At 40.8% G+C, this 103,975-nt stretch carries 103 protein-coding genes, 10 tRNA genes, 1 rRNA gene and 2 pseudogenes; 22 read left to right on the plus strand and 94 right to left on the minus strand.

The features are described from left to right. Positions 1-139 precede the first annotated feature (139 nt). A pseudogene (locus tag CYK18_RS08175) lies at positions 140-292 on the minus strand (YSIRK-type signal peptide-containing protein); the annotation flags it as partial. Positions 293-595: 303 nt separating this feature from the next. On the opposite strand from CYK18_RS08175, the gene CYK18_RS08180 reads away from it, so the two are divergent. Beyond that, positions 596-2,227, plus strand: coding sequence for a Na/Pi cotransporter family protein (locus CYK18_RS08180; protein ID WP_101786074.1), 1,632 nt, complete (start codon positions 596-598; stop codon positions 2,225-2,227). 203 nt (positions 2,228-2,430) lie between these two features. Here the strand turns inward: CYK18_RS08180 and CYK18_RS08185 are convergent, their stop codons facing one another. Both CYK18_RS08185 and pepA read right to left on the minus strand, forming a co-directional pair. After that, a complete protein-coding gene (locus CYK18_RS08185) occupies positions 2,431-2,727 on the minus strand; it encodes a bacteriocin immunity family protein (RefSeq protein ID WP_061864539.1) in 297 nt (98 codons plus the stop codon). Between the two features lie 19 nt (positions 2,728-2,746). Beyond that, positions 2,747-3,811: a glutamyl aminopeptidase gene (gene pepA, locus CYK18_RS08190; protein WP_101782500.1), complete on the minus strand. Its 1,065-nt coding sequence runs from the start codon at positions 3,809-3,811 to the stop codon at positions 2,747-2,749. Between the two features lie 292 nt (positions 3,812-4,103). On the opposite strand from pepA, the gene galE reads away from it, so the two are divergent. From galE to CYK18_RS08215, 5 genes are all read left to right on the plus strand, one after another. Next, positions 4,104-5,102, plus strand: a complete 999-nt coding sequence (gene galE, locus CYK18_RS08195; protein ID WP_101782499.1) for a UDP-glucose 4-epimerase GalE — start codon at positions 4,104-4,106, stop codon at positions 5,100-5,102. A gap of 143 nt (positions 5,103-5,245) precedes the next feature. Beyond that, positions 5,246-6,205, plus strand: a complete 960-nt coding sequence (locus CYK18_RS08200) for an ABC transporter permease (protein ID WP_180947962.1) — start codon at positions 5,246-5,248, stop codon at positions 6,203-6,205. After that, positions 6,195-7,151, plus strand: a complete 957-nt coding sequence (locus tag CYK18_RS08205; protein ID WP_101782497.1) for an iron chelate uptake ABC transporter family permease subunit — start codon at positions 6,195-6,197, stop codon at positions 7,149-7,151. The genes CYK18_RS08200 and CYK18_RS08205 overlap by 11 nt, the downstream gene beginning before the upstream one ends. Next, positions 7,148-7,900: an iron ABC transporter ATP-binding protein gene (locus CYK18_RS08210; RefSeq protein ID WP_101782496.1), complete on the plus strand. Its 753-nt coding sequence runs from the start codon at positions 7,148-7,150 to the stop codon at positions 7,898-7,900. The genes CYK18_RS08205 and CYK18_RS08210 overlap by 4 nt, the downstream gene beginning before the upstream one ends. 95 nt (positions 7,901-7,995) lie before the next feature. Then, entirely contained in the window at positions 7,996-8,967 is a 972-nt protein-coding gene (locus tag CYK18_RS08215) for a siderophore ABC transporter substrate-binding protein (RefSeq protein WP_101782495.1), read from the plus strand. Positions 8,968-9,183: 216 nt separating this feature from the next. On the opposite strand, the gene yidD is transcribed toward CYK18_RS08215, so the two are convergent. The 15 genes and pseudogenes from yidD to CYK18_RS08295 form a co-directional block, all read right to left on the minus strand. Continuing rightward, entirely contained in the window at positions 9,184-9,426 is a 243-nt protein-coding gene (gene yidD, locus CYK18_RS08220; RefSeq protein WP_000821624.1) for a membrane protein insertion efficiency factor YidD, read from the minus strand. After that, a complete protein-coding gene (locus CYK18_RS08225; protein WP_001222228.1) occupies positions 9,426-10,148 on the minus strand; it encodes a pseudouridine synthase in 723 nt (240 codons plus the stop codon). The genes yidD and CYK18_RS08225 overlap by 1 nt, the downstream gene beginning before the upstream one ends. After that, on the minus strand, positions 10,135-10,704 hold the full coding sequence (scpB, locus tag CYK18_RS08230) for an SMC-Scp complex subunit ScpB (protein WP_000105301.1): 570 nt from the start codon (positions 10,702-10,704) through the stop codon (positions 10,135-10,137). The genes CYK18_RS08225 and scpB overlap by 14 nt, the downstream gene beginning before the upstream one ends. 18 nt (positions 10,705-10,722) lie before the next feature. Continuing rightward, entirely contained in the window at positions 10,723-11,451 is a 729-nt protein-coding gene (locus CYK18_RS08235) for a segregation/condensation protein A (protein ID WP_101786076.1), read from the minus strand. Next, complete coding sequence (gene xerD, locus CYK18_RS08240) at positions 11,451-12,185, minus strand: site-specific tyrosine recombinase XerD (RefSeq protein WP_308300791.1); 735 nt, start codon at positions 12,183-12,185, stop codon at positions 11,451-11,453. Before xerD ends, CYK18_RS08235 begins: the two co-directional genes overlap by 1 nt. After that, complete coding sequence (gene cbpB, locus CYK18_RS08245) at positions 12,182-12,643, minus strand: cyclic-di-AMP-binding protein CbpB (RefSeq protein ID WP_000560711.1); 462 nt, start codon at positions 12,641-12,643, stop codon at positions 12,182-12,184. The genes xerD and cbpB overlap by 4 nt, the downstream gene beginning before the upstream one ends. Next, a complete protein-coding gene (locus CYK18_RS08250) occupies positions 12,640-13,161 on the minus strand; it encodes a metallophosphoesterase (protein WP_033676182.1) in 522 nt (173 codons plus the stop codon). The genes cbpB and CYK18_RS08250 overlap by 4 nt, the downstream gene beginning before the upstream one ends. Continuing rightward, complete coding sequence (locus CYK18_RS08255; RefSeq protein ID WP_101786080.1) at positions 13,137-14,108, minus strand: nucleoside-triphosphate diphosphatase; 972 nt, start codon at positions 14,106-14,108, stop codon at positions 13,137-13,139. Before CYK18_RS08255 ends, CYK18_RS08250 begins: the two co-directional genes overlap by 25 nt. After that, on the minus strand, positions 14,105-14,899 hold the full coding sequence (gene racE, locus CYK18_RS08260) for a glutamate racemase (protein ID WP_000370376.1): 795 nt from the start codon (positions 14,897-14,899) through the stop codon (positions 14,105-14,107). Before racE ends, CYK18_RS08255 begins: the two co-directional genes overlap by 4 nt. 199 nt (positions 14,900-15,098) lie before the next feature. Beyond that, the gene (locus tag CYK18_RS08265) at positions 15,099-15,347 is read right to left on the minus strand and encodes a YneF family protein (RefSeq protein WP_000364990.1); all 249 of its coding nucleotides are present in this window, start codon (positions 15,345-15,347) and stop codon (positions 15,099-15,101) included. 325 nt (positions 15,348-15,672) lie between these two features. Further along, positions 15,673-16,476 carry an ABC transporter ATP-binding protein gene (locus CYK18_RS08270; RefSeq protein ID WP_000157661.1) on the minus strand — a complete coding sequence of 268 codons (804 nt, stop codon included), beginning with the start codon at positions 16,474-16,476 and terminating at the stop codon, positions 15,673-15,675. A 12-nt stretch (positions 16,477-16,488) separates the two neighbouring features. Next, complete coding sequence (locus CYK18_RS08275) at positions 16,489-17,382, minus strand: ABC transporter permease (RefSeq protein WP_101786082.1); 894 nt, start codon at positions 17,380-17,382, stop codon at positions 16,489-16,491. A gap of 11 nt (positions 17,383-17,393) precedes the next feature. Then, positions 17,394-18,371 carry an ABC transporter substrate-binding protein gene (locus CYK18_RS08280; RefSeq protein ID WP_060627154.1) on the minus strand — a complete coding sequence of 326 codons (978 nt, stop codon included), beginning with the start codon at positions 18,369-18,371 and terminating at the stop codon, positions 17,394-17,396. A gap of 486 nt (positions 18,372-18,857) precedes the next feature. After that, a pseudogene (locus tag CYK18_RS08290) lies at positions 18,858-18,977 on the minus strand (IS630 family transposase); the annotation flags it as partial. Between the two features lie 202 nt (positions 18,978-19,179). Then, positions 19,180-20,805 (minus strand): malolactic enzyme, encoded by a 1,626-nt coding sequence (locus CYK18_RS08295; protein ID WP_101786084.1) that lies wholly within the window; start codon positions 20,803-20,805, stop codon positions 19,180-19,182. A gap of 358 nt (positions 20,806-21,163) precedes the next feature. Between CYK18_RS08295 and CYK18_RS08300 the strand changes: the two genes are divergently transcribed. Next, the gene (locus tag CYK18_RS08300) at positions 21,164-21,514 is read left to right on the plus strand and encodes a helix-turn-helix domain-containing protein (RefSeq protein WP_000208712.1); all 351 of its coding nucleotides are present in this window, start codon (positions 21,164-21,166) and stop codon (positions 21,512-21,514) included. 127 nt (positions 21,515-21,641) lie between these two features. Next, complete coding sequence (locus CYK18_RS08305; RefSeq protein ID WP_101786086.1) at positions 21,642-22,520, plus strand: LysR family transcriptional regulator; 879 nt, start codon at positions 21,642-21,644, stop codon at positions 22,518-22,520. 363 nt (positions 22,521-22,883) lie between these two features. On the opposite strand, the gene CYK18_RS08310 is transcribed toward CYK18_RS08305, so the two are convergent. The 5 genes from CYK18_RS08310 to CYK18_RS08330 all read right to left on the minus strand — a co-directional run bounded on the left by CYK18_RS08310 (position 22,884) and on the right by CYK18_RS08330 (position 29,374). After that, positions 22,884-23,810: an ATP-binding cassette domain-containing protein gene (locus tag CYK18_RS08310; RefSeq protein ID WP_001291284.1), complete on the minus strand. Its 927-nt coding sequence runs from the start codon at positions 23,808-23,810 to the stop codon at positions 22,884-22,886. Positions 23,811-23,820: 10 nt separating this feature from the next. Continuing rightward, positions 23,821-24,888, minus strand: coding sequence for an ABC transporter ATP-binding protein (locus CYK18_RS08315; protein ID WP_000159550.1), 1,068 nt, complete (start codon positions 24,886-24,888; stop codon positions 23,821-23,823). A gap of 8 nt (positions 24,889-24,896) precedes the next feature. After that, complete coding sequence (oppC, locus tag CYK18_RS08320) at positions 24,897-25,823, minus strand: oligopeptide ABC transporter permease OppC (protein WP_000103691.1); 927 nt, start codon at positions 25,821-25,823, stop codon at positions 24,897-24,899. Further along, positions 25,823-27,319: an ABC transporter permease gene (locus CYK18_RS08325; RefSeq protein WP_000759915.1), complete on the minus strand. Its 1,497-nt coding sequence runs from the start codon at positions 27,317-27,319 to the stop codon at positions 25,823-25,825. The genes oppC and CYK18_RS08325 overlap by 1 nt, the downstream gene beginning before the upstream one ends. Positions 27,320-27,385: 66 nt before the next feature. After that, positions 27,386-29,374, minus strand: a complete 1,989-nt coding sequence (locus CYK18_RS08330) for a peptide ABC transporter substrate-binding protein (RefSeq protein WP_101786088.1) — start codon at positions 29,372-29,374, stop codon at positions 27,386-27,388. A 161-nt stretch (positions 29,375-29,535) separates the two neighbouring features. Between CYK18_RS08330 and CYK18_RS08335 the strand changes: the two genes are divergently transcribed. Then, a tRNA-Cys gene (locus CYK18_RS08335) sits at positions 29,536-29,606 on the plus strand. 196 nt (positions 29,607-29,802) lie between these two features. On the opposite strand, the gene CYK18_RS08345 is transcribed toward CYK18_RS08335, so the two are convergent. The 12 genes from CYK18_RS08345 to CYK18_RS08405 all read right to left on the minus strand — a co-directional run bounded on the left by CYK18_RS08345 (position 29,803) and on the right by CYK18_RS08405 (position 39,708). Next, positions 29,803-31,134, minus strand: a complete 1,332-nt coding sequence (locus CYK18_RS08345) for a hemolysin family protein (protein WP_101786092.1) — start codon at positions 31,132-31,134, stop codon at positions 29,803-29,805. 155 nt (positions 31,135-31,289) lie between these two features. Next, the gene (gene endA, locus CYK18_RS08350) at positions 31,290-32,114 is read right to left on the minus strand and encodes a DNA-entry nuclease EndA (RefSeq protein ID WP_101786094.1); all 825 of its coding nucleotides are present in this window, start codon (positions 32,112-32,114) and stop codon (positions 31,290-31,292) included. 38 nt (positions 32,115-32,152) lie between these two features. Then, positions 32,153-32,341, minus strand: coding sequence for a DNA-directed RNA polymerase subunit beta (locus tag CYK18_RS08355; protein ID WP_050234055.1), 189 nt, complete (start codon positions 32,339-32,341; stop codon positions 32,153-32,155). Further along, on the minus strand, positions 32,334-33,617 hold the full coding sequence (murA, locus tag CYK18_RS08360; RefSeq protein ID WP_101786096.1) for a UDP-N-acetylglucosamine 1-carboxyvinyltransferase: 1,284 nt from the start codon (positions 33,615-33,617) through the stop codon (positions 32,334-32,336). Before murA ends, CYK18_RS08355 begins: the two co-directional genes overlap by 8 nt. An 11-nt stretch (positions 33,618-33,628) precedes the next feature. Next, positions 33,629-34,672: an acyltransferase family protein gene (locus tag CYK18_RS08365; RefSeq protein ID WP_101782487.1), complete on the minus strand. Its 1,044-nt coding sequence runs from the start codon at positions 34,670-34,672 to the stop codon at positions 33,629-33,631. A gap of 61 nt (positions 34,673-34,733) precedes the next feature. Beyond that, positions 34,734-34,964 carry a DUF1146 family protein gene (locus CYK18_RS08370; protein ID WP_101782486.1) on the minus strand — a complete coding sequence of 77 codons (231 nt, stop codon included), beginning with the start codon at positions 34,962-34,964 and terminating at the stop codon, positions 34,734-34,736. 57 nt (positions 34,965-35,021) lie between these two features. Further along, positions 35,022-36,059: a SepM family pheromone-processing serine protease gene (locus CYK18_RS08375; protein ID WP_000727281.1), complete on the minus strand. Its 1,038-nt coding sequence runs from the start codon at positions 36,057-36,059 to the stop codon at positions 35,022-35,024. Continuing rightward, positions 36,043-36,531, minus strand: coding sequence for a pantetheine-phosphate adenylyltransferase (gene coaD / locus CYK18_RS08380; protein WP_101782485.1), 489 nt, complete (start codon positions 36,529-36,531; stop codon positions 36,043-36,045). Before coaD ends, CYK18_RS08375 begins: the two co-directional genes overlap by 17 nt. Next, positions 36,521-37,060 (minus strand): 16S rRNA (guanine(966)-N(2))-methyltransferase RsmD, encoded by a 540-nt coding sequence (gene rsmD / locus CYK18_RS08385; RefSeq protein WP_101782484.1) that lies wholly within the window; start codon positions 37,058-37,060, stop codon positions 36,521-36,523. The genes coaD and rsmD overlap by 11 nt, the downstream gene beginning before the upstream one ends. Before the next feature lie 64 nt (positions 37,061-37,124). After that, complete coding sequence (asnA, locus tag CYK18_RS08390) at positions 37,125-38,117, minus strand: aspartate--ammonia ligase (protein WP_000748005.1); 993 nt, start codon at positions 38,115-38,117, stop codon at positions 37,125-37,127. A 112-nt stretch (positions 38,118-38,229) separates the two neighbouring features. Beyond that, positions 38,230-38,913 (minus strand): Bax inhibitor-1/YccA family protein, encoded by a 684-nt coding sequence (locus CYK18_RS08400; protein ID WP_101786098.1) that lies wholly within the window; start codon positions 38,911-38,913, stop codon positions 38,230-38,232. 54 nt (positions 38,914-38,967) lie between these two features. Continuing rightward, positions 38,968-39,708, minus strand: coding sequence for a TrmH family RNA methyltransferase (locus CYK18_RS08405; RefSeq protein ID WP_101786100.1), 741 nt, complete (start codon positions 39,706-39,708; stop codon positions 38,968-38,970). Between the two features lie 33 nt (positions 39,709-39,741). On the opposite strand from CYK18_RS08405, the gene CYK18_RS08410 reads away from it, so the two are divergent. The 3 genes from CYK18_RS08410 to CYK18_RS08420 all read left to right on the plus strand — a co-directional run bounded on the left by CYK18_RS08410 (position 39,742) and on the right by CYK18_RS08420 (position 42,759). Further along, the gene (locus tag CYK18_RS08410; RefSeq protein ID WP_101786102.1) at positions 39,742-40,020 is read left to right on the plus strand and encodes an acylphosphatase; all 279 of its coding nucleotides are present in this window, start codon (positions 39,742-39,744) and stop codon (positions 40,018-40,020) included. A 77-nt stretch (positions 40,021-40,097) separates the two neighbouring features. Continuing rightward, complete coding sequence (gene yidC / locus CYK18_RS08415; RefSeq protein WP_101786104.1) at positions 40,098-41,024, plus strand: membrane protein insertase YidC; 927 nt, start codon at positions 40,098-40,100, stop codon at positions 41,022-41,024. Between the two features lie 277 nt (positions 41,025-41,301). After that, positions 41,302-42,759 (plus strand): IS1182 family transposase, encoded by a 1,458-nt coding sequence (locus CYK18_RS08420; RefSeq protein ID WP_101786106.1) that lies wholly within the window; start codon positions 41,302-41,304, stop codon positions 42,757-42,759. Positions 42,760-42,859: 100 nt separating this feature from the next. Here CYK18_RS08420 and pflA read toward each other — a convergent pair whose 3' ends face one another. The 19 genes from pflA to CYK18_RS08520 form a co-directional block, all read right to left on the minus strand. Next, complete coding sequence (gene pflA / locus CYK18_RS08425) at positions 42,860-43,654, minus strand: pyruvate formate-lyase-activating protein (RefSeq protein ID WP_101786108.1); 795 nt, start codon at positions 43,652-43,654, stop codon at positions 42,860-42,862. Positions 43,655-43,779: 125 nt separating this feature from the next. Next, complete coding sequence (locus tag CYK18_RS08430) at positions 43,780-45,030, minus strand: diaminopimelate decarboxylase (protein ID WP_101786110.1); 1,251 nt, start codon at positions 45,028-45,030, stop codon at positions 43,780-43,782. A gap of 66 nt (positions 45,031-45,096) precedes the next feature. Then, a complete protein-coding gene (purR, locus tag CYK18_RS08435) occupies positions 45,097-45,924 on the minus strand; it encodes a pur operon repressor (RefSeq protein ID WP_023943469.1) in 828 nt (275 codons plus the stop codon). Between the two features lie 266 nt (positions 45,925-46,190). Next, on the minus strand, positions 46,191-47,132 hold the full coding sequence (locus tag CYK18_RS08445) for a 3'-5' exoribonuclease YhaM family protein (RefSeq protein ID WP_101786112.1): 942 nt from the start codon (positions 47,130-47,132) through the stop codon (positions 46,191-46,193). After that, positions 47,122-48,378: a DNA recombination protein RmuC gene (locus CYK18_RS08450; protein ID WP_180948035.1), complete on the minus strand. Its 1,257-nt coding sequence runs from the start codon at positions 48,376-48,378 to the stop codon at positions 47,122-47,124. Before CYK18_RS08450 ends, CYK18_RS08445 begins: the two co-directional genes overlap by 11 nt. Position 48,379: 1 nt before the next feature. Next, positions 48,380-49,042 carry a thiamine diphosphokinase gene (locus tag CYK18_RS08455; RefSeq protein WP_101786116.1) on the minus strand — a complete coding sequence of 221 codons (663 nt, stop codon included), beginning with the start codon at positions 49,040-49,042 and terminating at the stop codon, positions 48,380-48,382. Continuing rightward, positions 49,005-49,661, minus strand: a complete 657-nt coding sequence (rpe, locus tag CYK18_RS08460; RefSeq protein WP_101786118.1) for a ribulose-phosphate 3-epimerase — start codon at positions 49,659-49,661, stop codon at positions 49,005-49,007. The genes CYK18_RS08455 and rpe overlap by 38 nt, the downstream gene beginning before the upstream one ends. 10 nt (positions 49,662-49,671) lie before the next feature. After that, a complete protein-coding gene (gene rsgA, locus CYK18_RS08465) occupies positions 49,672-50,550 on the minus strand; it encodes a ribosome small subunit-dependent GTPase A (RefSeq protein WP_101786120.1) in 879 nt (292 codons plus the stop codon). 1 nt (position 50,551) lies between these two features. Further along, the gene (gene rsmA / locus CYK18_RS08470) at positions 50,552-51,424 is read right to left on the minus strand and encodes a 16S rRNA (adenine(1518)-N(6)/adenine(1519)-N(6))-dimethyltransferase RsmA (RefSeq protein WP_001216841.1); all 873 of its coding nucleotides are present in this window, start codon (positions 51,422-51,424) and stop codon (positions 50,552-50,554) included. Positions 51,425-51,488: 64 nt separating this feature from the next. Beyond that, positions 51,489-52,055, minus strand: a complete 567-nt coding sequence (rnmV, locus tag CYK18_RS08475) for a ribonuclease M5 (RefSeq protein WP_101786122.1) — start codon at positions 52,053-52,055, stop codon at positions 51,489-51,491. Continuing rightward, complete coding sequence (locus CYK18_RS08480) at positions 52,055-52,825, minus strand: TatD family hydrolase (RefSeq protein ID WP_101786187.1); 771 nt, start codon at positions 52,823-52,825, stop codon at positions 52,055-52,057. Before CYK18_RS08480 ends, rnmV begins: the two co-directional genes overlap by 1 nt. Before the next feature lie 139 nt (positions 52,826-52,964). Continuing rightward, positions 52,965-54,104 (minus strand): tyrosine-type recombinase/integrase, encoded by a 1,140-nt coding sequence (locus tag CYK18_RS08485; protein WP_101786124.1) that lies wholly within the window; start codon positions 54,102-54,104, stop codon positions 52,965-52,967. Between the two features lie 63 nt (positions 54,105-54,167). Beyond that, complete coding sequence (locus tag CYK18_RS08490; protein ID WP_084917505.1) at positions 54,168-54,377, minus strand: DNA-binding protein; 210 nt, start codon at positions 54,375-54,377, stop codon at positions 54,168-54,170. A gap of 50 nt (positions 54,378-54,427) precedes the next feature. Then, complete coding sequence (locus CYK18_RS08495) at positions 54,428-55,279, minus strand: rolling circle replication-associated protein (RefSeq protein WP_101786126.1); 852 nt, start codon at positions 55,277-55,279, stop codon at positions 54,428-54,430. A 236-nt stretch (positions 55,280-55,515) separates the two neighbouring features. Continuing rightward, positions 55,516-56,082 carry a hypothetical protein gene (locus tag CYK18_RS08500; protein WP_101786128.1) on the minus strand — a complete coding sequence of 189 codons (567 nt, stop codon included), beginning with the start codon at positions 56,080-56,082 and terminating at the stop codon, positions 55,516-55,518. A gap of 19 nt (positions 56,083-56,101) precedes the next feature. Next, complete coding sequence (locus CYK18_RS08505; RefSeq protein ID WP_101786130.1) at positions 56,102-56,467, minus strand: hypothetical protein; 366 nt, start codon at positions 56,465-56,467, stop codon at positions 56,102-56,104. A gap of 147 nt (positions 56,468-56,614) precedes the next feature. After that, positions 56,615-57,028 carry a LuxR C-terminal-related transcriptional regulator gene (locus CYK18_RS08510; protein ID WP_101786132.1) on the minus strand — a complete coding sequence of 138 codons (414 nt, stop codon included), beginning with the start codon at positions 57,026-57,028 and terminating at the stop codon, positions 56,615-56,617. Between the two features lie 195 nt (positions 57,029-57,223). Continuing rightward, positions 57,224-58,177, minus strand: a complete 954-nt coding sequence (locus tag CYK18_RS08515; protein ID WP_101786134.1) for a hypothetical protein — start codon at positions 58,175-58,177, stop codon at positions 57,224-57,226. Between the two features lie 58 nt (positions 58,178-58,235). After that, positions 58,236-58,682 carry a hypothetical protein gene (locus CYK18_RS08520; RefSeq protein ID WP_101786137.1) on the minus strand — a complete coding sequence of 149 codons (447 nt, stop codon included), beginning with the start codon at positions 58,680-58,682 and terminating at the stop codon, positions 58,236-58,238. 144 nt (positions 58,683-58,826) lie between these two features. Here CYK18_RS08520 and CYK18_RS08525 point away from each other — a divergent pair, with 144 nt between their 5' ends. Further along, positions 58,827-59,159 carry a helix-turn-helix domain-containing protein gene (locus tag CYK18_RS08525; protein ID WP_101786139.1) on the plus strand — a complete coding sequence of 111 codons (333 nt, stop codon included), beginning with the start codon at positions 58,827-58,829 and terminating at the stop codon, positions 59,157-59,159. 300 nt (positions 59,160-59,459) lie between these two features. Beyond that, complete coding sequence (locus CYK18_RS08530; RefSeq protein WP_101786141.1) at positions 59,460-61,304, plus strand: APC family permease; 1,845 nt, start codon at positions 59,460-59,462, stop codon at positions 61,302-61,304. Between the two features lie 92 nt (positions 61,305-61,396). Here the strand turns inward: CYK18_RS08530 and CYK18_RS08535 are convergent, their stop codons facing one another. The 4 genes from CYK18_RS08535 to CYK18_RS08555 form a co-directional block, all read right to left on the minus strand. Continuing rightward, a complete protein-coding gene (locus CYK18_RS08535) occupies positions 61,397-63,361 on the minus strand; it encodes a peptide ABC transporter substrate-binding protein (RefSeq protein ID WP_101786143.1) in 1,965 nt (654 codons plus the stop codon). Between the two features lie 137 nt (positions 63,362-63,498). Further along, entirely contained in the window at positions 63,499-63,633 is a 135-nt protein-coding gene (rpmH, locus tag CYK18_RS08540) for a 50S ribosomal protein L34 (protein ID WP_000831905.1), read from the minus strand. A 144-nt stretch (positions 63,634-63,777) separates the two neighbouring features. Continuing rightward, complete coding sequence (locus CYK18_RS08545) at positions 63,778-64,992, minus strand: pyridoxal phosphate-dependent aminotransferase (RefSeq protein ID WP_000666455.1); 1,215 nt, start codon at positions 64,990-64,992, stop codon at positions 63,778-63,780. Between the two features lie 261 nt (positions 64,993-65,253). After that, on the minus strand, positions 65,254-65,547 hold the full coding sequence (locus CYK18_RS08555) for a hypothetical protein (RefSeq protein ID WP_180948036.1): 294 nt from the start codon (positions 65,545-65,547) through the stop codon (positions 65,254-65,256). Between the two features lie 161 nt (positions 65,548-65,708). Here CYK18_RS08555 and CYK18_RS08560 point away from each other — a divergent pair, with 161 nt between their 5' ends. Further along, positions 65,709-66,161: a universal stress protein gene (locus tag CYK18_RS08560; protein ID WP_000079148.1), complete on the plus strand. Its 453-nt coding sequence runs from the start codon at positions 65,709-65,711 to the stop codon at positions 66,159-66,161. A 34-nt stretch (positions 66,162-66,195) separates the two neighbouring features. On the opposite strand, the gene CYK18_RS08565 is transcribed toward CYK18_RS08560, so the two are convergent. After that, on the minus strand, positions 66,196-67,584 hold the full coding sequence (locus CYK18_RS08565) for a Cof-type HAD-IIB family hydrolase (protein ID WP_101786144.1): 1,389 nt from the start codon (positions 67,582-67,584) through the stop codon (positions 66,196-66,198). Positions 67,585-67,649: 65 nt separating this feature from the next. On the opposite strand from CYK18_RS08565, the gene CYK18_RS08570 reads away from it, so the two are divergent. Next, the gene (locus tag CYK18_RS08570) at positions 67,650-68,612 is read left to right on the plus strand and encodes an asparaginase (RefSeq protein ID WP_101786146.1); all 963 of its coding nucleotides are present in this window, start codon (positions 67,650-67,652) and stop codon (positions 68,610-68,612) included. A 53-nt stretch (positions 68,613-68,665) separates the two neighbouring features. Here CYK18_RS08570 and ccpA read toward each other — a convergent pair whose 3' ends face one another. Further along, positions 68,666-69,676 carry a catabolite control protein A gene (gene ccpA / locus CYK18_RS08575; protein WP_101786148.1) on the minus strand — a complete coding sequence of 337 codons (1,011 nt, stop codon included), beginning with the start codon at positions 69,674-69,676 and terminating at the stop codon, positions 68,666-68,668. A 237-nt stretch (positions 69,677-69,913) separates the two neighbouring features. Here ccpA and CYK18_RS08580 point away from each other — a divergent pair, with 237 nt between their 5' ends. Next, positions 69,914-70,231 carry a DUF960 domain-containing protein gene (locus CYK18_RS08580; RefSeq protein WP_000886035.1) on the plus strand — a complete coding sequence of 106 codons (318 nt, stop codon included), beginning with the start codon at positions 69,914-69,916 and terminating at the stop codon, positions 70,229-70,231. A 150-nt stretch (positions 70,232-70,381) separates the two neighbouring features. Here the strand turns inward: CYK18_RS08580 and folB are convergent, their stop codons facing one another. The 6 genes from folB to CYK18_RS08610 all read right to left on the minus strand — a co-directional run bounded on the left by folB (position 70,382) and on the right by CYK18_RS08610 (position 76,457). Further along, complete coding sequence (gene folB, locus CYK18_RS08585; protein ID WP_101786150.1) at positions 70,382-71,194, minus strand: dihydroneopterin aldolase; 813 nt, start codon at positions 71,192-71,194, stop codon at positions 70,382-70,384. A 157-nt stretch (positions 71,195-71,351) separates the two neighbouring features. Beyond that, complete coding sequence (folE, locus tag CYK18_RS08590) at positions 71,352-71,906, minus strand: GTP cyclohydrolase I FolE (RefSeq protein WP_101786152.1); 555 nt, start codon at positions 71,904-71,906, stop codon at positions 71,352-71,354. Further along, entirely contained in the window at positions 71,899-73,209 is a 1,311-nt protein-coding gene (locus CYK18_RS08595; protein WP_101786154.1) for a bifunctional folylpolyglutamate synthase/dihydrofolate synthase, read from the minus strand. The genes folE and CYK18_RS08595 overlap by 8 nt, the downstream gene beginning before the upstream one ends. A 1-nt stretch (position 73,210) precedes the next feature. Continuing rightward, a complete protein-coding gene (gene folP / locus CYK18_RS08600) occupies positions 73,211-74,185 on the minus strand; it encodes a dihydropteroate synthase (RefSeq protein WP_180948037.1) in 975 nt (324 codons plus the stop codon). Between the two features lie 93 nt (positions 74,186-74,278). Next, complete coding sequence (locus CYK18_RS08605; protein WP_180948038.1) at positions 74,279-74,986, minus strand: CPBP family intramembrane glutamic endopeptidase; 708 nt, start codon at positions 74,984-74,986, stop codon at positions 74,279-74,281. 52 nt (positions 74,987-75,038) lie between these two features. Beyond that, on the minus strand, positions 75,039-76,457 hold the full coding sequence (locus tag CYK18_RS08610) for an NCS2 family permease (protein WP_101786158.1): 1,419 nt from the start codon (positions 76,455-76,457) through the stop codon (positions 75,039-75,041). Between the two features lie 189 nt (positions 76,458-76,646). Here CYK18_RS08610 and CYK18_RS08615 point away from each other — a divergent pair, with 189 nt between their 5' ends. From CYK18_RS08615 to CYK18_RS08635, 5 genes are all read left to right on the plus strand, one after another. Continuing rightward, entirely contained in the window at positions 76,647-77,459 is an 813-nt protein-coding gene (locus CYK18_RS08615; protein WP_101786161.1) for a Cof-type HAD-IIB family hydrolase, read from the plus strand. Positions 77,460-77,683: 224 nt separating this feature from the next. Further along, entirely contained in the window at positions 77,684-78,703 is a 1,020-nt protein-coding gene (adhP, locus tag CYK18_RS08620; protein ID WP_000649185.1) for an alcohol dehydrogenase AdhP, read from the plus strand. Between the two features lie 234 nt (positions 78,704-78,937). Next, entirely contained in the window at positions 78,938-79,927 is a 990-nt protein-coding gene (locus CYK18_RS08625; protein WP_004258131.1) for a PTS sugar transporter subunit IIB, read from the plus strand. 25 nt (positions 79,928-79,952) lie between these two features. Further along, positions 79,953-80,756: a PTS mannose/fructose/sorbose transporter subunit IIC gene (locus tag CYK18_RS08630; protein WP_000022716.1), complete on the plus strand. Its 804-nt coding sequence runs from the start codon at positions 79,953-79,955 to the stop codon at positions 80,754-80,756. Positions 80,757-80,779: 23 nt separating this feature from the next. Next, positions 80,780-81,691: a PTS system mannose/fructose/sorbose family transporter subunit IID gene (locus tag CYK18_RS08635; RefSeq protein WP_000136864.1), complete on the plus strand. Its 912-nt coding sequence runs from the start codon at positions 80,780-80,782 to the stop codon at positions 81,689-81,691. Between the two features lie 55 nt (positions 81,692-81,746). Here CYK18_RS08635 and pepC read toward each other — a convergent pair whose 3' ends face one another. The 28 genes from pepC to rrf form a co-directional block, all read right to left on the minus strand. Next, positions 81,747-83,081 (minus strand): aminopeptidase C, encoded by a 1,335-nt coding sequence (pepC, locus tag CYK18_RS08640; RefSeq protein WP_101786163.1) that lies wholly within the window; start codon positions 83,079-83,081, stop codon positions 81,747-81,749. Positions 83,082-83,192: 111 nt separating this feature from the next. Then, positions 83,193-83,915: a pseudouridine synthase gene (locus CYK18_RS08650; protein WP_101786165.1), complete on the minus strand. Its 723-nt coding sequence runs from the start codon at positions 83,913-83,915 to the stop codon at positions 83,193-83,195. A gap of 255 nt (positions 83,916-84,170) precedes the next feature. After that, entirely contained in the window at positions 84,171-84,401 is a 231-nt protein-coding gene (locus CYK18_RS08655) for a GlsB/YeaQ/YmgE family stress response membrane protein (RefSeq protein ID WP_000901572.1), read from the minus strand. 9 nt (positions 84,402-84,410) lie between these two features. Further along, complete coding sequence (locus CYK18_RS08660; RefSeq protein WP_101786167.1) at positions 84,411-85,652, minus strand: aminopeptidase; 1,242 nt, start codon at positions 85,650-85,652, stop codon at positions 84,411-84,413. A 228-nt stretch (positions 85,653-85,880) separates the two neighbouring features. Next, positions 85,881-87,761: a DUF262 domain-containing protein gene (locus CYK18_RS08670; protein WP_101786169.1), complete on the minus strand. Its 1,881-nt coding sequence runs from the start codon at positions 87,759-87,761 to the stop codon at positions 85,881-85,883. Next, the gene (locus CYK18_RS08675) at positions 87,755-89,065 is read right to left on the minus strand and encodes a DUF262 domain-containing protein (protein ID WP_180948039.1); all 1,311 of its coding nucleotides are present in this window, start codon (positions 89,063-89,065) and stop codon (positions 87,755-87,757) included. The genes CYK18_RS08670 and CYK18_RS08675 overlap by 7 nt, the downstream gene beginning before the upstream one ends. Before the next feature lie 7 nt (positions 89,066-89,072). After that, positions 89,073-90,026 carry a helix-turn-helix transcriptional regulator gene (locus CYK18_RS08680; protein WP_101782455.1) on the minus strand — a complete coding sequence of 318 codons (954 nt, stop codon included), beginning with the start codon at positions 90,024-90,026 and terminating at the stop codon, positions 89,073-89,075. A gap of 107 nt (positions 90,027-90,133) precedes the next feature. Continuing rightward, a complete protein-coding gene (locus CYK18_RS08685) occupies positions 90,134-90,655 on the minus strand; it encodes a DnaA ATPase domain-containing protein (RefSeq protein WP_101782454.1) in 522 nt (173 codons plus the stop codon). An 87-nt stretch (positions 90,656-90,742) separates the two neighbouring features. Further along, positions 90,743-95,134, minus strand: a complete 4,392-nt coding sequence (locus CYK18_RS08690) for a PolC-type DNA polymerase III (RefSeq protein ID WP_101782453.1) — start codon at positions 95,132-95,134, stop codon at positions 90,743-90,745. A 103-nt stretch (positions 95,135-95,237) separates the two neighbouring features. Then, entirely contained in the window at positions 95,238-97,319 is a 2,082-nt protein-coding gene (fusA, locus tag CYK18_RS08695; RefSeq protein WP_101786175.1) for an elongation factor G, read from the minus strand. Positions 97,320-97,601: 282 nt separating this feature from the next. Next, complete coding sequence (rpsG, locus tag CYK18_RS08700) at positions 97,602-98,072, minus strand: 30S ribosomal protein S7 (RefSeq protein WP_000087873.1); 471 nt, start codon at positions 98,070-98,072, stop codon at positions 97,602-97,604. 19 nt (positions 98,073-98,091) lie between these two features. Next, a complete protein-coding gene (rpsL, locus tag CYK18_RS08705) occupies positions 98,092-98,505 on the minus strand; it encodes a 30S ribosomal protein S12 (protein WP_001142332.1) in 414 nt (137 codons plus the stop codon). A 313-nt stretch (positions 98,506-98,818) separates the two neighbouring features. Further along, a complete protein-coding gene (locus CYK18_RS08715; protein ID WP_101786177.1) occupies positions 98,819-99,418 on the minus strand; it encodes a response regulator transcription factor in 600 nt (199 codons plus the stop codon). After that, positions 99,419-100,516: a sensor histidine kinase gene (locus CYK18_RS08720; protein WP_101786179.1), complete on the minus strand. Its 1,098-nt coding sequence runs from the start codon at positions 100,514-100,516 to the stop codon at positions 99,419-99,421. Next, positions 100,516-101,253, minus strand: a complete 738-nt coding sequence (locus CYK18_RS08725) for an ABC transporter permease (protein ID WP_101786181.1) — start codon at positions 101,251-101,253, stop codon at positions 100,516-100,518. Before CYK18_RS08725 ends, CYK18_RS08720 begins: the two co-directional genes overlap by 1 nt. 1 nt (position 101,254) lies before the next feature. Beyond that, positions 101,255-102,139 (minus strand): ABC transporter ATP-binding protein, encoded by an 885-nt coding sequence (locus CYK18_RS08730; RefSeq protein ID WP_101786183.1) that lies wholly within the window; start codon positions 102,137-102,139, stop codon positions 101,255-101,257. After that, positions 102,126-102,320 carry a hypothetical protein gene (locus CYK18_RS08735; protein WP_101786185.1) on the minus strand — a complete coding sequence of 65 codons (195 nt, stop codon included), beginning with the start codon at positions 102,318-102,320 and terminating at the stop codon, positions 102,126-102,128. Before CYK18_RS08735 ends, CYK18_RS08730 begins: the two co-directional genes overlap by 14 nt. After that, on the minus strand, positions 102,317-102,508 hold the full coding sequence (locus CYK18_RS08740) for a hypothetical protein (RefSeq protein WP_012972435.1): 192 nt from the start codon (positions 102,506-102,508) through the stop codon (positions 102,317-102,319). Before CYK18_RS08740 ends, CYK18_RS08735 begins: the two co-directional genes overlap by 4 nt. Before the next feature lie 541 nt (positions 102,509-103,049). Continuing rightward, positions 103,050-103,123 (minus strand) — tRNA-Pro (locus CYK18_RS08745). 15 nt (positions 103,124-103,138) lie between these two features. Further along, positions 103,139-103,212, minus strand: a tRNA-Arg gene (locus tag CYK18_RS08750). An 11-nt stretch (positions 103,213-103,223) separates the two neighbouring features. Next, positions 103,224-103,309: transfer RNA gene (locus tag CYK18_RS08755), tRNA-Leu, on the minus strand. Positions 103,310-103,316: 7 nt separating this feature from the next. Beyond that, positions 103,317-103,388: transfer RNA gene (locus tag CYK18_RS08760), tRNA-Gly, on the minus strand. 22 nt (positions 103,389-103,410) lie between these two features. Next, positions 103,411-103,483: transfer RNA gene (locus CYK18_RS08765), tRNA-Thr, on the minus strand. A gap of 18 nt (positions 103,484-103,501) precedes the next feature. Further along, positions 103,502-103,583, minus strand: a tRNA-Leu gene (locus tag CYK18_RS08770). Positions 103,584-103,588: 5 nt separating this feature from the next. Continuing rightward, a tRNA-Lys gene (locus CYK18_RS08775) sits at positions 103,589-103,661 on the minus strand. 24 nt (positions 103,662-103,685) lie between these two features. Then, a tRNA-Asp gene (locus CYK18_RS08780) sits at positions 103,686-103,758 on the minus strand. A 2-nt stretch (positions 103,759-103,760) separates the two neighbouring features. Next, positions 103,761-103,833 (minus strand) — tRNA-Val (locus tag CYK18_RS08785). A 4-nt stretch (positions 103,834-103,837) separates the two neighbouring features. Beyond that, positions 103,838-103,953, minus strand: a 5S ribosomal RNA gene (gene rrf, locus CYK18_RS08790). Positions 103,954-103,975 lie beyond the last annotated feature (22 nt).

Genomic DNA, 103,975 nt, shown 5'->3' on the forward strand with positions numbered 1-103,975 from the left:
AGAGTAACATAAATCTCAAAAAATAGGGTGAAAAAACCTTTATTTGTCATGCAAAAAAATAGAAGATAGGATAGAGAATCACTTTGATGTTCTCAATCCTATCTCCTATTTAAAGAGTTAGATCACTAACTTAATGACATTGTGTATTAGCTCCGTTATTTTCAGGAACAGCCGTTTCTTCTGCCAAAGCTGGACCAGCAAACAAAACAGCCCCAATCATCAGCGAGCAAGCCCCTACTGATAACTTGCGAATACTGTACCGACAACGTCTTTCAAAAAATGGATTCTTCATTTTCTCCTCCTAAAAGATTGATTTTGTTACACAAAAGAAAGCGCTTAACTTTCTTTGTAAAATTTTTATCCCAATCACAGGGACCAAGATAATTCCTCCCTCATTTTAAAATATTTCTTTTAAATGTCAATATATAAAAGGAAATACCTATATCTAGGTTAGAAATTGGTAAAATTAATATAATTAAGGCCCATTCTAACGAATTTTCTTTCTAAAATCTTAGCTTAACACTTGTTAGATTTACTTTTATCCTTTAAAATAGAATAGGAGAAATTCCGTTATTATTTTTCGGAGGAAAAAGAAATGTCCATTAATTGGCAGGAAATTTTATTTCACTTTTTAGGTGGTCTGGGACTATTCTTATATAGTATCAAGACCATGGGAGACGGTTTGCAACAAGCTGCTGGAGATCGCCTTCGTTTTTACATTGACAAGTACACTAGCAATCCCTTTTTAGGTGTTCTAGTCGGAATTGTCGTGACTGCCCTGATTCAGTCAAGTACAGGGGTTACAGTCATCACGGTTGGACTGGTCAGCGCTAGTCTTCTCACTCTTAGACAGGCTATCGGAATTATCATGGGAGCCAACATCGGAACCACCGTTACTTCCTTTATCATTGGTTTCAAGCTTGGTGAGTATGCTTTACCCCTGATTTTCCTTGGAACCATGTTCCTCTTCTTTACCAAAAATAGAACAGCAAACAATATCGGACGCATCCTGTTTGGTGTAGGAGGAATCTTCTACGCCCTCAACCTCATCAGTGCCGGTATGAGCCCTCTTAAAGATTTACCACAATTCAAGGAATACATGGTAACCTTGGGACAAAATCCTGTGTTGGGAGTTTTTGCCGGTGCAGTGATTACCGTCCTCATCCAAGCTTCTTCTGCGACAATCGGGATTTTGCAAGGTCTCTATGCAGGTGGATTTCTTGACCTTAAAGGTTCGCTACCAGTTCTCTTCGGGGATAATATCGGGACAACCCTAACCGTTATCATCGCGGCAGCTGGAGCCAATGTCTCTGCGAAACGCGTTGCTGCAACCCACGTTACCTTTAACGTTTTAGGGACTATTCTTTGCTTAATCTTATTAGGTCCATTTACGTCTATGATTGAGTACTTCCAGGCACTCCTTCACCTCTCACCTGAGATGACCATCGCCTTCTCTCACGGTGCCTTTAACGTAAGTAACACCATTGTACAATTTCCATTCATCGGAGCCTTGGCCTACTTTGTTACCAAGCTCATCCCTGGCGAAGATGAAGTTGTCAAGTACGAGCCACTTTATCTTGATGAGCATCTGATTAAACAAGCACCATCAATCGCTCTCGGAAATGCCAAAAAAGAACTCCTTCACTTGGGAAATTATGCTTCTAAAGCCTTTGACCTTTCATACAACTACATCATTGACCTCAATGAAAAGGTTGCTGAAAAAGGACACAAGACAGAGGAAGCCATCAATACCATTGATGAAAAATTGACTCGTTACCTGATTACTCTTTCAAGCGAGGCTCTTAGCCAGAAAGAAAGTGAAGTGCTGACCAACATCCTTGATTCATCCCGTGATTTGGAACGGATTGGGGACCACGCAGAAGCACTAATCAATCTGACTGACTATCTTCAACGTAAAAATGTCGAGTTCTCTGAAGCCGCTTTGGAGGAACTAGCTGATATCTATCAAAAAACCACTGGCTTTATCAAGGATGCCCTTGATAGTGTAGAAAACAATGATATTGAAAAAGCTCAAAGTCTGATTGAACGCCATAAAGAAATCAACAATATGGAACGCGTTCTCAGAAAGACTCACATCAAACGCCTCAACAAGGGCGAGTGTTCAACGCAAGCTGGGGTCAACTTTATCGATATTGTTTCCCACTACACTCGTGTATCAGACCATGCTATGAATCTGGCTGAAAAGGTCATCGCTGAACAAATCTAATGCTCTTCGAAAATCAAATTCAAACCACGTCAACGTCGCCTTGCCGTACTCAAGTACAGCCTGCGACTAGTTTCCTAGTTTGCTCTTTGATTTTCATTGAGTATAAGTACCAAGAAGCTATCCTGAATGGGATGGCTTTTTTCTTCTCCTCATCAAGAATTGCTTTTTTAACATATAGAAAAATGCTTTGATCCACAATGGAATCAAAGCATTTTAAAGAGTTCCCCATACATAAGGGCAGAAGCTGCGGTTCCTCTGTACTTGGCTTCTTCTCTTTTGATAAAGCGAGCCAAGTTGAGCAACTCAGGTGCCGGATGTTTGGGATTTAGGAGCAATTCACGATTGACCAGGCCTGAGAGACGAACTGCCAGCAATTGCTCATTTGTAGCAGGCAATTTTTTAGCAGTCTCTAGGAGAGCAGCAACTAAATCTTCACTCAAATCATGGCGAGCATGATTGTAAAGATCTTTTATAAGGCTTTCTAGGTTTGGTTCTACCATCCCTACCACCTCCTTAAGTTTAATAATTTTTAATCAAATCAACTGTTGAACGATCCAATTTCTTCACCAAAGCTTGTAAGAAAGCTTGCGCTTCTAGGAAGTCATCCATTGCATAGAGGGTTTGGTGAGAATGGATATAACGAGCGCAAACACCGATTGTTGTAGATGGGACACCACCATTTTTCAGATGAGCTGCGCCAGCGTCCGTTCCGCCTTTTCCACAGTAGTATTGGTACTTGATACCAGCTTCTTCAGCAGTTGTCAAAAGGAAATCCTTCATCCCTGGGAGAAGCAAGTGACCTGGATCGTAGAAACGAATCAAGGTTCCATCTCCAATCTTGCCTTGACCGCCATAAACATCACCAGCAGGTGAGCAGTCAACTGCTAGGAAAACTTCTGGGTCAAACTTAGTTGTGGAAGTATGAGCACCACGAAGACCAACTTCTTCTTGGACGTTCGAGCCAAGATAGAGTTCATTTCCTAGTTTTTGACCTGACAGAGCTTCCGCCAACTCGCTCACCATCAGAACACCGTAGCGGTTGTCCCAAGCTTTTGAAATGATATTTTTTTCATTGGCTGTCAAGATTGCAGAACTATCTGGCACGATGGTGTCGCCAGGACGGATGCCAAAGCTTTCTGCCTCAGCCTTATCCGCAAAACCGCCATCAAAGACGATATCTGCAATAGCAGGCATGGTTGGTCCACCCTTTCCACGAGTCAAATGTGGAGGGACAGAACCCGAAATCACAGGAATTTCACGACCGTCACGAGTCAAGAGTTTGAAACGTTGGCTGCTAACCACCATAGGATTCCAACCACCAATTTCAACCACACGGAAGGTACCATCTGGCTTAATCTCGCTGACCATAAAACCAACTTCATCCATGTGAGAAGCAACCAAGACGCGCGGTGCATCTGCAGCTTCTGAATGTTTGATACCAAAAATACCACCCAAGCCATCTGTCACCATTTCATCCACGTGCGGTGTCAACTTTTCACGAAGATAAGCACGGACAGGTGCTTCATGACCTGAGATCGCAGCAAGTTCTGTTACTTCTTTGATTTTTGAAAATAATGTTGTCATTTCAGTTCCTTCTTTCTTTCATCCATTTTACCACTTTTTATAGGAGAAGGATAGCGGGAAGGTGGATTTCTAAATTAGTATCTTAGTCTTACTGTATCTTAGAAAAAGCTTGTATTTTCTTGCATGTGAGGTGAAAGCTAAGAACTATTCCAAGACCACCCAAACTATTAATTCCCAAACACAAAACAATTCAATGCTATATTTGTTCAGTTTTTTATGAAATTTGCAGAAAATAGTTGACTTTGCCTTCTTATTTCTTTAAAATAGTACAAAACTAGGAAAAGGAAAAATCATGACCAAAACAATTCTTGTTACAGGTGGAGCTGGCTACATTGGCTCCCATACCGTTAAAGCTCTTTTAAATGCTGGCTATCAGGTACATGTTCTAGATAATCTCTCTACAGGAAATCGTTCAGCTGTAGATAGTCGTGCTAGCTTTAAACAACTGGATGTTTATGATGCTAGCGCCTTAAAGGCTTACTTAGAAGAAAATCAGATTGATGCTGTCCTCCATTGTGCGGGTGAGATTGTTGTGAGCGAAAGTATTGAAAATCCAAGTAAATACTTCACTGCCAATGTTGCTGGTATGAACCAAGTTCTCAAAGTCTTATCTGAAGTTGGTATTCAAAAAATCATGTTCTCTTCGACTGCTTCCCTCTATGGTAATAACTGTATTGACAAGCCTGCAACTGAAGATACCCTGCTCGACCCTGTCAACCCTTATGCAGAAACAAAATTGATGGGCGAACGAATGATTTACTGGATGGCCAATCGCTATGATTGGAAATATGTCATTTTCCGTTACTTTAATGTTGCTGGGGCTGAAATGGATGCTTCAAACGGTCTACGTGTGAAAAATCCAACTCACATCATTCCTAATATCAACAAAACCGCATTGGGACAAAATGATAGCCTAAAAATATTTGGAGATGACTATGATACACGTGATGGTTCATGTATTCGAGATTACATTCATGTCTTGGATCTTGCACAGGCTCATGTTAAAGGAATGAACTACCTATTTCAAGAAAACAGTTCTTCTCAAATCTTTAACTTAGGAACTGAAAAAGGCTATACCGTCAAAGAAATCTTTAAAACTGCTGAAGAACTACTGAATCAAGAAATCCCACACGAAATTGTTGCGCGTCGTGCTGGTGACCCAGCTAGCGTCCTAGCAGACGCATCAAAAGCTAAAAAATATCTTGATTGGAAGGCTAGCTACTCCCTCGAAGATATTATTTTATCGGATTATCATTGGCGTGTTAAAGAAGGCAAAAACATTTTGGAATAGGAAAACAGAGGAGAAGGTCCTGGTACTCTCTCCTTGTTTTATTCATTAAATTGTCAGAAAATTTATTGACAGATTAAAGAAATCGTGTTACAGTAATATCCGCAGGTATCTTTCGGTACCAAATCTACATGAAAGGATGGGGTATGAAACTTTCTCATTATTTAATTGGCTTACTTCTACTCCTAGTCTTTCTCTCTATTAGCATTGGGACTAGTGATTTTTCATGGAGAAAACTCTTTGCACTGGATCATGAAACTTGGCTTCTCCTTCAAGAATCCCGTCTCCCAAGAACCATCAGCATTCTCCTGACTGCCTCTAGTATGAGCATGGCAGGACTTCTCATGCAGACTATCACTCAAAATCAGTTTGCTGCTCCAAGCACAGTTGGAACCACTGAAGCTGCCAAACTGGGAATGGTATTGAGCCTCTTTGTCTTTCCGTCGGCTAGTCTGACTCAAAAGATGCTCTTTGCTTTTGTTTCATCCATCACATTTACCCTCTTCTTCCTAGCCTTTATGACTATTTTCTCTGTAAAGGAAAGGTGGATGTTGCCTCTGATTGGGATCATCTATAGCGGGATTATCGGTTCTGTGACAGAAGTTATCGCCTACCGTTTCAATCTAGTTCAGAGTATGACTGCCTGGACCCAGGGCTCCTTCTCCATGATTCAGACTCATCAGTATGAATGGCTTTTCTTAGGGCTCATTATCCTGATAGCCGTTTGGAAATTATCCCAAACCTTTACCATCATGAATCTGGGCAAGGAAGCCAGTGAGAGTTTGGGGATTTCCTACTCCCTACTTGAAAAACTGGCCCTCTTTCTGGTTGCGCTAACGACTAGTGTCACCATGATTACCGTGGGTGGCTTACCTTTCCTCGGAGTTATTGTCCCCAATCTTGTTCGCAAGCACTATGGAGATAATCTAAGTCAGACCAAACTCATGGTCGCACTGGTCGGTGCCAATCTAGTTCTGGCCTGCGATATCCTATCCCGAGTTCTAATTCGGCCCTATGAGTTGTCTGTCAGTCTTCTACTAGGAATCATTGGTAGCCTCGTCTTTATCCTACTTCTCTGGAGAGGGGGAAGAAAAGATGCAGTTTAAAAGCAAACATACCAAGCTCTTCTGGCTTCTTATTATTCTTGCCGTCGGAGCTTGTCTTCTCTACTTTTGGCCCATCACTCACTTGTCAGCCTTTGCTTGGAAGCTACGTTCCCAAAAGATAGTTGTTTATCTCTTGGTAGCTATCGCGACAGGGATTTCGACCATTAGTTTTCAAACCCTGACGGAAAATCGTTTCCTGACGCCTAGTATTTTAGGAATCGAATCCTTCTACGTCCTACTGCAAACTCTACTACTGGTTTTTGAAAGCAAGTTTCTTCAACTCGGGAAGTCTCCCATTTTAGAATTCCTAGTTTTGCTTCTGCTTCAATCCCTCTTCTTTCTCGCCTTGCAAGGCTACTTGAAGACGCTGATGAAACAAGATCTGGTCTTTATCCTGCTGATTTGTCTAGCCCTCGGAAGTCTCTTTCGAAATATCAGTACCTTCCTTCAGGTCCTGATGGATCCAAACGAATACGATAAACTGCAAAACAGTCTTTTTGCCTCCTTTCAACATCTCAACACTTCCATCCTAGCCATCGGTTCTCTGATTATCCTTGCTTTGACCATCTTTTTCTTTCGAAAAGCAGTCATTCTGGATGTCTTGCACCTGCAAAGAGAAACAGCTCAGATATTGGGACTCGATGTTGAAAAAGAACAGAGAGAACTCCTCTGGGGCATCGTGCTTTTGACCTCAGCAGCCACTGCCTTGGTAGGGCCTATGGCCTTCTTCGGCTTTATGCTGGCCAATCTTACCTACCTGATTGTCAAAGATTATCGGCACAAGTTGCTCTTTATCATATCCATTCTGATTGGATTTATCAGTTTGACCTTGGGGCAAGCCTTGATTGAACGAGTCTTTGCGCTGGAAATTCGCATCAGCATGATCATCGAGAGCGTAGGGGGGCTCCTATTCTTTATCTTACTATACAGGAGGGCGCGTCAGTGAAACTGGAAAACATTGACAAATCCATTCAAAAACAGGATATTTTGCAAGGCATTTCGCTTGAAGTCAGCCCTCAGAAACTGACAGCCTTCATTGGTCCCAATGGTGCTGGAAAATCGACTCTCCTCTCCATCATGAGCAGACTGACCAAGAAGGATCAGGGAATTCTCAGTATCAAAGGTCGTGAAATCGAGAGCTGGAATTCGCAAGAACTGGCTCAAGAACTGACTATCCTAAAGCAGAAAATCAATTACCAAGCCAAATTGACGGTTGAAGAACTGGTCAGTTTTGGACGTTTTCCCTACAGCCGAGGTCGACTTAGACCAGAAGACTGGGGAAAAATCCGAGAAACTCTGAACTATTTAGAACTGACCAACTTAAAAGACCGCTACATCGATAGCCTGTCTGGAGGACAACTCCAGCGGGTCTTTATCGCTATGGTACTGGCCCAGGATACAGACTTTATCTTGCTGGACGAACCACTCAACAATCTCGATATCAAGCAAAGCGTCAGCATGATGCAAATTCTTCGGCGACTGGTGGAGGAACTCGGAAAGACCATTATCATCGTCCTCCACGATATCAACATGGCCAGTCAGTATGCAGATGAAATTGTCGCCTTCAAGGACGGCCAAGTCTTTAACAAGGGAACAACCAATCAAATCATGCAGGCTGACCTGCTCAGTCAACTCTATGAGATTCCTATCACGCTGGCTGATATCAATGGCAAAAAGATCTGTATCTATAGCTAGTAACATAGAAACTCGAGTTAGAAGAAATTTTGTCTCTTAGTCAATAAAACCTAGAGACTCCCTAAATCGTTATCACATTTTAAAAAGGAGAAATCATGAAAACATCCCTTAAACTTTACCTCACTGCCCTAGTGGCTAGTTTCTTGCTCCTACTTGGTGCATGTAGTACAAACTCAAACTCAAGCACTAGCCAGTCGGAGTCAAGTAGCTCTGCTCCAACAGAGGTAACCATTAAAAGTTCACTAGGTATAGTCACACTTTCAAAAGTCCCTGAAAAGATTGTGACCTTTGACCTCGGTGCTGCGGATACTATTCGCGCTTTAGGTTTTGAAAAGAATATCGTCGGAATGCCTACAAAAACTGTTCCGACTTATCTTAAAGACCTAGCTGGAAAAGTTAAAAATGTTGGTTCCATGGTTGAGCCAGACCTAGAAGCCCTTGCTGCTCTTGAACCAGACCTAATTATCGCTTCACCACGTACCCAAAAATTCGTAGATAAGTTCAACGAAATCGCTCCGACTGTTCTCTTCCAAGCAAGCAAGGACGACTACTGGACTTCAACTAAGGCTAATATCGAATCCTTAGCAAGTGCCTTCGGCGAAACTGGTACACAGAAAGCCAAGGAAGAATTGGCCAAGCTAGACAAGAGCATCCAAGAAGTCGCTACTAAAAATGAAAGCTCTGACAAAAAAGCCCTTGCTATCCTCCTCAACGAAGGAAAAATGGCTGCCTTTGGTGCCCAATCTCGTTTCTCTTTCTTGTACCAAACCTTGAAATTCAAGCCAACTGATACTCAATTTGAAGACTCTCGCCACGGACAAGAAGTCAGCTTTGAAAGTGTCAAAGAAATCAATCCTGATATCCTCTTCGTTATCAACCGTACTCTTGCCATCGGTGGAGACAACTCTAGCAACGACGGTGTCCTAGAAAATGCCCTCATCGCTGAAACACCTGCCGCTAAAAATGGTAAGATTATCCAACTAACACCAGACCTCTGGTATCTAAGTGGAGGCGGACTTGAATCAACCAAACTCATGATTGAAGACGCACAAAAAGGCTTGAAATAAGCAACTTCAAACTCATACTCAATGAAAATCAAATTCAAACCACGTCAACGTCGCCTTGCCGTACTCAAGTACAGCCTGCGGCTAGTTTCCTAGTTTGCTCTTTGATTTTCATTGAGTATCAACTAACATCTTTACATGATAAAACGCATCCTATCAAGCTCACTCAAACCTGATAGGATGCGTTTTTATCATTTTATTAAAATCTTTTGCCCAACCTCATTTTTCTTCTTGATTCCGTTTAAGGGAAAAATGGTCTGGGACGGGGTCCTTACCTGTTTTCGACCAGGGATGGCAACGTAAAATCCGAGCCAAGCCCATCAAGACACCCTTGAAGCCATGTTTTTCAATAGCCTGAATCATATAGTTTGAACAGGTAGGCTCAAAGCGACAAGAGGGTGGAAAGGCTGGTGAGATAAACCGTTGGTAAAAGCGCACAGGCGCTATTAAAATTCGTTTCATTATTTCTTGGTTACAGCCATGGTGTGTAGTTGGCTGATTTCTTTTTTATTAAGACGACGGGATTCTCCTGGACGGAGTCCTGTCAAGTCTAGATGTCCAAAACGGGTCCGTGACAACTTGTCCACTTGAAGACCGACAGCTTCAAACATCTTTTTAACCTGGTGGTTACGCCCTTCATGGATAGTCAACTGCACCACAGAGCGGTTTTTGACTGGATCCACTTTGAGAATTTCATAGACAGCCGGCTTGGTTTTCTTGCCATCAATCTCAAGTCCACGGGTCAAGGGGCGGAGATTATCCTTATTGGCCACACCTTTAACACGCGCGACATAGACCTTGTCAATCTCATTACGAGGGTGAATCATTTCATCCGTAAAATCCCCATCATTGGTCAAAATCAAGACCCCTGATGTATCCCAGTCCAAACGACCTACAGGGTAGATGCGCTCTTTCACGTTGGGCAAGAGGTCGACAACCGTCTTGCGGCCCTTGTCATCTGTCACACTGGAAATGACACCGCGTGGTTTGTTAAGCAGATAATAGACCTTTTCTTCGTTGTAGATAGGTTGACCTTCAACTTCGACCTTGTCGCCTGACTTGATGGTTGTTGCTAGTTCACGTACTACTTGGCCATTAACCGTCACCAAGCCTTGCTTGATCAGCTCTTCTGCTTTTCTCCTACTGGCCACACCTGCGTGGGCAATATACTTATTGATTCTCATCTTCTTCTATCCTTTCACCAAATAATTGGCTTTCTTGGGCTTGAATCTCAAGCTCATCAATCACTGGTAATTCTTCCAAATGGTTAATCCCCATGTAATCTAGGAAATAATCTGTAGTCACATAGAGGTTGGGACGCCCCAACACTTCTTTTTTCCCGTCTTCTTTTATTAGGTCAAAAGCCTGCAACTTTGCCAAAGCCCCACTCGAGTTAACCCCACGAATGGCATCAATCTCTATCCGTGTGATAGGCTGTTTGTAAGCAATGATGGACAAGGTCTCAAGGGCAGCCCGAGATAAACTCTGGTTGATAGGTGCCTTAGAGTATTCTTTCAAAACCGCTGCAAATTGAGGCTTAGTCACCAATCTATAAGCGCCCCCTGTCTCAATCAGAGCCAAACTGGAATCTGGGTCCTTTTCATACTTCTGGGCTAATTTTTCTAAACTCTGTTGGATGCCTGTCGGTGGCAGAGAGAGGAGTTCAGCTAACTGGCGGACTCTAATCCCATCTTCACCCGCTACAAACAAGAGCGCTTCTATTTTTGCTAAAGTACTCATCTTTCCTCTCTATCAAGTCTAGCTTTGGGCCACTTGACTTTCTTCCTTCTTCTCCATGAGATAAATATCTCCGAAACTTTCCTCTTGCACAAGAATCAGCTCCTGGGTTTTGATTAACTCTAGGGTCGCCAAAAAGAGGGTAATGACCTCTTGGAGATTCTGGGCTTCCTTAAACAAATCCTGCAAGCGCAATTGATATCGTCCAGTCAAGGACTCTTTCACGATAACCATCATGTCCTCAATCTTATACTCATCCCGCAGGATAGTCGTGTGATTCTGTGCAAACTCCTCTTTTTTCTTGGCTAGGATATTTGAAAAAGCCAAAAAGAGGTCAATGGTCGTCTTGTCATGCACAAGCTCCGCATCTTCGTAAATCAACTCTGTCGGCGCTTTGGAATAGTACTGGGCCCGTTCTTGGTGCTTGGCTTCCAAGTGCTCACCCAAGAGCTTAAACTTACGGTATTCTTCGATTTGAGAGAGAAGATCCTGCTCCAGGTCATCCTCCAAATCTGTCACTTCCGCTACCTTTGGAAGAAGCTTGCGACTCTTGATCAACATGAGCTGACTGGCCATGACCATGTACTCGCCCGTCACTTCCAGACGCATGGCCTGCAGGGTTGAGACATAGGCTAGATACTGCTCGATGACTTCCGTGATGGGCACATCATAGATATCCATCTGGTACTTAGAAACCAGGTGCAAAAGCAAGTCCAAGGGCCCTTCAAAATCTTTTAATTTAATATCCATTATCTATATTTTTCTAAGGTCAGGACTGTTTTTAATCCTAATTTTTTTGCAATTTCGTACAAATCGACCTTCTTTTCTATCTGTCTTAGAATGAACTGTTCCCGCAAGGCTTGGGCTGATAAGGTTGGAAAACCTTTCTCCTTGACAAAGGACTCTAGCTGACGAAAGGCCCACTGACGAGAATAGGCTTTCCCTCCCCTTTCAAAGAGATATATCTGACCCATCAAAGGTTCCAACTCTGAAAGCAAGGTTGTGGGAATGGTGACAATCCTCTGTTGGGAAGCCTTCTTGATTCGCAACACCTGAAAGTCCAGATTGACGTCCGCAACCTTGAGAGCTAAAATCTCACTCGGCAAGAGCCCCATTTCTAGGATCAAGAGTGCTAGCAAGCGCCCCTCTGAATAGTCACTTTCTTGCCAAAAAGAGTCTAGGTCTAATAGTTCCGGCTTTGCGGTCTTCTTTTCAGCTTGTTTAGCTAATTCCAAACGATAAAAGCTATCCACTTCTCCTTTTTGATAGAGAAAGTAGAGAAATTGGTTACAGGTCGAAATCTTTCGCTTCTGGGCGCTGATTTTTAGATTAGCTAGCTGGGCTTGGTAAATCTTGAGACTGGTCTCAGAAATCCGCTCGCCTACAATGTCTAAAAATTGCTCCAAATCATACTTATAGGACTGCTTGGAATTAGCAGATAAGCCCTGCTTTTCCTCTAAAAAGGCTGAAATCCTGTCTCTCATTTGCATCGAATTTCATATTCCTTACTAAAATCATGCAAGAGGGCATTGACTGCCTTGAGGATAGACTTGCGCGTGATAATTCCTTGGAAAATACCAGACGCATCCACAACCGGCAAGAAGGACTCATCTACCAGCTTGTGCAAGACCTCCGTAATGGTAAAATCAGGCGAAACAACCGCTACGTCCGTTCTCGTCATATGAACGATATCCGTATCTGCCATGATTTCTTGACTCAAATCATGCTCCATCTGATAAGCCATAATATCTCTGAGCCCAATCGTCCCAACAAAGTGTTTTTCATCTGTCACAACAGGAACACGGGTATAGGTCATCTGACTGAGCAAGAGGGTCGCATGATCCGCATTGTGGGTATCAATCAACACGGCTAGATTTTCAGCAGGGGTCAAAAAAGTTTCCTCCTGCCCCAACAAGAAAGTCTCAAACTCCTTGGCAATCATCGGCTAAACTCCTTGGACAAGCCCGGATACACCTCATGGTCTCGTGTCAAAAAGTCGACTTTGAAGTAACTATCATCAATCTCCACACGAGCATAGAGACATTCTCTGATGGTCCCACGTGGTTGACTGATAGAACCTGGATTTAAAAAGAGGGTCTTGCCTTCCATCCAAGCGCTTGGCACATGCAAGTGACCATAAAGACAGATATCGGCCTCTTCTTCCTGAGCCCAGTAGTCCAACTTTTGAAAGTTGAAATTGATGTCAAACAAGTGACCATGGGTTTGGATAATCTTGGTCGAACCAAGCTCAGTCACCAAACGTTCTGGGTAGCCGGCGTAGAAGTCCATGTTCCCTTTAACAACACGGATGCCTTCCCAAAGGGGAGAATCAGGACGCAGTTCAGAATCGCCGTTATGAAAAACGGCATCAACTTTGCCTACATAGCGATTACGGATTTCTTCCACAATCAAGCTATCGCCATGGGAATCGCTCATTACAATGATGGTTTGCTTTGCCATGATGGAAATACCTCCAAAAGTTTTTTAACGGCTAAGACACGGTGAGATTGGCTATTTTTTTCTTCAAGGGTTAATTCAGCTGAGGATTTGCCTGTCTCTCCTACAAGGAAGAGAGGGTCATAGCCAAAGCCATTTTCACCCTTAGGTTCAAAGTTAATGTAGCCTGGCCAGTCTGCTTCAACAACCAAGCTTTCCTTGTTTGGGCTGGCTACGACTAGGGTTGTATGGAATTGAGCCGAGCGGTCCTTGAGTTCAAAGACCATGGCCAATTCGTGCAAGAGTTTAGCATTGTTTTCACGATCAGTTGCTCCCACACCTGCAAAACGAGCTGACCAGACACCTGGCAAGCCACCTAGAACATCGACTTTGAGCCCAGAATCATCTGCCAGAACCATCTTGCCCGTTAATTGAGAAATAGTTTCTGCCTTGAGACGGGCATTTTCTTCAAAGGTCATGCCTGTTTCTGCTACTTCAGGCAGGTCAGGATAGTCATTGAGATTTTCCACATCGTAGCCTAGCTTGTCAAAGATTGCTCGAAATTCCTTGGTCTTGCCTTCGTTACGAGTCGCAATCAACAAGGTTTCTCTGACCTTGTTTGTCTCAAAGAAATCATGAACATTGACCCCTTCTTTGGGCAATTCCACATACAAAAGTTGGCCATTTTCAACCAAGAGCAGAGCCCCTTGTCGTTGAATGACTTCCATGTTTCGTCCCATCTCTTGGTTTAGTATATCTACCACAAAAGACAATAAACGGTAGCGAGAACCATAGCGTAAAACAGTAACTGAAATCGGGAAACCTCGTTCCTCGTCTCGAAAGATTTTGGCCAATCCAACCAGAGGGAAATCCAAGTCTTCATCAGTCAACGTCCGGACGCCACCAAAAATAGCATAGGACCCGACATACCAGTCCTGATCATCCTTGTATTCATAAATTTTATTTGTCATAATTCTACATGCTCCACATGAATCTCTTTTTCCAGCCATTCTTCACCAATTTGTGCAAAACTTTGGCTGCTGGCTGTTGTGTAAAAACGGTGATGGAGTGGTCCGGCATCGCGACCACGATTGATTTCAAAATAATTGAGTAAGACTGAGATGTCCCGTACGCACTCTGCCCCACTATCGATAAGTTGAACCTTGGGCCCCATGACATTTTGAATAATAGGTCTGAGCAGTGGATAATGGGTACAACCCAAAATCAGGCTATCCACCTTTCCAACCAAGGGACGCAAGGTTTCATAGACCACTTTCTTGGTGACACTTGTTGACAGGGCACCCGACTCCACCAAGGGAGCAAACTTGGGACAGGCCAAACTCTCCACCTGTAAGTCCGGATCCAGATCATGGATTTTCTGACGGTAGATGTCTGATTGTACCGTCATGGGTGTTCCAATGACTCCGATTTTCCCACCTTGACTGGACTTGATAGCTGCCGAAGCTCCTGGCAAAATCACACCTAGGACAGGAATATCTAGTTGAGCCTTGATTTCTTCCCAGACGACCGCAGTCGCAGTGTTACATGCAATGACAATCATTTTGACATCCTTGGTCAAGAGAAAGTTGACCAACTGCCAAGTATATTCACGAATTTGCTCAGCAGGACGGGGACCATAAGGCGCCCGAGCCGAATCTCCAATATAGACGATTTCTTCATGGGGAAGCTGGCGCATGAGCTCGCGCACAACGGTCAAGCCCCCGACACCCGAATCCAAAAAACCAATTGGTCGATTATCCATACAGTTTTCTTTCTAGTCTTTTTTCTGATTGATAGTTCATTATGATTATTGATCCTTATGAACTGAAGGACAGCCTAATCAACAACTATCTCTCTTAATCATAATCAAATATCAATAGAATGCAAGGAAAAAGTCTCATCCCTAAACCATAACCAACATAGTGAGAAGTCTGGAACTTTCATCCCAGACTTTTCCTTATTTATTTTTTCTTTTTATTGTTAGCAAGGGCTGCTTTTTGTTGGCGGATGATTTGGTGGTAAACTTGTTGTACCTTAGCTTCGCTTGGTTTTTGACCATTTGCACTCAAAAGAGTACGAACTGCTTCAGCATTCAAACGTGGGTTGTCAGCGAATTCTTTTTCAATTTGCTTACGAACCAAGTACATTCCTCCAAGAGCTCCTCCTAGAAAAGCTAGCACAATCAATACAATTGCTAAAAGTAAATCCATCATTTTTCTCCTGTTTCTTTTTGAGTCTCTTTCATTATACCACAAACTAGCCACCCTGACCAGTTTGTTTTACGCTTTCAGGGATGGAATAGACAGCAAAAAGAACCCTGCTTTTCTGCAAAAGAGGGCTCCTTACTGAGTTTATACTCACTGAAAATCAAAGATCAAACTAGGAAGCTAGTCGCAGGCTGCTCAAAACACTGTTTTAAGGTTGCAGATAGAGCTAACGTGGTTTGAAGAGATTTTCGAAGAGTATTAATTTCATATTTCTGCCTATCCATTTGTACTAATAAAAGACTGAGACACTAGAGCTCAGCCTTTTTCTTTATCCCAAAACCAATTCATCACTGACTAGACTTTGGCCACTATTTTTCTGGAAGAGATGCATGAGGTCTTCAACTGTCAGATGCTTTTTCTCCTCTCCCTTGACATCCACCACTATCTTACCCTGATAGAGCATAATGAGACGATTCCCGTACTCAATAGCATGGTTCATATCGTGGGTAATCATCAAAGTCGTCAACTGATGGTGTTCCACAATCTTTTGCGTCAAGTCCATCACCATTTGACTAGTTTTCGGGTCAAGTGCCGCAGTATGTTCATCCAAAAGCAAAAGTTTGGGTTTCACCAGAGCTGCCATGACTAGGGTCAAGGCCTGTCTTTGCCCTCCTGAGAGGTATTGAGTATCTACTTTTAAGCGGTTTTCAAGGCCAATATTCAACTCTTTCAAGGCCTCTTGGAACTGGATCCTATCCTTCTCCTTTACGCCCCAGCCAAGCCCTCTCTTCTGCCCACGTCTTAAGGCAATAGCCATATTCTCCTCAATCGTCAAACGAGAAGCTGTTCCCATCTTAGGATCTTGAAAAACACGGGCGATATCCTTGGCTCTCTTTCTTACACTCAGATTTTTAATGGATTTGCCTGCCAATAAAAGGTCCCCTTCATCCACCGATAAATTACCAGCCAAGATATTCATCAAAGTGGATTTCCCTGCTCCATTTCCACCAATTACAGAGATAAAATCTCCCTCTTCAACCTCTAAATCTAATCCTTTGAGGACATGGTTCTCATTGACCGTCCCTGCTTCAAATGTTTTGTGAATATTTTCAAGTGTTAACAAACTTGCCATAACTTTCTCCTCCTATTCATTTCTCAATTTCAGACCACGAATCTTTAATATCTTTTGCAATTCTGGCGCAAATAAAACCAAGGCAAGCAAGATTGCATTAAAGAGACGAACTAGGTTTTGATCTAGATTTGGAATTTCATAGATATTTAAAATAATCAAACGGTAAACAATAGCACCAATTCCGATGGATAACAAGCGACCTCCAATGGTCAAGTCGTGTATCAAGACTTCTGCAATAATCACTGCACTCAAACCAACAACGATGGTTCCTGTCCCAGAAGTCACATCTGAAAATCCATCATTTTGGGCAAACAAGGAACCACATAGGGCAATCAAGCCATTTGAAATCATGTAACCAACAATCTTCATGGTGTCTACATTGACCCCATTGGCCTCACTCATCGGAATATTGTCCCCAGTCGAACGCAAGACCAAGCCAATCTCTGTTTTCATCAAAAGAGTCAAGACCAAACAAACAAGTAAGAGACAAGCTAAACTGAGTGAGAAAACAGCTCCTTCATTTGACAGCCCCAAGCTCGCCAATTGTTTAAAGACGGTTGCAGAATCTCCCAAGGAAAGATTAGGCACGCTTCCCATGATTTTAATATTGATTGAATAAAGCCCTGTTAAGGTCACAATACCTGTCAAGAGAGCTGGAATTTTCATCTTGGTGTGGAGCATTCCTGATACTAGACCTGCTACCATACCTGCCAGCAAAGCAAGTAAGGTCGCAATCCAAGGATTTATCCCTGCCTGTATCTGAGATACGACGACAGCCGCCCCCAGTGGAAAGGCTCCTTCAGCAGTCATATCCGCAATATCCAAAATACGGAAAGTCAAGTAGACCCCAATAGCCATAATCGACCATAGCAAACCTTCTGATAAACTAGATAATACAAAATTCATCTTAAACCTCCTTATTCCTTGCCTTCTAACTTACTAATATCAATTCCCAATGCATCTGCCATTTCTTGATTGGTATGCAATTCCAGTTTTTCAGGCAACTCAACTGCTATATTTTCTGGCTTCTCACCTTTTAAAACACGAATCAGCATGCGAGCTGTCTGTCTTCCCAATTCTTCATAATTGGTTCCGTAGTTATACAAGCCACCAACAGCAATCATTTCTGTTGAACCACCGAATACTGGAACCTTGTGTTTAATAGAAACCTGCTTAACTGTTTCCATGGTTGACGAAATGATATTATCAGTTGGGACAAAAACCATATCCACCTCTGCCATCAAGCTTTCTGCAGCCGCCTTGACGTTGTTACTGTCCAAGATTGTTTTTTCAACAACGGTAAAGCCTTTTTCTTCCAGAAGGCGCTTAGCTTCATCCTTTTGGACAACTGAATTTGGCTCGCTCTGAGTATAGAGGATTCCAATCGTTTTAGCCTTTGGTAACACTTTCTTTATCAAATTGATTTGGGTTGAAATGGCATCTGATGACTGATCGCTTGTCCCAGTAACATTGCCCCCAGGATGCTCTCTTGACTCAACCAACTTGGCACTGACAGGATCTGTTACCGCTGAAAAGATAACAGGTGTCGTTTGTGTTGTATTGGCCAAGCTCTGAGCAGAAGGCGTTGCGATGGCTAGAACGACATCACTAGATTCTGCTAGTTGCTGGGAAATGGTTTTTAGATTTCTTTGCTCTCCCTGTGCATTTTGCAAATCAATCTCGATATTTTTCCCTTCAATATAGCCTTGCTTGGCCAACTCATCCACAAAACCTTCTCTAGTAGCGTCCAAAGATTGATGAGTAATAAACTGCGAAATACCGATACGAAAAACATCTTTTTTCTTATCTGCCTTCAACTGATGCAAACTGATCAGAGAGGTCAAGAGAATCCCCACTACCAAGAGGGGTGCTAGTAATTTTCGAACAACTTTCATAATGAAACTCCTTCTCAGAAAAGATAATACTCAATGAAAATCAAAGAGCAAACTAGGAAACTAGCCGCAGGCTGTACTTGAGTACGGCAAGGCGACGTTGACGTGGTTTGAATTTGATTTTCGAAGAGTATAAAACAAAAAACCGCCTAGATAATACCTAAACGGATGCTTGAAATAATCTAACAAGTTACAACTTAGCTAGTCCATTTAGATATTCATCTATATGGACCACAATCAAAAATCTTAGCCACATAGATACAAACAAATTGCTTGAACTGTTTGCATCCATGGTGACATGTCTACAAACACTATCTAAAGTAGCTAAAGTAAAAGTTTTGATTCATCGTTACAGCTTGTTTCTTATTCATTTCTTTTTCTGCTTTCTTTTTTGATGTTTCCTATCTTACCACCTTTTTTATCAGCTGTCAAGAATATTTCAGAATTTTTTAAAATTTTTTCATAATTCTTTCAATTCTTTTAGGATAATTTCAAAGATTTGCCCATTAGATAAAATAGAACGATTTGAAGACTTTTATGGTATTCAGTTGTACTAGAGTTTTTTAAAAGTGTTTTGATGGCTTGTATTTCTTCTTTAGTTGATTTCATATCACTATTATATAATGCGTTTTGATTTTAGTATAGTATTAAACTGACTCTTGGCAGTCGGACAAAAAATCGACAGTTATTTTATACTGTTTAAAACCAATAGTCAATACGACAATCTCTTTACTTTTCGGTTATCAACTCTGTAGATTGCTAACATATCCAAAATAAGCCAAGTATCCCGAGGATAGGCAACAGAAATGAATTATTTATACTCTGGATACCACTTCAAATCACGAACTGCTTTGGCCATATCTGTTTCCTTAGCACGTGCAAGACCTTGCTCTTGTGCTTTTTTAGCGACTGCTTCTGCTACTTTAATAGAAACATCTGCTACATACTTGAATGGTGGCAAGACAGGAGCTCCTGGTTGGCCTGGATTGACAATACCACTCAATGAATGCGCCGCTGCTCCAATCATTTCATCAGTCAAAAGACTTGCTTCAGAAGCCAGCATACCTAGACCAAGACCTGGGTAAATCAGGGCATTATTTGCTTGACCAATCACATAGTCTACACCTTTATAAGAAACCGTATCAGCAGGAATTCCTGTGGCAACAAAAGCTTTGCCATCTGACCATTCAATCAAATCTTTGGCGCTAGCTTCTGCCAATTTAGTTGGATTTGACAAAGGGAAGATCATTGGACGTTCTGTGTTTTCACACATAGCTTCTACTATTTCTTTAGTGAAGGTATTAGGCTGAGTTGAAGTTCCTACAAGAATGGTTGGCTTCACAGTCTTCACTACTTCAAGCAGATCAGTCAACTTATCTGCGTTACTAAAGTCAGCACGTTTCTTAGCAAATGGTTTTTGCTCTGGTGTCAAGTCATCCATGTCATCAAAGAGAAGACCTTGTTTATCAACCATAAAGAAACGTTTATAGGCTTCTTCTTCAGAAAGACCTTCACTTACCATTTCACGAAGAACACGAGAGGCAATTCCTGCACCCGCAGTACCACCACCATAGCAGAGATAAACCTGATCTGTTAATTTTTCACCACTAATATCCAGCGAACCAAAGATACCACCCAAGGTAACGATTCCTGTACCTTGAATATCATCATTAAAGGTCGGAATTTGTTTCCGGTATTTTTCAAGAATATTGGCAGCATTCAATCGACCAAAATCTTCCCAGTGAAGGTAAAGTTTAGGAAAGAGACGTTCTGCTGTTTGAACAAATTGGTCAATGAAGTCGTAGTAACGATCTCCGCGGACCCGTTCGTGACGATTTCCTAAGTAATTAGGATTGTTACGAAGTTCTTCACGGTTAGTCCCTGCATCAATGACTAAAGGAAGGACCATTGAAGGATCGATTCCAGCAGCAGCCGTATAGACCATCAATTTCCCAACAGAAATATCGACACCATTTGTTCCCCAGTCGCCAATTCCAAGGATTCCTTCTGCATCTGTTACAACAATGAGACGAATCTCGCGACCCCCGGCAGCGTTTTTCAAAGTAGCTTCAATATTTTCAGGATGATTAATATCAAGATATCCAGCATATTGGGGATCTACAAAAAGATCACTATAACCTTCAATTGTATCTGCAATGGTTGGATCATATACAATTGGATTGAATTCTTCCAAATGTTGAGAAAAGAGGTAATAAAAAAGAGTCCTGTTGATATTAAAAATTTCCATTAGGAAAAGACGTTTTTCCAAATCATTGGCTTTTGTTTGCATTTGTGCATAAGTTTGCGCCGCTTGTTCTTCAATCGTTTGAACATACGGTGGCAGTAAACCAATAAGGCCTAGTTCCTTTCGCTCCTCTAAGGTAAAGGCAGTACCTTTATTGAGGAAAGGATTGTTTAAAATATCATGTGCAGTCATAGTGCAACCTCCTTTTTATTTATATTATACCACATGAAACGAATTGTTCATGAAACGTTGTTGTTTAAATAATATAATTGTATACGCATATGTTATAATGAGTCTACGAGAACAATTTCTAATAGGCTCTTTTATACTTAAAACACTATTATTGATAATACTTTAAGTTGTTATATTTTATAAATTTCTGAACTCATCAAACTCTCGATGATCACTCTTTACTAAAAGTTTCGAGTAAAATAAACCAATCATACAAATTGACAATCCTAATTAAAATAAATATCATATAGGTATGTTATGTAATACTTTGTATTTTTTAAGGTGTTTTTTTGTCATATAAAACTTGTATTCTATTTATATGACAACTAAAAACTATTTACAACAATATATTTCCCAAAAAGTGAAATATTTTCGAACTCAGAATAAAATGAGCCAGGAAGAACTTTCGGAACAAGCAGGACTCGGGCTTAAGTATATCAATCAACTTGAAAACCAAAATGTGAATCTGACCATTCACAGTCTTGAAAAAGTGATTGACGCCCTAGAAATGACCCCAGAGGAATTTTTCAATTTTGATAGCCTTGAATCAACCTCTGATAAGAGTGACAATCTTTCACTCAAAAGAATCAACATGAAGATTAAACAGCTCCCTATTGATAAACGAGAAAAGATGTTGGTCATTTTTGAGAGTATCTTAGATAATCTTTGAGATCCCTGACTCACTTACATTTTAACTGGTGAATACTCGTATAGTCAAATTGTAGGATACGGATAAAAATTATTTATCTGCTGTTTTCCACTTATTTTCCTTCTCCAACTAATGAAAGTGAGCCCATATGAATTTAAAAGATCTACAATATTTTTATGACCTCTGCCAGCTTCAATCCTATACGGAAGTAGCAAAACAACATAAAGTCAGCCAACCATCTATTTCTTATGCTATCAAGCGCTTAGAGGAATCCTTTAACTGCAAATTGATTCACCATGACCCCTCGCATCGTTCCTTCAAGCTAACTCCTCAAGGACAAATCCTTCTAAAGCATACAGAACTGATTTTACCTGAGGTCATTTCTACTCGCAAAGAAATTAATCGCTCCTTGGCACAATACTCTACTGTAGGATTCCCTCCTATTATCATTCAGTATCTCTTTGCTGTCTTAAACGAAAAAGATAAATTCGATTTTTTAAAAAAGGTACGCCCTATCCGCGGTGGCTCCGTGGAGTTATTAAACCTTCTCATCAAAGGAGACCTTGATGCAAGCCTACTCGGTTTGATTGAACCTCTCAACTATCCTTCAATAGAGTCACACGAGCTATTTCATAAAGAACTATATGTCGTTTTATCTAAGAACCATCCTTTTGCCACTGCTCCTTCCCTCGCTTTTGAAGAATTAGCAGATCAATCCTTTATACTCTTAGACGAACACTTTGTTCACCTGAAAGCTTTTGAAACGCTTAATCAAAAGTATCAAAACAAGGCAGAAATATTCTTTAAGACTGATGACATTGCCATCCTTAAAGAACTTTTAAAGAAAGGGATTAGCCTTAGTTTACTGGCTGATATCGCACTTTCTGATGAAGATGATGATTTAATAAAAATTCCTCTTATACCGAAGGACAAGATAACTTTTACAGTTTATTACGCTTACCTTAAATCAGCTACACCGTCATCAGAAGTAGAAGCCTTATTTAATCTCCTTAAATCATATGAATAGAAAAAACTCTAACTATCAATGAACTGATAGCTAGAGTTTTTTACATTGTAGATATTATACTCAATGAAAATCAAAAAGCAAACTAGGAAGCTAGCCGCAGGCTGCTCAAAACAGTGTTTTGAGGTTGTAGATAGAGCTGACGTGGTTTGAATTTAATTTTCGAAGAGTATTAGACTATAGTAGATTGAAGCTAGAGTAATACGCCGCGACTTCTAAACCTTTTCTAGAAATTAATTTGACTTTCCTAATAAAGTTGTTCAGATTTTATTTCATCTCACTATAATTCAATGATTTTCAAATCAGTCCAACAAAAAAAGGTTTATAATTTCCATAAAAGTTGACATGGAAATTATAAAACCATTATTAGTTTAGTCCTTGTTGGTAACGCGCCAATTCGGCTTGGTTGGCCCAAACATAGTGACCTGGACGGATTTCAACCATGGATGGTTTATCAGTCTCATAGTCGTGTTGACTTGGGTCGTAAACCTTCAAGACCTTCTTACGTTCCAAGATTGGATCTGGAATTGGAACCGCTGAAAGCAAGGCCTGAGTATATGGGTGAATTGGATTGTTAAACAATTCTTCTGTTTCTGCAACCTCTACAATAACACCCTTGTAAATAACCGCGATACGATCTGAAATAAAGCGAACAACCGACAAGTCATGGGCGATGAAGAGATAGGTCAAGCCGAGCTCTTTTTGGAATTTTTTGAGCAAGTTCAAGACTTGGGCACGCACAGAAACGTCCAAGGCTGAAATTGGCTCATCCGCAATAACAAAGTCTGGTTGCATGACCAAAGCACGGGCAATACCGATACGTTGACGTTGACCACCTGAAAACTCATGAGGGTAACGAGTCAAGTGCTCAGCAAGAAGCCCCACTTCACGGATAATATTTTTAACTTTCTCTTTACGTTCTTCTTCATCTTTGAACAGATGATGATTATAAAGACCTTCAGAAATAATATAATCAACAGTCGCACGTTCATTCAAACTTGCTGCAGGGTCTTGGAAAATCATCTGGATACGACGAATCAATTCCGCAGCTTGTTCACGAGATTTCTTACCATTAATCTTTTGACCATCAAAAATGATATCACCATTACTTGTGTCATTTAGACCAATGATCGCACGACCAATAGTTGTTTTCCCACTACCTGACTCACCTACAAGCGAGAAAGTTTCTCCCTTGTTGATAAAGAAGTTAGCATTTTTAACCGCAACAAACTTCTTACTTCCTTCACCGAAGGAAATTTCTAAATCTTTGATTTCTACTAATTTTTCAGACATTTCCTTCCTCCTAGTCAGCCAGATGGGCAAATCCCATTTTTTCACGAATCTTATCATGGAGATTTGCAATCACAGCTGGTTTTTCTACTTTTGGAGCATCCTCATGAAGTAGCCAAGTTTTAGCCCAATGTGTCTCTGATACTGAGAATTGAGGAGCTTTTTGTTCGAAGTCAATCTGCATTGCATAGTCAGAACGCAAGGCAAAGGCATCCCCTTTCAGGTCAGTATAAAGTGACGGAGGTGTTCCTGGGATTGAGTAAAGATCCCCTTTATCATCAGCAAGCTGAGGCAAGCTAGACAAGAGACTCCATGTATATGGATGGCGAGGGTCATAGAAGACTTCCTCAACAGTTCCATACTCAACGATTTCTCCTGCATACATAACCGCTACCTTATCTGCAATACTTGCCACCACACCAAGGTCGTGAGTGATAAAGATTGTTGTGAAATGGTACTCATTTTGTAAAGATTTTAGCAAATCAATAATCTGTGCTTGGATGGTTACATCCAAGGCAGTCGTTGGCTCATCACAGATCAAGACATCAGGTCGACAGGCAAGGGCAATCGCAATAACGATACGTTGACGCATTCCTCCAGAATATTGGAATGGGTATTCATCAAAACGTCTATCTGCATCTGGAATTCCAACCTTATTCATGTAGTCAATGGCCAATTCTTTCGCTTCTTTAGCTGTTTTTCCTTGGTGTTTTACAATAACTTCTGTAATCTGACTACCAATTGTTTTAATTGGGTCCAAACTAGTCATTGGATCTTGGAAGATCGTCGCAATCTTAGCCCCACGAATTTGTTCCCAATCCTTGTGAGAAGACAAGGCTGTCAAATCCTGACCACGGTAGTCAATACTTCCTTGGGCAATGCGACCATTTTCTTCAAGCATACCTGTGAAAGTCTTTGTCAAAACAGATTTTCCTGATCCTGACTCACCTACCAAGGCTAATACTTCTCCTTCAACTAGTTCAAGGGAAACGCCGCGAATAGCTGTCAATACTTTGTCACGAACGTCAAATTCCACGACAATATCGCGAGCAGTCAAAATTACATTTTTTTCTTTTGTCATTTCTACTCCTATCTATGTGTACGTGGATCACTAGCATCCGCTAAGTTTTGACCAACTACGAAAAGGGACAAGGATACCAAGACAAGAGTTGTCAATGGAATCCAGAACAAGTAAGCATTAGTTGTTACGTTTTGTGAATAATCTGAAATCAAACGACCCAAACTTGGCACGGTAATCGGTAGTCCAAGACCGAAGAATGACAAGAAGGCTTCGTATGAGATAAAGCTTGGAAGCATTTGAGTCATGGTTGTCACAATAACAGATACCAATTGTGGCATAATATTTTTGGCAACAATCTTCAAGGTTGGTGTTCCCAAAGTGCGTGATGCCAAGTTGTATTCCAAATCACGGTAACGCAAGATTTGCACACGGATCATGAAGGCAATCCCAATCCATGTCGTCACACTCATGGCAAAAATCAGATTCCAGAATCCAGCTCCGATTGAGTAAGTCAAGACAATGACAATCAAAAGAGATGGAATGTTTGAGATGACGTTATAAACTTCCATCATCACGCGGTCAACTGATTTTGAAATTCCCCAAATACCACCGACAAAAACACCGATAACCAAGTTAATTACTGTCGCAATCACAGAAATGAGGATAGAGTTACGAGCTCCGAACCAGACACCGTCAAAGAGGGATTTACCGTTACTGTCTGTTCCGAACCAATGCTCAGCATTTGGCTTGATATAACGAGCACTAAAGTCGTTTACCTTGCTGACATCATTGAAATCAAACTTAGAAAACATTGGGTAGATGAAACTCATTAAAATGATAGCTACCAAGATTCCCAACATGACTACAGTTGATTTCTTCTTCATAAATTGTCTAAACACTGAACCCCAGTATGAATAAGCTGGCGCATCAATGGCTTCAGAGGCAAAATCGTCACGTTTTACAAACTGAAATTTTTCTTTATCGATTGTAGACATTATTTGCCTCCTTTCTCAGTCAATTTAATACGTGGGTCAATAATCGTCATCCAAATATCTCCCAAAAGAAGTGAGAAGATAGAAATACATGTAAAGATGAAGACAAGACCTACGACCATAGAGTTATTAGATGCTTTTACAGAGTCAATCAACATTTTACCCATACCTGGGAAGGCGAAGACTGTTTCAGTAAGGGTTGCACCACCGATAACCCCGATAACAGCACCAGGAATTCCTGAAACCAGCGGAACCATGGCATTTTTAAAGATGTGTTTGTTTGAAATTTCTTTTTCAGACAAACCTTTTGCACGAGCAAAACGAACAAAGTCCTGTGATTGCAAGTCAATCATGTAACGACGAATCCAAATAGCTGTACCAGGAGCCCCCAACAAACCAAGGATCACTGCTGGTAAAACGTAAGAACGCCAATCTCCAGCTCCCAAAATAGGGAATGAATCTGGAAGACCAATTGATGATCCAATCAAACGAACAATGTAAACCAAGGCAATGGTTGGAAGGGCCATCAAGAAGGTCAAAAAACCTGTTGAGAAGCTATCAATCCAAGTGTTCTTGAAGCGAGCCATAGCTGAACCAAGCGGCACGGCAATCGCATAAGAAATCACCAAACCAATCAATCCAACGACAGCAGAGCTGGCAATCATAGAAGGATATTGGTAGTTACTTTCAGTAGCTGTATAAGGATCATCTTTTCCGTAGTTGGCTACTTCACGAGAATCAGCCTGACTAGGTGATTTGTAGGTTCTTGAGTAAATATTTACAGAAGAAGTTTTCTTACCTGTTGGGAACTGAACTTGAGATGTTTTTGTTTGCCCTTGTCCTTGAGTAATAACCTGTAAAACAGGGCTATTAGCATAGGTTGGATAAGAGTCACCTAAATTAATGTTCACAAAGTTTTGATGCACAAATGGGAACTGACTGTTAAAGTACAAGAGATATTTGTGTTTAGTACCTGAACCAACCAAGGACCATCCGATAGCTGGATCATTTTCAAAACGAAGGTAACGTTTCAAGTCTGGATTTTCAGGGTCTTGGATTTTATTAGTATGGTCAATGTCAATCAAGTTAGCATAGAAGTGAAAAACACGTTCAAAAATTGGGATTTCACGAGTAGCGTAGAATTGGCCACTTTCAGTAAATTCTCCCAAGGTCCAACCATGACCGATTTGTTTGATGTATTTTTCATAGATAGCCTTGTTGGTGTCATTAGCTTCAACGGTTACAGAAGCATCCATCTGGCTAGCTTTTTCTTGCAACTCTTTGGTATCGTAGTACTCGATATAGCCCATACGCTCATAAACAGTATTCTCATAGTTATCACGTTTATCAGCCGTTGTCGCAATCTTGTTATAGTTGGTATCCTGTTTGAAAATCAATTTTCGAGGAACCATTGTATAGATAATCGTGTAAGTCAAAGTTGTTACTAAGAAGATAGAAACCAATGACCGCAAAACACGCATAAAAATATATTTTTTCATATCATTTCCTTTAAAAATCCCAAAAGAACCTTCTCCTCATGGAGAGAAAGTTCTATTGAAAATTATTTACTTCACATGACTTGCCAATTCTTTTTGAGCTTTCTCGTTTGACTCAGTCTTTTCTTTCAACCATTTTTCACGAGCTTTTTCATACTCTTCTTTGGTGATTGCTTTTTCACCAACTTCAGTGTACTTCAAGTATCCTGAATTTTCACCTTTAAGGCCGGCTACTGAATATGAAGAGCTAAATGGTAGAACTTTTGAAACATATGAAACGGCTGTTTCTTTAGGAGAAGCCATTACTGGAATTGTCAAAGCATTATCAGTCAACCAAGCTTGTGCTACTGCGTATTTTTCATAACGTTTTTGAACATCTTGGTTTTCGCTGTTTGCGTCATCAAGTAATTTTCCATAGTCAGCTAAACCAAGTTTGCTTACTACTGATGCATCTGTGTTTTGGTCAATACCAAGGTAAAGGCGAGTACTTCCTCCCTTAAGGACGAATTGATCCAAGAAAGTAGAAGGATCTTGATAGTCAGGGTTCCATCCTAGCAAGGTATGGATATCCCAGTCTTGCTCTTTAGCTGTTGGAGCGCTAAATGAAATTGGTAAAGCTTCTGCTTGAGTCATTTGTTGTAAGTCTACAACAACATTATCTGAACCCAATACTTTTTCAATTGATTGTTTCAATGATTGAACACGGTTTACAACCGCTGTTGATTCTTGGATAACCAAGGCATCCAAGTGGATTGGGAATTCAACACCTTCAGCTTGTAGGCTTGATTTTGCTTTAGCAAAGACTTCTTTAGCCTTTTCTTCATTGTAAAGGCCATTTTGAGAATCTGCTAGAGACACGTTTGACCAAGTAGAAGAATTTGTTTTAGCCAAGCTATCTTGTACCAATTCACCAAATGTTTTCTTACCAACTTGAAGATTATAAGGTGCAAACGTATTACGGATGGCTACTGCAGCTCCATCAGTACCATTTGTTTGAGCTGAGTAAGAATTGCGATCGACAGCAAAGTTCAAGGCTTGACGGAATTCCTTGTTTAGCAATGCTTTCTGAGTAGATGTCTTTTGGGCATCACTTGTTTTGGCAGTGTGGTTATAGGTTGTACGGCCATAGTTCAAGCTGACAGTTGCAACACCAGCTCCTGGTTCATTAAAGTAAATGTTATCTTTGAAATCAGCCGCATATTTTTCATATGTAGAACTTGTAGGGAAGATACGAGCCTTGCTATATTGACCATCAGAAAAACCTTTGGCAATTACATCTTGATCCTTACCATCCCAGAAAGTGAACTTAACGTTCTCAATTTTTACATTTTCTTTGTCCCAGTAAGCGTCATTTTTAGCCATCTCGATAGATGATTTAGGAGTTACAGCCTTCAAGATAAATGGACCGTTATAAAGAATAGAGTTAGCATCGGTTGGGGCACCAAAACCTTCCCCTTTTGAAGTTAAGAATTCTTCATTAACCGGCATCAAAACACCACTAGTTGTCTTGTCATTCCAGAAAGTTTCTGGCTGGTTCAAGGTATATTCTAGTGTTTGATCATCAAGTGCTTTTACTCCAACAGTTGAAAAGTCGCTTGTTTCACCCTTGATATAGGCTTCTAATCCCTTAATAGAAGAGCTAACGATTGAAAGTCCTTTTGATTTTCCATCTACGGCGTGTTTCAAACCAGTAACGAAGTCTTTAGCAGTTACAGGAGCGTATTCTTCTCCCTCTGCTGTCACCCATTTAGCATCCTTACGGATTTTATAGGTATAAGTCAAACCATCTTTTGAAACTGTCCATGATTCAGCAATAGAAGGAACCAGGTTACCATATTTATCATTAGCCAACAAACCATCTACAGCATTTGTTGTGACGAAAGATGTTGAATCGATATTGCTGACGATATAATCCAAGGTTTCTGGATCTGTTTGATAAACATATTGGTAATCTTTTGCTAGTTTAGCATTATTTGAACTAGTGTTTGAACACGCAGCTAGAACTCCTGACGCTAATAAGGTAGCCCCCGCTACAGCAAGCACTTGACTTTTTTTCATTTATTTACTCCTCTTATAAATAAAGTATAGGTTATCATCAATTATATCATAGATTTCAAGAAAAGTAAACGAATTTTCAGAATATTTAGGCTTATTGATACAAAAAATCTGAAAAAGCTATTGACTGAAAATCATTTTCAAGGTATAATAATAAACGTTAAGGCGGTATAGCCAAGTGGTAAGGCACGGCTCTGCAAAAGCTTGATCGTCGGTTCAAATCCGTCTACCGCCTTTCAGTACCGAATTTATCGGAATTTATCAAGACAAAAAGCCCGTAAAATAGGGCTTTTTTATTTTTCATCGAATAAATACGTATAACTTTAAAAAACTTTTGGAACTAGGTTGGGGCTGAGTTTTTCGAGGACACAATTCCCTTTTGAAATCAACTGAAAAAAGCTTTGTCACGCCTGGTGACAAAAGCCTCTAGTTTACTCTGTTTCTTCTTCTATTTCGACTTCTGTGATTTGGACTTTTACCTTGGTAACACGTCCATTTTTCACTTTATCATTGGTTAAGATAAGCTGTTTGTTTTGGCTAACTAATTCATAGCTGAGTTTCTCAGTCGTTGGAATGGTTCCAACTCCTGTCAAATAGTAACCAGCGATGGTATCAACGTCATCACTTTCCAGTTCAACATCAAAGTAGTCATTAAAAGCATTGAGATTCATGGTACCTTGAACGATATAAGTATCTTCTCCGATTTGATGAACTTCGATTTCAGCCTTATCTGTTTCGTCATCGATTTCCCCAACGATTTCCTCTAAGAGGTCTTCAAGTGTCACCAAACCAGCCATCCCACCGTATTCATCCAGCAAGATTGCCATTTGTCTTTGGGTATTGCGCAATTCTTTTAACAAGTCATCCACAAAAATAGTTTCAGGAACAAAAAGTGGATCTTGTAAGATTTTCTTCCAAACAATATTGTCAAAACCGTCCACAAAGCCCGCCCTAAGGAGACTCTTGGTGTGAATGATCCCAATCACGTTATCCTTATCCCCATCATAGACAGGGATACGAGAATAATTTTGTTTTAAAATACTTTGAATAATGGCTTGACTCTCATCCTGAATATCCACCATAAAGGCATCCGTCCGAGGAACCATGACTTCTCTGGCCATTAATTCATCCAGTGAAAAAATCCCTTGTAACATTTCAATTTCGTCAGCATCTAGTGTTTCTTCACTATTTGTCAGCATGTACTCAATTTCATCACGGGTCATTTTTTCATCAGCATCGTCAAAGGTCATAGGAGTCAAGCGACTCAAGAGATTGGTAGATGCAGACAAGAGCCAAACAAAGGGACTAACTAGTTTCCCAAGCCCAATGATAACTGGCGCTGTACGAATCGCCAAGGCATCCTTTAGATTAAGAGCGATTCTCTTAGGATACAATTCCCCAAAAACGATGGAAATATAAGTCAAAAATGCTAAAGACAGAAAACTTGCAACGGCATAAGCTGTTTCACCATTTCCAAGCCAAGATGCAATTTCTCGTCCCAGAGTGTCTGCCAAACTCGCCCCTGATAAGATCGTAATTAGGGTAATCCCTACTTGAATGGTTGATAAAAAGTGGTTAGGATTTTCTAATACCTTCAGCAGACGAATATAGCGTCTATCTCCTTCTTCTGCCTTTTGTTCAACCCGCGCACGGTTAAGTGACACCATGGCCATTTCTGTGGCTGAGAAAAAGGCATTTAACACCGTCAAGATAAACAATAAAACAAATTGTAGCAACAAATTCTGACTACTTGGGTCTTCCATAGTTCTTCTCCTAAAATAGTATCTTACCCTCTATTATATCACAAAAATTAGCTCAGTACATATTATTTTTTCTCAGTGTCTATTCTAGTTCTACTTAAATTGTCCAAAAAAAGAACTCCTACATCTTCAAGTGACATAGGAGTTTATTTTGTATTTTACTGAGTAACCGTTACTTCTCCAGTTCGGTAATCCAATTGAAGCCCTTTTTGAACATTGGGAACTAGAACATTGAATTCCAATTCTCCGTCTGAAGACTTGGCTTCAATCTGTGAAGCTGAAGGAACCAAATCCTCATTCGAAGCATAGTAAAGGGTTACACGGTAACGGACACGCTTGTTTTTATCCAAGGCCTTACGTACCATACTTTCATAGTAGTTTTGACCAGTCGAATCCTCGGCTTGCGCCTGATTTGCCCAGGCTGTTTGAACAGCAATGTTTTTAGGATTGCTTGTCGAGGCATCAAAACCATCCAAGCCACCGATTAAGGCATAGCCTAACAAGTGACCTCTATCGACCGCATGGGTATAAGTACCCTTTAGATTCTTAACCTGATGCCAGCCTGGAGGAGTCCATGAAGTCGAACCATTCCCAGTTTCTTCACGATTCTTGTACTGGCGAGTAGCCTTAGACAAGAGGGCATTAGCTACGGTTGGTACCGTTTCCTTGCCCACTGTCTTTGTTTTATTATCAGCATAGGGCTTACTTGAAACCTTGGCATCTAGATTTGTTTTATTGCCATTGACGATAAAAGCACCTGAGCCATTCCACTCCAGACTCCCTTTTATTTGACTCTTGACTGCATCTGTTAAGACACTTTCTGCCAATTCTTGACTAGGAGCTTCAGACGCTTGTTTTTTTTGACTAAGCTTGGTTTTAGGACTATTAGCTGTCGACTGCAGCTGCTTGATATAATAACTCCCTGCAGATAAAAGCAATAACACTAGCAGTCCGATTAGTGTCTGTCTTGTTTTTTTGTTCATATTTCTCCTTATCTTTAGAAAAAGGCTGGTCTCCCAGCCTAATTTCCTGTAAATTTATGAATCAATTCCTGCCATTTTGCTGGAGACAGGATGGCCCATGGATCTTGACCCTTTCCCAAGATTCCATAACCGACCATTAAACCGATTCCTAGGGCTAGAACGCCTAAAATCAGTACTATGATGACTAAAAGTAAACGCTTGATTACGTAGCTTGATTTCTTATTCATCTTCATCACTTGCCTCAATCCGCTGAATCTTAGCACCTAGCTGCGCCAACTTCTCATGGAAACGGTAATAACCTCTATCCAAGTGAACCAATTTACCAACAACGGTTTCTCCTTGAGCTACCAAACCTGTCAAAATCAAGGCTGCACTGGCACGAAGGTCAGTTGAAAGAACTTCTGCTCCCTGCAAAGCTTGTCCACCAACAATACGAGCTGTATCACGGATAATCTCAGAATGCAAGCCCATGCGGCGCATTTCTTCTAGATGTTGGAAACGATTTTCGAAAACTGTCTCTATCATAGTTGATTCCCCTTTTGCGACGGTCATCAAGGCTGTAAATTGAGCCTGCATATCTGTTGGAAAACCTGGGTGGGGCAAGGTTTTCACATGAACAGCTTTTAAATTTTCTAGTTGAGAGCGAACTCGAATTCCTTCAGTCTCCTCTGTCACTTCCACTCCCATTTCAAGCAATTTGGCAATCAAGGGACGATTGTGCTCCCAAACAGCGTCTTTAATCAAGACATCACCACCAGTCATGGTAGCAGCCACCATAAAGGTTCCGGCTTCGATACGGTCTTGGACTACATTGTGAGTCGTACCATGAAGTTTCTCAACACCGGTAATGGTAATGGTCTCTGTACCAGCACCTTTAACCTTGGCTCCCATTTCATTCAGGAGAATGGCTAGGTCCACAATCTCAGGCTCACGCGCAGCATTTTCAATCACTGTCACCCCATCAGCTAGGGTCGCTGCCATCATCAAGTTCTGCGTAGCACCAACACTTGGGAAGTCCATATAGATATGAGCGCCATGTAAGCGATCAGCCTTGGCTTCGATGTAACCAGCTGTCTGACTAATCTTAGCCCCCATAGCTTCCAGACCTTTCAAATGAAGGTCAATAGGACGGCTACCAATCGTACAACCACCTGGCATGGATACCTTAGCATGACCTACACGGGCAAGAATTGGCCCCAAGACAACAATAGATGCACGCATCTTGCTGACATACTTGTAAGGGGCTTCTTCAGTGATATCGCCAGTCGCATCCACCTCGACAAGATGAGCCTCCTCATCAAAATCTACCTTGGCATTCAAACCACGAACCACCTGATTCATAGTGAAAACATCTGACAAGATAGGAACATTCTGCAAGACGGTCTTTCCCTCACTTGCTAGAATAGTCGCTGCTAACAAGGGCAAGACTGCATTCTTTGCTCCTTCAATAGTAACACTTCCTACCAGACGATTATCGCCACCTTGAACCACAATTTTTTCCATACTTATTTCCTTTACATTTGATTTTGTAATAGACTTACTTTCTTTGTAATTCTATTAACTAATTTATTAATAATCCAAGCTAAAATTAGACTAAGGACCAGCACAAAAAATGTAAATATCACATCATTTATTCTGGATGACACAAGTGTTTTTCCTAGCATAGAAATAACTAATCCATGTATCATATATAATTCAAACGATATACTACCTATTAAAATCAAATATATATTTGAAAAATTTATTTTTTTCAAAAAAACAATAATAAAGTAGATTGTAAAAATAATATTATCTAAATTAGCAGCTAACGCATAACTATAACTATCTTCTAAATGCACATACCTCAACAAAATATCGTATTGATGTGAAATAAAGAGTAACACAGTTACTAAAACAAGTATGATAAAATAATGTCTATCTAAAACTCCATCAATTTTCTCTTTATTTTTAGCCCATATTAAGCCAATTATGAAGGGAAAAACACTATTATACCACCAAAAACCGTAACCTAATTTTATAGCTAAACAAATATAACCAATTATGAATACTGTGTTGATAACAATAGAAATAAACTTATTTTTGAAAAACTTAAATGATATATAAAAAAATATATACATTAGAATTATAATATTGACAAACCATCCATTATAAATAATTGTACTTCCTTTTTTAAATAAGTTAGCAAAAAAATCTAAATCCATTAATTGACCGCTTAAAAATCTGTAAAACATATAAATCAAAGATATAGAAAAAAATGGAACTAGAATTTTAGAAAGTCTCTTAACTAAAAAATTATCTAGATAGTTTTTCTTATTTTCGTTCTGAAAATACAATCCATAGGCTGATAAAAAGAAGAAAATAGAAACGATATAAGTTCCCATATAGGAAAAATTAGAAAATTCATCACCAGATGTAACCCATTGTGACAAATGATGAAATATTATTCCTATAGCTAGAAATCCTCTAAGCCCTGATGTAGATTTAACATTTAGATATTCCTTATTTTGAGGTAACAAATAAATTAATAGCGTGATCAATAATAAGATTATAATATCCATGAATTCTATTTCTCCCTATAAGTTTAATAATATCTTGAAAGTAATTTCTTAAACACGCAAATTATAATAATCCTCTAAGCGCTTCCTGCCACAACTGATAAAGGCTGATAAAGAAAGAACTCATGATGTAGCCCATTACAATGCTGAAAAAGGCTACTAATAAACGAACTTTTCCTGTATTCTCAGCTGTCACTTTTAAAACCTTTTCCCATCTAACAAGATCCTTTAAAAGGTAAAAACTCACATAAATAAAGAGCATGTGACTGCTTAGAGTGAATAATAATTGAACCATTTGACTATTATACCATCTTCTCTGTTTGTGCGCTAGTTTGGAAACTTCACTCAAAAACTAGGGATTGTTTTTCAAGTAATCAATTGCATCTTGTAGGGTTTTAACTGGCACGATTTTCATATCTGTCTTGATTGTTTTAGCAGCTTCTAGGGCTGTTTGGTAGTTGTTTTTAGCATCAGGATGTGCTTTTTGTTCTTCTTCGCTAACAGGGTTATCCGGGGCAAAGAAAATAGCAGCACCTTCTCTAGCCGAAGCAACAACTTTCTTATCAATACCTCCAATGTCCCCCACATTCCCATCGCGGTCAATGGTTCCTGTACCGGCAACAATACGACCATTACGAAGGCCTGGGTCAGCTATTTGGGTATAGATGGCCAGACTAAACATGAGACCTGCACTTGGACCGCCGATACCAGCTGTTGAAAAGCGAATTGGGACATCACTGGTCACTTCCGTACGGTCAATCAAGCCGATTCCAATCCCATTTTTGCCATTTTCCAAGGTGATAATCTTTCCTTCTGCAGACTTGGTTTGCCCATCCTCTTCATAAGTTACCTTGACGGAGTCCCCTAGTTTTTGAGAATTAACGTAATCAATCAAGTCTTTGGAACTGTCAAAGGTTTGATCATTGACTGCTGTGACCGTATCAGAGATGTTGAGAATCCCTTTAAAGGTCGAATTATCCGTCACAGTCAAGACATAAACCCCAAGGTACTTAAGTTCAATATCCTTACCAGCTGTTTTTAGCCCTTGATACTTGGCCATATTTTGCGATGTTTGCATGTAGAATTGATTGATCCGCATAAATTCAACATCGGAAGATCCACCTGTAGTCTCCTGAGCACTACGAATATCTGTAAAAGGCGTCAACCACGCATAAATCATATGGGCTAAAGTGGCATGTTGGACACCAACCGTAACGAATTGATAGGCACCAGCCTCCTTATCTTCTGTGTCATTTACTTTAAGGACTTGGCGAATATCTTCCGAACCACCTGGAACTTCTATATAGTAGGGCAAGGGCACTACAAATGCCAAGAAAGTCACAATCAAGGCCGCAATGACATATAAGGGCCATCTAATCTTTTTTTTCATTTCTTATTTCCTCCAAAATACTATCAGGAACATAGCCGGCAATATCCTGACCAAACTTCAAAAGCTCTCTAACACCGGATGAACTGAGATAGAGATGTTCAGGTCGACTATGTAAATAAATGGTCTCTATATTAGGAGACAGCTGATGATTGTAGTAATCAAAACTGGCTTCATATTGCAAATCAGACGCATTCCTCAAACCACGCACTAGACAAGTAGCCCCCAGTCTTTTCGCGACATCGACCACCAATTCATCATGAGAAGACACGACTTTAACATTTCCCAAATGTTTCAAAGCCTTTTCTAACCCCCGTTTACGATTTTCGATAGGAAGAAATCCTTGTTTGTGGGGATTAAAAAAAATACCGACATAGAGCTTATCAAAGAGTTTGCTAGCCCGTTCAATGATATCCAGATGCCCATTTGTCATCGGATCAAATGAGCCTGTGAATAAGCCAATCTTATCTGACATAGACTGTCACCTTACTAATTCCATAAATTTTTTCCTTCCAGATACCCAGGCAGGCAATTTCTTCTGGAAGTTCAACGGCCTTATCCGTCTCACACACGACCATGACATCTTCAGAAAAAAGCTCTCTCTCAGCCATTTTTTCAATATCTGCTACGATTTGTTCCTTGGCATAAGGAGGGTCTAAGAAAATGAGGTCGAATTCCCCAGATACCTGTTCCAGTGCCCTTTCTGCATCCATTTTGAGAAGTTGAAATTTCCCAACTTCCTTGGTCATCTGAATATTTTCAGCCACGATAGCCTGAGCCTTACGGTCTCGCTCCACCAAAACAGCACTGGACATACCACGCGATACTGCCTCGATAGATAAACCACCACTACCTGCATAAAGGTCCAAGACGCATCCCCCTTCAAAGTAGGGACCAATCATGTTAAAAATGGCTCCCCTAACCTTATCCGAAGTAGGTCTTGTCGTCTTGCCTTCTAGTGTCTTGAGGGGACGTCCCCCATAGATTCCTGATACGATTTTCATACCGTTTATTATACCAAATTATGGGCGAAAAGAGAAAGAAAACCGAACCTTGCGGTTCGATTCTCTACAAAATATTTTCGTAAGTATCGCGGACTTCTTGAGGCCAAACACTTGTTTGCACTTCTCCGATGTGTTTCTTGCGAAGTAGGAACATGGCCATCCGAGATTGTCCAATTCCTCCACCAATTGTCAATGGGAATAAGCCATTTAACAAAGCCTTGTGCCATTCCAATTCTAAGCGGTCTTCATCACCGGTGATTTCTACCTGACGGCGAAGGGTTTCTTCATCTACACGAATCCCCATAGAAGACAACTCAAAGGCTCCGCCTAGAGATTCATTCCAAACAAGAATATCGCCATTCAGACCCTTGTAGCCATTTTCAGACTCACTTGTCCAGTCATCATAGTCAGGGGCACGTCCATCGTGCGGTTTACCGTCTGGTAATTCACCACCGATACCAATCAAGAAGACTGCTCCAAATTCTTTACAGATAGCATTTTCACGTTCTTTCGGTGTCAAGTCTGGGTAGCGTTCTACCAACTCTTCTGTGTGGATAAAAGTGATTTGTTTTGGCAAGATAGACTCGATGTCATAGCGAGCTTCAACAGCTAGTTCTGTCAAACGAATGGCCTTATAAATCTTCTCAACTGTTTCTTTTAGATAAGCGATGTTACGCTTACCATTTGGGATAACCTTCTCCCAGTCCCACTGGTCAACATAAACAGAGTGGGTTGCATCCAGCGAGTCTTCGTCTGGACGAAGGGCTTTCATGTGGACGAAAAGACCTTCACCCTCACCGAAACCAAAGCGAGCTAGAGTATGGCGTTTCCATTTAGCAAGTGAATGCACCACTTCATAAGTAGCATCAGGGATTTGGAGAACCTTGACCGATACGGCATTCTCAACACCTGATAAGTTGTCCTGCATCCCGTCACCGACCCTACTCAAGATAGGACCTTGAACTTCGACAACTTCTAGCTTGTCTTTCAAATACTGAGTAAAAGTGTTTTTGACAAAGGAAATTTCTTCTTGTTGGTGGATAAAACTTTTCTTCATAAACTACTCCTCAAAAAATTAATTAAAAGCATTATACACCTATTTCCAAGAAAAGAAAAGAGAAATTTTAAAAAAAAATCAGTGTCATTCAAAACACTGATTTCATAGACCTTTAGTCATTACGACCGAAGATACGTAGAATACTTAGGAAGAGATTGATAAAATCAAGATAGATACTGAGAGCCATTGACACAACCCAACCTGTCGCTACACGACCTTGTGATTGTTCATAGGCAAGGCGAATTCTTTGGTTGTCCCAAGCAATCAACCCTGAGAAGACCAAAACCATGGCTACGCTAATCATATAATCAAAGAAGCCACTAGCTAAGAAAATATTAACTACCATGGCAATCAACAAACCGATTAGAGCTGCCATCATCGCTCGACCAATCCCACTCAAATCTTTTTTAGTGAACATACCGACTGCCGCCATGACAAAGAAGAGAAGGGCGCTCGACACAAAGGCAGATAAAACTGTACCTGGAGTATAGAAGGCCACCACAAAACTGAGGGTAAATCCGTTTAATACTGAATAAAGTAAAAATACTGGAAGAGCCGCTGGACTATTCTTTAAGGCCATGTTACTAGCAACGAAGACTAGTGCTAGCTCTGCAAAGGTTGCGATGGTCAACCAGAGACGCCCCTGCATCAAAAAGTAAACCATCTGAGACTGAAAGACCGTCAACATAAGACCTGATACCAAAGCGGATAATCCGATTCCCAGACCAACAAAGGCATAAACCTTAGCGTAAAATTGATTGAGACCTGCGCGATCGTGAATAATAGTATGATTCATCTTTTCTCCTTTTCTATGAATGTCTTTTCTTGATTATAACAAAAAAAGTTAAAATTAGCTTAAATGGAAAATTAAAATACCGGCTGCAACGGCAACATTCAAACTCTCCGCCTGCCCCTTCATGCTAATATGGACCAATTGATCTGCACTTTCAGCCATGAGGGGACTAATTCCTTGACCCTCATTTCCCATAACCAAGACAAACTGATCTAAATGAGGCAAGTCACGATAGTCTTTAGAATCCTTGGAAAGAGTGGTCGCTAGGACTGAAATACCCGCTTTTTTAGCTTCCTCGAGAAGCGCTTGACTCGACATCCGATAAATTGGTAGATGGAAATGACTTCCTTGCATGGAACGTAGGGTCTTGAGACTATAGATGTCTGCCGACTTATCTGAAACAATCACTCCTGTAAAGCCTGCTGCATCCGCAGTCCGAATGATTGTTCCCACATTACCAGGATCTTGCACATCTTCCAAAAACAGGAACTTGCCCTGACTAAAGTCAGCTTGTCCAACTTCTTCTTTTTGAACCACGGCAACAATGCCCTGTGGAGTCTGAGAATCCGCCAAATCTAGCAAAATATCCTCTGACACCCAGACAGTTTGCGGAAACGAGGCTAACTGTTCTCGATAACTTTCTAGGGCAAAGATTTTCTCAATCGTCACTCCAGCTTGAACAGCTTCTTCAAACAAGTGCCAGCCTTCAATCAAATAAGCAGACTTGCGGTATTTTTTTTGGTGTAATTTCTTGGCATTTTTTACCACAGAATTGGCTTTTGAGGTTATAATAGTCATAGAAATATTATAACACAATCAAAGGGGTTTGGTATGAAAAAGGTTAGAATGATTGCCCAAGGTAGGGTGCAGGGAGTCGGCTTTCGTTGGGGTGTTTACAGCTTGGCACTTGAAATTGGTGGCATCACAGGTCGAGTATGGAATAACGACGATGGCACAGTCGAAATCTTAGCTCAAGCAGACTCATCTGCTACCATGGCAAAATTTATCCAAGAAATCCGCAAAGGACCCACACCTTTTTCAAAAGTCAGCTACTTAGATGTCAAACTGAGCAACTTTCCTCCCTACCCTGACTTTAAAATCGCAAATTAGGTCTCTAGAACTATTGTATATTTTGTAAAAAAACAGTAGAATAGAAAGGTATAATTTTTAAAGAAGGAATAAAAACAGTGAAATCTATTAAACGTTTTGCACTCTCGGCTATGGGAGTGTCTATGTTGCTTGTCTTGACTGGCTGTGTTAGCGTCGATAAAGCCACAGGAAAGCCAATAGGATTTATTTGGAATACTATCGGAGCGCCTATGGCTGAAGCTATCAAGTACTTCGCTACTGATAAAGGTCTAGGCTTCGGTGTCGCTATCATCATCGTAACCATTATCGTGCGCTTGATTATCTTGCCACTTGGTATCTACCAATCATGGAAGGCAACGCTTCACTCTGAAAAGATGAACGCCCTCAAGCACGTCCTTGAGCCACACCAAACACGTCTCAAAGAAGCAACTACTCAAGAAGAAAAACTCGAAGCCCAACAAGCTCTCTTTGCCGCTCAAAAAGAACACGGCATCAGCATGTTTGGTGGTGTAGGATGTTTCCCTATCCTCCTTCAAATGCCTTTCTTCTCTGCAATTTACTTTGCTGCCCAACATACTGAAGGTGTTGCTCAAGCAAGTTACCTAGGAATTCCTCTAGGCTCTCCAAGTATGATTTTAGCTGCCTGCGCTGGTGTCCTTTACTATCTTCAATCACTCCTTTCACTTCACGGAGTAGAAGATGAAACGCAAAGAGATCAAATCAAGAAAATGGCTTACGTGAGCCCAGTCATGATTGCCGGCTTCTCCCTCATCTCACCAGCTAGTGTCACTCTTTATTGGGTTGTCGGTGGTTTCATGATGATTCTCCAACAGTTTATCGTCAACTATATCGTTCGTCCAAAACTTCGCAAAAAAGTCCGTGAAGAACTGGCGAAGAATCCACCAAAAGCAAGTGCTTTCTCTAAACCAAGTGGACGAAAAGACGTTACCCCTGAACAACCAACTGCTATCACAAGCAAGAAAAAACACAAAAATCGCAACGCTGGAAAACAACGTTCGAGATAAGAAGAAAAAGGCTTAGCTAGTTTGCTAAGTCTTTTTGCAAGTCATACTCTTCGAAAATCTCTTCAAACCACGTCAGCTTCGCCTTGCCGTATATATGTTACTGACTTCGTCAGTTCTATCCACAACCTCAAAACCATGTTTTGAGCAGCCTGCGGCTAGCTTCCTAGTTTGCTCTTTGATTTTCATTGAGTATCAAAAGCCCGATGTTTCCATCGAGCCTACTGAAAAAGTCATTAAATTGATGGCTTTTTTGTTATACTAGAGATGAGGTGAAATAATGCTTGATAATCAGTTAACTATGGATGTCAGTCCTTATTCTAGTTTGTATGATATCGTGGTTCCTAAAACCCACTTTTTACGTCAGCTAACTGAACTCTGTGATTTTAGCTTTATTTATGATGAACTAGAAAAGAATTATCGTCCCGATTTTGGGCGTAAAGCTTATTCACCGATTATGATGTTCAAATATCTCTTGTTAAAAGATATTTATAAGTTATCAGATGTAGATGTGGTAGGACGTTCCTTGTCAGATATGGCCTTTAAATTTTTTCTTGGTCTAGCTCCTGAGGATTCTGTTATCGAGCCATCCTCTTTGACAAAATTTAGAAAGCTAAGAATTAAAGATGATAAACTGCTTGATGTATTGATTCAGAAGTCTGTTCAAATTGCACTCGAACATAACTTGATTAAGAGTAAAATCCTCATTGTGGATGCCACTCACACCAAATCTCATTATAATCATAAGAAACCCCAAGAAATCCTTAGAGAGCGTTCAAAAGCTTTACGTAAAACAATTTATCAACATTCAGAAGATATCAAAATAGAATTTCCAAAGAAACCTCAGGAAGATAACCTCGAAGCAGAGTTGACCTATACAGAGGAATTAATGGCTGTGGTTGAAAAACACGAGGAACTCTTAGCCCTACCGGCTGTGTCTCAAAAGTTCAATTACCTAAAAGAGGCTGTCGAGGACGACTTAGAACACTTGGAAGCTTCTGTTAAGGAGGAGGCTAGGCTTGGACATAAGACAGCCGACAGCTCTTTCTATGGATATAAAAGTCATATCGCTATGACGGATGAACGGATTATTACTGCTTGTGTGGTCACTTCTGGTGAACAAAGCGATGGGAAATATTTACCTGAGTTATATGCCAAAACAAAGGAAAATAGTCTGGACATCGAGACTATTATTGGTGATGCGGCTTATTCAGGAAAGGACAATATTCAACTAGCTCGCAAAGAAAAGATTCATTTGGTGTCAAAACTGAACCCTTCAGTTTCAAAAGGTTACCGTAAAGAAGAGGATGCGTTTGAATTTAATAAAGATGCAGGGCTATTTGTCTGTCCAGAAGGACACATGGCTGTTCGCAAAGCAAGGACAGGGAAAAAATATCAAAATAAGAATCAAGTTGTCACTCATTACTTTGACATTGAGAAGTGCAAGAGTTGCCTTTCCAAGGAAGGATGTTATAAGGAGGGGGCAAAGTCTAAAACTTATTCAATAGCCATTAAGAGTGACGACCATCTTTTCCAGAAGAAATTTCAGGAAACACCTTATTTTAAAGAAATGGCCAGACATCGCTATAAAATCGAAGCAAAGAATGCCGAACTAAAACAGAGACATGGCTTTGATGTCGCGAGAGCATCGGGTCTTTTCAGCATGGAGTTACAGGCAGCCACAACCATCTTCGTGGTCAATATGAAACGAATTATGACCTTAATAAATACAAAATAACCGAGGAACTCGCTCAAATTAACGAGAGATTCCTCGGTTTTCATTTCATTAAAAGTAAGAGACCTATTTTTCAGTGGACTCGTTTCCATCAGGCTTCTTTTTATCCATGTACACGTTTCATATAGTCTTGGTAACTTTCGGTATCCATGAGTTTTTTAGCGTTCTTGACTCGGTCTGCTGTTGGTGGTTTAACCCCTTCGAGGGAATATGGAATTCCCAGTTCACGCCACTTGAATTCTCCCATGGTGTGATAAGGTAGAATTTCAAACTTATCAACATTTTTGAGGGTCTTGACGAACTTACCAAGTTCAATCAAGTCGTCGTCTCTGTCTGTCAATCCTGGAACTAGTACGTGGCGAATCCAGACAGGTTTTCCAATATCTGATAGATACTGGGCACAAGCCAAGATATTTTTATTGGTTTGGCTAGTGACAATCTTATGCTGTGCTTCATTGATTTCCTTGATATCCAAGAGAACCAAGTCAGTGACAGCCATGAGTTTGTCAAACTTCTCAAGGTAACGTGGTTTATTACGGAAAGGAAGGGCACAGGTGTCCAAGGTACAGTGGATTCCTTGTTCCTTAGCCTTAGTGAAGAGGGCAATCAGGAAATCAATCTGCAAGAGGGCTTCTCCTCCACTGACAGTGATTCCTCCCTTGTCTCCCCAGAAACCGCGGTAACGCAAGGCTTCTGTCAAGACATCATCTACCGTCCGTTCACGTGATTTATTGGACTCCATAGCCCAAGTGTCCGGGTTATGGCAATACTGGCAACGCATGTGACAGCCCTGCAAAAAGACAATAAAGCGAATACCAGGGCCATCTACCGCCCCAAAACTTTCTGTCGAATGCACCATTCCTGTCACTTGTCCATAATCAATTGTTTCTTCAGACATATCGTTACCTTCCTTGAAAACGTTTTATAGTTTTATTATATCATGACTTGAAGGAAAAACAAGATTTTTGCCTATTTTTTAGAAAGCAATCTGTTTTTCAATTTCATTTTCAATTACTTATCATTTTATTCTTCAAAATCAAAGCCATACAAGGTTGCAAAGTAGTCCTCAGGGCGCTCTGCACGGCGGATTTGACGGGCTTTACCTTCTTCGGTATAAAGGATTTCCGCAGAACGAAGTTTGGCGTTGTACTGGTAGCCCATGGAAAAACCGTGAGCACCTGTATCATGAATTACCAGCAAATCACCGATTTCTGTATGAGGTAGTTCACGATTTACTGCAAATTTATCATTGTTTTCACAGAGTGAACCAACCACATCTACAACTTCAGCTGGTCCATCTGGATGGGTCACGTTAGTAATATGATGGTATGCTCCGTACATAGCTGGACGCATGAGGTTGACTGCTGATGCATCCACACCTAGATAGGTACGGTAGGTTTCCTTCTTATGAGTCACTCTTGTAACCAAAGCACCGTGAGGTGCCAACATAAAACGACCCAATTCGGTGAAAATCTTAACCTGCCCAAGACCTGCTGGCGTAAGGACCTCTTCATACACCTTACGAACTCCCTCACCAATCAAGGCAATATCATTTGGCTCCTGGTCTGGACGATAGTTGACACCAATACCGCCAGAAAGATTGATAAAGTCTAGCGAAATGCCCAACTTTTCCTTGATTTCAACAGCCAATTCAAAAAGCTGACGAGCCAACTCTGGATAATAGAGATGGGTCACGGTATTGGATGCTAGGAAGGAGTGAATCCCAAAAGTCTTGGCTCCTTTTTCCTTCAAGATGGCAAAAGCTTCAAAGAGCTGGTCCTTGGTCATACCAAACTTGGCTTCTCCAGGATTGTCCATAATGTCTGTCCCCAGTTCAAAAACGCCTCCAGGATTGTAACGACAAGAAATAATTTCTGGAATGCCTGCTGCACGCTCCAGATGTTCAATATCTTCAAAAGCATCCAAGTTAATGGTCGCACCTAATTCACGTGCATAGGCATATTCCTTATCTGGCGTGTTGTTTGAAGAGAACATAATCTCAGAACCAGGGAAATTCAGTTTATGGCTCATCAAAAGTTCCACATAACTAGAGCAGTCCACACCACAACCTTCCTCTTGGAGAATTTTCAAAATAGCTGGAGTTGGAGTAGCCTTAACTGCAAAATATTCCTTAAAGCCCTTGTTCCACGAAAAGGCTTGGTTGACGGCCCTTGCCTTCTCACGAATTCCCTTCTCATCATACAAGTGAAAGGGAGTCGGGAACTCGGCAACAATCGCTTCTAAGTCTTCTTTATTGATAAATGGTGTTTTCATAAGTTTCCTTCTATTCTATTTGCAAAGAAAGGCTGGGACAATCGTTCCAACCTTTAGTTCTATCTCTTATTTATCTTCGTCAAAGATATTGCCAACCTCAACATCGATGGCTTGGTTCTTGACATCAATATTGGTTACCTTCAAGAGTGACTTGTAATCAAACTGCTTTTCACGTTCTTCTTGGGCATTGTCCGCAAAGACTGCTACACCTGCCAATTCCGAATCAAACTCACGCAAGAGACTAATCATCCCGTTGACCGTTCCGCCGCCTTTCAAGAAGTCATCCACAATCAAGACACGGCTTCCTGCCTTGAGACTACGTTTTGAAAGGAACATTTTCTCAATGCGGTCACCACTTGAACCGGATACATAGTTGACGCTAACCGTTGAACCTTCGGTAATTTTCAGGTCACGGCGCACAATAACAAAAGGAACATTGAGGACATTGGCAACTGCATTTGCAAGTGGAACACCCTTAGTCGCTACTGTCATAACCGCATCAATTTTTTGGTCCATAAAGCTCTTGGCAATAATGCGACCAATATTTTTCAAGATAGCTGGTGTGCTGAGCAAATCAGACAGATAGATGTAACCACCTGGCAAGATACGGTCACTTTCTGACAACTTGGCACGCAAGTCTTCAACCATTTCCTTAGCATCCTGACTCGAAATAGACGGTGTAAAGATAACACCTCCGCCAGCCCCAGTTACAGTCTGAATGTGACCGATTTCGATTTCCTCAAAGGCGCGTTTGATAATCACGATATCTTCTGAGATAGATGATTTAGCAGATTCATACTTTTCAGCAAAAGTATTGAGACTAGTTAGTTTATAAGGATTATTAATCAAATAGTTGGAAATGACAACCATCCGATCACTTCTTCTTAATTTCATTTCTTTTTCCTATTCCATTTTTATTCAAAAAATCAAAAAGTAAACTAGAAAGCTGGTCGCTGGTGGTTCAAAACACTGTTTTGAGATTGTCGATAGAACTGACAAGGTCTGTAATATACCTACATATATACATACGACAAGGCGATGCTACCCTAGTTTGAAGAGATTTTAGAAGAGTATTCATTTTTGTCTTTTACTTATTATACCATATTCACATAAAAAAACGAACATTCTTGTCCTAAAAAATGCTCATTTTTCTTAAATTATTAATCTAAATCTGGTTTATAGAAGGAACGATTGTCCATAGCGAAGATTTTATTGGTCATCTCTCCCTTATCCACCAAAGCCAGAGCTGTTGACATCATCATCATGCTTGCATCCAGATTATCAATCATATGGATAATCTCTGCTTCCATAATACGTGGACGGACCGGGCTTCCATACTCAAGTAAGCCGTGGTGACTGAGGATAACGTGACGAAGCAGAACGACTTCTTCCTTGGTATCATCAATACCGAGTTCCATAACTGTCTTGGTAATTTCGCTATCAATTAGAGCGATATGTCCAAGAAGATTACCTCGTACTGTATACTCAGTCTGGTCTGGTCCCGTCAACTCGATAACTTTAGCCAAGTCATGCAGCATAATCCCCGCATAGAGCAGACTCTTATTGAGCTGAGGATAGATCTCGCTAATGGCATCGGCCAAGCGCACCATGGTCGCCGTATGATAGGCCAAGCCCGTTTCAAAGGCATGATGGTTGGTCTTGGCAGCTGGATAAGAGTAGAATTCCTTATCATACTTGGTGTAGAGATTTCGGACAATTCGTTGCCAGACAGGATTTTCAATTTTGAAAATCATTTGCGACATGTAGTCACGGATTTCCTTGACATCAACTGGTGACTTGACCTTGAAATCAGCTGGATCATTGGGTTCACCAGGTTGAGGCAGGCGGAGAGTAATTTGATTGACTTGAGGGGTGTTGTTATAAACTTCTCGGCGCCCTTTCATGTGGACAACCTTACCTGCGGTAAAGGCCTCAATGTTATGAGGTTGGGCATCCCAGAGCTTCCCATCAATCTCGCCACTATCATCTTGGAAGGTAAAGGCTAGGTAGTTTTTCCCAGCTCGAGTTTGCCTCAGGTCAACTGATTTGATTAGGTAAAAGCCTTCAAACAGCTCATCTTTTTTCATGTGACTAATCTTCATATTCTTCCTCATTTTCTTGGAAATGGAGTAGATCAAGCGCAGGCTCACCTTCTGACAACTCAATGTGACGGAGCGTCCGCTCGATAGCAGTGGTACGACGGTTTAATAGTTCATCAATATTGCCAGAGGCATGTTGGAGGTGTTTTTGTGCCTTAACCAGAATGCCACCAAACTTGCCAAATTCAGTCTTGACACTAGCAAGAGTCTTGCTAATATGGTCAGCACTTTTTTGGATATTGAGAGTCTTGAAGCCAACTGATAGAGAGTTAAGCAGGGCTGATAGGGTACTTGGTCCTGCGACAATAATCTGCTCATCCCGCCTCAAATCATCAAAGAAGACAGGATTGCGGACGATTTCTGAGTAGAGACCTTCTGTCGGAACAAACAAGATTCCAAAATTGGTCGTCCGAGGCGGTGCTATGTACTTGCTCTTGATATCCTTGGCAAAACGCTTGACACTTGCTAGGAGTGACTTGCGACAGCGTTCAATCTCGTCCCTATCACCTGCTTCATAGGCTTCTTCTAGACGGTAATAATCTGCTAGTGGAAACTTGGAGTCAATTGGTAGATAGACGTACTCTTGGTCGCCTTGTCCAGGTAACTTGATGGCATACTCCACTCGTTCACTAGAGTTTTCAACCGTTGCGTATTCTCGTTCATACTGGGCTGGTGTCATGATATCTTCGATAATTTGCCCCAGTTGCAATTCACCCAGAATCCCTCGTGTCTTAGTTCCAGAGAGAACCTTATTGAGAGCTCCGACATCGCGGGCAACAGTCTGCATTTCTCCAAGGCCACGATTGACTGACTCCAGTTGTTTGGAAACTGTCTCAAAGGAAGCCTGCAAGCGCGTCTGCAAGGTCTTTTCCAACTTTTCCTCGACTGTCTGGCGCATTTGTTCCAAACGTTGCTCATTGGATTCCTGCAAGGCTTGAAGACGTTGGTCCGTCTTGTCTCTGGTTTGGAGGAGGTTCTCTGTCATTTCTTGACGGACTTGCGTCAATCCTTGATGCAACTCAATTCGCACTTCCTGCAAACGGTCGCTGACAGCTACTTCCAAGTCTTTTTGGTCCAACTGACTGGCTTGTCTGGCTTGTTCAAAGCGGTAATCCAACTGGTCTGACAAGTGATCTGCCTGATCCTCCAAGTTCTTGGCTAGATGTTTTTCCTGCTTATCCTGCCTTTGCCAAATCAGAAAGAGGCCAGCTAGGTTGGCAATCAATAATAGAACAAGTAAACTTTCCATCCTACCTCCTGTCCTTGCTATGCAGCACAACCACATAGCCATCTGGGCAAGTCACTGACACTTCCCTATCTATATATTCGTTAGAAGCGTACACTTTTTTAAAGAAAAAATTTTCCTCTGTCAACTCATACTTAGCTCCGAGAATAGTCAGCTGGCTATCCCGAACTGGCATAAAGGCTAGATAGTCGTAGTCTGAACGGGGTTCTAGCTGACTGGTCCCTTCTGGACAATAGGCAATCAAATTTTGCCCATCCTCAATTTCTATCTGGCGCATATAGGGCGCCAACTTAGGATTGCTGGGCAGAAAGACATTAGCCAACATGTGGTCAATACGGCCACCCAAAGCACCGAAAATAGTAACCTGAGCCTGAGAATTTTGCTCAAAGATGGTTAAGAGAGCCAATTCCAAATCTGTATCATCTTTTTCTGGTCGGGCTTGGACAAAATGCTGGGCACGTTTTTGAATCACCTGTCGCTCTTCTTCGGTCACAGAATCAAAATCTCCGACTGCTAGAGCAAGAGGTAGTTTTTTCTCCAAGACCCAGAGCGAGCCTCGATCCACACCGACAAAACTATCAAAGTCTGTACGATAATGACCGCGGTCTCCACCGGCAAAAACGGCAACCCTAGTCCAGTTGTTTTCTGAGAGTTTGTACTCGCTCATTGACATCTCCCTTAAAGACATAGGAACCTGCTACAAAAACGGTCGCACCAGCTTCTTTGGCTTGGGCAATCGTTTTATCATCAATCCCACCATCAACTTCAATCTCAAATTTCAAACCTTTTTCATCACGAAGCGCAACCAACTCACGGACCTTATCCATTGTCTCTGGTAGAAAGGCCTGCCCACCGAAGCCAGGGTTAACTGTCATGACTAAAACTTGGTCAACTAGATGAAGGACATGCTTAATCGCCTCGACAGGCGTACCAGGATTGATAACGACTGAAGGTTTAACACCGAGTGAACGAATTTTTTGAAGGGCACCATGAATATGAGGCGTTGCTTCCACATGGATGCTGATGATATCCGCACCTGCACGCGCAAAGTCTTCTAAATGATGCTCTGGATTAGCTACCATCAAGTGGCAGTCAAAGACCATCTTGCTATGAGGACGAAGAGATTCGACCACACCCGCACCAAAACTGATTTGCGGTACAAAATGACCATCCATGATGTCGATATGTGCATATTCTGCCCCAGTTGCTTCTAGGCGTTTGATTTCACGTTCAAAGTTGGCATAATCTGCTGCCAGAATTGACGGAGCAATCTTGTATTGAGACATAGGTTTCTCCTTATTTTGGAATTTTTTTGCTGACTTTTTTATAAGTTTCTCTGCTATTTTCAATCTCACTGAAAAATTGCAGGTAGTTGTCAAAACGGAAGGTGGCAATAACACCTTCTTCAACTGCTGGCTTGACCGCACAGGACGGCTCATGGGTATGGGTACAAGTACGGAACTTACAGTCTCGACTGACACTAGCAATCTCTGGAAAGGCCTGATTGAGGTCTTCAGCCGTTGACACTTCATAGTCCAAGGATGAAAATCCCGGTGTATCTGCGATTTTACCCCCATTGAGGTTGTAAAAACTAACAGCTCGAGTAGTGTGGCGCCCACGACCCAGACTATCTGAAATTTCTCCCGTTTCAAGATTGAGGTCTGGTGCGATTTTATTGAGAAGAGTTGATTTCCCAACACCTGTCTGCCCCATAAAGACCGTAACCTTACCTGTTAACAAAGGAAGGAGTCCCTCTTTACTGGTCACAAAGTCGTAGCCGATATCACCATAAGTCTGTTCATAAAAATCCAGTTCTTCCCTATCTTCCAACAAATCCATTTTAGAAATATAAACGATGGGATGGATGTCCTTGTGCTCCAAAAGAACCAAGAAACGATCCAACAAATTGCTGTTAAAATCAGGTTCCTTGACAGACATGATCACCACAGCTTGGTCAATATTGACAATGGGCGGACGGACCAGACTGTTTTTTCGTTCATGAATCTTGAGGATATAGCCTTCTGAATTTTCCTCGGCAGAAAAGTCGACTAAATCCCCAACGTAGGGAGTATGGCCTTTTTTACGGAAATTCCCACGCGCGCGTGTTTGATAGACCTGGCCATCACTCTCTACATAGTAGAAGCCTGCCAAGGCCTTAATAATTTGTCCCTGCATCTTAGAGTCCTTGCCCTTTAAGCGCGTCTGCTAGGCTGGCAAATTCTGCCAAGCTGAGAGCTTCCCCACGCACACTTGGTGACAAGCCCGCTTGGTCCAAAGCCTTGGTCAGCTTGTCCTTGACTTCTTCAGTCTTTCCAAAATAACCTGTCAAATTGTTCCATAAGGTCTTGCGGCGATGAGTGAAACTAGCCTTGGAAATCTTAAAGAAGAAGCTCTCGTCTTCCACTGCTACAGCTGGCTCTGGACGACGCACCATTTTCAAGATAGCCGAGTCCACGTTTGGCGCTGGCACAAAGACCGTACGAGGCACGATAAAGGCAACCTTGGCAGTCATGTAATACTGCACAGCGATTGACAAACTGCCATAAGCCTTGGTATTCGGCTGGGCTGAAATGCGGTCAGCTACCTCTTTTTGCATCATAACAACAAACTCACTAAAAGGAATCCCACTCTCGATTAAGTGCATGAGAATAGGCGTTGTGATGTAATAAGGCAAGTTAGCTACTACCTTGATTGGCAGGTCAGGATTTTTAAAATTCTGGATATGTTGCGCCAAGTCTACCTTGAGAATGTCCTCGTTGACTACGGTCACATTATCAAAATCACGCAAGGTATCTGCCAAAATCGGTACCAAACGGTGGTCGATCTCAAAGGCCATGACTTCTGCTGCACGCTCAGCCAGAAACTCCGTCAAGGCACCAATCCCTGGCCCGATTTCGATGACATTAACCTGGTCATCAATCTCAGCCGTATCCACGATTTTTTGAAGAATATTGGTATCCGTCAAGAAATTTTGCCCGAAGGACTTTTTAAAAGTAAAACCGTGACGCTCCAGCACTGCCTTGGTCACGCTGTAATCTGCAATTCTCATCTATTCTCTTTTCTATTATCTGTTACTTCTATTGTAACACATTCCCCTTACATTTGGGGTCTGCTTAGCTGTTCTCATAAGATTTCATAGCTTCTTCCACTTCTGCCAAGGTAACCCCAAACAACTCTAGGCGTTTGAGGAGTTGCTTGCCGTTGGAATAGCCGATTCGGAGAGCCTCTCCTAGATATTCTCTGCGCTTACGGCTATCTGCCCCTGCTAGAAAACCAAGGCGAATCAAGTCGCTACGACTGATGTCAAACTGACTCTCATGTTCAAATTGTTCTGTCACCTGAGCTAGAGCCGTTTTCAGGTCTTCATAGTCAGCATGCTCGATTCCCAGAGAACGCCCCTTGGTTTTGGACTTAGGAACAGCTTCATCTCGCTTGAGAAAGGCATGCTGAACTGTTGGAATGGCCGTCATAATCATACGACGAATCCGCTCCCCATTAAAATCTGGGTCTGTAAAGACAATGACTCCATGACGTTGGTGCAGGCGTTGAATCCGCTCTAGATCCTGGTCATTGATGGCAGAACCTCGTGTCTCATAGGTCTCTACATCGAAGTAACGTTTGAGATTGGCCGTATCATCGCGACCTTCGACCACGATAACTTGAGAAATTTTTTCTTTCATTACTTGCTGTCCAATCCAAAAATTCGTTCTGCATTTGCAGTCGTTGCTGCCGCTAGCTCTTCTGCCGTCATGCCACGCAAGTCAGCGATAAAGTCCACTACATAGCGAGTATAGGCTGTTTTATTTTCACGACCACGCTTGGGTACAGGTGCTAAGTAAGGCGCATCCGTTTCCACCAAAATCTTGTCCAAAGGTAACTCTTTAGCTGCTTCTTGGATGTCAGTTGCTTTCTTAAAAGTCACCACTCCTGAGAAGGAAATGGTCATGCCAAGTTCGACAAACTTCTCTGCCCATTCAAGAGACCCTGAGAAAGAATGCATAATGCCACCTCGAGGGCCAACTCCCTCGCTCTTGATAATCTCATAGGTATCTTCCAGCGCATCACGGGTGTGGACAACAAAAGGCAAATCCAAGTCCTTAGATAACTGAATCTGACGACGAAAAACCTGCTCCTGCACCTCTTTGGGCGCTGTCATCCAATGGTAGTCCAATCCAATCTCACCTAAGGCAACTATCTTTGGATGCTTGAGCTTGTCAAGCAAGTAGGCTTCAATCTCCTCTGTGTAAGTCCCTGCTTCTGTCGGATGCCAACCGATAGTCGCATAGAGCTGGTCATACTCATCCACCAACTCCAAAGCACGCTCAATCGTCGGTTTATCAAAACCAACAATATTCATCTGTGTCACACCCATCTCAGCAGCCAAGGCAATTTCTTCTGCCTCACGACCCGCAAATTCTTCTACATTCAAGTGTGTATGTGTATCAAAAATATCCAAACTATATTTCCTTCTCTTTCCTCAATGTTCTTTAACTACCAAAAGAAAAGACTTTCTCTCTTCTATACTTCCCTATATTTCCTCTAGTTTCTATTCACTTTGGTTAGTGCTTGGTTAGTTCTATGGTTAGCATCTACAGATGAATTTGATTAAGTTTCTCTCTCAATTCATCCTGTATATTTTTTGTTACATGACTATAGATCTTTAAAGTGATAGATTCATCTCTATGTCCAACTCGCTCCATAATAGCCTTTATGGGTATTCCTAGTTCAGCCAACAAACTAATATGCGAATGTCTAAGCATGTGAATATTATAGGATCTGTGTCCACCTAACACTGCTTCACAAATATTTTTGATAAATCTATATAACAAAGGCTGTCTCATAATGTTACCCTGCTCAGTCACAAAGATGAACTCCTCATCAAAACAGTTACTACGAAAGTACTCGATAATTTCCAAGCAACGTTCACTTAGTACTATCGTCCTTACAGAACCTACTGTTTTCGTTGTCTGTAAGATTCTCTCATCATATCCATGAGCAACATAATCTATAGTATGATCAATTATTAAAAGATTCGCTTTGAAGTTTACATCTTGATAGCGAACCCCTATAAATTCTGCGAAACGAAGACCAGTTAAAAAGATAAATTCCATTGCCAAAGCATAACGCTTATCTTTATTGTGACTTTCACAATACGATAAAACCTGTCCTAGTTCCTCTCTACTAATGAAATTATCCTTAGCTTTTTGCAACTTCTCATAGTCCGCTTTCTGCTTCGGAATTACCACCCCTTTAACTGGAGAATCAGAAATATATCCGACCTTTACAGCATAATTAAAGAGACCATTCAAATATATCTTTCGATTTTTTCTCGTTGAATTTTGAACATTCAAATTCATTAGATATGTTTGAACTAGCTGAGTAGTATAATCTGATATTCTCAAATTTCCTACTGTTTCCATGAAAAGTTCTAAACTTTTCATCTCACTTCGATAACTAGAAGATTTTATCTCACTGGAACGAATCGTTTTCCACTCATCCAATAGTTGACTAAAATTTTTTTCTTCTAGTTGTTTCTTTTCAACTTCCTCTTTTGTAGGCGCGGTTAGGATTTTTTCAATTTTTAGCGCTAAACGACGTTTTGCTTCTGCTTGAGAAACTCTAGATTTTGATTTTAGAGTCACAGAGACTTGTTTCCACTTTTCCTCTCGTTCATGATAGAATTTTTCATAATAACGGTATTTCCCATTATCCAATTCTTTAAAAAACATTTTTTCTCCTTGTACTTTTTAAAGCAAAGGAAAGCTATGTAGCATAGCTTAATTATAACATAACTACATAGCTTCCTCATATTTCTTTTGTTTATACTGCAAAAATTCCTTATAGCCTTCAACATCTATATAGACCCTCTTATGAGAAGGCTTTAAAATGTATCCTTGGAATTTTTTATTTCGTCGCATCTCTGTTAGATCATTGTTTAGGGTTTTTAGTGGAATATCAAATAATTCCGCAATCCCTCTCTTACTTTTATATATATTTTCCATAAATTCTCCTATTTTGATATAATAGGGATGATAAGAGACAATTTCTTTTATCACCTACTTAGCTTGTCAGTTGCCTCGCTAAAAGTATCTGACAGGCTTTTTATGTTATCGTAAAACTCCGTTGTATATTCTTTCACACCATAAGGAGTTTCATGTTTTGTGGTACGAGAAAATGTCGGAGGACTGTTAATCTTATAAGTTTCCATAAGCTCACCCTTTGTTGTTGTAATTTCCAAAGGCTTTTCAATTCCTCTACTGGTACGATAAATACGAATCCCTTTTGGATACATATATAAGCGTGCCCCTTTTACTGTTGATTTCTTATCTGAGCTTTCGTCTCCGATTTGTAAATTTGATAGGTAGGCTATCAAATAGTTCCCAACTTTATCTGCCCTTCTCAAGCGCTTGGTCTTGGTAAACCCTTTCCCCCAAATATTAGCTAATATATCATTAGGAACTGATAAAGTAGTATCATTCTTCATTAGAACATGTAGGTGCCATCTTGCACTTGCTTGTGGTTCGATTACCGTAATGTACTCAACATGACCGTATTTTTTTCTAAAACGACGAATAAATGACTTGAAATCGTGATAGACTTCTTGAGGATTTGTTACATGTTTTCTATAAGTCAATGTTATCCATAGCTGGTTGATACCTCCCGTAAAATTGTGAGCCACTAGGCGGCGTATTTTTTTCATAGTCTGTTTAGTAGACTTCAAATTATCAAGTCGTGTACTACCAGAAGTATCCATTTCATGAATTTCTCCAGTCTCAAGATTTACGTAACGCTTGCCTTCTATCACTTTGATAGTTTGTTCTTGTTGACCGTTAGCGGTTGTCATTTCAAGCGTATTACCATACACGTAACTTTTTACAATTTTACCAAGTTCTATTCGTTCCATGTTTTATACCTATAAAAATATGTTTTGTGCTTTTGTATGACGCTTATCAAGTTAAGGCGTCGCACTATTGATGATTAAATTCAGATTTATTCCATGATTTATTGACAATAGGGACCCTAAGATTATAAAACTGATTGTGTCGGCACGGCGAACAAAGTTCGACCGCACCGCCCCAACCAGTCTAATCTATCTTAGCCTATTATCAACAACTTTCACGGCATAAAGAATTTAACCATCTAAGACCACGGATGTTTCAATTTGAACAACGCCCCTTTAATCGTTCGTTTATCTGATTCATTACATATGATGAATACTAGATAGCGTAACCCATGCTTTACATATAGATCAGCAAGACCATGAAGAGCATATTTGTGCAAATAAAAGATCCAAGTATCCTTTATTCTTAATAGAACATCTGAATCTATCTCTCCAAACACTTGAAACCGGAAAACTACACATCTTGCTCCAAATTCTCGAATCCCATAGTTATCAATTGCACATATAGGAACTCTTTCATCTGCTACATGCACTCTCTGAATTGACTTGCTTCCATCAATTTGATCAACTTCCTGATCCTCATAAATCGGAGCTAGTGTATAAACAAACTGATTTTCTTGAATATTTTCTTTCACTAATTCTACGAGTGCGTTTTGCGTAGTAACTATAAATCTATCCCAGTTTTTTTGCTTTTCTTCAACTTGGACTTTCCTCTGGTACTCCTGAAGTTTTCTACTACATAGGTGATAAACTTCCTTAATACCTTCAAAAACCTTCGTAGGTATTTCCTCGATAAACGATGGCATATTGATCTCCTTTATAGTCTTATAGTTCGACGACTTCATTGACTTTTGCAGTCAAACTAAGCTGATTACGATACTCTCCGTACACAACTGCCTTCTCAATGCCTACAATTTCTACTGCTGTGAGCATTGGTTGAAACGAGTCATAATCCTTCAACGATGCATGTGGAACTTTTACAGTAAGTTGCTCTCCGAGATTAGTTTTTTCGTTCTGGTATTCACTATTATCTTTGTAAATGAGAAGTGAAACCTTTATTCCTTTTTCAATTTCTGGACCAGTCTCACTTCTTTCTATCCACCTTGTAGCGGAAATAAAGCGTAACTCTTTGTGAGAAAGAAACAACTGAGCATTGAACTCTGTGAAATGTGATAAATTTTTAAGTGCCATAACTTAAAACCTATTTTCTAAATTTAAAAGTAAATCATCTACTTTTAATTAAATAAACACTGTGACGATTACAGATAACAACATTTAAAATTACACCTCCTTATCTATAAGGAGAAATTTCACCAGAATTCGGATGAAATTTTAAATTTATAATTCTTTTCGTAGAGTATCTATAATGCGCTCATAGTGTTTTTTGACAGTTTTGTCACTAAGTCCAACTTCTTTTGCAAGACTTGAGTACGATCTACCTTCAACCACTCCATGTAGAATTTCTCTATCTCTTTCACTCAATATCTTCTCAATAGCATCCTTTATAATAGCAATTTCTTCTTTTTTAATTAAGAGCGACAATGGATCATTATAATCTGCTATCGTATCTAATAAAGAACCTTTAGCAATTGAACTACTGTCTAAACTACACAGACCGTACGATCTATCTTTTCTACATAAATTCTCATAAGACTGGTTTAATAAGTTATCTACCTTTTTCCAATCGTCAGTAAGTATAGCTCTTTGAATCGCTTCTTCTCTACGTTGTTCTACTTTTTTTAAATCTACCATATGTTGGTACCTCCTGCTAGGGTTTACCAACTATACAGAGTTTGTCTCTTCACGCTATCGCCAGTGGAAAAAACTTAGTAGTCATTTTAGATAGAAACAGTCAGATGTATAAAAAAATAGCAGTTATACAAAATCGTATAACTGCTATGCATTTTTTAGAGCCAAATCTATATGCTATTTGTCTTTTTTATTCAATTATTCTTTTAGTTCTACTTTTTCTAGTTCCATTACTGCGTTATTTTCTTTATTTGAGGTATCATTCTTCAAAAATCCTATGAATACTTTCTTACCATTTTCAACCGGGATATAGAATTGCACTCTATCTAAATCAACATATATTTTTTCTGTATCCTTTATCTTATATCCTCTACTTTCCATGATTGCGATAATTTGTTCTTTTGTTTTCAAATCCTTAACAGTATTAGTAAATGACTCATATGAAGTTAAATAAATCACCTTATCTCCTACAATAATTCTATCACTTGAAAATTTAATATTAGGTAATCTATCTATATTTTTTTGATCTTCTTCCACAGAGCCTTTAGTTCCATAAACCTTCGTAACACGATAAGTTCCGCTAATTTTTGTGTTTACTAATGGTACTAACTCATATGGTACAGATGTATTCTCACCAATTATATCAAGATATACCATCTTATGTTGATCTATCTTATACAGGATTCTTCCGTAACGTTCTTGGTCTTTATTATCAAGTAATGAAATAAACTTCAAATCTTCTTTTTTGATATCACTATTTTTTAATATCTCGAAATTTTTCTTAAATGATTTGACGATATCTTCTTCCGAAAGTTTAGTTTTTGTGATATTTTTAAAATCAGAATATGAATCATGAATAGTTACATCATAATTAAATACTTCATTATTTTTTAGCATATAATCAATTTTTAATTTTTCTGAACCTGAAAATTCCCAAACACTAGTTTTAAGCCCTACTGAACCCCACTTCTTATCAAATAAATTATCACTTGATGAATTTTCGGAAAAATAATTAGATATACTTATACCTGCAGCAGCAAAGATTCCCAATATAACAATCGTAAGTAATATGACTTTCACTAAACTAAATTTTTTAGTTTTCTTGCCATTCTTATTATCCTTTTTACCTTCTTCGTTTTTCTTCTTTCTCATATATCTTATCCTCCTTGATTTTAGTATCCATTCTATTAGCAAAACCTGAGTTTATTTCTTAATAATCTATGCTATTTAGATATTTTTGAAATTCCTCTTTTTTCATGTACTGTGGACTAGGCATCTCAGGTATATTCTCAATATCTTCAATGATATTTGAAACAACTTCCAAGGCAATCCAATTAAAATTGGACTGTTTTTCTACTTTTTCATTTATATTTCTCCACTCTGTTGGAACCATATACGAGGAATCTTCTGGCAGTTTAGGATATGTCCCTTTTTCAATAATTTTAGAAAGAAATCCGTATTCTCCATTTGGTAATATTAGTAACACATAATCAACATTTCTCTGGTACAACTTCGATTTTGTCGTAAATAAAACTTTTCCACCATTATTTTTTGCAAAATGATAGTGAGCTTCTAAGTTACCTAGCTGAGAATATTTCTTCTCACCATTTCCCATATCCCATTCTTGTAATTTATACACAGCTATTTCTTCTGTCATATTACTACTCCAATTGTATTGTTTTTTATCTATTTTAACACAAAAAGGTACATTACGCTATACTATATTGTTTTTTTAGATAGTTAATTGTACTTAAAAAATCATATAAAGGATAGTAGAATAGTACAAAAGAGGAAATTACGGATGGAAGCTAATCAATTACAAAAATACATAGCAGAGCGTATAAGAGAATGTCGAAAAGAACAGAATCTTAGCCAAGAACAATTATCTAATCAAGCCGGACTAGGTGTTAAGGCAATACAAAACATAGAGAATATGAAATACGATTTTAAAATACACACACTTGAAAAGGTTCTTACAGCTTTAGGCATGACCGTAGAAGACTTCTTTAATTTCCCACTTTCAAATAATTCCGTCCCCATCACTACATTGATTGACAACATCTCAGATTTATCACACACAAAAAAATTAAAAATCATTTCTTTGTTCAATGAAATTGTCAAAAATATAGATTAAAAGAGGAACTCTCAATGAATTCCTCTTTTTGTATGCTACTTTATCTTTCCTTTGGTTAGTTTTATGGTTAATTTGTGTCTCTATAATGTCATGTGTCCTTAAACTGTACTCCAAACACTCTAAGTATGTGTATCAAAAATCATCTCTTCTAACCTCGTTTTCTATCTTCTATTATAGCAAAAAAACTGACCTCTCTCCTCATCTGTAAAAAATATTCTAAAATCCATCGTCGTCTCTTGACGCTATTTTTCCAAAGCAGTATAATAGCACTTATTGAAATTTTCAGAAAAGGAAAATACAATGTTTACAAAATTAAAACAGACTTTTATCGGTCGTCCTCTTAAGTCCTTAACAGAAGGCGAGAGAGGTCTGCTAGGAAAAATGCAGGCCTTAGCCATGTTATCAAGCGACGCTCTATCTTCCATTGCCTATGGGCCTGAGCAAGTAGTCCTCGTCTTGGCTAGTCTCTCTCCTCTTGCTATATGGTGGAGTCTTCCTATCGGCCTTTTTGTCCTCCTACTTCTGGCCAGCCTGACCGTTTCCTACCGTCAAATCATCCATGCCTATCCTCAAGGAGGAGGGGCCTATATGGTTACTCGAGAAAATCTATCTCCCGAGCTAGGCTTGATCGCTGGAGGTAGTCTGCTGGTTGACTACATGCTGACTGTGGCGGTATCGGTATCATCTGGAGCTGATGCTATCACAGCAGCCCTCCCTGTCCTCCACCCTTACAACCTTCACATCTCCATTTTTCTAGTTTGCTTGCTTATGCTCTTGAATTTACGGGGGGTGAAAGAATCTGCCAGTTCACTGATGATTCCTGTCTATCTCTTTATCATCAGTACTGTCTTTCTCTTACTCTATGGAATCTTTCAACTAATGACAGGCTCTCTCAGCTATCAGGCAACTTCTCCTATCGGGCATGCTGTACCGAGTCTGTCTATCGTTCTCATTCTAAGAGCCTTTACCAGTGGTTCTGCCTCTCTGACAGGGGTTGAAGCTATTTCAAATGCCGTTCCCTTTTTCAAGTCTCCAAAAGAAAAGAATGCCGCTCAAACCTTGACCATTATGTCACTGATTTTAGGTTTTCTTTTTGCTGGTATCACCTTCCTAAACTACTGGATGGGGATCATGCCTCAACACGGAGAAACTATTCTTTCACAGATGGCTCAAGGCATCCTTGGTAATTCCTTCTTGGGTCACCTTGGCTATTATATCTTCCAATTCTCCACAGCCTTGATTTTGGCCGTAGCTGCAAATACTGGCTTTTCGGCCTTCCCTATGCTGGCTTACAATATGGCTAAAAACAAGTACATGCCCCATCTCTTTATGGAAAAAGGAGACCGGCTAGGCTACTCCAATGGAATTTTAACTCTGGCTTTTGGGGCTATGATTCTTCTTCTCATTTTTAATGGCAACACCGAACGCTTGATTCCTCTTTATACTATCGGGGTCTTCGTTCCCTTCGCCCTATCTCAGACTGGGATGATTCGTCATTGGAAAAAGGAAAAAGGGACCGACTTCTTAAAACCTGCTCTTGCTAATATCCTTGGGGCAATCATTTGCTACGCTATCGTGTTGATCCTGCTCTTTTTCCGTCTCAGTGATATCTGGCCTTTCTTCCCAATTATTCTCGTACTCACCCTACTCTTCTTGGCAATTCACAGTCATTACCAAAAAGTGGCCCAACAACTGCGACTCTATGAAGGCATCGAAAAACGTACCTACGATGGAAATCTAGTTCTCGTCCTAGTAGGGAATGTCACCCGTGTAAGTGTTGGAGCCATTAACTACGCTCAAAGTATCGGTGATGAAGTCTTAGCCATGCACATTTCTACTAAGGAAACAGCAGAAAAAGATCAAGAAATTCTCCAAGAATTTGCTGATTACTTCCCAACCATTACTCTAAAAAACATCAAGACTAGCTACCGCGACATCATCACGCCTACTATCAAGTATGTCAAACGGGTTTCCGAGGACGCTCAGAAAAAGAACTATACAGTCACTGTCCTCGTCCCCCAGTTTATCCCTAATAAACCTTGGCAGAATATCCTGCACAATCAGATGAGTCTCAAACTCAAATACGCCCTTCGTTGGCACCAAGACGTCGTTGTCGCTAGCTACTCTTATCACTTAAAAGAATAAAGAAAAGTCCTTACCAAAACTAAGAAGCTTCTGGTAAGGACTTTTTTCTGAATCCTGTCACTATGCTTAACTGAAAAGCATGACTAGGCATATTATTGAATGTGGTTAGCTAAATCTTCCTGAGCTTTTTTATTTGACTCAGCTTTTTCTTTTAGCCATTTTTCGTAGAGCTCTTGGTACTGTTTAGCAGTTACTGGTTCTTTTTGCAATTCAACATATTTGTAGTTGTCAGAATCTCCTTTGTGCCCAACGAATGAGAATGGGCCTGTAAACGGTACAGTCTTACGGAAGATTGGGTTGGCTCCACCACTTTGAACTGGTAGGAAGAGGGCACTATCTGTCAACCAAGCTTGGGCTTCAGCATATTTTTCATAGCGAGCTTGAGTATCTGTGATTTCCGCATCTGCCTGATCCAAGAGTTTCTTATAGTCAGCAAGACCAATCTTGTCCTTGACTTCCTTGTCTTTTCCTTCAGACAAGCCCATGTTTTTCAACTGAGAACCTGTCTCTGGATCAAGGATGGCTAGGTAAGTCTTCGGATCTGAGTAATCTCCACCCCATCCTGAGATGTCGATATCGTAGTCTTTTTGTTCTGCTGTATCTGCAAAGAATGTAGCTTGATCCTTCTCGTCTGGAGAAAGTTGGATAACATCAATGACTACATTCTCCTTACCAAGAGTTTCTTCCACTGTTTGTTTGAAAGATCCAGCCTGTTGCACATCTAATTTAGCAGTCTGGTCAACTGGCATATCCAAATGAATTGGGAAGGTTACTCCTTGAGCTTGCAGACTTTCTTTGGCCTTCGCAAACTTCTCTTTGGCCTTTTCAGGATTCAAGAAGGCTTGCTTACCATCGTTTAGGTTGATATTTGCCCAATCTTTACCATAGTTGACAATTTTCTCATTGACAATGTCACCAAAGTTCTTATCGCCAACTTGGACAAAGTTACTTGGTGTAACTGTGTTACGCAAGATACGGTCTGCTCCATCTTCACCATTTGTCTGTGCTGCATAAGCATGACGGTCAAAGGCAAAGTTGATAGCCTGACGGAAATCTTTATTCTGCATAGCTGCGCGTGAATCTGTCTTTTCCTTATCAGACTGTTTCATAGTCTGCTTATAGCTTTGACGATTAACGTTGAAAAGATAGTAGAAAGTAACTGAGTTTTGTGGTGTATAGGTAATCTTGTCCTCGTTTCCCTTCTTGAGTTCAGCAAATACTGAACTTGTTGGGAAAATACGACCATCTGTATAGTTACCATCCAAGAAACCTCTTGCAATGCTGTCTTGGTCAGAACCATCAAAGAAAGAAAGTTTCACTTTCTCAATTTTGACATTATCCTTATCCCAGTAGTTAGGGTTTTTATCAAACTCAATCAAAGATTTTGATGTGAAGGACTTAAACAAGTAAGGACCATTTGACAAGATACTTGATGGTGTCACACTTCCAAAGTCATCTCCCTTAGACTTCAAGAAAGCTTCATTTACAGGATTAAGGATACTTGCTGTCGTTTTAGAGTTCCAGTAAGTCTCAGGTTGGTTGAGAATGTATTGTAGCGTGTAATCATCCACCGCCTTAACACCAACAGTTCCAAAATCAGATGATTTCCCTTCAACATAGTCTGCTAGACCCTTGATAGAGTCTTGTACCAAGTACAAGTTTTCAGCCTTTTTATCAGCCGCATACTTGAGACCAGTCACAAAGTCATGAGCCGTCACATCCGCATACTCTTCTCCTTCAGAAGTGTACCATTTAGCCCCCTGACGGATCTTATAGGTGTAAGTCAAACCATCTTTTGACACAGTCCATGACTCAGCCATAGAGGGAATGAGATTGCCATACTGGTCATTTTCCAACAACCCATCAATCAAGTTGGTTGTGATACTAGATGTAGAGTCTCGTGTAGAGGTAATGTAATCCAAGGTATCAGGGTTGCTGACAAAGATATAAGAGTATGTCTTGTCTGCATTGCTTGATTGGGATGACCCGCATGCCGCTAGAGCTAGACCTGCTGTCAAAGCCATAGCTCCAAAAAGCATAACTTTTGATTTCTTCATGATTATTCTCCATTTTTTACAGTATGTGAAATATTATACACCATTTGAGCAAAAATATAAAGCCTTTTTGAACTTTTTACAAAAATAAAAATCAGTAGACTCGAGTTCCTACTGATTTTTGTTATAGTTCGTTTGGATTATGCAGCCAAAACTTTGCGTCCTTTACGACGACGAGCTGCCAATACGCGACGACCGTTTTTAGTTGACATACGGTTACGGAATCCGTGTTTGCGCGCACGACGAAGTTTACTTGGTTGATAAGTACGTTTCACGATGAATACCTCCTCATAGATTTTGTATTCGTTTAGCCGGCTATAAAGTGATCAGTTACTAAACATACTTTACTATTCTATCTGATTCTTTCACTTTTGTCAATAGCTCTAGGCAAATGTTTCCAGCTTTTTCGAATGTAAGCCCTATCTACGATACTGTTTTAAGAATCGAGTCATTTTTTCTTGGATTTGGGCTAGTTCATCAACACGAGGAAGGTAAACGATACGGAAGTGGTCTGGTTCCTGCCAGTTAAAGCCTCGACCATGAACCAAGAGAACCTTTTCCTGCTTCAAGAAATCAAGGACAAACTGCTCATCATCATCGATACGGTACATATTGCGGTCGATTTTTGGGAAGATATAGAGTCCCGCCTTGGGTTTAACCGCAGACAAACCTGGAATATCTTGAATGGCATTGTAGATGAAGTTTCTTTGCTCGTAAATTCGTCCACCAGGAAGGAGCAATTCATCAACTGATTGGTGGCCACCCAAGGAAGTTTGTACAACTTGTTGGGCCAAAACGTTAGAACAAAGGCGCATATTGGACAGCATATTGAGCCCTTCGATATAGCCTTTGACATGTGTCTTAGGTCCAGACAAAACCATCCAACCCACACGGAAACCAGCAATACGGTGAGATTTTGATAGACCATTCATGCTGACACAGAAAACATCTGGTGCCAAACTAGCCACAGGCGTATGCACATGTCCATCCATAACCATGCGGTCATAGATTTCATCCGCAAAGATAATCAAATCGTTTTGACGGGCAATCTCAATAATCTCCAACAAGAGTTCCTTAGGATAAAGGGCTCCAGTTGGGTTATTTGGATTGATAAGGACGATCGCCTTAGTATTGGAAGTAATTTTTGACTTGATATCGTCAATATCTGGGTACCATTCTGCAGCTTCATCACAGATATAGTGAACGGCATTTCCCCCAGCAAGACTGACAGCGGCTGTCCAGAGAGGATAGTCTGGCATTGGCACCAATACCTCGTCTCCATTGTCCAAAAGCCCCTGCATGGACATGACAATCAGCTCACTGACACCATTTCCAAGGTAGATATCATCAATATCCACGTTTGGGAACTTCTTCAATTGGCAATACTGCATGATGGCCTTACGGGCTGAGAAAATCCCTTTTGAGTCAGAGTAACCTTCACTATCACGCGCATTCATAATCAAGTCATGAATGACCTCGTCTGGCGCTGTAAAGCCAAATTCTGCTGGATTTCCTGTATTCAGACGTAAAATCTTTTCTCCATTTGCTCGCATCCGCATGGCTTCTTCCAAAACAGGACCACGGATATCATAAGCAACATGCTCTAACTTACTAGACTTGTTATATTCTTTCATCTTGTTTCCTCAATTCATCAGGATAGTAACATTATACCACTAGAAAGAAAATGCGACAAGTTTACTGATACTCAATGAAAATCAAAGAGCAAACTAGGAAACTAGCCGCAGGCTGTACTTGAGTACGGCAAGGCGACGTTGACGTGGTTTGAATTTGATTTTCGAAGAGTATGAAATGTGTTACTAGTTTCGTATAGAAGAAAAGCCTCGCTAAAAGCGAGGGCAAACAGGGGAGATAGCAGGTATTTTGCGAAAGTCACATCACATACCAAAAGATAAACCTAGAAAAAGCAAGCTTAAAAAGGAGTCATAAAGAAGATTGAACATGAGAAAAAGTCCCCATATCATCAAGTAATCCCAACGCCCACTTCGTTTTGCAACTAGGAATAAAATTAGATGGTAGAGTACATGAAAGACTAAAAAGCCGATAAAACCTGGATAAAGAAACGGTACCAGACTCTCTAATTGCCAGATCATGATAACTTCTAGCAAGACTGAAACTAGGATAATTCCATAATAAAGGAAATTTGATTTTTGAAAAGAGCTTTTCATCATTATCCCTCCCTTCACTTCTTTCCTGCTATCCTTTCTTTTATTTTATCATATATTTATATAGATTTTAAGCGCTAACATTCTTTTGAAAAATACTTTTTTTGCTTTACTTCTATAGTGAAAAGGTTTACAATAATAGTAAGAAAATTTCAGGAGGTTTCATTATGGCACAACGTTACCAAAATATCATGGTCGCAATCGATGGTTCTAAAGAAGCGGACTTGGCTTTTGTCAAGGGAGTTCATTCTGCTCTACGAAACGATGCTAAACTCACCATCGCACATGTCATTGACACACGCGCTCTCCAAAGCGTATCCACCTTTGATGCTGAAGTTTACGAAGAACTCCAAGTCGACGCTGAAAGTCTGATGAAAGAGTACGAAAAACGTGCTAAAGATGCTGGGGTGGCAGATGTTCATATTGTCATTGAAATGGGAAATCCAAAGACCCTACTAGCACGTACTATTCCCGATGCTGAGGAAGTGGACCTCATCCTCGTTGGTGCAACAGGTCTCAACGCCTTTGAACGCCTCTTGGTCGGTTCTTCATCTGAATACATTCTCCGCCATGCTAAGGTCGATTTGCTGGTGGTGAGAGAACAAGAAAAAACCTTATAATTACCAAGAAAAGGAGCTCAGAGCTCCTTTTTGTTTACTGTTTATTTCTCTCTTTATGGCGTTCGTAAGCCTTGAGCTGGCGCTGCAGTTCCTTTTTAATAGCAGGTTCTGGAGCATATTTTTCTTCCCAATCATCTGGTTTTAAGATTTTGTGAGTCACTGGATCAAAATGAGCCTTGCCATCTGGGAAAATTTCCCCCATATTGGCCTGATGAACAATATCAAAAATACGTTCTGGGTCAACCCCCATCAAAACAAAACTACCGTAGGTAAAGTAAAGCGTGTCAATCAAGGCATCCACCTGGCCCACCAAATCTTGCTGGGCAGGCGTCTTCTTAGCTACTTTATCTGCTGCCTTATCAAGAGCTTGATGAAGTTGCGATAGAGCTTGACCAAAGTCCTCTTCCGAAGGGCTGGCAGCCCGAACAAACTCCACCAATTCTTCTATTTTAAAGCCAGCCCTGTGGGTTGCACCTTCTAAATCCCAAGCTCGAGGTTCTTCTTGGGTTCGTTCATCCATCATGTGGTGGAAGGTCTTGACCTTATTGAAATGATAGTCACGGCTGACAAAGACTTTTTCTGAGGCCAGAACACCAAAATGTTCCAGGGCCTTGTGGATTCCATCTTGCTGATTGCTGGTAGTGATGTGCTTGGCAACTTCCTTGACACTGCTACTACCATTTCCCATAGCGACCGACATACCGACACCCGCCAGCATTTCTAGGTCGTTATCTGAGTCACCAAAGGCCATGACTTGGTTGAGATCAAAGCCATATTCTTTCCCAACTCGACGAATACCTTCCAATTTAGAATTTCCTTGATTGATGACATCCGCTGCAAAAGGATTGCTACGTGTCAATTTCAAGTCTTCAAAATCAGCTGCCGCCTTCTCAGATTCTTCTGGCGTCATCAGCATCAAGACTTGGTAGATAGGCTGATTCATTAGATGAAGCAGGTCTTCTTCCTTTTGGGGAACAACCTTGCTGACCATACGATTAAAGGAATGACTCACCGTCCGAGTTAAAACAGAGGGAACGAAGCGACTGATTCGTTGGGAAAAAGAACCCAGACCAAAGGACATGATTTTAGAACCCAGCATGGCATCCTTGGTCCCTAGGGCAATCTCTTTACCCTCTTTTTTAGCATAGCTAATTAGCTGACGCAAATGTAACTTGGAAATAGGACTCGTGAACAAGACTCTGTCTTTAGTAAAGATATACTGGCCATTGTAGGTTACCGCAAAGTCCAAATCCAAATCGTCCATCAATTCCTTAACAAAAAAAGGTCCTCGTCCTGTCGCTACGCCGACAAGTACCCCTTGTTCTTTGACGATTTTAATCGCGTCCTTAGTGGATTTCAAAACACTCTTGCGATCGTTGACCAAGGTTCCATCGATATCAAAAAAAACAGCTTTGACTTCCATCCTATCCCAATCTCCCCTTTTGTGATACAATGATTATACCACATTTCAGAAAGAGTGAGTAAATCATGCCTAAGAAAATCCTTGTTTTACATACGGGCGGAACTATTTCCATGCAAGCCGATGCTTCTGGCGCTGTTGTGACGAGTTCAGATAATCCCATGAACCATGTGTCCAATCCTCTTGAAGGAATCCAAGTCCACGCCCTAGACTTTTTTAATCTACCAAGCCCCCATATCAAGCCCAAGCATATGCTGTCCCTCTACCAAAAAATCAAAGAGGAAGCGAATAACTACGATGGAGTGGTGATCACACACGGGACCGATACTTTAGAGGAAACAGCCTATTTCCTTGATACCATGGAAGTTCCCCATATGCCTATCGTTCTAACAGGTGCCATGCGCAGCTCCAACGAACTTGGTAGTGATGGCGTTTATAACTATCTGAGTGCTTTGCGGGTAGCTAGCGATGACAGAGCTGCTGATAAAGGAGTTTTGGTTGTTATGAACGATGAAATTCATGCTGCCAAGTATGTTACCAAAACGCATACGACCAACGTCGGCACCTTCCAGACCCCAACACATGGGCCACTTGGTCTGATTACGAAGCGGGAAATCCTCTACTTCAAAACAGCTGAACCTCGTGTTCGCTTTGACCTTGATCACATACAAGGCTTAGTCCCTATCATCTCGGCTTATGCAGGTATGACAGATGAGCTGATTGATATGCTGGATTTGGAACAATTGGACGGCTTGATTATCCAAGCCTTCGGAGCTGGTAATATTCCCAAAGAAACTGCTCAAAAATTAGAAAACCTTCTGCAAAAAGGAATCCCAGTCGCCCTGGTATCACGATGCTTTAACGGTATTGCGGAACCTGTTTATGCCTACCAAGGTGGGGGCGTGCAGTTGCAAAAATCTGGTGTCTTCTTTGTTAAAGAACTCAATGCCCAAAAAGCTCGCTTGAAACTCCTCATTGCCCTCAATGCCGGACTAACAGGGCAGGCTTTGAAAGACTATATGGAAGGCTAAGTCTCTTCTCCAGAAAGCAAAATCAGGAAATCTTCACGATTCCCTGATTTTTTCTATTTACGTTTTCGTGTTGAACGACGTTCTGTCAAACCATGAGGTAAGAGAACTTCACGTTCTTCCAACTCTTCCTTGTGCATAATCTTAGTCAACATACGCATACTAATAGCACCAAGGTCATAGAGAGGTTGGGCAATAGTTGTCAAGTTTGGACGGGTAAAGCGTGAGACTTGCGAATCATCACTAGTAATGATTTCAAATTCTTCTGGTACTGACACACCCTTATCAGCAAGGCCATTCAAAACACCTGCTGCCAACTCATCACCTGTTACAACTGCTGCAGTTGCATTTGATGAAATCAAGCGTTCTGCCAAGGCATAACCGTCTTCATAAGTGTATTTAGATTCAAATACCAATCCTTCGCTATAAGAAATACCTGCTTTTTTCAAGGCTTCCTTGTAGCCAACCAAACGAACCTTACCATTGATATCATCCACTAGTGGACCGCTAACGAAAGCAATGCGCTCATTTTCTTTAGCAAGGTAGGTCACTGCATCAATCGTAGCTTGTTTGTAGTCAATATTGACACTTGGAAGCTGATGTTCTACATCCACAGTTCCTGCAAGAACAACTGGTGTCCGAGAGCGAGAAAACTCTGAACGAATTTTTTCAGTCAAGTGATATCCCATAAAGATGATACCATCCACTTGCTTAGAAAACAGGGTATTGACAACTGAAACTTCCTTGTCATCATCCTCATCACTATTGGCAAGGACAATATTATACTTGTACATTTCAGCGATATCGTCAATCCCTTTAGCAAGCATTGAGAAATAACCATTGGTAATATTTGGGATCACCACACCGACAGTGGTTGTCTTTTTACTTGCAAGACCACGCGCCACAGCATTTGGACGGTAATCCAAACGATCAATCACCTCAAGCACTTTTTTACGAGTATTCTCTTTTACATTCTTATTGCCATTGACTACACGGCTAACCGTCGCCATTGAAACTCCTGCTTCACGGGCGACATCATAAATCGTTACTGTATCGTCTGTATTCATTCCATTTCCTTTCTATATCATACCTCACGAGACTCCAAAAAAGAGACGGTATGAAAATTTCGTTTTCATGATTCCACTTATTCCATTTTATCACTATTTGTAAACACTTTCAAGTATTTTTTGAAGATTGTTTGAAAAAAATTTCATAGAAAGCTATGTTTATGAAGAAAAAATCACCTTTTCTTGATTTTTAATCCTATTTGCTGTATGATAAGGGAAAAGAAAGGGGGAAGAAATATGGCTTTTACCAATACCCACATGCGGTCAGCTAGTTTTGGCATTGTTACCAGCTTGCCTGATGATGTCATTGACTCTTTTTGGTATATCATCGACCATTTCTTAAAAAATGTCTTTGAATTGGAAGAAGAACTTGAGTTTCAATTGCTCAATAACCAAGGAAAAATTACCTTCCACTTCTCAAGTCAACATCTCCCTACAGCCATTGATTTTGATTTTAACCATCCCTTTGACCCTCTTTATCCTCCGAGAGTTCTGGTTTTAGATATGGATGGTAGAGAGACTATCCTCCTCCCAGAAGAAAATGACCTATTTTAATACTCAATGAAAATCAAAGAGCAAACTAGGAAGCTAGCTGCAAGCTGTACTTGAGTACGGTAAGGCGACGCTGACGTGGTTTGAAGAGATTTTCGAAGAGTATAAAAACTCTAGCCTTCAGTTGCAAGTGACTGAAAACTAGAGTTTTTTCTATTTTTTCAAAGCATTATACAAGTTGCGGATAGGTTGCTTTAATGTAGGATGGATAAAATGAGGCGCAATTTCCTGTAAGGACTCAAGGACAAAAAGGCGTTCAGCTATGTAGGGATGAGGCAAGATGAGGTCGTCTGTATAAAGAATCTGATCCTCCACAAAGAGCAAATCCAAATCAATCAAACGAGGCCCCCAATGTACTTTTCTCACCCGTCCCATCTCTGACTCAATGGCTAACAAGGTCTCTAATAGAACTGGAGCGGGCAACCAGGTTTCAACCTCAACCACTTGATTGGCAAAGCTATCCTGCTCCACTCCACCCCAAGGCTCTGTCGCTAAGACACTGGACTCTTTGAGAATATGGATGCCACGAACTCGCAGTTTGTCAATGGCTTGTTTCAAGTTTGCTTGTTTATCTCCCATATTGCTTCCTAGGGCGATAAAGGCTCGTTGCTTGCGACGATGAATAGTTACTGAGCAAGTATCTAGTGGCAAATGCACTGGCGCCCAAGGTTTTTTCAGTTCCAGCTTTATTTCTTGGACAATAGGATAGGCCTCAAAGGTACGTTCTACCAGTTTGTAGGCCACCGTTTCAATCAAGTCCTCACTCGCTTCCTGAAACCATGTCGTCCACTGCTGACACAGTTCTCCATAATGGACAGAAGCCGTTAAATCCAAATCTGTCGCCGCCTTGGTCATATCATAGGATAGGATTGCGGAAACGACAAACTTCTGCCCCAATTCCTTCTCACTAGGAAAAAGACCATGATAGGCAAACATTTCCAAATCCTTAATCTGCAGTTGATCCATAATGATTCCTTTCTCGAAAAATCCGCTTGAAGCGGATTCTTTTTATACTCAATGAAAATCAAAGTGCAAACTAGGAAGCTAGCCGCAGTCTGCTCAAAACACTGTTTTGAGGTTGCAGATGGAAGCTGACCTGGTTTGAAGAGATTTTCAAAGAGTATTATAGTCCCATTAAACGATAAGCCTGATCTCGAAGGTCCTTATCTGTTTCAAATAGACCACGAGCTACTGTCGTCAAGGTTGCAGTGCCTGGTTTTCTGACACCACGCATACTCATACACATATGTTCTGCCTCAATGACAACAAATGCTCCTTTAGCACCCAGATAGTCCATCAAGGCATCGGCCACTTCGATATTCAAACGTTCTTGAATTTGTGGTTTTTTAGAATAAACTTCAACCGTACGAGCTAGCTTAGACAAACCTGCCACACGACCATCTGGAATGTAGGCAATATGCGCTTTCCCATAAAATGGCAAGAAGTGGTGCTCACACATAGTATGGAAAAAGATATCCTTTTCTACCACCATGTTATCATCGATAATCTCAAAGGATTTTGATAAATGTTCCTCCGCTGTTTGACCAAGACCTGAAAAAATCTCTTGGTACATACGGGCCACACGAGCAGGCGTTTCCTGCAAGCCCTCACGGTTAACGTCCTCTCCGACAGCCTCGATAATCATTTTTACAGCTGCTTCAATCTTTTGTTTATCCATTCTCTTTTTTCCTCTCCATCAGATAGGCTCTCACTTGGCTCAAGAAATACAAGGAACCCGTGACAATCCTAACTGTTTGTTTCTCTTCTTTTTTATCTGTCAATTTCTGCTCTAGAAAATCCTGCCAACCTTGGTAGCTGAGATTTCTAGACTTGGCTGCCTCTTTCAGCACGTTTTCATCAGTCGCCCGACTATCGTCAAAATGTGTCAGGGTAAGCTCGGTATCTGGTATTTCCTCCAGCAAATCCAACATATCCTCCAAGGCCTTGGTTTTGATACAAGTAAAGAGGATTTCCTTACGATAATCCGCAAAGCGTTCTTGCAAGGTTGCTACTAAAGCCTTTATGGCATGAGGATTGTGGGCCCCATCCAAAATCAGCAAAGGATCTCTTGACACGATTTCCAAACGCCCTGGCCAACTTGTTTCTTCCAAGGCTTGAGCAAACAAGTGATTGCTTGCTAGTTCTCGACCATCTTCTTTACAAAAAGCATCAAGTAAAGCTATGGCCATCCCAGCATTCTCTATCTGGTGCAAACCAAGCAGACCAGTCTGAAAGCGACCTTGTCTGACAGCACTGGTATAGTCAAAGGCCTCACCTGTCACCACACTCTTTTGATGGCTGACCTGATAATCTGTCCCGTAGGCAAGTCTCGACGCATCTTTTCCTTCCGCAATGCGGTCAATCACAGCCAAAGCTTCTGGAGCGATACGACCTGTCACCAAGGGAATTCCTTGTTTAATAATACCAGCCTTCTGCTCTGCTATGGCTTCCAAGGTGTCACCAAGTAGGGCTACATGGTCCAATCCAATGGTCGTAATACCTGTTAGAATAGGCTGGCAAACATTGGTACTATCCAAGAGTCCACCCATGCCCACTTCCATGATAGCCACATCTACTTGCTCTGAGGCAAAGTAGTCATAGGCTATGGCTGTTATAATCTCAAACTCGGTTGTGCCCTGTAAATTAGCGGCCGATTCTCCCTCAAGCAAAGACTGATAGTCCACCATGAGAGCTTCTAGTCTCGCTTCTGGGATAGATTCCCCATTGATGCTAATCTGGTCTGTGTAATGAATGAGATAGGGGGAGCTGAAAACACCAACTCTCAGCCCCATCTTTTCTAGCATATTTTTCAAAAAAGCAATGGTCGAGCCCTTGCCATTGGTTCCTCCGATATGGATAACCTTGAGTTTGAGATGGGGATTGCCACGCAAAGCTAACAGTTCCACCATGCGTTCCAAGCCAAAATGCGGTTGGTCGGTCCGGTAGTGGGCAATCCACTGGTTGTTTTGAATTTCGTTCATCTTACTTATATTGTTTTAAATCTAGATTTTCCGCTTCTTCTGCCAATCGAATAGCTGACGCAATTTCAACTGCCATCCTGTGACTAGCTACATCATGCACGCGCACCACTTCTACACCCTGTCTTGCAGCAATACTAGTTACATGAGCCGAAGCCGTATCTCGATTGCGGAAACCAAGTTCTGTCTCAGGATCGACTTCAAAACCATTTTCTTCAAGGATATTGATGACAAAGCGCTTGCGCGAAACTCCAAGAAAGATTGGATAGCCTTTCTGATGTAGTTTATCCAGGTCCCGTAAAAGAAGCAGATTTTCTTTCTTGGTCAGACCAAAACCAATTCCTGGATCCAGCAGGATATTTTCTGGTGCAATACCCGCTTCGTCCGCTCTCGCTAGGGCTCTGTCAAAGAAAGCCTTCATCAAGTCTTCGATTGGCATTTTTTCAAAATCAGCTAACTCTTTTTCTGTAAAGGTTTGACCAAAGCCAAAATGAGGAAAGATGAGCGAGCTAGGATGCTGAGGACGAGCCATGACTGGATTAAACATAATGACCACTTGCGCTCTCGCTTCAGCTACCACATGGGCCATTTTTTCATCACCCATGAGACCAGTGATATCATTGACTAGATTGGCACCAGCAGCCAAAGCAGCTTCTGCTACTTGACTCTTCCAAGTATCGATGGAGATGAGGACATCACTTTCCTTGCGAATCGCTTCGATCACTGGAACAACACGCTGGATTTCCTCTTCTATCTCAACATAGCTACTTCCCGGGCGAGTCGATTCTCCGCCGATATCGAGCATACTAGCCCCTTCTGCTATCAATTTACGAGCCTGCTGGAGTGCTTGCTCAAGAGCAAAAAATTGACCACCGTCCGAAAAGGAGTCTGGGGTTACATTGATAATTCCACAAATAGCTGTCTTTGCATGATTGGCTTTACTTGACATATCGGTCACTCCCTCAAGGCTTTTCATCATATTATTTCTCTATTTTACCATAAAAAGAAAAAGATGGACACGATTGCATTCATCTTTTTCCCAGTAGAAACAAGTAAGCAATTGTCAAAAATCTTAAACAGAAATCCCTAATATCCGACTTATGATTACCACAAAAGCCAACAAACAGAAAGCAACCCCATTCGCAATCATGTGAAGTAAGATAGACATTTCCAAACGTTGGGTCTTGTAAGCCGTCCAAGACAGAACGATCGACATACCTCCATAAATCAATAAAGAAGGTAAATTACTTGGTTGATGCAATAAAGCAAACACAATCGTACCGACTACAAATCCCAAGTTCTCTTTTCCTCGGAAAATCTTTTTAGGAACAATCCCACGGCACAAGATTTCCTCACAAATCGGAGCGAGCAAGGCTAGCAAGAAGAAGCTAGAAATCAGAGAACTATTCTGAACCATATCGTTAATCTGAGACTGGTTAGCTGTTGTCGTCTCATTTGACAGTTGTAACAAGATAGAACCAAGTATATTTGATCCGATAATGACTAGATAACTTAAGCCCAAGCGTGCCAAATCCTTAGCTCTAAAAAAAGAAAAATTAAAACTTGCTAATTGCGTTTTACGAGCTCCAAAAATAAATAGTACTAAAACTACAATTGAAATACCAGCAACTATCAGTCCTGACTGTAACAATGGTACTGCATTTAAAGTTAAAATAGCAGTAACCCCTATAGGAATCTGATATAAAATTGTCGCTAGCAGAAAGATTAACAGCCAACCTGCACGATTCAATAATTCTTTCCAGATACTTTTCTCTTTCATCACCTATCTCCTTTGTATTAAAAAAGGGGGAAATTCCCCCTGGGTTATCCTATTATAAGGCCATGCTGATGTAGTTAAGGATAAACAAGGCATCCAAAATCCAAATCATGACATGAACATCTTTAGCTTGACCTTTAACAAGCTTAGTCAAAGTGTAAGTCAAGAAACCAACTGCAATCCCTTGAGTGATAGAGTAGCTGAATCCCATAAAGATAGATGTGAAGAAAGCAGGAACCGCTTCAGACATATCGTCCCAATGGATATTTTTCAAGCTAGCCAACATCATAATCCCAACGATAATCAAGATTGGAGCTGTAGCGGCTGTTGGTACGATCGCTAGAAGTGGACTAAAGAAGCTTGAGATCGCAAAACAGATAGCTACAACCAAGGCTGTCAAACCAGTACGTCCACCAGCACCAATACCAGCAGCAGACTCAACATAAGTCGTTACGTTTGAAGTACCTGCAATGGCACCAATTGAAGTACCAATCAAGTCAGAGTAAAGAGCCTTGTCCAACTTAGCTGATTGGTGATTTTCACCATTTGTCGCTACGATACCAACTTTTTCACCTGTACCGATCAAGGTACCAATTGTATCAAAAATATCTGTCAATGAGAAGGCAAGAATGGCCATCAGAGTTTCAGGCAAGCGAGCTGTATCTGAAATCAAAGCTCCCAAACCTTCTGAACCAAGAGCTGCACCAAAGACTGTCTTCAAGTCTTCAAAGGCTGCACCAACATGGTTATTAGCAAAATCGATACTAGACAAATCTACCAAACCAACTGCGATAGCAAGAACAGTTGTTGTCAAGATAGAGAGGATAATTCCTCCTTTAATCCCTTTAATGACAAAGAAGATTGTAATAGCAAGTCCTGCAAGAGCCACCAAAACAGCTGGATTATTAAAGCTGACCAAGCCTGGAACTGCTGAAGCATTTGCTGTAATCGCTGCTTGAGCCTTATCAGCCCCTTCTCCTGCAACCGTGTAATTTCCTGGATCGATAGAAAATTTCAAAAGTCCAGCATTCTTAATACCTACGTAGGCAAGGAAGACACCGATACCAGCTGAAATAGCTGAACGAAGGGCGTTTGGAATCGATTCAATGATCATTTTACGAACATTTGTCAAGGTAATAATCAATGAGATAATTCCACAGATGAAGACCATAGCTAGGGCTTGTTGCCAAGAATAACCGAGTCCAAATACAACTGTAAAGGTAAAGAAGGCATTGAGTCCCATACCTGGCGCTTGAGCATATGGCAAGTTGGCGTAGAAGGCCATCATCAGGGTACCAGCAACTGCACCGATAATCGTTGCGAGGAATACACCCTGAGCAGGCATTCCTGTTTGCGAAAGAATTTGTGGGTTTACAAAGAGAATATAGCTCATTGCAAAGAAAGTTGTTAAACCAGCGAGAACCTCTGTACGAACGTCTGTACCGTTCTCTTTTAGTTTAAATAATTTGTCCATTATCAATCTCCTTTTAATTTTTACGAACAATAATAGAATTATATCATTTATCATTCACTTTTTCAATATCTTTGTTTGATTTATTTAAGAATTTGATGAAATTTCTTTTTTTGTTTCGAATCTGCTTTTCTGCCTGCTTTCTGTTATAATAGTAGACATCTTATCTGAAAAGACACTAGAAAGGTCCCTATGACGAAGAAAATTATTGCAGTTGACCTGGATGGAACCCTGCTCAACTCAGACAGTCAAATTTCTGACTTTACCAAAAAAACCATCAAAAAAGTTGCTGAAAAAGGCCATCAGGTTATTATTACGACAGGTCGCCCTTACCGTATGTCAAAAGATTTTTACCGTGAACTGGGCTTAGACACTCCTATGATTAATTTCAACGGCTCCCTTACTCATTTACCAGACCAAGTTTGGAGCTTTGAAAAGTGTTTAACCGTAGACAAAAAATATCTGCTAGACATGGTTCGACGTTCAGAGGACATTCAAGCCGATTTTATCGCTGGAGAATATCGTAAAAAATTCTACATTACAAATCCTAATGAAGAAATTGCTAATCCCAAACTATTTGGTGTAGAAGCTTTCCAGCCTGAAAATCAATTCCAGCCTGAGTTGGTAACTAAGGATCCTAACTGTATCCTGTTGCAGACCAGAGCCAGTGACAAGTATGCCCTTGCAAAAGAAATGAACGCCTTCTACCAGCATCAACTGTCTATCAATACCTGGGGAGGGCCGCTCAATATCCTTGAGTGTACCCCAAAAGGTGTCAACAAGGCCTTTGCTTTGGACTACTTGCTCAAGGTAATGAACCGCGATAAAAAGGATTTGATTGCCTTTGGAGACGAACACAATGATACCGAAATGCTTGCTTTTGCTGGGAAAGGTTATGCAATGAAAAATGCCAACCCAGAGCTACTCCCCTATGCAGATGAGCAAATTTCCTTGACAAATGACCAAGACGGAGTTGCCAAAACCCTGCAAGACTTATTCTTATAGTTCATTCTGACCAGCTTGCGAGCTGGTCTTTGTGCTCTTTTCACAGTCTCATCAACCAGTTAATCGATTGTTCTACTTTTTGCCTCCAAAACCTTGGAAAAGGCTTTCTTTTGTGATATAATTCACATATAAATACAAGAGAGCTCGTCATACTCGACTCTGTTGACACAAAATCAATCCAGTCCCGTTATCCCTGTTCTCGGTCAATATCAAGGAGGATAGCTATGAAAGCTGTTGTTGTTAATCCAGAAAGCACTGGTGTTGCTGTTGAAGAAAAAGTACTCCGTCCACTTGAAACTGGGGAAGCACTTGTAGAAATTGAATACTGTGGTGTTTGCCACACTGACCTCCACGTTGCCCATGGCGACTTCGGTCAGGTACCAGGACGTGTCCTAGGTCACGAAGGTGTTGGTATCGTTAAAGAAATTGCACCAGATGTTAAAAGTCTTAAAGTCGGCGACCGCGTCAGCGTTGCTTGGTTCTTTGAAGGATGTGGTACTTGCGAATACTGTACAACTGGCCGTGAAACTCTTTGCCGTACAGTAAAAAATGCCGGCTACTCAGTAGACGGTGGTATGGCTGAACAATGTATCGTAACAGCAGACTATGCTGTTAAAGTTCCTGACGGACTTGATCCAGCCCAAGCCTCTTCTATCACATGTGCTGGTGTAACAACCTATAAAGCTATTAAAGAGGCCAAAGTTGAACCAGGCCAATGGGTTGTTCTTTACGGTGCTGGTGGCCTTGGTAACCTAGCTGTTCAATACGCTAAAAAAGTATTCAATGCTCATGTCATCGCAGTTGATATCAATAACGACAAACTTGCCCTTGCAAAAGAAGTAGGCGCTGACATTGTTATTAACGGCCTCGAAGTTGAAGATGTACCAGGACTCATCAAGGAAAAAACTGATGGTGGAGCTCATTCAGCTGTCGTAACTGCTGTATCTAAAGTTGCCTTCAACCAGGCTGTTGACTCAGTTCGTGCTGGTGGTCGCGTTGTCGCTGTCGGCCTTCCTTCTGAAATGATGGAACTAAGTATCGTAAAAACCGTTCTAGATGGAATCCAAGTCATCGGTTCTCTTGTAGGAACTCGTAAAGACTTGGAAGAAGCCTTCCAATTCGGTGCAGAAGGTTTAGTAGTTCCAGTTGTTCAAAAACGTCCAATAGAAGATGCCGTAGCCATTTTCGACGAAATGGAAAAAGGTCAAATCCAAGGACGTATGGTACTCGACTTCACCCACTAATCTATTAGAAACCTATTTTAAAAGTTGGAATGCGCTTCCAACTTTTTTATATTAAATTTTTTAATAAGGATTCAAAAAAACTTCTCTAAAACTCAATATATCAATATTTTCAGATGTAATATTTTTAATTATTTTATGATAAATAGTTGATTTTTAGATGAAAACGGTTTATACTTAAACAGTCTTAAAGTTTTCTTAAACGAAAACTAAAACAAAAAAGGAGGAATGACAATAATGAGTATCGGAATCATTATTGCGAGCCACGGCGAATTTGCTGCGGGTATTCATCAGTCAGGATCTATGATCTTTGGTGAACAAGAAAAGGTTCAAGTTGTAACCTTTATGCCAAATGAAGGTCCTGATGATCTATACGCTAAGTTTAATAACGCTGTTGCTGCATTTGACGCAGAAGATGAGGTTCTAGTTTTGGCTGACCTTTGGAGTGGATCTCCATTTAACCAAGCTAGTCGCGTGATGGGAGAAAATCCTGAGCGTAAGTTTGCCATCATCACAGGACTTAACTTACCGATGTTAATTCAAGCCTACACAGAGCGCCTCATGGACGCTGCTGCAGGTGTAGAAAAAGTCGCTGCTAATATCATTAAAGAAGCCAAAGATGGCATCAAAGCTCTTCCAGAAGAGCTAAACCCAGTTGAGGAAGTAGCAAGCGCTGCAGCTGCTCCAGTTGCCCAAGCTGCTATTCCAGAAGGAACTGTCATCGGAGACGGTAAACTCAAAATCAACCTTGCCCGTCTAGACACTCGTTTACTTCACGGTCAAGTTGCAACTGCTTGGACTCCAGATTCAAAAGCAGACCGTATCATCGTTGCTTCAGATAACGTAGCTAAAGACGAATTACGTAAAGAATTGATTAAACAAGCAGCTCCAGGTAAAGTGAAAGCAAATGTTGTTCCTATCCAAAAACTAATCGACGTTGCAAAAGATCCTCGCTTCGGAGGAACACATGCCCTTATCTTGTTTGAAACACCTCAAGATGCCCTTCGTGCTATCGAAGGTGGCGTGCCAATCAAAACTCTTAATGTTGGATCAATGGCTCACTCAACTGGTAAAACAATGGTTAACAACGTTTTGTCTATGGATAAAGAAGACGTTGCTACATTTGAAAAAATGCGTGACCTTGGTGTTGAATTTGATGTACGTAAAGTACCAAACGACACCAAAAAAGATTTGTTTGACTTGATCAACAAAGCAAACGTGCAATAATCGATTTTATGAAAGGATTTTAAAGATGTCTATTATTTCTATGGTTTTAGTAGTCGTTGTAGCCTTCCTAGCAGGTCTTGAAGGTATCCTCGACCAGTTCCAATTCCATCAACCAATCGTAGCTTGTACCCTTATCGGTCTTGTTACCGGTAACCTTGAAGCAGGGATTATCCTTGGTGGTTCTCTTCAAATGATCGCCCTTGGTTGGGCTAACATCGGAGCTGCCGTAGCTCCTGACGCTGCTCTTGCTTCTGTTGCTGCTGCCATTATCATGGTTCTTGGTGGCGACTTTACTAAGACAGGTATCGGTGTTGCCCAAGCGGTTGCTATCCCTCTTGCAGTTGCTGGTCTATTCTTGACTATGATTGTCCGTACACTCTCTGTCGGATTGGTTCACACTGCTGATGCTTCTGCTAAAAAAGGTGACTTCAAAGCAGTTGAACGTGCTCACTTTGTCGCACTTCTTCTTCAAGGTCTTCGTATTGCAGTCCCTGCAGCACTCCTTCTAATGGTACCAACTGAAACAGTACAAAGCATTCTAAATGCTATGCCTGATTGGCTCAAAGATGGTATGGCTATCGGTGGTGGTATGGTTGTTGCCGTTGGTTACGCTATGGTTATCAACATGATGGCAACTCGTGAAGTATGGCCATTCTTCGCTATCGGTTTCGTGCTTGCTGCCGTGTCAGATATTACTCTAATCGGATTTGGTGCTATCGGTGTTGCTATCGCTCTTATCTACCTTCACCTTTCTAAAACTGGTGGAAATGGTGGCGGAGGAGCCGCAACTTCTAACGACCCAATCGGCGATATCCTAGAAGACTACTAAGATAAGAAAGGACTGAAAACATCATGACTGAAAAACTTCAATTAACTAAATCAGATCGTAAAAAAGTTTGGTGGCGTTCAACTTTCTTACAAGGTTCTTGGAACTATGAACGTATGCAAAACTTGGGTTGGGCTTACTCATTAATTCCAGCTCTTAAAAAACTCTACACTAAAAAAGAAGATCAAATCGCTGCTCTTGAACGCCATCTTGAGTTCTTCAACACTCACCCATATGTAGCCGCTCCAATCATGGGGGTTACTCTTGCACTTGAAGAAGAACGTGCTAACGGTGTTGAAATTGATGATGCTGCTATCCAAGGGGTTAAAATCGGTATGATGGGACCTCTTGCTGGTATCGGTGACCCAGTATTCTGGTTTACAGTACGCCCAATCCTTGGATCACTCGGTGCTTCACTTGCCCTTACTGGTAATATCTTAGGTCCAATCCTCTTCTTCGTTCTTTGGAACTTGATTCGTATGTCATTCTTGTGGTATACACAAGAGATTGGATACAAGGCTGGATCAGAAATCACTAAAGATATGTCTGGCGGTATCCTCCAAGACATCACTAAAGGAGCTTCTATCCTTGGTATGTTCATTCTTGCTGTCCTTGTTCAACGTTGGGTAAATATTAAATTTGCTTTCGATGTTGCCAAAGTTCAACTAGATGAAAAGGCTTATATCCATTGGGATAAATTGCCAGAAGGATCTAAAGGTATTCAAGAAGCATTCGCACAAGTAGGACAAGGATTGTCTCAAACACCTGAAAAAGTTACTACTTTCCAACAAAACTTGGATATGTTGATCCCTGGACTATCAGGACTACTCCTTACTCTCCTTTGCATGTACTTGCTTAAGAAAAAAGTATCTCCAATCACTATTATCCTTGCACTCTTCGCAGTGGGTATTGTGGCACATGTTCTTCACATCATGTAATCAAGCAACTTAAAAGGAATCAGGTTCTAAAATCTGATTCCTTTTTTCTATACTTTTATTCGGCCAAGGCACCCATTGGATCCCATGGTGCGAGTACAATTGGTTCTGATTCATAGGCAGCTTGTTCTTCTGCTGTCAGCAATTCTTTGCGAACAACGATTTGGTAAGTGTATTCGTCCATCCAAGCGTCTGAGGCAACAAAGTAACCATCTGTACCGACCTTGTCTCCCCAAGAGTTTTCAACCTTCCACTTGGTTGACTTGCCATTTTCGTCCAAATCAACACCTGTCAAGACCATGGCGTGGGTCATTAAGCTTTCACTATAGTCCAAACGTCCAGCCTTGTCTTGAGTGAGTTTAATGTCCATGCTTGATTCAAAGTCATAAACATCTGTCGCAAGGATTCCAGCTTTACGGTTGCTGAGCTGACCAACATCAGAACCAAACCAAACAGTCTCACCTGCTTGCATTTGAGCAATTGCCAACTCTTTCAAGCGCTCCATCGGCACGTTGATGTAGCGAACCGCACGGCTACCAATCACATTTCCTAACATCTCAACTGTGTAAGATTTACCGTATGGTTTATCAGCAGTTGGAGCATTGATAACAGAAACGTAGTCTTCTAGTGGAAGATTGACATATTTCTTGTAAAACTCTTGTGGTGTGATGCCCTTTTCACTTTGGTAGTTGTTATCTTTATCGCGATAAGCAAAGTCAAATTTACGTGGTGGAAGTCCTAATGACATGGCAAGGAAATTAAAGATTTCTTGCAAGAGGTCTTCTTTCTTAGCTTGAACAGTCGCTTGGTCTGCCCCAGAAGCAAGCAAGTCACGCAAGATTTGAGCATCTTGACGAAGCAATTTGTTGAGAATGGCATTTAGCTCACGACTGCTGCTAGATGAAACAGACTCTGGATAAACAGACTTAGGAACGACACCATATTTCTCAAAGAGAGAAACGACCATATCCCATTGTCCACCATCTTGTTGTGGTGTTTGGAGTAGGAATTTAACCTTACGGCTCGTCAGGTCTTGGTCTGCAGTCGCAATGACTTGTTCCAAGAACCAGTTTGATTTCTCATACTTGTCCCAGAAGAATGTGTGGGCCTGTGACAACTCAAAATTTTCCAGTTTGTATTGTGAGATGAGCTTGTGGCGGAAGGTGTTAAGGGCTGCAAACATCCAGCAACGACCAGATGCTTTCTGGTTAGTTACCTTGTCCTTGGTCAAATCCAATGAGAAAACAGGTGTGTTATCTACATGGCTTTGGCGACGTTCTAGAGCTGCAAAAATTCCATTGTGACTAGCAGCATTTTCAATCGCTTGGTATTTTACATTTGCTTCATAATTGGCAAATAGTTTATCAGTAAATGATTCTTGAATCGCGTTCATAGATTCCTCCTTTTATTCTACAGTCTATTATAACTCTTTTCACAAAGTAAGCAACTGAAAAACATAAAAGGCAAGGATATTCTCCCTCACCTTTTTCGAATATAAACCAAATTAAGCAATACTAGCAAGAAGATTTTCCAATTCCTCCTTAGTCAAGCGACGCCATTCTCCTCGTTCTAGGTTCTCATCCAATACTAGCGTTCCCATAGTCAAACGTTGCAAGTCTACTACTTCCTTGCCACAGTAGGCCACCATACGCTTGACCTGATGAAACTTCCCTTCTGCAATAGTCACACGGATTTGACTCTGATTCTTTTCTGCATCTGTGGAAAGAATCTCCAGTTTAGCAGGCTGACAAGTAAAGTCTTTGAGCGGAATGCCCTTGGCAAATATCTCCACATCTTCTTGGGCCATAATTCCCTTGACCTGAGCCAAATAGGTCTTGTCCACATGACGCTTGGGCGAAAGAAGAGCATGGGCCAGCTGACCATCATTGGTCAAGAGCAAAAGACCATGCGTGTCAATATCCAAGCGCCCTACTGGGAAAACTTCCTTGCTCCGAGCCAAGTCATCCAACAAGTCCAACACCGTTCTGTGTTTAGGATCCTCAGTCGCTGAGATAACTCCTTGGGGCTTGTTCATCATGTAGTAGACAAACTCTTCATACTCCAACACTTGCCCATCAAAGCGAATCTCATCTCTTTCTTCATCAATCTGCAATTTAGCTGATTTTTCTTTTTTACCATTTACCGTCACGCGACCAGCCTTGAGCAAGTTTTTGACCTCAGTTCGGCTCCCCACAGCGCAGGCAACTAAAAATTTATCTAATCTCATAGAACTATTATATCATATCAAAAGGAGGCTGTCTCAATGACCAACCTCCTTTTCATTTCATACTCTTCAAACCGCGTCAACGTCGCCTTGCCGTATATATGTTACTGACTTCGTCAGTTCTATCTGCAACCTCAAAACAGTGTTTTGAGCTGACTTCGTCAGTTCTATCTACAACCTCAAAACAGTGCTTTGAGTAACCTGCGGCTAGTTTCCTAGTTTGCTATTTGATTTTCATTGAGTATCAGATTTAAGAAATTAACTTCCTCGTCTCCAGAAAATCGCTAAGACAATCATGGAACCTAGTACTGCCGGAATAATGGCAGTTCCTGCTATTATCGGTCCCCAAGTCCCAAAAAGCAAGTGGCCTATAAAGGCACCAATCCATCCGAGAAACATTTTTCCAAAACATCCCATTCGCTCTCCACGATTGGTCAGAGTACCTGCTAAAAATCCCACTAGGAGACCAACGAACATACTTCCTAACATATTATCTCCTTAATTTGCCCAATCTCCGTTACGGAAGAGTGGTACACGTGTCCCATCCTCACGGATACCATCGATATCCATTTGACTAGACCCAATCATAAAGTCCACGTGAACATCTGAACGGTTAAGACCAGCAGCTTCAAGCTCTTCTTCACTCATCTCTGCACCACCAACGACGCTAGTCGCATAGGCAGCACCGATGGCCAAGTGGTTTGAAGCATTTTCATCAAAAAGGGTGTTAAAGAAGGTAATACCTGACTGAGAAATTGGACTTGGATCTGGTACCAAGGCACATTCACCTAAGGCACGCGCACCCGCATTTTCAAAGACAAGGTCTTTCATGACCTGATCACCCTTCTCAGCAGTAATGTCTACGATTTGCCCATCCTTGAAGGTTACCTTAATGCCTTCAATGATGTTGCCATTATAACTAAGCGGTTTTGTAGAAGTGACATAACCATCTGCGCGACGGAAGTCAGGCGCTGTGAATACTTCCTCTGTCGGCATATTTGGCAAGAATCCTTCGCCCTGTGCATTGATAGCACCAGCTGATTCCCAAACGTGGTTCTTCGGCAAGCCAAGGATCAAATCGGTCCCTGGCGCTGAGTAGTGAAGGGCTGAAAATTGTTCTTTATTGAGCATATCGGCCTTACTCTTGAGAATAGCTGCATGCTCTTCCCAAGCCTTAACAGGATCTGCTTCGTAGACACGGCAAGTTTTAAAGATTTGGTCCCAAAGGAGATCGACTGCTTCTTCGTCGCTCGCAGCATTTGGAAAGACTTTCTTAGCCCACTCAAGTCCAGCAGCGGCTGCTACCGTCCAGCTAACCTTGTTGGATTGAGTTGCGATTCGCATTGGCTTCATAGCAAGTCCCATAGCTTTAGCAGAAGCTGATAGCTTGTCAGCATCCACTCCGTTCAAGGCACCTGGGTCAGATGAACGAACCCCAAGACGGCTAGCCTTGTTCTCCAAAAGATAGTTCATCTCAGCAATCTTATATTCTGGTACATTGTCCAGACGCTCCATCGGCGCATGGAGGAATTTCTCACGGTTAATGACATCATCTGTCCACTGAACGATAACCTCATGCGCACCCAAAGCGTAAGCTTCTTTGACAATTAAGTGAGCCAACTCACGTTGCTCCACATCGATAGAGAGAGCCAAAGTGTGACCAGGTTGCACGTTGATTCCGTTCGCAACCAATAATTTCGCATATTTTTCTAGATTTTCTTTAAAATTTGGTAAAACCATATTGTTTTCTCTTTTCTATTTTTATTTTTCTTTCAAAGCAGAGAATAATCCTGCTAAAGCAATAGCACCTGACAAGAGTGCTGTTGATAGAAGAATTGTCTGATCAGCAAGTTCTAACTGATAGTCAAAAACTTTTTGAGCTGGTTTGTCTTTTACAAAATCCTTCCCTTACTAGTATATCACATATATTGGTATTTTAAAAAACAAGCTTACTAAAGCTTGTTTTAATTAGCTATTATAAAAATTTTGTACATACCTTTCCACTTCTTTTTCCATAGATTGAATCTCACCAATATCCCATCTATTTTTTTTAGAAGTTATCTTTGCCATCATCTGTAATTTTAAACTCTGACGATGGAATATCCCTTCTCTTTCCCATTGCTCTAATTTAGCCTCTGGATAGGAGTTGCCAAACCGGGAATTCTGACTATCGGTAATGATACAAAGATTACCAAAGGAGTGTAAAAATTCCGCAGGTAATTGGCTTTCTCCATCCTGTCCATTTGGATTCTGAGGATACCAATGCTCTATGGAGCGACGATAAGCAAATTTGAAATGATCAAAATTAATATCCTTGTACTCTTTCTCTAATTCGGCACGATTTTTCCACAAAACATAATCCACAAAGTTAAAAGCATAAACAGGAATTGCACCATATTTTTTGATACTTTTATCTTCGGTAAACAATCTTTCCTCAGCATATCTCACTGCCATTTTTTCAAGAAAATCCTTAAACTGACTAGCAAATTCTGTTTGATTTAACTCTTCAATATGGTTAAACAAGAATTGCAAGATTTCATATAACCAACGACTATCACGATTGGCCGTAAAGGTCACAGCAAACATAGATTGAAGGAGGATAATGTTTTTGTTTAAATTGTCAAAAGTATTGTTTTGATAATTAATTCGAACATATTTCCATCCTCCATTTTCATTTCGTTGATATGTCTCATGCTTACCTCGCTTGATTTGCCATTCGGTTTCATTTTCTAATTGGACATTTTTTACGATAAGCGTATCAAATATATGCTTCATAGTCAGAAGTAGTTGCCCAAATTGTTGAACCCATTCTCTATCTCGTCGTTCAATTTCAAAAATTTTCAATAATTTTTTATCATCAAATGTAGTTTCGTCATTTCCTTCCATGATGAAAAAAACTTGAAGTAAAAATGTTGGAAAATCAATTACAGTTGTATAATTTGAAATATCTGCTCCATTATTTACTAAGCTATTACTTTCATATTTTGTCTGAGTAAGTACATCTAGTAAACTTCGTTGCTCAATTTTTTTTACTCTTATTTTCTCAAATACACTTTCCAATTTGAAGTTAGTAAATTCTTTACCAAAAATTTTCTCCCCCTCTTCATCAGTATTGTTTGGTCTACTTCGGATGTGAAAAGTTTTTATTACCGGCTTATCAAACTCTGCACAGGCATCCCAAATTCTTGCAAACTTTTGCGCCATTTCTTGATCTGTACCGAACTTAGCCATCATTTGCGCCTTAAGAATCTCATGAGCCTCTAGTTGTTCTCCTCGAGAGTTGAAACGTTCGAAATAAAGATTCAAATCTAAATCTTCAGGAAGTATACTCCGAAAAATGATGACATTCTCAAAAAGATAATCAACGAAAGACTGAGGATTAAGCTGGCGCTCCTCTAGCACTTTTTTCAATGCGTCTTTAGCATATCCGTAGCCTCTAGTCAGCTCATTTTCATCATCCTCTAAAATTTTTTTCTTGGCAAATAAGTCTTGAATATTCTTATTTGATTTCTTCCTAGCTGGGAAGGTAAGATTGACAGCTTTCAATCTATCAAAACCAAACTCATGCTTCAAAGCTAAGGCAATCAAATTAAGGGCTGTTGTCCGTTGTTGCCCATCTATGATTTTGAAAATGCCATTCTCTTTATTAACGACTAATGTTCCAATATAGTAATTGTCTCTATTTTTATAGTAATTGTCTCTATTTTCTTGAAAAGCATCTGCTACGTCGTTCAATAACTGCTCAATTTCATCATAAGTCCAAGCAAAATTTCTCTGATAAAGAGGAATAGCATAGGTATCTTCATTTAACAAACGATTAACTGATAAGCTTATATGTGTTTCTACCATTTATCTTTTTCCTCTTCTATAATCTTGTCCACAGTATAATTTTCAAATAATTCTCTATCTATCTTTATCATGAAATCATTCGGAGTGACAGCATGAGATAAAAGTTGAAATAGCTTTTGAACTTCTTTTTGTCTAAACCTTCCGCCAGCAGCATAGTTCCCAACCGTCGCATCATATATGGCTTTAGACTTAACTCGAGGGTAGTAAGACCAAATAAACAAGGTCTCTACTATCTCCTTTGATAGCTCCTCTTTTCCAAATCTATCTGCGAAAAGCGAGCAAATATTTAGGAATATATTGTGACATTTAAGATAGCGTCCTTTTGAGCTATTGTAAATGTTCAACATACCTTTTGGGTAAGCTACATTTTTTTCTTCCCCTTCAGGTTCATCAGAAAATCCTAACTCTGCATTTAAAAAATCTTTATGTTCTTTAATAGTTCCATGAGCAGATTCAATATACTCAAAAAATTTACTTCCATCAATGATTGGCATAGTAATGGACATGGGAAGATTTTCAATATGACGATACAATTCTAGATATGGAAAGTTCTGATTCAAATCAACGCCTTTAAAATCGTCAATAAAATCCTCTGTAAAACGGAGATAAGAGCCATAACGCTTGTTTGTTAATCCTGTCTCTCCTCGCGACCAACGTCTCATACGAAAAAGATGTTTATCAAACAACTCTTTGAGACTTAACTCTTTATCCTCTACAAATTGCTCCCACTTTTCAACAATTCTTTCATCTTCGGTATCTTCCTTGCGAAGATGATAGGATTTGAGCAAATCATGAGGTTCTAGAGATTTTCCACGATTATTCTGAGAATCAAATAACTGAAAGGCTTCTGATAATCGTTCTTGGGGCATAGTAATCACAGAGACAGCACAATTCTCTAATAAAAAGTTGCAAATATCTTTTGCCTCATTTTCGCCAACTAATTGAGTTAAATTTTTCCACTCATTATAATTTTCACTCGCATGATAGCAAGATATCTCTCCAAATTCTTCAGCACTCAACAGTTGATTAGCACCCTTATAATTCTCTAAATCATCTAACGAATGAAGAAACAAAGAAATTGAAATTAGCCGTTGCTGTCCATCGACAATATCATATCCATCATTTTCATGTAAGATAACGGAACCAATCTGATATTCCTTTTTCCCCATAGCATCTCGTAAATCATAAAAAAGATTACGGATATGTTTTCTGTTCCATTTATATGGCCTTTGATAAGAAGGAATCCGCAAACCCTCTTCTTTCAATAGTTCTCCAACCTTTTTAGAAGTAAATTGAATAGTCATTTTATCCTCATCTATTATATTTATCTAGCATTTCTTGAACTGTTTGCTTCATATCCTCTACTAAAATCCGAGGAGACAAAACAGTAACTGCTTCCCCTTGCCCCAACAACCAGCGTTTAAGCCCCGGTGTGTGTTGACTTTCAAACTTAAAATGAGTCCAGTTGCCATTTTTCCCAACTATTTTTGCATTTGGAAATTGATCCATCACAATAGTCGGATCGTACAAATACTCGATTTCAATACTGATTTTCTTCCCGATAAAAGCATCTACTCTCTCGTTACGAATGTCACCATCTCTAAATTTATTTCGATAAGAAATAGAGGGTTTCTCTATACTACTAAGAGTCCATGACTGGATACGGTCTACTCTTAAAGTAATATAAGTAGCATGTTTCAACTGGTAGACAACTAGATAGAAATAATGACTATCATAATAAAGAGAGACTGGTAAAACAGTCTGCCTCTTAGAAGACTCAGAATAAGGTTTTTGATAGATAATATCTAGAACCTGTTCATTCAAAATGGCTTCTGATAAATTCCAAATTTTCTCGATTCTATTTTGTTGATCCGTTAAGGGAGCATAGTTCAGCTTTTCACTGCCAATAATCTGCTCAATTTCTTTCTGATCATCACGGGGAACTAATACCAGTAAATTATTTAGTAAGCTAGCAATTTCTGGTCTGTTCAGTGCTCGATTTTCCAATAAAATCTTTGAAATAACGAGTATATCCTTTTTATTAAAAACTGACTTACTTGCTAAACAATACTTATTCGTTTTACGGTTATAAAGCAAATCTCCACTATAACTGGTGTTACTAGATAAAATATCACGGAGTAGCGAAAAATCTCTCTGTATCGTCTTTTCGCTAACCTCAAATTCCTGAGCCAGTTGCTTTTTTCCTAACGGAGTCCCAAACTGTAAACGTAAAAAAATCGTTAGCAGTCTCTCTTGATCATTCATTTGCAGTCCTTCTACATATTATTCAAACAATATTATTTCTAGTACATTATTATCACTTCTATAGTCTAACTAGCACTTTATATTCAAAACGATTAAAGCAAAATAAACTATCCCTTAGATGATTTCAACTGTACCACTATGCCAGATTCGAAGAACTCAACTACGGATTCAGGCATATTTTTTAAGTCTTCGGGTAAGCAGTCTGAATATACAATGAAGAGTTTTCTTCTTTTCTTATTCTCTTTGAATTGCTGCATCCAGTATTCCTGTACCCTTTGATCAGCCTCTCCCAAAAATTGAACTCCATTCAGAAAAATCAAATCATACTCTGTATAATCCATTTGCGGTTTTATCCATTGACTATGTTTAGAAAAAATCAAATTATCTCTCACTCGATAATATGCAAGTGATGCTATTGGAGTAGCAGGTTTTATTTTAGTTAACGTATAAAACAAATGCCATCTGTCAGTCTCTGAAATACCGCAAATGTAAATACATTGAGAATCTTCTTTTAAGTCTATTTGTGGGAATCCGGTCCAATCACTTCCATCATCTTTCAAGCCTTTTTCAAAATTATAAATTTCCTCTTCAATTGACACATTCGAATCTAAAATTCCTTGATCCACCATATTATACTCTCTTTTCTATTATTTTTAAGAGAATTATAACAAATCAAGTGGACATATTTTGTCCACTTGATCAAAATAAGCAATTTTTTAAAACAACTCATCAAACAAACTTAACTGGTTATCCTCTGGCATATTGCCGAGAATGCCCATTTCATCCATCTTTTCAACCAAGGTTGATGAGAGTCCACCACGCTTGCGTAGTTCTGTTTTAGAAAGGAATTCTCCCTCTTCACGCGCTCGCACTAACTGCTTGGCAACGTTCTCTCCCAGACCATCCATTGCTACAAATGGCGGAATAAGGGTATCCCCATCGATGAGGAACTCTGTCGCCTGACTACGATAGAGATCGAGTTTGCCAAACTTGAAACCACGTTCCCACATTTCATTAACAATCTCAAGAGTTGTATAGAGATCGATTTCCACATTAGAGGCTTCATTGTTCTTCCGTTTTTCAGAGATTTCTTCCATTCTGCGCTTGATAGCATCCAAGCCCGCACCCATGGTCTTAATATCAAAAGCCTTGGCACGAATGGAGAAGTAAGCACAGTAATAATAAATTGGATGATGAACCTTAAAGTAAGCCACACGCAAGGCCATCATAACGTAGGCTGCCGCATGGGCTTTAGGGAACATGTACTTAATTTTCCCACAGGACTCGATATACCACTCTGGCACCTTATTTGCCTTCATGGCTTCGATGTAGCCATTTCGCTCCTCTTCGGAAATCTTTAGCCACAAACCCTTACGTACCCGTTCCATGATGGTAAAGGCCATCTTAGGTTCGAGACCAGCATGCATGAGGTAAACCATGATGTCGTCCCGACAACCGATAACAGTCGATAGGTCAGCAATTCCTTGTTTAATCAAATCTTGAGCATTGCCCAGCCAAACGTCGGTACCGTGGGACAATCCAGATAGCTGAAGCAACTCCGCAAAAGTCGTCGGATGGGTTTCATCGACCATCCCACGGACAAAGTTGGTTCCAAACTCTGGAATCCCCAGCATACCCGTAGGCGTTCCTATTTGCTCAGGAGTCACGCCAAGCACATCAGTCCCAGAAAAGAGAGCCATAACTCCCTCGTCATCCATAGGGATTTCATTAGGGTCAATCCCAGACAAGTCTTGGAGCTTTCGAATCATAGTAGGATCATCATGTCCCAGTACATCGAGTTTGAGGACGTTCTCATCGATATCGTGGAAGTTAAAGTGAGTGGTCTGCCATTCAGCGGTCACGTCATCCGCTGGATACTGGACAGGCGTAAAGTCGTAGACATCCATGTAGTTAGGAATAACAACGATTCCCCCCGGGTGTTGACCTGTCGTCCGCTTGACACCAGCAGCTCCCTGGGCTAGACGTTCCACCTCTGCATCACGATAAAACTTGCCATAATCTCGCTCGTAGCCCTTGACAAATCCATAGGCAGTCTTGGCAGCCACCGTACCAACCGTTCCTGCACGGAAGGCATATTCCTCACCAAAGATATCACGCACATCCAAGTGGGCGCTAGGCTGGTCTTCTCCCGAGAAGTTCAAGTCAATATCGGGAACCTTATCCCCATCAAAACCAAGGAAGGTCTCGAAAGGAATATCCTGCCCATTTTTACTGAGTTTGTGATCACATTTTGGACAGTCCTTATTGGGCATATCAAATCCTGAACCATACGAACCATCGGTGATAAACTCACTATACTGACACTGACCACAGACATAGTGAGGAGAGAGAGGATTGACCTCTGTAATCCCAATCATGGTCGCAACAAAACTAGAACCGACAGACCCACGAGAACCAACCAAGTAACCCCGTTCATTAGAACGTTGTACTAGCATCTGGGAAGCCAGATAAATCACAGCAAATCCATTCCCCAGAATGGATGTTAATTCTTTTTCAATCCGCAAATCAACAATATCTGGCAGCGGATTTCCATAAATCTCAAAAGCTTTCTTATAGGTCAACTCAGCAACTGTTTCTTCAGCCTTGTCGATGAAAGGCGTGTACAAGTCCCCCTTAACTACCTCAACAGGCTCAAAGATATCTGCCAAGGCATTGGTGTTTTCAATAACCAGTTTACGAGCCAGTTCCTCTCCCAAGAAGGCAAATTCATCCAACATTTCATTAGTCGTTCTAAAATGAGCCTTTGGAAGTGGTGCCGGTTGGGCATGTTCTCCATGACCGATAGTTCGGTTAATCATCGCCCCCTGGCCTAGACTACGGATGATAATTTCACGATAAATCTCTTCTTCCGGTTCGATATAATGGACATTTCCCGTAGCCAGAACAGGCTTGCCAAGACGGTCTCCCACCTCTATCAAACTCTTGATAATGGTCTGGAGTTCTTCCATATCCTTAACCTGCTCCTTGGCAATCAAGGGAGCATAGATAGCTGGTGGCATGACCTCGATAAAGTCATAATACTTGGCCACCTCAACCGCCGCATCCACACCTTGGGAAACGACTGCGTCAAAAACTTCACCTTCAGAGCATGCTGAACCTAAAATTAGACCTTCCCGATGGGCATCTAAAACCGTTCTCGGAATCCGTGGTACCCCTTCAAAGTACTTGGTATTGGACAGAGAAACCAGTTTAAAGATATTTTTTAGACCTACCTGATTCTTGACATAAATAGTCGCATGTTTAATTCGAGCTTTTTTATAAGAATCTGGACTAATCAAATCAATATTGAGTCTAGCTAGATCGGTCACACCATGTTTTTCTGCCACCTCTTTGATAAAAATGAAAAGCAGGCGACCAGTCGCTTCCGCATCGTAATTGGCCATGTGGTGATGTTCCAAAGCCACACCAAATCGCTTGGTCAAAGGCCCCAAACCATGACGCTTATACTCAGGATAAAGGTTTCTAGCAAACTCCAGCGTATCAATCACTGGCTGACTAATCTTAGGCAGACCATGACGCTCATAGTTGGCATTCATAAAGCCAACGTCAAAGGTCGCATTGTGGGCGACTAGGACAGTATCCTGGCAAAATTCTTGGAATTCTTGTAAAACTTGTTCCAGTGGTTTGGCATTTTTGACATGATCATCTGTAATTCCAGTCAACTCCGTGGTAAAAGCTGACAAGGGATGCCCAGGATTAATAAATTCATCAAATTCAGCAATGACATTCCCCTTGTACATCTTAGAAGCCGCAACCTGAATCAAGTCATTATAGATAGCTGATAGACCTGTCGTTTCCACATCAAAAACCACATAGGTCGCTTCTGATAAGTCCATCTCCACTTCGTTATAAACGATAGGAACACGATCCTCAACGATATTGGCTTCCATTCCATAGATCAGCTGGATTCCCGCTTTTTTGGCCGCCTTATAGCCGTGTGGGAAGGACTGGACATTCCCGTGGTCCGTGATGGCAACCGCCTTGTGTCCCCACTTAGCAGCTGTCGCAACGATTTCCTCTACTTCTGGCAGAGCATCCATGGTCGACATATTAGTATGAGCATGAAACTCAACCCGACGCTCACCTTCTGGCATCAAATCCTTCCGCTCATAGTGAACAACTTCCTGCACATCCTGCACGTTCATAGTCAAATCGCGTGTGAAGTTATTCATCTCCACATTCCCACGTACTCGGAGCCAAGAATTCTTCTTGATGAGGTCAAATTTCTGAGCCTCTTCCTCATTTTTAACCCACTTTTGCATAGAAAAACTTGAAGTGTAGTCCGTCATTTTAAAATTGATTAAAACACGACCTGTTCTAGTCACTTTTTGCTCTACATCAAAAACAACCCCTTCAAAGACCAAACGATTTTCCTCCGTCGTCACTTCGATCATAGGAGTAATCTCTGCCTTATCCAGCTTTGGTTTAGCTGCAGCTTTTTTGGCTTGAAAATCAAAGGCTGGTTTCTCTTCCACTGGAGGTGGTGCCATCTGTTCCAGTTGCTCCATAGCACGGAGCGCTTCCTCATTGGCAGCTTGAACAATCTGCTCATTTTCAGCATGAAAGGCCTCTTCTTGCTTTTGGGTCAGCACATCATTTTTCTCTACTTGACAATTAAAAGTTGGAAAGCCAAATTTTTCAAGTTGTTTAGCTAAATTAGGAAGATGATTCTTCTTAAAATGTTCCTTATCAATCGCCTCAGATCCTTCAATAAATAGCTGATTGCCCTCCGCACGAACTTGCAAATTTTGATAAAGGGACTTAAAACCTTGACTAGCACATGGGCCTTCAGAAAAAGCCTCCCTATAGTAGGACTGCAAGAGCTGATTTGAAAATTCTTGAGACCGAGCCTTGATTTCGAAAACAGCTTTATTCCCTGTCTTAGAAAATTCTTCGCTCAAACCTTTCTTTAATTCTAAAAAAATTTCAATCGGTAAAATATTAGAAAATACGAAATGAAACTCCCATACCTTACTAATTTTATGAACCACAACTCGCTCAATATCAGCATGTGATAAAGCAGATGCCTGTCTCATCTCAGCAGGCATCCCCAGTTGATTCATCAAAATTTCAAAACTATTTGACATTCATTTTCCTCACATTATTCTCCTACTATTTTACCATATTTAGAGGTATTTTCTAAAGACAAAAGGAAGCCACTAAGTGACTTCCTTCTAGAGTGAGGACTGATTAGTCTTCACCTTTGTTTTTCTTAATGATCTCTTCTTGTACTGACTTAGGTACATCTTCGTAGTGGTCAAATACCATCATGAATGTACCACGTCCTTGAGATGCAGAACGAAGAACTGTTGCGTAACCGAACATTTCAGCAAGCGGAACGTAAGCACGAACGATTTGGCTGTTACCGTGTGCTTCCATACCATCAACACGTCCACGACGAGCAGTTACGTGCCCCATAACATCACCAAGATTTTCTTCTGGAACAGTGATTGTTACAAGCATCATTGGTTCAAGGATAGCTGGTTGTGCTGATTTAGCAGCTTCTTTAAGAGCAAGTGAAGCCGCAATCTTGAAGGCAGTTTCAGATGAGTCGACATCGTGGTATGAACCGTCGTAAAGCTTAGCTTTAACGTCAACCATTGGGTAACCTGCAAGAACACCGTTAGCCATAGATTCTACCAAACCTTTTTCAACCGCTGGGATAAATTCACGCGGAACCACACCACCAACGATTGCGTTTTCGAATTCGAATCCTTTACCTTCTTCGTTTGGAGTAAATTCAATCCATACATCACCAAATTGACCTTTACCACCAGACTGACGTTTGAAGAATCCACGTGCTTGAGTAGAAGCACGGAATGTTTCACGGTAAGATACTTGAGGAGCACCTACGTTCGCTTCAACTTTGAACTCACGACGCATACGGTCAACAAGGACGTCAAGGTGAAGCTCACCCATACCTGAGATAACTGTTTCACCAGTTTCAACGTTTGTTTCAACGCGGAATGTTGGATCTTCTTCAGCCAATTTTTGAAGGGCGATACCCATCTTATCTTGGTCAGCTTTAGATTTTGGCTCAACCATCAATTGGATAACTGGTTCTGGAACGTTGATTGACTCAAGGATGATTTTAGCTTTTTCATCTGTCAATGAGTCACCAGTTGTAGTATCTTTCAAACCAACGGCAGCAGCGATATCACCTGAGTAAACAGTGTCGATTTCTTGACGGCTGTTAGCGTGCATTTGAAGGATACGTCCGATACGTTCACGTTTACCTTTAGAAGTGTTCAATACGTAAGAACCTGATTGAAGCACACCTGAGTAAACACGGAAGAATGTCAAACGACCTACGAATGGGTCAGTCATGATCTTGAAGGCAAGAGCTGCAAATGGCTCTTCGTCAGATGCTGGACGAGTTTCTTCAGCGTCTGTATCTGGGTTAATACCTTTGATTGCTGGGATATCAAGTGGGCTTGGAAGGTAGTCAATAACCGCATCAAGCATCAATTGAACACCTTTATTCTTGAAGGCTGAACCACACAATACTGGGAAGAATTCAACGTTGATAGTCGCTTTACGGATACCAGCTTTCAATTCTTCGTTAGTGATTTCTTCACCTTCGAGGTATTTCATCATCAATTCTTCGTCAGTTTCAGCAACTGCTTCAATCAATTTTTCACGGTATTCTTGAGCTTGGTCAAGGTATTCAGCTGGGATGTCTTCTTCAAGGATATCTGTACCAAGGTCGTTAGTATAGATTTCAGCTTTCATCTTGATCAAGTCGATGATACCACGGAAGTCATCTTCAGAACCGATTGGCAATTGGATTGGATGTGCATTTGCTTGAAGACGATCGTGAAGTGTGCTTACAGAGTAAAGGAAGTCAGCACCGATTTTGTCCATTTTGTTGGCAAATACGATACGTGGAACTCCATACTCAGTTGCTTGACGCCAAACTGTTTCAGTTTGAGGTTCAACACCTGATTGTGAGTCAAGAACGGTAACAGCACCATCCAATACACGAAGAGAACGCTGTACTTCGATTGTGAAGTCCACGTGTCCTGGTGTGTCGATAATGTTTACGCGGTGGTTGTCCCATTGAGCTGTTGTCGCAGCAGATGTGATAGTGATACCACGTTCTTGCTCTTGCTCCATCCAGTCCATTTGTGACGCACCTTCGTGAGTTTCACCGATTTTGTGGATTTTACCAGTGTAGTAAAGAATACGCTCAGTAGTTGTTGTTTTACCAGCATCGACGTGAGCCATGATACCGATATTACGAGTTTTTTCAAGTGAAAATTCGCGTGCCATGAGGTTTGTTTCTCCTATTTATTTTTGATTTCTATTCTATTATAACACGATTTTAATAAAAACGGATAGGCAGGACCTACCCGTTCTCAATGTTTTCATGCTATTGTTGGTTTCGACTTGTAGATTTACAAGTTGAATTGAACTCGGGCTAAAAGCTCAAGTTAGTTGAGTTGAGCTCAAGCTAAAAGTCTGGAGAAAAAGATGAATCTCATTGGTTGCAATCGCAACCTGCTTTGATTCCCTATTTTCTCTGGGACTTTCTTAACGCTTTCGCATCCTATCTTACCAACGGAAGTGTGCGAATGCACGGTTAGCTTCAGCCATACGGTGAGTGTCTTCACGTTTCTTAACAGCTGCACCAGTGTTGTTAGCAGCATCCAAGATTTCTTTTGCAAGACGGTCTTGCATTGTGTGTTCACCACGAAGACGAGCGATTGTTACCAACCAACGAAGTCCAAGTGTTGTACGACGTTCTGGACGAACTTCAACTGGGACTTGGTAGTTAGAACCACCAACACGACGTGCACGTACTTCAAGTACAGGCATGATGTTTTCCATAGCTGTTTCAAACACTTCAAGTGCATCGTTACCAGTAGCTTCTTTGATTTGCTCAAAGGCACCGTAAACGATTGAAGCAGCTGTACCACGTTTACCATCAAGCATAACGCGGTTGATAAGACGAGTAACTAGTTGTGAATTGTAAAGCGGATCTGGCAATACGTCACGTTTTGGAGCTCTATTTTTACGACTCATTTCTCTTTATCCCCTTTCCTTATGCTTTTGGACGTTTAGTACCGTATTTAGAACGGCCTTGTTTACGATCGTTAACACCTGCAGTATCAAGTGCACCACGGACGATATGGTAACGTACCCCTGGAAGGTCTTTTACACGTCCACCACGAAGAAGCACCACGCTGTGCTCTTGTAAGTTGTGTCCGATACCTGGGATGTAGGCAGTAACTTCGATAAGGTTGCTCAAACGTACACGAGCGAATTTACGAAGGGCTGAGTTAGGTTTTTTAGGTGTCATTGTTCCAACACGAGTTGCAACACCACGTTTTTGTGGTGAAGAAACGTTTGTTTGAACTTTTTTATGACTGTTGTAACCAACGTTCAAAGCTGGTGATTTAGATTTTTCTACTTTTGATTTACGCGGTTTGCGAACCAATTGGTTAATTGTAGGCATCTACATTCTCCTGTGTTTTTTTATTTTTGGTGATGATACACTTGGTGACAGCTATCATCTGTGTGTACTTTTGCAACATTTGTCAGCACGTCCCTGTACACTCTTGAGAGACCAAAAGTAAAAAGTACCGTCTATCATTGTAACAAAATTTTCCCTTGGTTGTCAAGATATTTTTCTTTTTTATTGTTATTTTTAGCTCTTTTGTAGTGCTCCCCCAAAAAAGAAAAGGGAGGAATCCCGCCCTCCTAAAGTTAGTATTGTTCCATTCAATCCCATCAATTTTAGCACATAATGTTTAAAAAATATTATATCATCACAACCAACCAGATTCTTTCGCGATATTAGCTGCCTCTGTTCGATTACCAGCATCTAATTTAGAAAGAATATTGGTGACATAGTTTCGGACTGTTCCGTTGGATAGATAAAGTTTGTCTGCAATTTCTTGGTTAGAGAAGCCCTGAGCGACTCCCTTTAAAACTGCGATTTCTTGTTCTGTTAATGGATTGGGATGCGTCATCACCACTTCCATCAATTCAGGCGAATACTCCTTGCGCCCTTCAAGGACAGTGTGCAAGGTATGCATGAGGTCTGCAATGTTTCTTTCTTTTAATACATAAGCATCTACTCCAGCCTTGACCGCACGTTCAAAATACCCAGGACGCTTGAAGGTCGTCACCACAACCACCTTTGTTTCAAGCTTTTCAGCTCGTATCCACTCCAAGACTTCAAGACCTGTCTTAACAGGCATTTCTACGTCAAGGATGGCGATATCTACAGACTCCTTTTCTAATAGTTGGATTGCTTCTTGCCCATTCTTGGCTTGAAAGACAGACTCTACATCTGGTTGAAGCATGAGCAACTGGCACATGGCATCTCGCAACATACTTTGATCTTCTGCGACTAATACTTTCATCTATTTTCTCTCCTTATAAGGCAGTCGAACCTGAACTTCTGTCGGTTGTTTCCAACTAATTACCTTTACTTCTCCCGAAAATGGAAGAACACGATCTCGAACTGTATGGAGGTCATCCCCCTTTATAGAAGCAAAGCCACAGCCATCATCTCTCACTGTTAGAATGAGTTCTTTCTCTGTCCGTTCTAATTTTAAGTAGACTTTAGACGCTTGGGCATGTTTGATGATATTGGTCACTAATTCAAGCAAAATCATGGAAGCCGTTGACTCCAATTCCTGAGTTAAGCTAGCTGTATCTAGTTGATTAGCTATTTCCACCTCAATTCCAGCAATTTCTAACATCTTTTTCACAGTCTCTAGTTCGGATGTCAAAGTTCTAGACTTAAGATTTTCCACAATGGTTCGCACTTCACGCATTGATTCTTTGCTAATTTGCTGTATTTCTCTTAATTCCTTTTCCACCTGTGGGTAAGCCTCCATCTGAAATAACTGCAAGGCTAGATCAGTTTTAACACTAATCATAGCAAAGGTATGCCCCAGACTATCATGCAAATCTTGACCGATACGACTGCGTTCATTTTCAGCAAGCAATAGATTTATCTGCGCATTTTGCTTAGCCTGAGCTTCTTTCAAATCCTCCACAATCCGAATCCGAACCAAGCCAAAAGTCATTAAATCGACAAAAGCAAGAATTACAAGTAGATAGAATAGAAACTCAACTTCAATTCTCTGAAAAATCAACAATTGGCCCACAACAAGGACTTGAGCAAGGAGAAATGTCCAGACATGTAAAGACTTTAAACTACGTACGCCAAAATGATAAATTAAGAGATTGGAAAGGAAAAAGAAGAACCAGATATAATTTGCAGCAACAAAGGTGGTATTCCCAGCTACATAGACCAGCATGAAAAACCAAAAGAATCGGGATAATCGCTGACTCTTGGTTGTTAAAACTCCTAAGTAAGCAACTACAAATAGAATATCAATCAATAAATGCCAGACAGCAAGCTCCCCAATCACTACAGGTAGGATGGGAAAAAGCATAAAAATCAAACTGGCCCAAAACATATAGTGTATGCTTTTCAGTCTTTCAAGCATTAAGCATTCTCCTTATGACCTTGAAGGTAAATGGTCAAACCAAACAAAACTGCTGAAAAAACAAGTAAATAAACTGTGGCTGATAGATTGATTCCACCTTCATTTAAAAATGTCTTGAGCAATTCCATCAACTGATAGGTTGGAAGACACTTACCTACTACTTGCATCCAGTCTGGAAATAAAGAGATAGGCATCCAAAGTCCACCTAAAACAGCCAAGCCTAGATAGAGAAGATTGCCCACGACAGACATCAGCTGACTAGAAGGCAAGAGTGTCAAGGTCAATCCAAGCGCTACAAAGGCAACACTTCCTACTATCAGCAAGAACGCAGCCCCAATCCAGCTTCCTAGAGGCATATCCACACCTCTGACCAAGTGCCCAACTGAGAAAACAACCAGGATTGAGACCAAATAATCAACCATCATACTTGTTATCTTTGATAGATAATATTCTACCATATTTACAGGGGTATGGCGCAATGTTTTCTGCCAGTTGTTGATTTTATCGGTATGTAAGACAGCTGGAAATGAAAACATAGCTGTCGACATCATGGAAAAGGCAGTCATGGAGATGAGGTAATCACGCATAAAATTAGCCGGTCCACCTGGTGTGTCCTGGTACATGCCTGAAAAGAATAAATAGAATGCTGTCGGCATCCCTACGGATAATAGATAATAGACTAATTGTCGTTTGGTCAATAGAAATTCTATCTTGTTTAGTGCGATCCATCGTTTCATCTTAGTCATCTCCCTTTTGTGTTTCTTCAAAGATTGTATCCAACAAGCTACGATTATTGACTTCAATTTCTTGAATCCTACATCCTGCTTGAACTAACAGTTCCCAGAAAGCATTTGCCTCTCGTGTGACAACTTGCAGAGCATCTTGTTTTTGTGACCAGTTTTCAACCAAGTTAGACTGCTCAATGACTTCCTTGTATGCTAGAGGAAGGATAAAGTGCTTTTCAATCTCCTCACTGCGCATGGCTAGAGGTGTTGTATCGCGAATCAACTCTCCCTTATTCAAGACCAAGATTCGGTCCGCTGTATGCTCTACCTCTTCGATATAATGGGAGGAATAGAGAATGGTAACTCCCTGCGCTTTTAGATCCTGAACAATTTCCCAAAAGCGTTGACGGGTTGAGGTATCCATGGCCGCAGTTGGCTCATCTAAAAAGACAAGCTTTGGTCGCCCAATCAAGGTCAAGACAAAAGAGAAGAGACGCTTTTGCCCGCCTGACAATTTTTCTGCGAATTGCTCTTTCTGTTGCTGGTCAAACTGCAATAGTTGATCGATTTCCTGGTTGCTCAAGGGATTTGGATAAATACTTTGAAAGAAAGCAATCAACTCTTTGACCTTTAATTTCTGAACGATGATATTTTCTTGAGGGAGATAGGATCTTTTGTAGTCTAACTGAGAACTCGTCACTGGCAAGCCTTGGATGGATACTTGACCGCTTGTGACCAGTTTATCTCCAAGCAAACAGTCCAAGAGTGTGGTCTTCCCAGCACCATTGGGACCAATCAAGGCGACGCATTCACCTTCAGCTATCTCAAAGGAAATATCCTTCAAAATAGCCTTGCCCTTGATGTTTTTATGTAAGCCTTGTACCTTAATCATGTTCATAATATTCTCCTTTTAGCCACTCATTGCTCATCGGAAAGACGATAAAAATCATAAACCCTAATCCCCATGCACCACGGATGAATTCGTGAAGGAAGTCTTGATCAAACCAACCTGTAAACATTTCTACCAACCATACCACTAGTGATACTCCAATAAAAAGATAGAGAAACGCTTTTTTCATTTTTCAAACTCCTTTTTCACATCTGAGACTAATTTCAAACCTTCTCGGATAAGCCAGGACATCATTCCAAATCCTGCAAATAGCTCCCAAGGAAAATGATAGAAATCTTCATCCAATCCTGAGAACATGAGATAAGTCATGACTCCTGCTGCTACTAGACTCATTGCGACAATTACTTTATGTTTCATTTTTTCTTCCTCCACTTGATACATCTAGTATAATTCTTTGAAGGTAGAATCACTAGAAGCTTCTGTCATGAGGAGGTATGACAAATGTCATAAAAATTCTGTTCAAAACAAGCAAGATACACTATACAATAAAACACAAGTAGAAAAATCTAAGGCAGCTTCCTCAAAAGAAATATCAAACCCCATTCACACTATAATGTAAACTAATACTTACCTAAACTCGTAATAGAAGCAATTTTTATAACATTGAAACATATATTATAGGTTCAACAAAAACTCTTCTATTGCTTTATTAAGAATTAATAAGAGTTAATAAGAGTTAATAAGAGTTATAAAATCTATAAAATTTCAATGTGTATAATTAACTACCGTATTATTAAACAGAGTAGGAAACAAAAAAGTATACTCTGATTTTCAATGAAAATCAGAGTATAAAATGAATTACTGAAATTCAAAAAAGAGAGAAGCAAACTGTTTCTCTCTTAATGTATATAATATCTAGTTAAATAAAAAAGATACGCTTACGTATCTCTGTAATAAATCGGGAAGACAGGATTCGAACCTGCGACACCTTGGTCCCAAACCAAGTACTCTACCAAACTGAGCTACTTCCCGAGTTAAATAGAAAAATGCACCCTAGAGGAGTCGAACCTCTAACCGCCTGATTCGTAGTCAGGTACTCTATCCAGTTGAGCTAAGGGTGCTCATTATATTATGCCGAGGACCGGAATCGAACCGGTACGATCGTTACCAATCGCAGGATTTTAAGTCCTGTGCGTCTGCCAGTTCCGCCACCCCGGCCTCTCTAAGCGAACGACGGGATTCGAACCCGCGACCCCCACCTTGGCAAGGTGGTGTTCTACCACTGAACTACGTTCGCACTGTTTTCTTCTATCTAAAAATGCCGGCTACATGACTTGAACACGCGACCCTCTGATTACAAATCAGATGCTCTACCAACTGAGCTAAGCCGGCTCATTTATTATATCTTAATGCGGGTTAAGGGACTTGAACCCCCACGCCGTTAAGCGCCAGATCCTAAATCTGGTGCGTCTGCCAATTCCGCCAAACCCGCAGATATGACCCGTACTGGGCTCGAACCAGTGACCCATTGATTAAAAGTCAATTGCTCTACCAACTGAGCTAACGAGTCTAAAATAACTTCCGTTATCTTAAACGGTCCCGACGGGAATCGAACCCGCGATCTTCGCCGTGACAGGGCGACGTGATAACCGCTACACTACGGGACCTTTGGGAGTTAACGGGATCGAACCGCTGACCCTCTGCTTGTAAGGCAGATGCTCTCCCAGCTGAGCTAAACTCCCTAGAACTAAGCGACTTCCATATCTCACAGGGGGCAACCCCCAACTACTTCCGGCGTTCTAGGGCTTAACTTCTGTGTTCGGCATGGGTACAGGTGTATCTCCTAGGCTATCGTCACTTAACTCTGAGTAATACCTACTCAAA

Source organism: Streptococcus mitis, assembly GCF_002860865.1.
Classification (GTDB): Bacteria; Bacillota; Bacilli; order Lactobacillales; family Streptococcaceae; genus Streptococcus; species Streptococcus mitis_AT.

What these genes read in the sequence shown, in the direction of transcription:
- CYK18_RS08560 (WP_000079148.1), top strand. Translation starts at nt 65,709, where the DNA reads ATGGCACAACGTTACCAAAATATCATGGTCGCAATCGATGGTTCTAAA.
- CYK18_RS08535 (WP_101786143.1), bottom strand. Translation starts at nt 63,361, where the DNA reads ATGAAGAAATCAAAAGTTATGCTTTTTGGAGCTATGGCTTTGACAGCA.
- CYK18_RS08660 (WP_101786167.1), bottom strand. Translation starts at nt 85,652, where the DNA reads ATGGTTTTACCAAATTTTAAAGAAAATCTAGAAAAATATGCGAAATTA.
- murA (WP_101786096.1), bottom strand. Translation starts at nt 33,617, where the DNA reads ATGGAAAAAATTGTGGTTCAAGGTGGCGATAATCGTCTGGTAGGAAGT.
- CYK18_RS08740 (WP_012972435.1), bottom strand. Translation starts at nt 102,508, where the DNA reads ATGAAACATAAAGTAATTGTCGCAATGAGTCTAGTAGCAGCAGGAGTC.
- CYK18_RS08720 (WP_101786179.1), bottom strand. Translation starts at nt 100,516, where the DNA reads ATGCTTGAAAGACTGAAAAGCATACACTATATGTTTTGGGCCAGTTTG.
- folE (WP_101786152.1), bottom strand. Translation starts at nt 71,906, where the DNA reads ATGGATAAACAAAAGATTGAAGCAGCTGTAAAAATGATTATCGAGGCT.
- CYK18_RS08525 (WP_101786139.1), top strand. Translation starts at nt 58,827, where the DNA reads ATGGAAGCTAATCAATTACAAAAATACATAGCAGAGCGTATAAGAGAA.
- CYK18_RS08250 (WP_033676182.1), bottom strand. Translation starts at nt 13,161, where the DNA reads ATGGCAAAGCAAACCATCATTGTAATGAGCGATTCCCATGGCGATAGC.
- yidD (WP_000821624.1), bottom strand. Translation starts at nt 9,426, where the DNA reads ATGAAACGAATTTTAATAGCGCCTGTGCGCTTTTACCAACGGTTTATC.
- CYK18_RS08685 (WP_101782454.1), bottom strand. Translation starts at nt 90,655, where the DNA reads ATGGTGGATCAAGGAATTTTAGATTCGAATGTGTCAATTGAAGAGGAA.
- CYK18_RS08420 (WP_101786106.1), top strand. Translation starts at nt 41,302, where the DNA reads ATGCTTGATAATCAGTTAACTATGGATGTCAGTCCTTATTCTAGTTTG.
- rsmA (WP_001216841.1), bottom strand. Translation starts at nt 51,424, where the DNA reads ATGAGAATTGCAGATTACAGCGTGACCAAGGCAGTGCTGGAGCGTCAC.
- CYK18_RS08430 (WP_101786110.1), bottom strand. Translation starts at nt 45,030, where the DNA reads ATGAAAACACCATTTATCAATAAAGAAGACTTAGAAGCGATTGTTGCC.
- galE (WP_101782499.1), top strand. Translation starts at nt 4,104, where the DNA reads ATGACCAAAACAATTCTTGTTACAGGTGGAGCTGGCTACATTGGCTCC.
- CYK18_RS08370 (WP_101782486.1), bottom strand. Translation starts at nt 34,964, where the DNA reads ATGGTTCAATTATTATTCACTCTAAGCAGTCACATGCTCTTTATTTAT.
- CYK18_RS08200 (WP_180947962.1), top strand. Translation starts at nt 5,246, where the DNA reads ATGAAACTTTCTCATTATTTAATTGGCTTACTTCTACTCCTAGTCTTT.
- rsmD (WP_101782484.1), bottom strand. Translation starts at nt 37,060, where the DNA reads ATGAAAATCGTATCAGGAATCTATGGGGGACGTCCCCTCAAGACACTA.
- CYK18_RS08325 (WP_000759915.1), bottom strand. Translation starts at nt 27,319, where the DNA reads ATGAAAAAATATATTTTTATGCGTGTTTTGCGGTCATTGGTTTCTATC.
- CYK18_RS08315 (WP_000159550.1), bottom strand. Translation starts at nt 24,888, where the DNA reads ATGACAAAAGAAAAAAATGTAATTTTGACTGCTCGCGATATTGTCGTG.
- asnA (WP_000748005.1), bottom strand. Translation starts at nt 38,117, where the DNA reads ATGAAGAAAAGTTTTATCCACCAACAAGAAGAAATTTCCTTTGTCAAA.
- oppC (WP_000103691.1), bottom strand. Translation starts at nt 25,823, where the DNA reads ATGTCTACAATCGATAAAGAAAAATTTCAGTTTGTAAAACGTGACGAT.
- CYK18_RS08270 (WP_000157661.1), bottom strand. Translation starts at nt 16,476, where the DNA reads ATGGCAAGTTTGTTAACACTTGAAAATATTCACAAAACATTTGAAGCA.
- CYK18_RS08555 (WP_180948036.1), bottom strand. Translation starts at nt 65,547, where the DNA reads ATGATGAAAAGCTCTTTTCAAAAATCAAATTTCCTTTATTATGGAATT.
- CYK18_RS08675 (WP_180948039.1), bottom strand. Translation starts at nt 89,065, where the DNA reads ATGACTATTCAATTTACTTCTAAAAAGGTTGGAGAACTATTGAAAGAA.
- CYK18_RS08580 (WP_000886035.1), top strand. Translation starts at nt 69,914, where the DNA reads ATGGCTTTTACCAATACCCACATGCGGTCAGCTAGTTTTGGCATTGTT.
- CYK18_RS08180 (WP_101786074.1), top strand. Translation starts at nt 596, where the DNA reads ATGTCCATTAATTGGCAGGAAATTTTATTTCACTTTTTAGGTGGTCTG.
- CYK18_RS08510 (WP_101786132.1), bottom strand. Translation starts at nt 57,028, where the DNA reads ATGGTAGATTTAAAAAAAGTAGAACAACGTAGAGAAGAAGCGATTCAA.
- CYK18_RS08295 (WP_101786084.1), bottom strand. Translation starts at nt 20,805, where the DNA reads ATGACTGCACATGATATTTTAAACAATCCTTTCCTCAATAAAGGTACT.
- CYK18_RS08605 (WP_180948038.1), bottom strand. Translation starts at nt 74,986, where the DNA reads ATGAAAGAGAAAAGTATCTGGAAAGAATTATTGAATCGTGCAGGTTGG.
- CYK18_RS08615 (WP_101786161.1), top strand. Translation starts at nt 76,647, where the DNA reads ATGACGAAGAAAATTATTGCAGTTGACCTGGATGGAACCCTGCTCAAC.
- CYK18_RS08405 (WP_101786100.1), bottom strand. Translation starts at nt 39,708, where the DNA reads ATGACTATTATAACCTCAAAAGCCAATTCTGTGGTAAAAAATGCCAAG.
- CYK18_RS08565 (WP_101786144.1), bottom strand. Translation starts at nt 67,584, where the DNA reads ATGGAAGTCAAAGCTGTTTTTTTTGATATCGATGGAACCTTGGTCAAC.
- CYK18_RS08670 (WP_101786169.1), bottom strand. Translation starts at nt 87,761, where the DNA reads ATGGTAGAAACACATATAAGCTTATCAGTTAATCGTTTGTTAAATGAA.
- CYK18_RS08680 (WP_101782455.1), bottom strand. Translation starts at nt 90,026, where the DNA reads ATGAATGATCAAGAGAGACTGCTAACGATTTTTTTACGTTTACAGTTT.
- CYK18_RS08365 (WP_101782487.1), bottom strand. Translation starts at nt 34,672, where the DNA reads ATGGATATTATAATCTTATTATTGATCACGCTATTAATTTATTTGTTA.
- CYK18_RS08255 (WP_101786080.1), bottom strand. Translation starts at nt 14,108, where the DNA reads ATGACAAATAAAATTTATGAATACAAGGATGATCAGGACTGGTATGTC.
- CYK18_RS08235 (WP_101786076.1), bottom strand. Translation starts at nt 11,451, where the DNA reads ATGGATATTAAATTAAAAGATTTTGAAGGGCCCTTGGACTTGCTTTTG.
- CYK18_RS08715 (WP_101786177.1), bottom strand. Translation starts at nt 99,418, where the DNA reads ATGAAAGTATTAGTCGCAGAAGATCAAAGTATGTTGCGAGATGCCATG.
- CYK18_RS08275 (WP_101786082.1), bottom strand. Translation starts at nt 17,382, where the DNA reads ATGAATTTTGTATTATCTAGTTTATCAGAAGGTTTGCTATGGTCGATT.
- folP (WP_180948037.1), bottom strand. Translation starts at nt 74,185, where the DNA reads ATGATGAAAAGCCTTGAGGGAGTGACCGATATGTCAAGTAAAGCCAAT.
- CYK18_RS08265 (WP_000364990.1), bottom strand. Translation starts at nt 15,347, where the DNA reads ATGGATTTACTTTTAGCAATTGTATTGATTGTGCTAGCTTTTCTAGGA.
- CYK18_RS08595 (WP_101786154.1), bottom strand. Translation starts at nt 73,209, where the DNA reads ATGAACGAAATTCAAAACAACCAGTGGATTGCCCACTACCGGACCGAC.
- rsgA (WP_101786120.1), bottom strand. Translation starts at nt 50,550, where the DNA reads ATGCAGGGACAAATTATTAAGGCCTTGGCAGGCTTCTACTATGTAGAG.
- purR (WP_023943469.1), bottom strand. Translation starts at nt 45,924, where the DNA reads ATGAAATTAAGAAGAAGTGATCGGATGGTTGTCATTTCCAACTATTTG.
- cbpB (WP_000560711.1), bottom strand. Translation starts at nt 12,643, where the DNA reads ATGATTGCCAAGGAGTTTGAGACTTTCTTGTTGGGGCAGGAGGAAACT.
- CYK18_RS08655 (WP_000901572.1), bottom strand. Translation starts at nt 84,401, where the DNA reads ATGTTAGGAAGTATGTTCGTTGGTCTCCTAGTGGGATTTTTAGCAGGT.
- CYK18_RS08545 (WP_000666455.1), bottom strand. Translation starts at nt 64,992, where the DNA reads ATGAAAGAATATAACAAGTCTAGTAAGTTAGAGCATGTTGCTTATGAT.
- CYK18_RS08515 (WP_101786134.1), bottom strand. Translation starts at nt 58,177, where the DNA reads ATGAGAAAGAAGAAAAACGAAGAAGGTAAAAAGGATAATAAGAATGGC.
- folB (WP_101786150.1), bottom strand. Translation starts at nt 71,194, where the DNA reads ATGGATCAACTGCAGATTAAGGATTTGGAAATGTTTGCCTATCATGGT.
- xerD (WP_308300791.1), bottom strand. Translation starts at nt 12,185, where the DNA reads ATGAGAGACAGGATTTCAGCCTTTTTAGAGGAAAAGCAGGGCTTATCT.
- CYK18_RS08375 (WP_000727281.1), bottom strand. Translation starts at nt 36,059, where the DNA reads ATGAAAAAAAAGATTAGATGGCCCTTATATGTCATTGCGGCCTTGATT.
- CYK18_RS08280 (WP_060627154.1), bottom strand. Translation starts at nt 18,371, where the DNA reads ATGAAAGTTGTTCGAAAATTACTAGCACCCCTCTTGGTAGTGGGGATT.
- scpB (WP_000105301.1), bottom strand. Translation starts at nt 10,704, where the DNA reads ATGAGTACTTTAGCAAAAATAGAAGCGCTCTTGTTTGTAGCGGGTGAA.
- racE (WP_000370376.1), bottom strand. Translation starts at nt 14,899, where the DNA reads ATGGATAATCGACCAATTGGTTTTTTGGATTCGGGTGTCGGGGGCTTG.
- fusA (WP_101786175.1), bottom strand. Translation starts at nt 97,319, where the DNA reads ATGGCACGCGAATTTTCACTTGAAAAAACTCGTAATATCGGTATCATG.
- CYK18_RS08630 (WP_000022716.1), top strand. Translation starts at nt 79,953, where the DNA reads ATGTCTATTATTTCTATGGTTTTAGTAGTCGTTGTAGCCTTCCTAGCA.
- CYK18_RS08485 (WP_101786124.1), bottom strand. Translation starts at nt 54,104, where the DNA reads ATGTTTTTTAAAGAATTGGATAATGGGAAATACCGTTATTATGAAAAA.
- CYK18_RS08495 (WP_101786126.1), bottom strand. Translation starts at nt 55,279, where the DNA reads ATGGAACGAATAGAACTTGGTAAAATTGTAAAAAGTTACGTGTATGGT.
- CYK18_RS08225 (WP_001222228.1), bottom strand. Translation starts at nt 10,148, where the DNA reads ATGAGAATCAATAAGTATATTGCCCACGCAGGTGTGGCCAGTAGGAGA.
- CYK18_RS08330 (WP_101786088.1), bottom strand. Translation starts at nt 29,374, where the DNA reads ATGAAAAAAAGTCAAGTGCTTGCTGTAGCGGGGGCTACCTTATTAGCG.
- rnmV (WP_101786122.1), bottom strand. Translation starts at nt 52,055, where the DNA reads ATGAAAGAAAAAATTTCTCAAGTTATCGTGGTCGAAGGTCGCGATGAT.
- CYK18_RS08305 (WP_101786086.1), top strand. Translation starts at nt 21,642, where the DNA reads ATGAATTTAAAAGATCTACAATATTTTTATGACCTCTGCCAGCTTCAA.
- pepC (WP_101786163.1), bottom strand. Translation starts at nt 83,081, where the DNA reads ATGAACGCGATTCAAGAATCATTTACTGATAAACTATTTGCCAATTAT.
- CYK18_RS08530 (WP_101786141.1), top strand. Translation starts at nt 59,460, where the DNA reads ATGTTTACAAAATTAAAACAGACTTTTATCGGTCGTCCTCTTAAGTCC.
- CYK18_RS08455 (WP_101786116.1), bottom strand. Translation starts at nt 49,042, where the DNA reads ATGAGCGAGTACAAACTCTCAGAAAACAACTGGACTAGGGTTGCCGTT.
- CYK18_RS08610 (WP_101786158.1), bottom strand. Translation starts at nt 76,457, where the DNA reads ATGGACAAATTATTTAAACTAAAAGAGAACGGTACAGACGTTCGTACA.
- adhP (WP_000649185.1), top strand. Translation starts at nt 77,684, where the DNA reads ATGAAAGCTGTTGTTGTTAATCCAGAAAGCACTGGTGTTGCTGTTGAA.
- CYK18_RS08490 (WP_084917505.1), bottom strand. Translation starts at nt 54,377, where the DNA reads ATGGAAAATATATATAAAAGTAAGAGAGGGATTGCGGAATTATTTGAT.
- CYK18_RS08650 (WP_101786165.1), bottom strand. Translation starts at nt 83,915, where the DNA reads ATGAGATTAGATAAATTTTTAGTTGCCTGCGCTGTGGGGAGCCGAACT.
- CYK18_RS08570 (WP_101786146.1), top strand. Translation starts at nt 67,650, where the DNA reads ATGCCTAAGAAAATCCTTGTTTTACATACGGGCGGAACTATTTCCATG.
- CYK18_RS08625 (WP_004258131.1), top strand. Translation starts at nt 78,938, where the DNA reads ATGAGTATCGGAATCATTATTGCGAGCCACGGCGAATTTGCTGCGGGT.
- pepA (WP_101782500.1), bottom strand. Translation starts at nt 3,811, where the DNA reads ATGACAACATTATTTTCAAAAATCAAAGAAGTAACAGAACTTGCTGCG.
- pflA (WP_101786108.1), bottom strand. Translation starts at nt 43,654, where the DNA reads ATGTCTGAAGAAACAATTGATTATGGACAAGTGACAGGAATGGTGCAT.
- rpe (WP_101786118.1), bottom strand. Translation starts at nt 49,661, where the DNA reads ATGTCTCAATACAAGATTGCTCCGTCAATTCTGGCAGCAGATTATGCC.
- CYK18_RS08445 (WP_101786112.1), bottom strand. Translation starts at nt 47,132, where the DNA reads ATGAAGATTAGTCACATGAAAAAAGATGAGCTGTTTGAAGGCTTTTAC.
- ccpA (WP_101786148.1), bottom strand. Translation starts at nt 69,676, where the DNA reads ATGAATACAGACGATACAGTAACGATTTATGATGTCGCCCGTGAAGCA.
- CYK18_RS08690 (WP_101782453.1), bottom strand. Translation starts at nt 95,134, where the DNA reads ATGTCAAATAGTTTTGAAATTTTGATGAATCAACTGGGGATGCCTGCT.
- CYK18_RS08520 (WP_101786137.1), bottom strand. Translation starts at nt 58,682, where the DNA reads ATGACAGAAGAAATAGCTGTGTATAAATTACAAGAATGGGATATGGGA.
- CYK18_RS08410 (WP_101786102.1), top strand. Translation starts at nt 39,742, where the DNA reads ATGAAAAAGGTTAGAATGATTGCCCAAGGTAGGGTGCAGGGAGTCGGC.
- rpsL (WP_001142332.1), bottom strand. Translation starts at nt 98,505, where the DNA reads ATGCCTACAATTAACCAATTGGTTCGCAAACCGCGTAAATCAAAAGTA.
- CYK18_RS08505 (WP_101786130.1), bottom strand. Translation starts at nt 56,467, where the DNA reads ATGGCACTTAAAAATTTATCACATTTCACAGAGTTCAATGCTCAGTTG.
- CYK18_RS08400 (WP_101786098.1), bottom strand. Translation starts at nt 38,913, where the DNA reads ATGAATCATACTATTATTCACGATCGCGCAGGTCTCAATCAATTTTAC.
- coaD (WP_101782485.1), bottom strand. Translation starts at nt 36,531, where the DNA reads ATGTCAGATAAGATTGGCTTATTCACAGGCTCATTTGATCCGATGACA.
- CYK18_RS08730 (WP_101786183.1), bottom strand. Translation starts at nt 102,139, where the DNA reads ATGAACATGATTAAGGTACAAGGCTTACATAAAAACATCAAGGGCAAG.
- CYK18_RS08345 (WP_101786092.1), bottom strand. Translation starts at nt 31,134, where the DNA reads ATGGAAGACCCAAGTAGTCAGAATTTGTTGCTACAATTTGTTTTATTG.
- CYK18_RS08355 (WP_050234055.1), bottom strand. Translation starts at nt 32,341, where the DNA reads ATGAATAAGAAATCAAGCTACGTAATCAAGCGTTTACTTTTAGTCATC.
- CYK18_RS08735 (WP_101786185.1), bottom strand. Translation starts at nt 102,320, where the DNA reads ATGAAAAAAGCGTTTCTCTATCTTTTTATTGGAGTATCACTAGTGGTA.
- CYK18_RS08450 (WP_180948035.1), bottom strand. Translation starts at nt 48,378, where the DNA reads ATGGAAAGTTTACTTGTTCTATTATTGATTGCCAACCTAGCTGGCCTC.
- CYK18_RS08205 (WP_101782497.1), top strand. Translation starts at nt 6,195, where the DNA reads ATGCAGTTTAAAAGCAAACATACCAAGCTCTTCTGGCTTCTTATTATT.
- CYK18_RS08725 (WP_101786181.1), bottom strand. Translation starts at nt 101,253, where the DNA reads ATGAAACGATGGATCGCACTAAACAAGATAGAATTTCTATTGACCAAA.
- rpsG (WP_000087873.1), bottom strand. Translation starts at nt 98,072, where the DNA reads ATGAGTCGTAAAAATAGAGCTCCAAAACGTGACGTATTGCCAGATCCG.
- CYK18_RS08310 (WP_001291284.1), bottom strand. Translation starts at nt 23,810, where the DNA reads ATGTCTGAAAAATTAGTAGAAATCAAAGATTTAGAAATTTCCTTCGGT.
- CYK18_RS08300 (WP_000208712.1), top strand. Translation starts at nt 21,164, where the DNA reads ATGACAACTAAAAACTATTTACAACAATATATTTCCCAAAAAGTGAAA.
- CYK18_RS08215 (WP_101782495.1), top strand. Translation starts at nt 7,996, where the DNA reads ATGAAAACATCCCTTAAACTTTACCTCACTGCCCTAGTGGCTAGTTTC.
- CYK18_RS08185 (WP_061864539.1), bottom strand. Translation starts at nt 2,727, where the DNA reads ATGGTAGAACCAAACCTAGAAAGCCTTATAAAAGATCTTTACAATCAT.
- endA (WP_101786094.1), bottom strand. Translation starts at nt 32,114, where the DNA reads ATGAACAAAAAAACAAGACAGACACTAATCGGACTGCTAGTGTTATTG.
- CYK18_RS08500 (WP_101786128.1), bottom strand. Translation starts at nt 56,082, where the DNA reads ATGCCATCGTTTATCGAGGAAATACCTACGAAGGTTTTTGAAGGTATT.
- CYK18_RS08635 (WP_000136864.1), top strand. Translation starts at nt 80,780, where the DNA reads ATGACTGAAAAACTTCAATTAACTAAATCAGATCGTAAAAAAGTTTGG.